The sequence below is a fragment of the Candidatus Pseudomonas phytovorans genome (assembly GCA_029202525.1).
GTDB lineage: Bacteria > Pseudomonadota > Gammaproteobacteria > Pseudomonadales > Pseudomonadaceae > Aquipseudomonas > Aquipseudomonas phytovorans.
In genome coordinates this window covers 1,299,195-1,397,500 of sequence record CP119325.1, presented here as the reverse complement: position 1 = coordinate 1,397,500, position 98,306 = coordinate 1,299,195, and the positions used below count along the sequence as shown (strand labels likewise).

The following is a 98,306-nucleotide window of genomic DNA, read 5'->3' as shown; positions in this document are numbered from 1 at the left end:
ACAACCCGCTGGGCAGCCGTCGCTCGCGCGCCTGGCTCCACCGCGGGTGGTCGACGTTCGGGTTCACGTTCGCATAGAAGCCATACTCATCCGGCGCCAGGCCTTCCCAGGTAGTACCAGGCTGCTCCGCCACCAAACTGATACGCACGATCGACTTGATGCTCTTGAAGCCGTACTTCCACGGCACCACCAACCGCAATGGGGCGCCATTCTGGTTGGGCAACTCTCGACCATACATACCCACGGCCAGAATGGCCAAAGGGTGCATTGCCTCATCCAGGCGCAACCCTTCTCTATAAGGCCAGTCAATGAGCGCGAACCCCGAACGCTGCCCGGGCATATGCTCAGGATCTTTCAACGTCTCGAAGCGCACATAGCGCGCGCTCGAAGTCGGCTCGACCTGCTTGAGCACCTGCGCCAAGGGAATGCCGAGCCACGGAATGACCATCGACCAGGCTTCGACACAGCGCAGTCGGTAGATGCGTTCCTCGAGCTGGTAGGGTTTGACAAAGTCTTCCAGCGCATAGCGCCCGGGCTTGCCAACTTCTCCATCCACCACAATCGACCACGGCTCGGTCTTCAGGCTGCCGCCATTGGCCGCCGGGTCGCCCTTGTCAGGCCCGAACTCATAGAAGTTGTTGTAGTGGGTAGCGTCCTTGAACGGCGTGATCGCCTCACCCTTGACCGTGACTGCCTGCCATTGTGTGGCCGCAAGCTTGTCACTGAACCAGCCAGGTGCCTTGCCCGCTTCGACATCGGCGTATCGGCCGGCGTCGGCCGCATGACCAATGCCGGGCATAGCGCCCAAGGCCAAGCCGGCCAACGAGCCGCCCAACAGGGTACGACGGGAAAGGTAGATGCCTTCGGGAGTGACCTCCGACGCCTTGCACTCGGAAGATCTGGGAAGCTTGATGAGCATGGACGGCTCCACAGCACTGATAACGGATGTACCAGTAAGACTATGGAGCCGGAAGGTTATTCCTGCATTAAATCATTATCACGTCTTGCGACGACGCGACTTCAGCAGGAACTGGATCGGCCCCGATGCCGCATAGGCAAGGAAGATCAGCAGGAGGATGCGCGGCGGGTCGCTGAACACGACGGCAAACACCAGCACTACGGCCAGGATTGCCACAAACGGCACGCGGCCTTTGAGGTCCAGCTCCTTGAAGCTGTTGTACTTGATGTTGCTGACCATCAGCATGCCCGCAGCAGCCACCAGCAGCGCAACCAGGAACGAAAGCTTGGAACCCTGGATGCCGTAGTCGCTGAACGCCCACACAGTACCCGCCACCACACCTGCGGCAGCCGGGCTGGCCAGGCCGATGAAGTAGCGCTTGTCGGCGGTACCGACCTGGGTATTGAAGCGTGCGAGGCGCAAAGCGGCGCCGGCCACATAGATGAAGGCGACCATCCAGCCGACCTTGCCCATGTCACCCAGCGCCCAGCCGAAGGCCAACAAAGCCGGGGCCACGCCAAAGGCGACCATGTCCGACAGCGAGTCGTACTCGGCGCCAAAGGCACTCTGGGTATTGGTCATGCGCGCAACGCGGCCGTCCAGGCCGTCGAGCACCATGGCCACGAAGATGGCGATGGCGGCAAAGGCGAAGTACTTGCTCGCCTCGCGCGGGTCACCGGCACTCAGGGCACTCTGTGCGCTCATCGAGTTGATGATGGAATAGAAGCCGGCGAACAGGTTGGCCGTGGTGAACAGGTTGGGCAGCAGGTAGATGCCGCGATGGCGCACCTTGCGGCCTTCGGCGTCATGCCCTTCTTCAACGTGCTCATCGACAGGTAGCAGGCTTTCGGCGTCGGAGGGCTTGTTCGGCTCTTCGGGACGTTCGCTCATAAAGGGTACCTTGCAACAGGATGGAAAATGTTCGACACGGGCCCGCGAAACAGGTTCTGACAGCGGGCCACTGGTCTGCTTTATACCAGAAGCTGACTGCCAGAACGAAAAAACGCGGCCGAAGCCGCGTTTTTCATGTTGCGATGTTACTTAGTTCTTGGCTTTGTCGACGATCTTGTTCGCCGAGATCCAAGGCATCATCGAGCGCAGTTGCTCGCCGATGATTTCGATGCCGTGCGAAGCGTTGTTGCGACGCTTGGCGGTCATCGATGGGTAGTTGGTAGCACCTTCGGAGATGAACATCTTCGCGTACTCGCCGTCCTGGATGCGCTTCAGAGCGTTGCGCATGGCCTTGCGGGATTCTTCGTTGATGACTTCCGGGCCGGTGACGTACTCACCGTATTCGGCGTTGTTGGAGATCGAGTAGTTCATGTTGGCGATGCCGCCTTCGTACATGAGGTCAACGATCAGCTTCAGCTCGTGCAAGCACTCGAAGTAGGCCATTTCCGGCGCGTAGCCAGCTTCAACCAGGGTTTCGAAACCGGCTTTGACCAGCTCGACGGTACCACCACACAGAACGGCTTGCTCACCGAACAGGTCGGTTTCGGTCTCGTCCTTGAAGGTGGTTTCGATGATGCCGGTACGGCCGCCACCAACGCCAGCGGCGTAGGACAGGGCGACGTTCTTGGCGTTGCCCGAAGCGTCCTGGTAGATAGCGATCAGGTCAGGGATACCGCCGCCTTTGACGAACTCGGAGCGAACGGTGTGGCCCGGGGCCTTCGGCGCGATCATGATCACGTCGAGGTCGGCACGCGGAACAACCTGGTTGTAGTGGATAGCGAAGCCGTGGGAGAAGGCCAGGGTAGCGCCCTTCTTGATGTTCGGCTCGATTTCGTTCTTGTACAGAGCGCCCTGGAATTCGTCCGGGGTCAGGATCATCACCAGGTCAGCCGCAGCGACAGCGGTAGCAACGTCGGCAACTTTCAGGCCGTGGGCTTCGGCCTTGGCAACAGTAGCCGAACCTTTACGCAGACCGACGGTAACGTCTACACCGGAGTCTTTCAGGTTGCACGCCTGGGCGTGGCCCTGGGAACCGTAACCGATGATGGCGACTTTCTTGCCCTGGATGATGGAAAGGTCGCAGTCTTTATCGTAGAAAACTTTCATGAAAATACCCCTGGTTATATCTCGGCCCCTGCGGAGCCATCGCTAATTTTTGAATTTAGATGCTGAGCACTTTGTCGCCACGGGCAATGCCGGTAACGCCGCTGCGCACGGTTTCGAGAATCGATGCAGTGCCGATCGCCTGGATGAAGCTGTCCAGTTTGTCGCTGGTACCGCTCAGTTGTACGGTGTACACGCTGGCGGTGACATCGACGATCTGGCCACGGAAGATATCCGTGGTGCGCTTGATCTCGGCGCGCTGGGCACCGGTGGCCTTGACCTTGACCAGCATCAGTTCACGCTCGATGTGAGCGCTTTCCGACAGGTCGACAAGCTTGACCACTTCGACCAGCTTGTTCAGGTTCTTGGTGATCTGTTCGATCACTTCGTCATGGCCAACGGTGGTCAGCGTCAGACGCGACAGGGTCGGGTCTTCGGTCGGCGCCACGGTCAGGCTTTCAATGTTGTAGTTGCGCTGGGAGAACAGGCCGACCACACGGGACAACGCACCTGGTTCGTTTTCCAGCAGCAGGGAAATGATGTGCCGCATATCAGGTACGCTCCGTCTTGCTCAGCCACATGTCACGCATCGAGCCATCCTTGATCTGCATCGGATAGACGTGCTCGCTGCGGTCGATCGCGATGTCGATGAACACCAGGCGGTCTTTCATCGCAAACGCTTCTTCCAGCTTGGGCTTGAGATCTTTCAGGCTGGTGATGCGGATACCCACATGGCCATAGGCCTCGGCCAGCTTGATGAAGTCAGGCAGCGACTCGACGTACGAGTGCGAGTGACGGCCGTTGTAGGCCATGTCCTGCCACTGGCGAACCATGCCCAGAACGCCGTTGTTCATGTTGACGATTTTCACCGGCAGGCCGTACTGCATGCAGGTAGACAGCTCCTGGATATTCATCTGGATACTGCCTTCGCCGGTCACGCAGGCAACGTCCTGGTCCGGGAAGTTGAGCTTCACGCCCATCGCCGCCGGGAAGCCGAAGCCCATGGTGCCCAGGCCACCGGAGTTGATCCAGCGGTTCGGCTTGTTGAAGCGGTAGTACTGCGCCGCGAACATCTGGTGCTGGCCCACGTCGGAGGTAACGAAGGCATCGCCACGAGTCACTTCGCACAGGGTTTCGATGACTTTCTGCGGTTTGATGACGTTGCCATCGCCCTTGTCGTAAGGGAACAGCTCACCATCGCCACGCCATTCGTCGATCTGCTTCCACCAGGCATCCAGCACAGCCTTGTCAGGCTGCTCGCCGATTTCCTTGAGAATGCCGAGCATTTCGCTGAGCACGCTGTCGACCGGGCCAACGATTGGCACGTCGGCCTTGATCATCTTGGAGATCGACGCCGGGTCGATATCGACATGAATGATCTTGGCGTTCGGGCAGAACTTGGCCGGGCCGTTGACCACACGGTCGTCGAAACGCGCACCAACGGCGAAGATCACGTCGGCATTGTGCATGGCCATGTTGGCGGTGTAACTGCCGTGCATGCCGAGCATACCGAGGAACTGGCGGTCAGCACCCGGGAAGCCACCCAACCCCATCAGGGTATTGGTGACTGGCAGATTAAGCGACTTGGCAATTTCGGTCAGTGCTTCTGAGCCGCCGCCGAGAATCACGCCACCACCGGCGTAGACAATCGGGCGTTTGGCAGCCAACAGCATTTCGGCAGCCTTGCGGATCTGGCCGGAGTGGCCGCGTACCGCTGGGCTGTAGGAACGCAGCTTGACCTTCTTCGGATAGACGTACTCGAACTTCTCGGCCGGGTTGGTCATATCTTTTGGAATGTCGACCACGACCGGACCTGGGCGACCGGATTGCGCCAGGTAGAATGCTTTTTTCAGTACTTCAGGGATCTCGGTAGCGTTTTTGATCATGAAGCTGTGCTTCACGATCGGCCGCGAGATACCGATCATGTCGGTTTCCTGGAAGGCATCAGTACCCACCATGGTGCTAGGCACCTGGCCGGACAGGATGACCATCGGGATCGAGTCCATATAGGCCGTGGCAATGCCGGTAATGGCATTGGTCGCACCCGGGCCGGAGGTTACCAGCACCACACCGGCCTTGCCGGTGGCGCGGGCGTAGCCGTCCGCCATATGGGTTGCCGCCTGCTCGTGACGAACCAGGATGTGTTCCACTTCCGGTTCTTTGAACAGTGCGTCGTAAACATGAAGGAGAGCACCACCAGGGTACCCGTAGATGTGCTTGACGCCTTCGTCACGCAAGAAGCGGACGATCATCTCACCGCCGGATAAAAGCTCCACGTTGTTCACCTCAAAAACGCCAGAATACCGCCCTCACTGGACGGGTCTTAATAGGTTTACTGCCAAGCAGAGCACGAGCGAACGTCAGCACTGACTGAGCAAGTATTGGGAGCACCCCAGAGTGTTGCGGGGTTTTCCCACCCAGCGCGAGGTAACGCGTTGCGGGGTGTTACAGGTCGGCGCGGGTGTGCGCCTCATGATCTGCTTAGCGGGTCTGCTTCTGGCAGTCCCTCTACAGCGGAAGTTGGATTCTTGTGATTTGGCGCGTACAAGTCAAGAAAAATTATTGCCAATTTTTCCTCAAGATGAATCCCAGCCACCACTAAAAATCGCTTCAGCAGCAGGAATAATAAGATTTCCATAAAAAAGGGCCACAATCTGCGGCCCTTAAAGGAAAAAGAGAAGAAATCAGGCGGAAGCAGCGATCAATTGATCGAACTCTGCCAGCAGGCGCCGCAGCTCGCGACTCTGCTCAGGGCGGTCGCTGAACTCCGTTTCAGCCATGACCAGAATGCCCGAGGCATTGGGCAGCGCCTGGCCGAGCTCGATGATGATCTTCATGCGCGGCAGAAAAATCCACTGCAGCCATTGCTGGAGGTTCATGGTGTCTACCGCAAACGGCACCGTGCTGGCCAAGGCTTCGTCGCTGGGCGGCTCATCTTCCCACCAGCCCTGAACCTTCAACTCACGCTCGATCAGCAACAGGTGGTCGACGATATCCAGAATGCGTTGTTCGATCATCAGGAAGTTACCCGTGCCTTCTGTCGAGCCAGTGCTGCACCCGCGCTGTCACCCTGCTTCTCGCGGGCCTGGGCGATGGTGTTCCAAAGTTCAGCCTGCAGGCTCGGGCGACCATTGGCGTAAGTCAGCGCGCGACGCGCCAGCTGCTCGGCCTGTGCTGCATCACCTTGCGACAGGCGCACTTGGGCCAGGCGGTACAGCACCTGCGGCTCGCGCGGGGCAATGCGCTGGGCACGCTCCAGGCTCGAAGCGGCTCCGTTCAGATCACCACCGCCCTGCTGGGTACGCGCGGTGGTCAGCAGCGCCAGCACCGGGCCATCCAGTTGCTCATCGGCCGACAAGCCACCTGCAGCACCGCTGCTACGTGGAATACCGGTTGGCGCACTGGTGCTCTGCGGGGCACTCATCGCTGCGATGTCGAACGGCTCGTCGGCGATCGGGTTGGGGTTGGTGGTCATCGGTGCGGAGCTGACCGGACCCGTGCTGATCGGGCCTGGGGTAATCGGGCCCGGCGTGATTGGCGAGGTGCTGATCGGCGCCGCGCCATTGGCAGCCGGGAACGTCTGGATGCCCGAAGCGCCAGCGCCCTGCGGGATCATCACGGTGACGCCGGAGTCCTCTGGCAGCGTCTGCGCTTGCGCGGTGCCCGTGTTATAGCCACCCGCCGAGCGGTTGGCCGTTACGCGTTCGCTGTTGGACACGCGGGTGCTCGAATCGACCACCGGTATATTGCCGCGCGGGACGCTGGAGCACCCCTGGAGCACAGCCAACGCCGTCACGGCAGGAAACAGCCACTTGTTCACGTCACACCTCATCAATGCAGCCTGTGCTTAATTCATCCAGCCTTTGACCCAGTCCATGACCGATTCTGCTGGATTCTGCTCGCCGCCACAGGTCGCGCCGGCGGGCGGTTCACTCCCGCGAATATACGGCATCTGCACCGCTCCCGGACAGCTGCCATCAGACCCATGGCCACTGTACGGGTCGATCCAGGCCTGCACCACGTTGTCCGGCTGCGGCATGTCCAGCGGCAGCGGGTCGGCCTTCTTCATGAAGCTGGTCCACACCTGCAGTGCACCCGTGGCACCGGTGAAAGGCGTTTTGCCGTTATCGTCACGGCCCATCCACACCACGGCCAGCAGGTCCTGGCTGAAGCCGGAGAACCAACTGTCACGCGAGTCATTGCTGGTACCGGTCTTGCCCGCCAGGGTCAGCGAGCGCGGCAAGGTGTTGTACACCGAGCGTCCGGTACCTTCGCGCATTACCCGCTGCATCGCATTCTGTACCAGGTAGATGGCCCCCGGGTCGAAGGTTTGCTGGATCTGGAACGGGTAGCGCTTGAGCGGCTCGCCCTCGGCGGTCAACACACTGCGGATACCGCGCATCGGGGTGTTGAAGCCGCCGTTGGCGATGGTCTGGTACATGGTCGCCACCTGCATCGGCGACATACCACCCGCACCCAGCAGCATGGACGGGAACGCTGGCCAGTCGACATTTACTCCCAGCCGGCCAATGGTCTTGATCACATTGGGCACGCCCACTTCCAGGCCAAGCTTGGCGGTGGACAGGTTGTACGAGTTGGCCAGGCCCTGGTACAGGTAGATGGTGCCATGTGGGCGGCGGTCGTAGTTTTGCGGGCGCCAGACCTGACCGTCGGCACCCTTGACCGAGAACGGCTCGTCCTGCACCCAGCTGGTGAGGGTGTACTTGCTCGGCTGCTCCAGCGCAGTCAGGTACACCGACGGTTTGACCAGAGAACCGATCGGCCGCACAGCATCGATGGCCCGGTTGAAACCGGCGAAGCCTGCCTGGCGGCTGCCAATCAGCGCCTGGACCTCACCGGTTTCCGGGTTGGTCACGACCATTGCCGACTCCACCTCGTCAGCACCCTTGCGCCCTGACAGGCGCTTGAAGGTCTCGCTCATCGAGGTTTCGGCCTTCATCTGCAGGATCGGGTCGAAGCTGGTGAATATACGCAGACCTTCTTCGGTCAAGTCTTCGTCGCGGTAGTCCTGGCGCAGCTGACGCTTGACCAGGTCGAGGAACGCCGGGAACGAGCTGTCGGCCAGGCTGCCGCGCTTGGTCACGCTCAGCGGCATTTTCTTCGCCGCATCGACTTCTGCCTGGCTGGCCACGCCCTGCTCGGCCACCAGGTCGAGCACCAGGTTGCGGCGGGCCAGTGCACGGTCAGGGTAACGCCGCGGGTTGTAATAGGACGGCCCCTTGACCATGCCCACCAGCAAGGCGATCTGATGCAGCTTCAGCTCCGACAGCGGCTGGCTGAAGAAGAACTGGCTGGCCAGGCCGAAGCCGTGAACCGCGCGCTGGCCATCCTGACCAACGAACACTTCGTTGAGGTAGGCCTCAAGGATCTCGCGCTTGTCGTAGTGCAGCTCAAGCAGCATGGCCATCATCGCCTCGGTCAGCTTGCGACTGAGGCTGCGCTCGCTGCTGAGGTAGAAGTTCTTCACCAGCTGCTGGGTCAGGGTACTCCCCCCCTGGCGCATCGAGCCGGACGAAGTGTTGACCCACATGGCCCGGGCGATGGACTTGGGCGACACACCGTAGTGGCCGTAGAAGTCCCGGTCTTCGGTCGCCACCAGGGTTTCGAGCAGGTACTTGGGTACCTGATCAATCTTGATCAGGATGCGGTCTTCGAGGTTCTTGGGGTAGATACCGCCGATCATCAGCGGCTCCAGCCGCACCACGTCGAGCGCCTTGCCGCTGGCAGCAGAAAGGCCTGCCACGTAATCGCCGGAGAAGCGCACGCGTACGAACTGCGCAGGCTCCATGCCCTCGTAGAACTGGAAGCCACGGGTATTGAGGTCGACGGTATTGCCGTTGACGGCCGCCGCACCCGGGCCGTTGGCCGCGCTTTCACGCCGGTAGCCGAGCGCGTCGAGTTCGGTAAGGAAGTCGTTCTTGCTCAGTTTCTGACCAGTGAACAGCTCCAGCGGCCGGGCATACACCTTGGCCGGGATGGTCCAGCGCTTGCCAGAGAACTTCTCCTGGACAACGGCATCGAGGTAAACCGCGAAGCCGGCAACGATCACCAGGCCTACCAGGCTGAGCTTCAAAGCCCAGCCCAGCCAGGCGCGAGAGCGGCCGGTCGGGCGTTTCTGAGGGGTACGGGGATTTCGGGTTCGGGTCATGGCGGCGGATTATACGCACTTTATAAAGGCTGGGCAGGCGGCCCAGCGGTAGGCAGGGACGGCACCATTGACCATAATGGCGCATTCGAATTCCCTGCCGTCGGAAGGATTTCCCGTGAGCCAAGCCCTTATCACTGCGTTGCAGAACCCAGCCCTGTACCCCCACCCCGTGGATGGGTTCCAGCTCATCGAGACGCATATCTCCTGGGTGCTGCTTACCGGCGAGTACGCCTACAAGATCAAGAAACCGATGAACTTCGGCTTCCTCGACTTCACCGAACTGGGCCAGCGCCAGCATTTCTGTAACGAAGAGTTGCGCCTGAACCAGCGCCTGACCGACGGCCTTTATCTGGAAGTATTGCCGGTCACCGGTAGCGCCGAAGCGCCGCAGATCGGTGGCGAAGGCGAGGCGATCGAATACGCGCTGAAGATGCGCCAGTTCCCCCAGGGGCAGATGCTCAGCACCCTGCAGGCCAATGGCGAATTGAACGCCGCGCACATCGACCAGATGGCCCGGCAAATCGCCGAGTTCCACCTGCAAACCCCAAAGGTATCTGCCGAGCAGCCCTATGGCTCGCCTGAAAGCGTCATGGCCCCGGTGGAGCAGAATTTCGAACAGATCCGCCCATTCCTCAGCGACAAGGCCGACCTGCTGCAACTGGATAACCTGCAGGCTTGGGCGCGGAGCAGTTTCGACCGGCTGCAAGGCCTGTTCGCCTCGCGTAAAGCCAATGGCTTCACCCGCGAGTGCCACGGCGACATCCACCTGGGCAACGCCACCCTGATCAACGGCCAGGTAGTGATCTTCGACTGCATCGAGTTCAACGAACCGTTCCGCATGACCGATGTCTGGGCCGACACCGGGTTCCTCGCCATGGACCTGGAAGACCGCGGCCTCAAGTGCCTGGCACGACGCTTCATCAGCCAGTACCTGGAGTTGACCGGCGATTATGAAGGCCTGGAAGTGCTCAACTTCTACAAAGCCTATCGCGCCCTGGTACGGGCCAAAGTCGCGCTGTTCAGCATGCCGGCCAATGCCGATGGCGTGCAACGGGCCACAACCCTGCGCACCTACCGCAACTACGCCAACCTGGCGGAAAGCTATAGCGCCATCCCTTCGCGGCTGCTGGCCATCACCCATGGTGTTTCGGCAGTGGGCAAGAGCCACGTGGCAATGCGCCTGGTCGAGGCCTTGGGCGCCATCCGCGTGCGCTCTGATGTCGAGCGCAAACGCCTGTTCGGTGAGCAGCCGCAAGACAACGTAGGCCAACTGACTACCGGTATTTATGACCACGATGCCAGTGCCGCCACGTACCAACGCCTGCACGAAGTCGCAGCAACCGTTCTGCGCGCCGGCTTCCCGGTGGTGCTGGATGCCACCTACCTCAAGCATGAACAGCGCCAGGCTGCAGCAGAGATCGCCAGCCAGACCGGCGCACCGTTCCTGATCCTCGACTGCCACGCCCCAGAGGCCGTCATCGCCAGCTGGCTGGAGCAGCGTCAGGTCGAAAACACCGACCCGTCTGATGCCACCCTGGCTGTGATCAAGGCCCAGCAAGCGAGTCGAGAGCCGCTGAATGCGCAGGAGCTGGCACAAAGCACCGGCGTTGATACCCAGGACGCTGGCAGCATGGACCAGGTGATCGAGCAGATTCGCCAACGGTTGCCTGGCCTGTAAGCCCGCCGTTTTCCTGCACCGGCCTCTTCGCGGGTAAACCCGCTCCCACAAAGTGCCATGCAAGCCTTGAGGCTGGTGCAGTACACGTGGGAGCGGGTTCACCCGCGAAGAGGCCGGTACAGGCCCAGAAACGGCCCGATGGCAAAAGGCCGCGCATTTCTTAACCCCCGCTACACTCCTCTCTGACCTGCTCGCGATTTATCCCCCAAGACCCGTTCAGCCATCGCAAGGAGGCTAGATGAACGATGAATTGCAGCACCTGAAGAACCTTGGCAAGACCTCTGCGCAGTGGCTGCATGCGGCTGGCATCCACAGTGCATCGGATCTGCGCCGCCTGGGTGCGGTGGGTGCTTACCAGGCCGTGAAGACTCGCGGGTTCCGCGCCTCCAAGGTGTTGCTGTACGCGATTGAAGGCGCCCTGCTGGACATGCACTGGAACGATTTGCCGCTCGAGCGCAAAGAAGCACTCAATCAACAACTGGACGCGAAGACCCCTACGCAAAAAAATTCAAAATAATCGCGGGAGGGGGATTGACTACGAAATGAGAATCGTTATGATTATCACAACTGGTCGCGAGACTGGTTGGATAAGCTAAGAGCCCCTGGTTCGGACTCTCAGATTATCTCCTCATCAGGCTAATCACGGTTATTGACCCGGCTTTTTGCCGGGTCTTTTTTTGCCTGTAGTTTTTTGTGCCGCCTGCCCGGCCGTGCCACCGCTCACATTACTGGCGAAACTGCGCGCAATAATCCTGCTCCGGCATCGCCGCCGTGTACCACACGTAATCAGCCTCGGCGGGTTCAACCTGCTCACCCACCTCGGCAAACAGCAATACCTTGCTCTCCCCGGAAGCACCCAGATCAGCCAGATGCAACGGCACACCCAGGTCCTTGCGCACGTGATAAGCCCCGGCAAACAGCAGTGCGGGTTGCGGCGCCGCCAGCATGCGTTCGGCCATGCGCCGGTCGCGCTGCTGCTGCACGGCCAGCATCGCCGGCAACTGGGTTTCCGGCAGCATCCCACAATGCCCGGCGCGCACCTGTTCCAGCAATGCGGCCTTTACCGCTGGCCTGTTGGACCTTTCGCCCGTTAACGCAGCCGGCTGCCGATAGGCCTGGCGCATCTCGCCAGGTGACAGGTTGGCCGCCAACAGTGGCACTCGCTGCTGCAAGGCCTCACGCACTATCGGGCCATATAGCTGCCAATCCCAACCCTCCTGCCAGGCCAGTGCCTTGGGCAAGTCTGCCGATATGGGCTGCCCCTGAACCTTGTCGACCAGCGCTTGCTGCTCGGGCTGCAGCATTTCCAGCAACAGGCTGCCTTGCGCGCGCTGCCCCTGCAAAGCCTGCAGCAGCCAGAGTTGCAGCGCATGATGGTCCGGGTTGTCATGTTTTTCGCCCACCAGCACACGGGGAATGCCGGCCAGGCGGTGCACCAGTTGCTCAGGGCTGATCGCCTGGCCGCTGGCAAGGTCGATGATGTGCCCCAACTCGGCATGCGTGCGCCCCTCACTGCTCTGCCAAGGGGGCAAGGGCGGCAGGCTGGCCTGGCAGCCACCCAGAGACAACATCAGGCAAAACGAGAAACCGAACAGCAGCAGGTGTCGCATGGGCAATGCCTCCTAACGGGCGATGATCAGCGGATGCCCACGCTCCGGGTGCGCCTGCACCAGCACGTCGATTCCGTAGACCGCCCTCAACGCCGCTGGCGTCAGCACCTCTTCGGGCGAAGCAAACGCATGACTGCGCCCCTGCTCCAGCAACAGGATACGGTCACAGTAGCGCGCGGCAAGGTTCAGGTCATGCAGGATCACCAGTACCGCAGCGCCGCGATCGGCGAAACGGCGTACGGATTCGAGTGTGGTGTGCTGGTGCAGTGGGTCGAGCATCGAAGTCGGTTCGTCGAGCAGCAGCGTAGCGCCCTCTTCGCCCGGCCAAAGTTGCGCCAGCACGCGGGCCAGATGCACCCGCTGCCGCTCGCCACCGGATAACGCCAGGTAACTGCGCTCCACCAGGTGCCAGGCATCCGCCGCCTGCAACGCCGCTTCGACAATTTCCGCATCGCGCCGTTGCCCGGTGCCATGCGGCATGCGCCCCATACCCACCACTTCCTCGACCCGGAACGAAAAACCCAGGCTGGACACCTGTGGCAAAACGGCCAGGCGCCTGGCCCGCTCCTGTCCAGGCCAATCGGTCAAGGGGCGCCCCTGCAGCGTCACCTGCCCACGGTCGGGCGCCAACTCGCCACACAGCACACCCAGCAGGCTGCTCTTGCCGGCACCGTTGGGGCCGAGCACACCCACCACCTGCCCCGGGCTCAGCTGCAGGTTGATGTCGTGCAGCACATCATTGCTGCCCCGCCGCAGGTGCAGGCCTTGGACTTGCAACATCAACTGCGCCCTCGTATCAGCAAAAACAGAAAGAACGGCGCACCGATGAAGGCCGTTACGATACCAATCGGCAACTCGGCCGGTGCCAGCAGCAGGCGCGCCGCCAGGTCGGCGAACAGCATCAGCACGCCCCCCGCCAGCAACGAGGCAGGCAGCACCACGCGGTGATCAGGCCCGGCCAGCAAGCGCACCAGGTGCGGCACCACCAGGCCGATGAAACCGATCAGCCCCGCGGCAGCCACTGCCGCGCCCACGCCCAGCGCCGTGCAGAACACCAGCTCGCGCTTGAGCCGCTCCACGTCAACGCCCAGGTGGCGCGCTTCCGACTCACCCAGCAACAGGGCATTCAGTGCCTTTGCCCGGCGCGGCAGCCATACCGCCACCCCCGCCGCCACCAGCAGCAACGGCCACAGCCGGTCGTAGCTGGCACCGTTCAGGCTGCCGAGGTTCCAGAAAGTCAGCGTGCGCAGGGTGGCGTCGTCGGCCAGGTAAGAGAACAGCCCGACGGCCGCGCCACCGAGTGCAGTCATGGCTACACCCGCCAGCAGCATCGTGGCGACGTTGGTCTGGCCATCGCGCCGCCCCAGGCGGTAGACCAGCGCGGTTACTCCTAGCCCCCCGACAAAAGCGCAAAACGACAGCAAGTAGGGCGCGAAAGCCTCCGGCATGCCGCCAAACCACGCACCACCGACAATAGCGACCGCAGCCCCCATGGCTGCCCCTGCAGCGACCCCTACCAGCCCTGGATCGGCCAGCGGGTTGCGGAACAACCCCTGCATGGCCACGCCGGACAGCGCCAGCACCGCGCCCACCGCCAGCCCCAAAAGGGTACGCGGCAGGCGGATCTGGCCCAGGATCATCTCGGCCTGCTGCAAGCCGTCGGCCGCGATCGGCAGCCCCAGCAGGCGCAGGCCCGCGCGCAGGGTGTCGAACAGCGGCAGGCTGACCGGCCCCAGGGCCAGCGACAGCCACACTGCCAACAGGCACAACAGGCTCAGACAAATGAACAACGTACGTGATTGGACCCGCTGCTTCATTTCGCGAAGCTGGCCTGGGCTGCCGGGTAGAAGGTGGCTGCCAGTGACCCCAAGGTTGCAGGCAGGCGCGGCCCAAGCCCGCCGACCAACAACGTCGGGTCAAGCGATACCAGGCGTTTCTCCCGTAAGGCGCGCGAAGCCGCCAGCGCGGGGTTTTCTTTCAGCAGCGCCTGCAATGCCTGCTCGTCGGCTAACGCCCGGTCGGAGAACACGATGACATCCGGGTCCAGCGCCGCCAGTGCTTCATTGGAGAAATTCTTGTAGCCATGATGCTCTGCCAGGTTATGCCCGCCTGCCTGGCCCAGCAGCCAGTCACCCGCTGTGCCCTGCCCGGCGATCAGCGGCTTGGCACCGGCGTGCCCGACCAGCAGTAACACCCCAGGTGCCTTTTGCCCGTTCTGCGCCTGCTTGACCTTGGCCTGCACAGCCTCGATTTGCTGGTGATAACCCGCCGCCAACGTCGAAGCTTGTTGCTCTGCGCCGAGCAATTGCCCCAGATGCTTGAGGTTTTCATCCACGGCTGCCAGTTCGGCCTTGCTGGAGAACAACTCGACCCGCACGCCGGCCTTGCGGATTTGCGCCAATACTGGCGGCGGGCCCATTTCCTCTGTGCCCACCAGTACATCCGGGCGCAGGCTTAGAATGCCTTCAGCCGACAACTGCCGCTGGTAACCCACACTGGGCAATGACTTCAAAGATGCCGGGTGCTGGCTGGTGGTGTCCACACCGACCAGCCGGGCTTCGCCGCCCAGTGCGGTGATCCACTCGCTCAGGGCGCCACCCGCGCTGACCCAGCGTTGCGGCAACTCGGCCGCCAGGGCCTGGGTGGAGAGCACAAGGCTTGCGCACAGGGCGAGCAAGGCGACTGGACGGCGCATCATCGGGTTCCTTCTGAAGGCAAGCCGCACGCCTTGTGGCGGGCGGCAGAACTGCGCACCATAGATAGTCAGGCGCAGCGAATGCGGGCAATTTGATAATTATTCGCATTGAAGCGTCAAGTCATCATCTGTTACATGAGCCGTCCTTGCCATGCATTTCCTTTGTAGCTCACACGCGCTGGCCGAAGGCCAAAGCCGCGCCTTCAGCGTAGACGGCCTAGAACTGCTCGGCGTGCGCCGCCAAGGCCAGGTGTACCTCTATCGCAACCGGTGCCCGCACCGGGGCATTCCTTTGAATTGGGCAGAAGATGGGTTTCTTGATGACAGCGCCAGCCTGATCCACTGCGCCCATCACGGGGCACTGTTCCTGATCGAAAGCGGTGAATGCGTGGCCGGTCCCTGCGAGGGCGAGCAACTGCAAACCCTTGGCTGCCGCGAAGACAGCCAAGGCATCTGGCTCATGGCGTAAGCAGCACTGGCAGGCGGCGATCAATCACAATGCCTTCAGCGTCCAGGCGGGTGCCGTAGGCCAGCACCTCCACCCCGTCCGCCACCGCAGCGCGCAGGGCCTGCGCATAGGCCGCATCGATTTCCTCGGCCGGGCGTACGGCGTCGATCCCGGTCAGGTTCACGCAATACAGCTGCACCGCCCGTACACCCTGCCGGGCCAACTTCGCCAGCTCGCGCAGGTGCTTGGCACCGCGCTGTGTCACAGCATCGGGGAAGGCTGCAACGGCGCTGTCGGGGTAGCCCAAGGTCACGCTCTTGACCTCGACGTACGCTGGGGCGCCGTCGAACTCCAGGCGAAAGTCGATGCGGCTGCTTTCCTCACCGTACGCCACTTCGCGCTTGAGCGCGGTGAAACCGGCCAGTTCGGCGATGACGCCGGCCCGCAGCGCCTCTTCGACCAGCGCATTGGCCCGCCCGGTGTTCACACAGGCCAGCCGCCCCTGCGGGGTTTCGCTGATTTCCCAGGTGCCCGGCAATTTGCGCTTGGGGTCATTGGAGCGACTGAACCACACCTGCCCACCTTCACGCATGCAGTTGAGCATGGAGCCGGTGTTCGGGCAGTGAATGGTCATCTGCTCGCCGCTGGCCAGTTCGATGTCGGCCAGAAAGCGCTTGTAGCGGCGCAGCAGGCGACCTTGTTCAAGTGCAGGAGAAAAACGCATCAGCCTTGCCAGCTCCGCAGGCCACGGGCAATGCGCTGCACCGCCTCCTCCAGGCGCGGCAGGCTCTGGGTGTAGGCAAAGCGCACATGGTGCCCGGCCAGGTGCCGGCCGAAATCCAGGCCCGGCGTAAAGGCCAGGTGCTCGGTTTCCAGAAAGTGCCGGCAGAAGGCAAACGCATCGCCGCCAAAGGCACTGATATCGGCATACAGGTAAAACGCCCCCTGCGGCTCGACGGCAATACGGAAGCCCAACTCACGCAGGGCAGGCAGCAGGTAGTCGCGGCGGCGGGCAAATTCGGCGCGACGCTCTTCGAGAATGGCCAGCGTTTCAGGTTGGAAACACGCCAAGGCAGCGTACTGAGCCATGCTGGGTGCGCTGATGTACAGGTTCTGCGCCAGCTTCTCCAGGTCGGCCACTGCGCCGGGCGGCGCCACCAGCCAGCCAAGACGCCAGCCGGTCATTCCGAAATACTTGGAAAAACTATTCAGGACGAACGCCGAATCGTCGACTTCCAGTACGCTTGGCGCATCCATGCCATAGGTCAGCCCATGGTAGATCTCGTCCACCACCAGGTGGCCATGGCGCTCATGGGTGGCCTTCGCAAGGCTGGCTAACTCTTCGCGCCCCAGCACAGTACCGGTCGGGTTAGCCGGCGAAGCCACCAGGGCACCGACGGTGTCCTTGTCCCAGTAGCGCTCGACCAGGCCGGCGGTCAGCTGATAATTCACGTCGGGGCCCACCGGCACCAGCTGCGCCCCACCCTCGACCAGGCGCAGGAAGTGGCGGTTGCATGGGTATCCCGGGTCAGCCAGCAGCCAGTGCTTGCCTGGGTCAACCAGCAGGCTGCTGGCAAGCAGCAGTGCACCAGAGCCACCCGGGGTAACAAGAATGCGCTCCGGGTCGATGCTCAGGCCATAGCGCTGGCCATAGAAGCCGGCAATCGCTTCGCGCAGTGCCGGCAGGCCGCGTGCGGCGGTGTAGCGGGTGTGCCCGGCAGCCAGCGCCGCCTGCCCGGCGGCGATGATCGGTGCTGCCGTGGTGAAGTCCGGCTCACCGATTTCAAGGTGGATTACGTCATGCCCGGCCGCCTGCAGCTCGTTGGCCCGGGCCAGTAGCGCCATGACATGAAAGGGTTCGATGGCGCGACTGCGCGCACTGTAGGGGTGGGCCATGACCTTCTCTCAATTGGGTCTAAACTGGAGATTCTACCTCTGCACGCCACCGAACGTGCGGCTCACGCCGGTGTCAACAAGCAGGATCGGGCGGGGTAGCGCACCCCCGATCTATCTGGTAAGTTCGGCGGCTCGCAGTCGCAGGGCCGGCGGTCGCCGGAGATGGAGCATCCTGCGCATTGGATCAGATGAGTGAGAGGCGGTCTATTCATGTCCACCCTAGAAAAGCAAAAAGCCAGTCATAATCTTTATGGGCTCGAACCCTACCAGGTGGCCAAGGGTGAGGAGTACATGGGTGAGCCCATGCGCAAGCACTTCACCCAGATTCTGAACGGTTGGAAGCAAGAGTTGATGATCGGCGTCGACAAGACCGTTGACCATATGAAGGAAGAAGCGGCCAACTTCGCCGACCCGGCAGACCGTGCCACGCAAGAGGAAGAGTTTGCCCTCGAACTGCGCGCACGTGACCGCGAGCGCAAGCTGATCAAGAAGATCGACAAGACCCTGCAGCTGATTCAGGACAAAGAGTATGGCTGGTGCGAAGGCTGCGGCATCGAAATCGGCGTACGCCGCCTTGAAGCCCGTCCTACCGCCGACCTGTGCTTTGACTGCAAGGAAATCGCCGAGAAAAAGGAAAAAACGGTCGGCAAAGGCTGATCTTTCTTCCACCTGAACGGGGCGCTTCATGCGCCCCGTTTCATTTATATGCCCAGCCTGACCATGACCGACTCCAGCTACATCGGGCGCTTCGCCCCCACCCCCAGCGGCTTTCTGCACTTCGGCTCGCTGGTCGCCGCCCTCGCCTCCTGGCTCGATGCCCGCGCAGTCAACGGCCGCTGGCTGCTGCGTATGGAAGACACCGACCCGCCCCGGGAAATGCCCGGCGCGCGCGATGCGATCCTGCAGACCCTTGAGCGTTATGGCCTGGAATGGGATGGCGAAGTGGTGTTCCAGAGCCAGCGCCACGACGCCTATGCAGCGGTGGTCGATCGCCTGTTCAACATGGGCCTGGCCTATGCCTGCACCTGCTCGCGCAAGCAGCTTGAGGGTTACAACGGCATATACCCGGGCCTGTGCCGCAACGCCGGGCATGCCCGTGAAGGCGCGGCGATCCGCTTGCGGGTGCCGGAGCTGATCTATCGCTTCACTGATCGGGTTCAAGGTGAGTACCAGCAACACCTGGGCCGTGAGGTGGGTGATTTCGTCATCCAGCGCCGCGACGGGCTATATGCGTACCAGTTGGCGGTGGTGCTGGACGATGCCTGGCAAAGTGTTACCGACATCGTGCGTGGCGCAGACCTGCTCGACAACACCCCGCGCCAACTGTACCTGCAGGAACTGCTGGGCTTTTCACAGCCGCGCTACCTGCATATTCCGCTGATCGTGCAGCCGGACGGGCACAAGCTGGGCAAGTCGTACCGCTCACCACCCTTGCAGGCGGAGCATGCTACGCCGCTGCTGTTGCGGGCGTTGCGAGCACTTGGGCAAGAAGCAGACCCCGAGTTGCTGCTGGCAACACCGGCTGAAGTGCTCGCGGTGGCCCGCAAGCAGTGGCGACCCGAGGCGATTGCGCAGCGGACCACAGTGCCAGAGGCTGATTTGCGCTGAGGCTTTACCGGCCTCTTCGCGGGCACGCCCGCTCCCACAGGAACTACACCACCTTCGAGATCCGTAGTTTACCTGTGGGAGCGGGCGTGCCCGCGAAGAGGCCGCCACAGGCCAATCACCTTCAAAAACAAAAGCTCAATAAATTCAAAACCTTGGCTAACGCAATGGATTCCCGCTAGCATCCCCCCCGCCATTTGCGCCAATAATAAGTCCAAGCCCGCAGCGCCCAACCATCGAGGCCAGCATGTACATCTATCGTTTGGTCCTGCTTCTGGTCGTGGGGATCTACCTGTTCTCCCCGGCCATCATGGACTGGTGGATCGAACCGACCGGAGCCTGGTACCGCCCCTACCTGCTCTGGCTGATCCTGATCGTCGTCACCTTCATCCTGCAGAGCCAACGAGATGCCGATGAGCTTTAGCCTGACCCAGATGATCCTGATCAGCACCGGGTACCTCATGGTGCTGTTCGGCGTGGCCTGGATCAGCGAGCGTGGGCTGATCCCGCGCGCAATCATTCGCCACCCGCTCACCTACACCCTGTCGCTTGGCGTGTACGCAAGTGCCTGGGCCTTCTATGGCTCGGTGGGCCTGGCCTACCAATACGGCTACGGCTTCCTGGCCTGTTACCTGGGGGTGTCCGGGGCGTTCCTCCTGGCACCGGTGCTGCTGTACCCGATCCTGAAGATCACCCGCACCTACCAGCTTTCATCGCTGGCCGACCTGCTGGCGTTTCGCTTTCGCAGCACCTGGGCCGGGGCATTGACCACCATCATCATGCTGATCGGCGTACTGCCGTTGCTGGCCCTGCAGATACAGGCCGTGGCCGACTCGATCAGCATCCTCACGGGTGAGCCGGTCAAGGCCCGGGTGGCCTTTGCTTTCTGTGTACTGATCATCCTGTTCACCATCTTCTTCGGCTCGCGGCACATCGCCACGCGCGAAAAGCATGAGGGCCTGGTGTTCGCGATCGCCTTCGAGTCGGTGATCAAACTGCTGGCCCTCGGTGGCATCGGCCTGTACGCCTTGTATGGCGTATTCGGCGGTCCGCACGAACTGGAAGTGTGGTTGCTGCAGAACCAGACCGCCCTGGCGGCCCTGCACACCCCGCTGCAGGAAGGCCCATGGCGCACACTGCTGCTGGTGTTCTTCGCCTCGGCCATCGTCATGCCGCACATGTACCACATGGCCTTCACCGAAAACCTCAACCCGCGTTCGCTGGTCAGTGCCAGCTGGGGCCTGCCGCTGTTCCTGCTGCTGATGAGCCTGGCTGTGCCGCTTGTCCTCTGGGCCGGCCTGCGCCTGGGCGCCAGCACCAACCCCGAATACTTCACCCTGGGCCTGGGGATTGCCGCCAACAACAAGGCACTGGCACTGCTGGCCTACGTCGGCGGCCTGGCATCTGCCAGTGGCTTGATCATCGTCACCACCCTGGCGCTATCGGGCATGGCCCTCAACCACCTGGTGCTGCCGCTGTACCAGCCCCCGGCCGAAGGCAACATCTACCGCTGGCTGAAGTGGACCCGCCGCGCGCTGATCGTCGCCATCATCACCGCCGGTTTCATGTTCTACCTGACCCAGAACAACCACCAGAGCCTGGCCAACCTGGGCATTGTCGCCTTCGTCGCCACCCTGCAGTTCCTGCCGGGTGTGCTGTCGGTGCTGTACTGGCCCACCGCCAACCGCCGCGGCTTCATCGCCGGGCTGCTGGCCGGCACCCTGGTGTGGATGGTGACCATGCTGCTGCCGCTGCTGGGCAACCTGCAGGGCTTCTACATCCCGCTGCTGGACATGATCTATGTGCTGGACGATACCAGCTGGCACATGGCGGCCATTGCTTCGCTGGCAGCCAACGTGCTGCTGTTCACCCTGATCTCGCTGTTCACCAACGCCAGCACTGAAGAGGTCAGCGCGGCCGAAGCCTGCGCGGTGGATAACGTGCGCCGCCCGCAGCGCCGCGAGCTGCATGCCGCCTCCCCGCAGGAGTTCGCTACGCAACTGGCCAAGCCACTGGGCGCCAAGGCCGCACAAAAGGAAGTGGAGCAGGCACTGCGTGACCTCTACCTGCCGTTCGACGAGCGCCGCCCTTACGCCTTGCGCCGCCTGCGCGACCGCATCGAGGCCAACCTGTCCGGCCTGATGGGGCCGAGCGTGGCCCAGGACATGGTCGAGACCTTCTTGCCGTACAAGTCCGGTAACGAAAACTACGTGACCGAAGACATCCATTTCATCGAAAGCCGCCTGGAAGACTACCACTCGCGCCTGACCGGTCTGGCCGCCGAACTCGACGCCCTGCGCCGCTACCACCGCCAGACCCTGCAAGAACTGCCCATGGGCGTCTGTTCGCTGGCCAAGGACCAGGAAATCCTGATGTGGAACAAGGCCATGGAAGAGCTCACCGGCATCGCCGCCAAGCACGTGGTCGGCTCGCGGCTGATCACCATCGGCGAACCCTGGCGCGGCCTGCTGGAAGGCTTCATCAACGTACCGGACGAGCACCTGCACAAGCAACGTCTGGCGCTGGACGGCCAGCCGCGCTGGCTGAACCTGCACAAGGCAGCCATCGACGAGCCGCTGGCACCCGGTAACAGCGGCCTGGTACTGCTGGTGGAAGACCTTACCGAAACCCAGGCACTGGAAGACAAGCTGGTGCACTCCGAGCGCCTGGCCAGCATCGGCCGCCTGGCCGCTGGCGTGGCCCACGAAATCGGCAACCCGATTACCGGTATCGCCTGTCTGGCGCAGAACCTGCGCGAAGAACGCGAAGGCGATGGCGAAATCACCGAGCTGTCCAGCCAGATCCTCGAACAGACCAAGCGTGTGTCGCGCATTGTTCAGTCACTGATGAGCTTCGCCCATGCCGGCGGCAGCCACCAGAACAGCGAAGAGCCGGTGTGCCTGGCCGAAGTGGCGCAGGATGCCATTGGTCTACTGGCGTTGAACCGGCGCAATTTCGAAGTACAGTTCTTCAACCTCTGCGACCCGGACCACTGGGCCGAAGGGGATCCGCAGCGCCTGGCCCAGGTGCTGATCAACCTGCTCTCCAACGCCCGCGACGCATCAAAGCCCGGCAGCGCCGTGCGCGTGCGCAGCGAAGCCAACGAGCACACCGTCGACCTGATCGTCGAGGACGAGGGCAGCGGGATACCGAAGAACATCATGGACCGCCTGTTCGAACCCTTCTTCACCACCAAGGACCCGGGCGAAGGAACCGGACTAGGGCTCGCTCTGGTCTATTCCATCGTGGAAGAGCATTATGGGCAAATCACCATCGACAGCCCGGCCGATATCGAACGGCAACGTGGCACCCGGATCCGCGTGACCCTGCCCCGGCATGTCGTAGCGACGTCCCCTGAAATTCGAGACCGTCGAGAGAATTGAATCAATGCCGCACATTCTGATCGTCGAAGACGAAACCATCATCCGCTCGGCCTTGCGTCGCCTGCTTGAGCGGAACCAGTACCAGGTCAGCGAAGCCGGCTCGGTGCAGGAAGCCCAGGAACGCTTCAGCATTGCCACCTTCGACCTGATCGTCAGCGACCTGCGCCTGCCCGGCGCGCCCGGCACCGAGCTGATCAAGCTCGGCCAGGGCACCCCGGTGCTGATCATGACCAGCTACGCCAGCCTGCGCTCGGCGGTGGACTCGATGAAAATGGGCGCGGTGGACTACATCGCCAAGCCTTTCGACCACGACGAGATGCTACAGGCTGTGGCGCGCATCCTGCGCGACCGGCAAAACGCCCCGGCTGCCGCACCGGCGGCCGAGCCGCGTGCCGCCAATGGCAAGGCCGCCCCGCCCGACAAAGGCAGCGCGGCTGCGGCCAATGGCGAAATCGGCATCATCGGCTCGTGCCCGCCGATGCAGGACATGTACAGCAAGATCCGCAAGGTTGCGCCCACCGACTCCAACGTGCTGATCCAGGGCGAGTCGGGTACCGGTAAAGAGTTGGTGGCCCGTGCCCTGCACAACCTGTCGCGCCGGGCCAAGGCACCGATGATCTCGGTGAACTGCGCAGCCATCCCCGAGACACTGATCGAGTCCGAACTGTTCGGTCACGAAAAAGGCGCGTTCACTGGCGCAAGCGCCGGGCGTGCGGGCCTGGTAGAAGCCGCAGACGGCGGCACGCTGTTCCTCGACGAAATCGGCGAGCTGCCGCTGGAGGCCCAGGCCCGCCTGCTGCGGGTACTGCAGGAAGGCGAGATTCGCCGAGTGGGTTCTGTGCAGTCGCAAAAGGTCGATGTGCGCCTGATCGCCGCGACCCACCGCGACCTGAAGAACCTGGCCAAGGCCGGCCAGTTCCGCGAAGACCTTTACTATCGCCTGCACGTAATCGCCTTGAAACTGCCTGCCCTGCGCGAGCGCGGCAGCGACGTCAACGAGATCGCCAGCGCCTTCCTCGCCCGCCAGAGCGCACGCATCGGTCGCGACGACCTGCACTTCTCTGCCGAAGCCGAGCAGGCCATTCGTCATTACAGCTGGCCGGGTAACGTGCGTGAGCTGGAAAACGCCGTGGAGCGTGCGGTGATCCTCAGCGAGAGCGCAGAAATTTCTGCTGAACTGCTGGGCATCGACATCGAGCTGAGCGACCTGGAAGAGGACGAGATCCTCAACAACGCCCTGGTTGCGGCCAGTTCCAGCAATGCCAGCCACGAGCCGACCGAAGACCTGTCGCTGGAAGACTACTTCCAGCACTTCGTGCTCGAGCACCAGGACCACATGACCGAAACCGAACTGGCACGCAAACTTGGCGTCAGCCGCAAGTGCCTGTGGGAACGCCGCCAGCGCCTGGGCATTCCACGGCGCAAGAGCAACGCTACCAGCGAGTAACTGATACACCCGGCGGGAGGTTCCTCCTGCCCCTTCTTTACCAGCCTTTCGGGCCCTTTCGCGGGCACGCCCGCTCCCACAGGAATTGTGCAGGCCTTTAAGGCAGTGAAATACCTGTGGGAGCGGGCGCGCCCGCGAAGAGGCCGGCAAAGCCATCGAACACACCCTGGGTAACACATCAGTTCCCGCAGAAATCTGTTACCCAACCTTTGCGCCGTAACAGTTCCCGAGGCATACGGTAACGAAATCGCCCCGATTTCAGCCCGCGAGATTTTGCCAAAAACCCTCAACCCCTTGATTTTACTGGGTTTGCAAAAGTTGGCACGGCACCTGCTATATGCTTAGTACAAAAACAATAACAAGCACTGCAACCTAAAATAAGAACAAGACGAAACGGCTCACGCACAATAAAAACAAGACGGCGGAGGCGCAGCTAACTGATTCTTTTGGAGAGGATGCGTGTTTGGGGCTTGCCCCACGACCAGGCAGAGAACAACAAAAACTGCACTAAAAAGCAGCGCCTGAACTGGTTGGATCGACAGATCAACGTGACATCAGCGGCCAAAGCAATCCGTTTGCTCTTTACCCCCGGTTTGGGGGTCGTCCACAAGCTTTGAGATTTGTGGGCAGGGCACTCAACAAAAACAAGAAGCCCGGCAAAAAAATAATAAGAGCACGCAACGACATTCTTGGGGAGCTTAGGCTCCCCTTGTCGTTTCTACCCTTCTGGCAGGCATCCTGCTACCCGCCTACACCATTCCCCGAGTAAATGCTAGAATCCCCGCCCATCATGCGGCCATTCTCCTATTCTTGGCCGAACATTCCTTCACACAGTGCATCCCATGCTGAAGAAGCTGTTCCAGTCTTTCCGCCCGCCCGTACCGGGCCCGCACCACAGGCGCACCACGCCTGAGGTGATCAACAAGAGCCAGCACTCGCTGCAGCGCCACCAGTTCAGCCGCCACGCGGTGAACATCGTGGAGCGCCTGCAAAGCGCCGGCTACCAGGCGTACCTGGTCGGTGGCTGTGTCCGCGACCTGATGCTGGGCATCACGCCGAAGGACTTCGACGTCGCCACCAGTGCCACGCCCGAACAGGTCCGTGCCGAGTTCCGTAACGCGCGCATCATTGGTCGCCGCTTCAAGCTGGTTCACGTGCATTTCGGCCGTGAAATCATCGAAGTCGCCACCTTCCGCGCCCACCACTCGGAAGACGACGAGGGCGACAGCCACCGTTCGTCGCATAACGCCAGTGGTCGTATCCTGCGTGACAATGTATACGGCACCCTGGAAGAAGACGCGCAACGCCGCGACTTCACCATCAATGCCCTGTATTACGACCCGGTCAGCGAGCGCATTCTTGATTACGCCAATGGTGTGCACGACGTGCGCAACCGCTTGCTGCGGCTGATCGGCGACCCGACCCACCGTTACCAGGAAGACCCGGTGCGCATGCTGCGCGCGGTGCGCTTCGCCGCCAAGCTGGACTTCGGCATCGAGAAGCACACCTTCAAGCCGATCCGCGAACTGGCCCCGCTGCTGCGCGAGATCCCGCCAGCGCGCCTGTTCGAGGAATGCCTGAAGCTGTTCCTTTCCGGCCAAGGCGCCATCGCCTTCGAAATGCTGGTCGACCTGGAACTGTTCGAGCCGTTGTTCCCGGCCAGTGCGCACGCCCTGGAAGAGCGCCCTACCTACACCCACACGCTGATCAGCCAGGCGCTGAGCAACACCGACCTGCGCGTCAAGCAGGGCAAGCCGGTGACGCCAGCCTTCCTGTTCGCTGCACTGCTGTGGCCTGCCCTGCCGTCCCGTGTGCTGCACCTGCAGAACCAGGGTGTACCGCCGATTCCGGCCATGAACGGCGCGGCCCACGACCTGATCGCAGAGCAATGCGCACGCATCGCCATTCCCAAGCGTTTCACCCTGCCGATCCGCGAGATCTGGGACATGCAGGAACGCCTGCCACGGCGCAGCGGCAAGCGCGCCGACCTGCTGCTGGACAACCCACGCTTCCGTGCCGGTTACGACTTCCTGCTGCTGCGTGAGAGCGCCGGCGAGGAAACCGACGACCTCGGCCAGTGGTGGACCGACTATCAGGATGCCAACGACAGCGAGCGCCGCGAGATGATCCGTGAGCTGGGCAGCCGTGATGAAGGCACCGGTGCCGGCCCACGCAAACGCAAGCGCAGCGGTAGCAAACGCAAGCGCAGTGGCGACGAGGCGTTCGAGTGACAACGCGCGCCTACGTTGGCCTGGGCAGCAACCTGGACGCACCTGCCGAGCAGCTGCGCAGCGCCTTGCAGGCGCTCGACCAGGTGCAGGCCACGCGTTTGGTAGCAGCCTCGGCGCTGTACACCAGCGATTCGCTACTGCCTGGCCAGCCGCGCTACACCAACGCCGTCGCCGCGCTGGACACCCGCCTGGCGCCGCTGGCCCTGCTCGATGCGCTGCAGGCCATCGAGAATGACCAGGGCCGGGTGCGCAAGGAACGCTGGGGCCCGCGCACGCTGGACCTGGACATCCTGCTGTTCGGTGACCAGGTACTCGAGGAGCCACGCCTGACAGTGCCGCATTACCACATGCATGCCCGACCTTTCGTGCTGTACCCACTGGCCGAGCTGGTGCCGGACGGTTTCCTTCTTGCCGATGGCCGCGCCCTCGCGCAATTGCTCGACGACTGCCCGTTCGTCGGCCTTGAACGCCTGTAAACCGGGCGTTCCAGCCTCGTCCACAGATACGGTAACGCCAGTAACACCCTGATCGTAACAATGCGGTAACAGGGTGATTGACTTCCCCCACCTCGCTCACGACTATAGGCGTCCCGTGTGGCACCAAAGTGCCGCATACCCGTATTTAGGCCCGGACGGACCTGTGCCCGAACATCACGCGCGATGATGTGCCGCTCCGGAAGATGACTACACACGTTGAATGCAGTCGTTTTTTACAGCGCCTGAACGAGGATTTTCCGACATGCCTGAAGTAACCCTCACCACCCTCAATGGCCTGAAGGCCAAGGGTGAAAAGATCACCATGCTGACCTGCTACGACGCGACCTTCGCCAAGGCCGCCAGCCAGGCCGGCATTGAAGTGTTGCTGGTGGGCGACTCGCTGGGGATGGTCCTGCAGGGCCACGACAGCACCCTGCCGGTAACCACGGCGGACATGGCCTACCACACCGCGAGTGTCAAACGCGGCAACGACGGCGCGTTGATCCTCGCCGACCTGCCGTTCATGGCCCACGCCACCCCCGAGCAGGCCTTTACCAACAGTGCCACCCTGATGCGGGCCGGCGCCCACATGGTCAAGATCGAAGGCGCCGCCTGGCTGGCCGAAACCATCCGTCTGCTGGCTGAGCGCGGCGTGCCGGTGTGCGCACACATGGGCCTGACCCCGCAGACCGTCAACGTGCTGGGCGGCTACAAGGTACAAGGCCGCCAGGAAGCCCAGGCCCGGCAGATGCGCGCCGACGCCATCGCCCTTGAACAGGCCGGTGCAGCCATGCTGCTGCTCGAATGCGTGCCCAGCGAACTTGCCGCAGAAATCACCAATGCCGTGGGTATTCCGGTGATCGGCATTGGCGCCGGCAGCGCCACCGATGGCCAGGTGTTGGTGCTGCATGACATGCTCGGCCTGTCGCTGAGCGGCCGGGTACCCAAGTTCGTGAAAAACTTCATGCAAGGCCAGCCGGATATCCACAGTGCCCTCGTCGCTTACGTCGAGGCGGTCAAGCAAGTCAGCTTCCCAGGTAGCGAACACGGGTTCAGTGCATGAATACAGTCAAGACCGTCCGCGAATTGCGCGCCGCCGTCGCGCGCGCTCGCGGTGAAGGCAAGCGCATCGGCTTCGTGCCGACCATGGGCAACCTGCACAGCGGCCACGCTGCCCTGGTAACCAAGGCAGCGCAGCGCGCCGACTTCGTGGTGGCCAGCATTTTCGTCAACCCGCTGCAGTTCGGCGCCAACGAAGACCTCGACAAGTACCCGCGCACCCTGGCCGCAGATCAGGAGTGCCTGCTGCAGGCCGGCTGCAACCTGCTGTTCGCGCCAAGCGCCGAAGAGATGTACCCCGACGGCATGAGCGTACAAACCCGCGTCAGCGTGCCCCACCTTTCCGAAGGCCTGTGCGGTGCCAGCCGGCCCGGGCATTTTGAAGGCGTGGCCACCGTGGTCAGCAAGCTGTTCAACATGGTCCAGCCTGACCTTGCCGTGTTCGGTGAAAAGGACTTCCAGCAACTGGCAGTGATCCGCGCCATGGTGCGCGACCTGAACATGCCGGTTCAGATCATTGGCGAGCCGACCGTGCGGGCCGAAGATGGGCTGGCTCTGTCATCGCGCAATGGCTACCTGACGCCGGAGCAACGTGCTGCTGCGCCAGCGCTGTACCGCACCTTGCAGCAGATTGCAGCGGGGATTGGCCGGGGCCAGCGTGATTTTGCTGCGCTGGTTGCTGAGGGGCAGGCTCAACTGGCTGCCGCTGGTTTACGCACGGACTACCTGGAAGTGCGCCATGCCGTGAGCCTGCGCCCGGCAGTTCTCGATGATCGAGACCTAGTGGTCATTGCAGCGGCTTACCTGGGTAACACACGGTTGATCGACAACCTGTACCTGCACGTGGAAGAAAAAACCGCATAACGGCCTGGGGCTGCCATGCAGCCCATTCGCGGGACAAGCCCGCTCCCACAGGATCTGCACTTTCCCCAGGAAACACACATCCCATGTGGGAGCGGGCTTGTCCCGCGAATGGGGCGCAAAGCGCCCCTAAAATCACCCTGCCATACCCATTCCCAGCGCGCGGGCTTTGCCTATAATGAGCCATCCTGAACCCGGCAATGACTGCCGTGTCCAAGGCATCACCACGCACCAAGGGAACCCCGCGCAATGGCGTATTACCGTACACCCCACGATGTGACGGCGCTGCCCGCCTGGCAGGCGCTTCAGCAACACCGCGACGCCATGCAGAGTTTCAGCATGCGCGAAGCCTTCGCCGCCGATGCCCAACGCTTCGACCAGTTTTCCCTTAGCGCCTGCGGCCTGTTCCTCGACTACTCGAAAAACCTGATCACCGAACAAAGCCGCGACCTGCTGGTCAACCTGGCCAACGAAGTGAACCTGCAAGACGCCATCAAGTCGATGTTCGCCGGCGAAATCATCAACGCCTCCGAAGGCCGCCCGGTGCTCCACACCGCCCTGCGCCGGCCCGTGGGCGACAAGCTCAGCGTCAACGGCGTGAACGTCATGCCGGAAGTCCACAAAGTACTCAATCAGATCACCGAATTAGTCGGGCGCATCCACGACGGCCTGTGGCGCGGCTACAGCGAAAAGCCGATCACCGATGTGGTCAACATCGGCATCGGCGGCTCGTTCCTCGGCCCCGAGCTGGTTTCTGAGGCCCTGCTGCCTTATGCCCAGCGTGGCGTTCGCTGCCATTACCTGGCGAACATCGACGGCAGTGAGTTCCACGAGCTTTCAGCCAACCTGCGCGCCGAAACCACCCTGTTTATCGTCTCGTCGAAGTCGTTCAACACCCTCGAAACCCTGAAAAACGCCATGGCCGCGCGCACCTGGTACCTGGCCCAGGGCGGCTCGGAAGCCGAGCTGTACCGCCATTTCATCGCGGTTTCCAGCAACAAGGCCGCTGCAGTGGCCTTCGGCATCCGCGAAGAGAACATCTTCCCGATGTGGGACTGGGTGGGCGGGCGCTATTCGCTGTGGTCGGCCATCGGCCTGCCAATCGCCCTGGCCATCGGCACAGCCAACTTCAAGGAGCTGCTGTCAGGTGCCCACACCATGGACCAGCACTTCCAGACCGCACCGTTCGACAAGAACATGCCGGTGCTACTGGCCCTGCTGGGTGTGTGGTATGGCAACTTCTGGGGCGCGAACAGCCACGCGATCCTGCCGTACGACCACTACCTGCGCAACATTACCAAGCACCTGCAGCAGCTGGACATGGAGTCCAACGGCAAGAGCGTGCTGCAGGACGGCACCCCGGTGAAGACCGAAACCGGCCCGGTGATCTGGGGTGGGGTCGGCTGTAACGGCCAGCATGCCTACCACCAGTTGTTGCACCAGGGCACCCATCTGATTCCGGCAGACTTCATCGTGCCGGTGGTGAGCTTCAACCCGGTGGCCGACCATCACCAGTGGCTGTACGCCAACTGCCTGTCGCAGAGCCAGGCGCTGATGCAGGGTAAAACCCGTGAAGAAGCCGAGGCTGAACTGCGCAGTAAAGGGCTGAACGAAGCGGACATCGAGAAGCTGGCCCCGCACAAGGTGATCCCCGGTAACCGCCCGAGCAACACTCTGGTGGTGGAGCGCATCAGCCCCCGCCGCCTGGGCGCACTGGTGGCGATGTACGAGCACAAAGTGTTTGTGCAAAGCGTGATCTGGGGTATCAACGCCTTCGACCAGTGGGGCGTGGAGCTGGGCAAGGAGCTGGGCAAGGGTGTTTACCAGCGCCTGGTCGGCACACTGGAAGAAAACGCCGAAGATGGCTCTACCCAGGGCCTGATCAACTACTTCCGCGGCCGTCACCGAGGGTGACCTGATACCTGCACCGGCCCCTTCGCGGGCACGCCCGCTCCCACAGGGATCGCACAGTTCTTGAAGTTTGTGCATTACCTGTGGGAGCGGGCGTGCCCGCGAAGGGGCCGGCACAGTTTGAACACCTCTCCCAGCTACACTGTCCTATCGAATAGCCGTTGCAGTCCATCGCCCCTCACAAGAGCAGGACCACCCGCCATGTTCGATATCAAGCAGTATCCCCAGGCCCTGGCCGTCAGCCAGTCCGCCGCCCTCACCCCCAACGAATACCACCGTCTCTACCAACAGTCGGTAGACGACCCTGACACCTTCTGGGCCGAACAGGCCAAGCGCCTTGACTGGATCAAACCCTGGTCGAGCGTGCAACAATGCGACCTGAAAACCGGCCAGGCACGCTGGTTCGACGGCGCCCAGCTCAACGTCAGCTACAACTGCATCGACCGTCACCTGGCCCAGCGCGGCGAGCAGACTGCCCTGCTGTGGGAAGGCGACGACCCTGACGACTCCAAGGCCATCACCTACCGCGAGCTGCACCGCCAGGTCTGCCGCTTGGCCAACGCACTGAAGGCACGCGGGGTTAAAAAAGGCGATCGGGTATGCATCTACATGCCGATGATCCCCGAGGCCGCCTTCGCCATGCTCGCCTGCACCCGCATCGGCGCCATCCACTCGGTGGTGTTCGGCGGTTTCTCCCCCGACGCCCTGCGTGACCGCATACTCGATGCAGACTGCCGCACCGTGATCACCGCCGATGAAGGCGTGCGCGGTGGCAAGCGCATCCCGCTGAAGCAGAACGTCGACAAGGCCCTGGCCAGTTGCCCAGCGGTCAGCAGCGTATTAGTGGTGCGCCGCACCGGCGGCGATGTCGGCTGGGCCGAAGACCGCGACCTCTGGTACCACGAGGCAACCGACCGGGCCGGCGACGACTGCCCCCCCGAGCCGATGGAGGCAGAAGACCCGCTGTTCATCCTTTACACCTCCGGCAGCACCGGTAAACCCAAAGGCGTGCTGCACACCACCGGCGGCTACCTGCTGCAGGCGACGATGACCTTCGAGGTGGTGTTCGATTACCGCGACGGCGAAGTGTTCTGGTGCACCGCCGACGTCGGCTGGGTCACCGGCCACAGCTACATCGTCTATGGCCCGCTGGCCAATGGCGCGATTTCGCTGATGTTCGAAGGCGTGCCCAACTACCCGGACACCTCGCGCTTCTGGCAGGTAGTGGACAAGCACAAGGTAAACATTTTCTACACCGCCCCCACCGCCCTGCGTGCACTGATGCGCGAGGGATCCGCCCCGCTGCAAGGCACTTCGCGCCAAAGCCTGCGCCTGCTGGGCAGCGTCGGCGAGCCGATCAACCCCGAAGCCTGGGAGTGGTACTTCGAGGAAGTCGGGCAAAAGCGCTGCCCCATCGTCGATACCTGGTGGCAGACCGAAACGGGCGGCATCATGCTCACCCCGCTTCCCGGCTCGCTGTCACTCAAGCCAGGCTGCGCCACCCAGCCAATGTTCGGCGTGCAACCGGTGCTGCTGGACGAGCAAGGCAAACTGATCGAAGGCCCCGGCGCCGGCCTGTTGGCGATCAAGGCCAGCTGGCCCGGGCAGATCCGCAGCGTATACGGTGACCAGCAACGCATGGTCGACACCTATTTCAAACCCTTCCCCGGCTACTACTTCACCGGCGACGGCGCCCGCCGCGATGCCGATGGCGACTACTGGATCACCGGGCGTATCGACGATGTGCTGAACGTTTCCGGCCACCGCATCGGTACCGCCGAAGTGGAAAGCGCACTGGTGCTGCACCCAAGCGTCGCCGAGGCGGCCGTGGTCGGCTACCCGCACGACCTCAAGGGCCAGGGTGTGTATGCCTTCGTCACGACCATGAATGGCATCGACCCGGACGACACGCTCAAGGCCGAACTGCTGGCCCTGGTCAGCAAGGAGATCGGCAGTTTCGCCAAACCCGAGCTGATTCAGTGGGCCCCGGCATTGCCCAAGACCCGCTCAGGCAAGATCATGCGGCGTATACTGCGCAAAATCGCCTGTAACGAGCTGGACAACCTGGGCGACACCTCGACCCTGGCCGACCCCAGCGTGGTACAGGGCCTGATTGACAAACGCCTCAACCAGTAACCGGCGGCCACCGTCCATGGCCGCCCTGAACCTCAGGTCGCCATGGAAGCCCTCCGCCGTCGCATCGAAACCCAGGTCATGAGCCTCACCGGGCTGGCCCTCGGCCAGCTCGACCTGGAATCGCCCAAGGGCGACCCCGGCCTGTTCGGCCCACACAGCATCAGCTGGCAAGTACATGGCGATTTCCCGAGCATGCTGGTCGGCGGCATCAGCGCACTCATGTTGCAGCTGTTGCACCCGCTGGCCTTGGCCGGTGTGTGGGACCACTCCAATTTTCGTGAAGACCTGCTTGGCCGCCTGCGCCGCACCAGCCAGTTCATTTCCGGCACCACCTTCGGTGCCACCGGCGATGCCGAGTGGCTGATCGACAAGGTGCGCACCATACACCTGCAGGTCACCGGCACCGCACCGGACGGCCGTCCCTACGCGGCCAGCGATCCAGACCTGCTGACCTGGGTGCATGTGGCGGAGGTCAGCAGTTTCCTCGCCGCCCACCTGCGGTACCGCAACCCGCACCTGCCGCAGGCCGAGCAGGATGCCTACTACAACGAAATCGCCCTGATCGCCGAGCGCCTTGGCGCCCGTAACGTCCCGCGTTCGTGTCAGCAGGTCGAAGACTACCTGCAGCGCATGCGCCCACAGCTGCACTGCGATACGCGCAGCCATGAAGTCATGCAGATCCTGCTCGACGCCCCTGCCCCCAGCCGCCTGGCGCAACCAGTAGGCAAGCTGATGCTGCACGCCGGCATCGACCTGCTGCCGGGCTGGGCCCAGGCCATGCTCGGCCTGCAGCACGGGCCCTTGCAACAGCGCCTGATCCGCCTGGGCCTGCAACGCACCGCCCCTGTACTGCGCTGGGCAATGCGCGACGGCTCGGCGCACCGGGCCAAACGGCGCATGGGGATCGAATGAGGCCTAATGGTCGACCCTGCGGAACTGATTTAACGTGCCATACTCCAAGCACTCCTGCTTAGACAGACGATGCGACACATGTACAAAGGATTGACTCGCGCCGCCGGCGCAATCGTGGCCCTCGTAGCCCTCTACAGCCTGCTCGGCTTTCTCATTCTTCCCGGTGTCGCGCTGCGCATCGCCAACCAGCAGTTGGCCCAGTACGCGACCGTGCCGGCCCACCTCGAACGGATCGAACTCAACCCCTTCAGCCTGGAGCTGACGGTGTGGGGCCTGCAGATCGGCGAGCCGGGCAAGGAGCAAGTCGGTTTCGAGCGGTTGTACGCCAACCTCTCGCTCGACAGCCTGTGGACCAAAGCCCTGCATCTGGAAGCGGTGGAACTCGACAAGGCACGCAGCGAAGTACTGTTCGCCAAGGACGGTACCCTCAACCTGGCCGGGTTGTTCAAGCTGCCCGCCAGTGAGGCCAAACCCGACGAGCCGCCCAGCGACCCGTTCCCGCTACGCATCGGCAGCATCAAGCTCGTCGATGGCTACCTGCACTTCGAGGACCAGCGCCCCAGCGAGCCGATCGAGTTCCTTTACGACAACATGAACCTGGAGCTGAAAAACCTCAGCACCCTGCCCAACGACAATGCCGACATGACGCTGGTCGCCAACGGCCCCAACGGTGGCCGGATCGACTGGAAAGGCACCCTGAGCCTGTCGCCGATCGCCTCCGAAGGCACATTGAAGGTCACCGACGCCAAAATGAAGCTGTTCTGGCCCTATGTGCGCGATGCCGTGCCACTGGTGCTGGAAGACGGCGTGGTCAGCCTCGATACGCATTACAAGCTCAACCTTGCCAAGCAGACCGAGTTGCTGCTGGATAACGCCTCCCTGCGCATTGCGCCATTCGCCATCAAGGCACCAGATGGCCGCCCGTTGGCGCGCCTGGCTAGCCTGGAGGTGAGCGAAACCTCCGTCGACCTGGTCAAGCAACTGGTCAGCGTGGGCAAGATCCGCAGCGAAAAACTGGAAACCTGGGCCGCGCTGGAAAAAGACGGCCAGCTCGACTGGCAGAAGCTGTTCGCCAGCCAACCGGCCAAAGCCACGCCGAAGGAAAAGGCCGAGCCTGCCGCCGCCGAGCCTGCCCCTGATGAAAAAGCCGCCAAAGAGCCCGGCAAACCTTGGCAAGTGCTGCTCAAGGACGTGCAACTGCGCAACTACCTGGTGCACCTGGCAGACCGCAGCCAAAAAGAGCCGGTAGCCTTGGACATTGGCCCGCTCAACGCAGACCTGCAAGGTTTCGACAGCCTCAACCAGTCGCCCTTCACGCTCAAGCTCGATACCGGTGTAGGCAAGCAAGGCAAGCTGCAGGCAGCTGGCCAGGTCAACCTGGCGCCGGTATGGGCCAAGCTGGATGTGAGCACCCGCGACATCGACCTGCGCGTGGCCCAGGCCTACATCAGCCCGTTCATCCTGCTGGAGCTGCGCAGCGGCATGCTCTCCAGCGATCTCAAGGTCGACCTGAAGAACACCGCGCCGCTGGGCTTCAATCTGACCGGCAAGGCGCAGGTCAACCAACTGCATACCCTCGACACCATCAAGAGCCGCGACTTCGTCAAATGGCAGCAGGTGAATGTCGACGGTTTGTCCTACGTCCACGGCGATGCGCTGTCGATCGACAAGGTGACCCTGCTGCAACCCTATGCGCGTTTCATCATCAACGAAGACCGTACTACCAACGTCAATGACCTGCTGATCCCGCAACCGGCCGGCGCCCCGGCGAGCAGCCAGACCAAGACGGCCTCGGCCAGCAAAGACAAGCCGCTGGGCATCCACATAGGTCAGATCGACATCAAGGACGGCTCGGCCAACTTTGCCGACCTGTCGCTCACCCCGAACTTCGCCACGGCCGCACAGCAGCTCAATGGCCAGATTGGCACCATCGACAACCGCAAGCCGCTGCCGGCCAAGGTCGATATCAAGGGCAAGGTCGACCGTTACGCACCGGTGACCATCAAGGGCGCCCTCAACCCGTTCAACCCGCTGGCCAGCCTGGATATCGCCACCAGCTTCAAGCGCGTCGAGCTGACCACGTTGACGCCCTACTCTGGCAAGTTTGCCGGCTTTCGTATCCGCAAGGGCCGGCTCAACCTTGACCTGCACTACCTGATTACCAACGGCCAGCTGAAGGCCGAGAACAAGGTAGTGGTGGAGCAACTGCAACTGGGCGAGAAAGTCGACAGCCCGGATGCGGTCGACTTGCCGATCCGCCTGGCGGTGGCATTGCTGAAGGACACCGAGGGCAAGATCTCGATCGAGCTGCCGGTGACGGGCGACCTCAACAACCCACAGTTCAGCGTGATGCCGATTGTCTGGCAAACCCTGCGTAACCTGGTGCTGCGCGCGGCACAGGCGCCGTTCAATTTCATTGGCGGGCTGATTACCGGCGGTGGCTCGGAAGACCTGGGTAATGTCGCGTTTGCCCCGGGCTCCAGCGAACTCGCTGGCGATGCCCAGTCGTCGCTGGACAAGCTGGCGGCGGCGCTGAAAGAACGCCCCGAACTTCGCCTGGAAATCGAAGGCACCAGCGCCCAGGCCAGCGACGGTCCACTGATCGCCCAGCAGCGCCTGGAGCGTGAGTACCAGGCCACCTGGTACAAGATCCTGCAGCGCCGCGGTGACAAGGTGCCGGCCAATGCCTCGATGCTGATCGTCGACGACAGCGACAAGCCGGCAATGCTGGAAGGCATCTACCGCACCCGCCTGAAACAGCAGCCGCCTGCCGAATGGGAGCAACTGGGCCGCGACGAACGTACCACCAAGCTGCGCGAGGCCGTGATCAAGTCATGGGCTGAAAGCACCGCCCTGCTGCGTACATTGGGCCAGGAGCGGGCCAGCAGTATCAAGGATTACCTGGTGGACAAGGGCAAGCTGGAAGATGACCGGGTGTATTTCATCGATACCAGCCTGGGGCAGGCTGAGAGCGATGGCCGGGTGGTGACGCCGATGCATCTGGATGCTGAGTGATCTCTAATAGCAGGCCCGGCCTCTTCGCGGGCACGCCCGCTCCCACAGGGATAGCGCACTGCTTGAGGCCTGCGCAGTATCTGTGGGAGCGGGCATGCCCGCGAAGAGGCCGGCACAGGCGTCAGATCAACCGCTGCCCCGACACCGCCGGGTGGTACAGCGGCTGCACCTTGTTCCCCGCCGGGTCCACCAGGTGGAAGCTGCGTGCCCCGTCACCATGATTGAAGGGCCTGTCCAGCAAGGTCACGCCATGGGCCTTGAAGTACTGATACCACGCTTCCAGTTCCTCCACGCTATCGACGATGAACCCATAGTGATCCAGGGTCTGCAGCCCGTTGGCCGCCCCAGCCCCACGCCCCAGTGAAAGGTTGTCGTTGCCGCAGGTGAGGTACACCAGGTCATCGTTGGCGCGGTTCAGCACCTCCATGCCCAGCACATCGACATAGAAGCGCTCGCACTCCTCAAGGTTAGGTACCAGCAGGGCAATGTGGCGCAGGCCATTCAGGCGACCGGGTCGTGCAGGCAATTCAGACATTAGTGAGGCTCCATTTTTGTATACAATTCTTTGTTGAATTTAAAACAAAAAGAGCGCCTTGTGTAAAAATGAAGAAGGGGCCGCAATGCGGCCCCTTCCAGGGTTGGTGGCCAGATCCTTTGGCCGACGGGACGTTCCTTATTCGGACTTCAGGCCATCAGCCGATACGGCCTGCACGCCTTTGATCTTCTTGGCGATGGCAACTGCCATCTCTTTCTGGGAATCAGTCACAGCTACGTCGGACGACAGCGACACAACACCTTTGTTGGTTTCCACTTTGATGTCGCTGCCAGGCACACCCTTCTCGGTCATCAGATCAGCTTTGACCTTGGTGGTAATCCAAGTGTCAGAGGTAGCTTCCTTGGCTTTGGTCACCTCACCGGCGGCCAGCGTCATCGGGGCCTGGGTGGTTTGCTGGGCGAATGCCGCGTTAGCCATGGTCAGGGTCAGAGCGGTGGCAGTAGCGGCAGCAATGGCGAACTTCTTCATGTGGGTCACTCCTGTTTTTCGAAAGGTCTGCGCCGTATGTCCTGGCGGCAGGTATGAAGGTAGTTGCATGTGCTGTGCCAGCTTTCTGATCTGAATTTAATCTATATAAATCAACAACTTATCAATTATAGATCATTCTCATGATCGTGCATTTTGCAATCAGCGCGGTAAACCTGCATGCAAGATGCAAGTCCGCAAAAGGTTCCCGCCACCCATGAAAAAAGGGCCCCGAAGGGCCCTTTCTGTGTTGCGGTGCAGTCGCTTACACGCCCGAGGCCTTCGCCGCGGCAACGTCCTTGATCGACAGCTTGATACGGCCGCGGTTGTCCACGTCCAGTACCAGTACTTCGACTTCCTGGCCTTCTTTCAGGATGTCGGTGACTTTCTCGACGCGAGCATCGCTCAGCATGGAGATGTGCACCAGGCCGTCCTTGCCAGGCAGGATGTTGACGAATGCGCCGAAGTCGACGATACGCTCAACCTTGCCAACGTAGATCTTGCCGATTTCGGCCTCAGCGGTGATGCCCAGGATGCGCTGCTTGGCAGCCTCTGCCGCTTCCTTGGTTTCGCCGAAGATCTTGATCGAGCCGTCGTCTTCGATGTCGATCGAAGCCTTGGTCTCTTCACAGATGGCACGAATGGTGGCGCCGCCTTTACCGATGACGTCACGGATCTTGTCGGTGTCGATCTTCATCGCGATCATGGTCGGGGCGTTGGCCGACAGCTCGGTACGCGACTGACCAATGATCTGGTTCATCTGGCCGAGGATGTTCAGGCGCGCTTCCAGGGCCTGGCCCAGGGCGATTTCCATGATCTCTTCGGTGATGCCGTTGATCTTGATGTCCATCTGCAGCGCGGTAACACCTTTGGCGGTACCGGCTACCTTGAAGTCCATGTCGCCCAGGTGGTCTTCATCACCCAGGATGTCGGTCAGAATGGCAAACTTCTCGCCTTCCTTGACCAGACCCATGGCGATACCGGCAACTGGCGCCTTCATCGGCACACCGGCGTCCATCAGGGCCAGCGAAGCACCACAGACCGAAGCCATGGAGCTGGAACCGTTGGATTCGGTGATTTCCGAAACCACGCGGATGGTGTACGGGAACACGTCAGCAGCCGGCAGCATGGCCTGGACCGAACGACGGGCCAACCGGCCGTGGCCGATTTCGCGACGGCCAGCACCGCCCATGCGACCACACTCGCCAACCGAGAACGGCGGGAAGTTGTAGTGCAGCATGAAGGGGTCTTTTTTCTCGCCTTCGAGGGTATCCAGCAGCTGGGCGTCACGGGCAGTACCCAGGGTCGCAACGACCAGTGCCTGGGTTTCGCCACGGGTGAACAGCGCCGAACCGTGGGTCTTCGGCAGAACACCAACTTCGATGTTCAGCGGGCGAACGGTCTTGGTGTCGCGGCCGTCGATACGTGGCTTGCCGTTGACGATGTTTTCGCGAACGGTGCGGTATTCGATTTCGCCGAAGATTTCTTTCACTTCGGAAGCCGAAGGCTGGCCTTCTTCACCGGAGAACTTGGCGATCGCCTGATCACGCAGCTCGCCCAGGCGCGCATAGCGGTCAGCCTTGACGGTGATGGTGTAGCCCTGCGAAACGCCTTCACCGAATTCGGCGCGAATGGCGTTGAACAATTCAGTGTTGGCAACGGCTGCTTTCCAGTCCCAGGTAGGCTTGGCGGCTTCGGCAGCCAGCTCTTTGACAGCCTGGATAACGACCTGGAATTCGTCGTGGGCGAACAGTACGGCACCCAGCATCTGGTCTTCGGTCAGCTCTTCAGCTTCCGATTCAACCATCAGCACGGCGTCGGAGGTACCGGCAACGACCATGTCCAGGCTCGAAGCAGCCAGTTGCTCGTAAGTCGGGTTCAGCAGGTAGCCGGTGCTTTCGTGGAAAGCAACACGGGCGGCGCCGATCGGGCCTTCGAACGGAATACCGGAAATGGCCAGGGCAGCCGAGGTACCGATCATCGCAGCGATGTCCGGGTCGGTCTTCTTGCTGGTGGACACCACGGTGCAGACGACCTGCACTTCGTTCATGAAGCCTTCAGGGAACAGCGGGCGGATCGGGCGGTCGATCAGGCGCGAGGTCAGGGTCTCTTTCTCGGAAGGACGGCCTTCACGCTTGAAGAAACCACCAGGGATCTTGCCGGCAGCGTAGGTCTTTTCCTGATAATGAACAGAAAGAGGGAAGAAGCCTTTGCTTGGGTCTGCGTGCTTGGCGCCGACCACGGTCACCAGCACGGTGACATCGTTATCGACGGTCACCAGCACGGCGCCGGTTGCCTGACGGGCGATGCGGCCCGTTTCGAGAGTAACGGTCGATTGACCGAACTGGAAAGTCTTGATTACCGGGTTCACGGTTTCCTACCTTTTTCAGTGGCTCTGGGGGAACTGGTTTCTTGCGAATTTTTGGGCAGAACAGGGAATCGGCCCCGTTGACCGTCCAGATACAACACGAGGCCGGGAGCCTGGCTGCCGAGCGGTAAAACCGTTCGACATCACCAGGCTGCCAGCCTCGCAGATACGCGTGGCGTGCTCAAAGACAACGCTGCCAGGCAACGTTGCCACTGCATGAGACACGCCATGCACACCACTGACCAGGCCGCTATTAGCGACGCAGGCCCAGGCGACCGATCAGGGCGCTGTAACGAGTGGTGTCTTTGCCCTTCAGGTAGTCCAGCAGCTTACGACGCTGGTTAACCATACGGATCAGGCCACGACGCGAGTGGTGGTCTTTACCGTTGGCCTTGAAGTGGCCTTGCAGCTTGTTGATGTTCGCGGTCAGCAGAGCAACCTGAACTTCCGGGCTACCAGTGTCGCCAGCAGCTTGCTGGTAGTCGGTAACGATTTGAGCTTTTTCTTCAACGCTGAGGGCCATTTGGCATCTCCTGATAACGGATCCCGCAAGCGGGGTCCAATAGGCCAGGGACAAATCCCTGTATTAATAAGAAAGGTGTGACCGTGCCTACTGACAGCCACCCTTGATTCCGTAGGGCTCGGCCGAAGCCTTACCCTGCGGTTTCGGTCATTCCGACCGAATCAGCCGACGCGGCGCAATACGCCCGTCTTCGCTCACTTCACCGATACCGATGAAGCGTGCATTGTGATCCTGTACCCGGACCATGCCAAACTGTGGCGCGTCCGGCGCGCGTACTGCCTGCCCATGCAGCCAGTAGAACGCACTGTGTTCCGACAGGCTGACCATGGGCCAGTCCTGCAACCCGCTGTCCGATGGCATCAGGAAGCGATCAAGCGCTTCATTGCCACCTTCGGCGTGAGCTTGCTCAAGTTCCTCGAGGGTAACCGTCTGTGCCAGCGCGAAGGGCCCAGCCTGGGTCCTGCGCAGCTCGGCGACATAGGCGCCGCAGCCAAGAACCTCACCAATATCCTCCACCAGCGTGCGGATATAGGTGCCTTTACTGCAGCCTACGGTCAACCGTGCACGGGTACCTTCGCACTCCAGCAACTCCAGGCGGTTAATAGTAACAGAACGCGCCTCGCGCTCCACTACCTCTCCTGCACGTGCCAGCTTGTACAGCGGTTGGCCGTCACGCTTGAGCGCCGAGTACATCGGCGGTATCTGGCTGATCGGGCCGCGAAAACCAGGCAGCGCCGCCTCGATGTCGGCGCGACCAACGGTCACCTCGCGGGTCTGCAGCACTTCACCTTCGGCATCGCCGGTGTTGGTAGTCTGCCCCATCTGCATGACGGTTTCGTAGCCCTTGTCGGAATCGAGCAAGTACTGCGAAAACTTGGTCGCCTCGCCGAAGCACAGCGGCAACACGCCGGTTGCCAACGGGTCGAGGCTACCGGTGTGGCCGGCCTTTTCCGCGTTGAGCAGCCAGCGCACTTTTTGCAGGGCGGCGTTGGAGGTGAAGCCAAGCGGCTTGTCGAGCAGGATGATGCCGCTGACATTGCGGCGAATACGTTTGACCTGGGCCACCGCTTACTCCTTGGTGTCCAGCTCGTCGGTATCCTTGTGCAGGCGGTCTTCGGCCACTGCACGCTCGATCAGCGCCGACAGGTGCACACCGCGGCTGACGCTTTCATCGAAGTGGAAGTGCAGCTGCGGCACGCTGCGCAGTTGCATCGAGCGGCCCAGGTGCAGGCGCAGGAAGCTGGCAGCACTGTTCAGTGCCTTCAACGACTGCTTCACGGCGTCTGGCGTTTCCTCGCCCATGACGGTGATGAACACCTTGGCATGGCCCAGGTCACGGCTGACGTCCACGGCGGTGATGGTAACCAGACCGACACGCGGGTCTTTGACTTCGCGACGGATCAGCTCGGCCAGCTCGCGCTGCATCTGATCGCCGATACGTTGGGTACGGCTGTATTCTTTGGCCATTCTTGCTACCTGTAACTTAAAGCGGCAAACGCCCGGTCAGACGAATGCCTGACCGGGCGCTACCTGAAGAGGTGCCGCAAACCGCCCTGTAGCGGGGGTTTGCGGCTTGCTCGCCCTTAAAGGGTACGAGCCACCTGGACTTTCTCGAAGACTTCGATCTTGTCGCCGACCTTGACGTCGTTGTAGCTCTTGACGCCAATACCGCACTCCATGCCGTTACGCACTTCGGCAGCGTCGTCCTTGAAGCGACGCAGCGATTCCAGCTCGCCTTCGAAGATAACCACGTCTTCGCGCAGTACGCGGATCGGGCGGTTACGGTACACGGTACCCTCGATGACCATACAGCCAGCGATGGCGCCGAACTTCGGCGAACGGAACACGTCACGGACTTCGGCGACACCCAGGATGTTCTCGCGAACATCGCTGCCGAGCATACCGGTCAGGGCTTTCTTGACGTCTTCGATGATGTCGTAGATCACGTTGTAATAACGCATATCCAGACCTTCCTGCTCGACGATCTTGCGCGCGCCGGCATCAGCACGCACGTTGAAGCCGAACAGCACCGCGTTGGACGCAAGGGCCAGGTTGGCATCGCTCTCGGTGATACCACCGACGCCACCACCAATCACACGGACCTGCACTTCGTCGTTGCCCAGGCCGCCGAGCGAACCGTTGAGCGCCTCGAGCGAACCGCGAACATCGGTCTTGAGAACGATGTTGAGGGTTTTCTTCTCGGCCTGACCCATGTTCTCGAAGATGTTTTCCAGCTTGCCGGCGTGAGCACGGGCCAGCTTGACCTCGCGGTACTTGCCTTGACGGAACAGGGCAACTTCGCGGGCTTTCTTCTCGTCAGCCACTACCGACAGCTCATCACCGGCTTCCGGCGTGCCATCCAGGCCGAGGATCTCGACCGGGATCGACGGGCCAGCTTCCTTCACAGGCTTGCCGTTCTCGTCGAGCATGGCGCGAACGCGGCCATAGTTGGAGCCGCACAGGACCATGTCGCCCTGACGCAGCGTACCGTCCTGGACCAGGATGGTGGCAACCGGACCACGGCCCTTGTCGAGGCGCGATTCAACCACGACACCACGGCCTGGGGCGGTTGGCGTAGCGGTCAGTTCGAGAACCTCGGCCTGCAGCAGGACGGCTTCGAGCAGTTCGTCAACACCGGTACCCATCTTCGCCGAAACCTTGACGAACGGCGTGTCACCACCCCATTCCTCAGAGGTGACGCCTTCGACGGACAGTTCGTTGCGGATGCGATCGAGGTCAGCACCTGGCTTGTCGATCTTGTTCACCGCGACCACCAGCGGAACGCCAGCTGCCTTGGCATGCTGAACGGCCTCGCGGGTTTGCGGCATCACGCCGTCGTCCGCCGCCACCACCAGGATGACGATGTCGGTCGCCTTGGCACCACGTGCACGCATCTGGGTGAAAGCTGCGTGGCCCGGGGTGTCGAGGAAGGTGACCATGCCGCGGTCGGTTTCCACGTGGTAGGCACCGATGTGCTGGGTGATACCACCGGCTTCGCCAGCGGCAACCTTGGCACGACGGATATAGTCGAGCAGCGAGGTCTTACCATGGTCAACGTGACCCATGACAGTAACCACCGGCGCACGCGACTCGGCCTGGCCTTCGAATTTCAGCGATTCGGCCAAGGAATCTTCCAGGGCGGTATCGCTGACCAGGGTGACCTTGTGGCCCAGCTCTTCTGCGATCAGCTGAGCGGTTTCCTGGTCGAGCACCTGGTTGATGGTAACCGGGGTGCCCATCTTGAACATGAACTTGACGACTTCAGCGCCCTTGACGGACATCTGGTTGGCCAGTTCGGAAACCGTGATGGTCTCGCCGATGGTCACGTCACGGATGACGGGGCCGGTCGGGCTCTGGAAGCCATGCTGGTTACGCTTCTTCAGCTTGCCCTTGCCACCACGGCCACGACGAGCGCCATCGCTCTCTTCGTCGGTGGTACGCGGAGCAGCACGCGGAGTCGGCGCCTTTTCCTTTTCCTTGACCTTGACCTTGATCGACACACGAGGCGCTTCGCCACGACGACGGTCGTCATCACGGGTGCGGCTTTCGTTGCGACGGGTCTCGTCTTTCTTACGCTCGGCAGCACGGGCTGCAGCGTCTTCGGAGGCCGGGGCGTCGGCGACTACCGGAGCCTGGGCAGCGGCAGGTGCCGGCTCTGGCTTGGCGGCAGGCGCAGGGGCAGCTACAGCGGAGTCAGCTGCCTGACGGCGAGCCTGATCTTCGTTGCGCTGACGAACGTCGGCATCAACCTTGTCGCGAGCGGCGTTTTCAACCGCGCGGCGCTCTTCCGCTTCACGCTTCTGCTCAGCCTGGATTTCTTCCGGGCTGCGCTGCACGAATACTTTCTTCTTGCGTACTTCTACGCTAATGCTCTTGCTACCGGCGACACGCAGGGTGCTGGTGGTTTTGCGCTGCAAGGTAATCTTGCGCGGCTCTTCCGCCTTGCTCTTGTGGCTGCTTTTCAAATGAGTCAGCAGGGTCTGCTTCTCATTGTCGGTCACTACCTGACCGGCGTCGGTGTGCGGCAGACCTGCCTCACGCATCTGCTGCAGCAGGCGCTCTACCGGTGCCTCGACCTCTTGGGCCAGTTCTTTCACCGTGACTTGCGTCATGCACTTCTCTCCTCAGGCCGCGCCTAATTACTCGAACCAATGGGCTCGGGCGGCCATGATCAACTTGCCGGCACGCTCTTCGTCGATGCCGTCGATGTCGAGCAGATCGTCGATCGACTGCTCGGCCAGGTCTTCGCGGTTAACCACGCCGCGCACCGCCAGTTCAGCCGCCAGGTCCTTGTCCATACCCTCAAGCGAGAGCAGGTCTTCGGCCGGGTGGGCGTCTGCCAGTTTTTCTTCGGTAGCGATGGCCTTGGTCAACAAACGGTCCTTGGCTCGAGCGCGGAGCTCATTGACGATATCTTCGTCAAAGCCATCGATGTTGAGCATTTCTTCCAACGGTACGTAGGCAATTTCTTCGAGGCTGGTGAAGCCTTCGTCGACCAGCACTTGGGCCAGCTCCTCGTCGACTTCCAGTTCATCGATGAAATTGCGCAGGATGTCACCTGTTTCGGCCTGCTGCTTGGCCTGAATGTCCTTCTCGGTCATCACGTTCAGGGTCCAGCCGGTCAGCTGACTGGCAAGACGAACGTTCTGACCGCCACGGCCAATGGCCTGGGCCAGGTTATCCTCGGCGACGGCGATGTCCATGGCATGGGCATCTTCATCAACGATGATCGCCGCGACTTCAGCCGGCGACATGGCGTTGATGACGAACTGCGCCGGGTTATCGTCCCACAGGACGATATCCACACGCTCACCACCCAACTCCCCGGATACAGCTTGGACGCGCGAACCACGCATGCCGATACAGGCGCCTTGCGGGTCGATGCGCTTGTCCTTGGAGCGGACGGCGATCTTGGCTCGCGAACCCGGATCACGGGAGGCAGCCATGACTTCAATGAGGCCCTCGGCAATTTCCGGCACTTCAATGCGGAAAAGCTCGATCAGCATCTGTGGCGCGGTGCGCGACAGGATCAGCTGAGGGCCACGGTTTTCTGTGCGAATTTCCTTGAGCAGTGCACGCAGGCGCACACCGACACGGAAGGTTTCGCGCGAAATGATATCTTCGCGGGCCAGCAAGGCCTCGGCGTTGTTGCCCAGGTCAACGATGACGTTGTCGCGGGTAACCTTTTTGACGGTACCGGAAATGATCTCGCCTACGTGTTCACGGTAGGCATCGACCACCTGGGCACGCTCGGCCTCGCGGACCTTCTGCACAATGACCTGCTTGGCGGTCTGGGCGGCGATACGACCGAACTCGATGGACTCGATCTTCTCCTCGATCACGTCACCAATCTTGGCTTCCGGATGAGTGTCCTTGATCTTGTCCAGCCAGGTTTCGATCGCCGGATCATCAAGATCGGCTTCATCGACCACGGTCCAGCGACGGAAGGTCTCGTAGCTACCGGTGTGGCGGTTGATTTCCACACGCAGATCGACTTCGTCTTCAAAACGTTTTTTGGTTGCAGTAGCCAGGGCCACTTCCAGCGCTTCGAAAATGACGCCGGGCGGTACACCTTTTTCGTTGGATACCGATTCAACAACCAGCAGTACTTCTTTGCTCATCGTACGCCTCGCCTTGCGCAAGCCATTGGGCCCGGATAGTCCGCCGGTCCCGGCACGTCTCAGTCAAAACTGGGAATAATATTGGCCTTGTCGATCGAGTCGATCGGCAACAGGAACTCCTGATCGTCCACCTGGACCACCACATCCTGCTCCTCCACACCGCGGAGAAGGCCCTGGAAGTTACGACGACCCTCGAAGGGTGAGCGCAGCTTGATCTTCACTTGTTCGCCGGCATGCGAGGCAAACTGTTCCAGAGTGAACAGTGGGCGTTCCATGCCAGGAGAAGAAACCTCTAGGGTATATTCAGAGCTGATCGGATCTTCCACATCCAGGACGCTGCTGACCTGGCGACTGACTTCTGCGCAGTCGTCAACCAGAATCCCGCCTTCCTTGTCGATGTAGACACGTAGTACCGAATGTTTGCCCTGGGAGACGAATTCAATCCCCCAGCATTCGAAGCCCAGCCCCGTGACCACCGGGGCCAACAAGGCCTGCAACTGTTCTAGCTTGCTCGACACCTGAACCCCCTCGTGCATGCTGTGCAAATGAAAAATGGGCGAAGCGCCCATCCCTGAAAGCGCCGTTGGACAACGACGCCGAAACTGTTCGATTAGCAAAAAGCCCCTGAAAAGGGGCTCCGCTGAAGCTGGTTGCGGGGGCTGGATTTGAACCAACGACCTTCGGGTTATGAGCCCGACGAGCTACCAAGCTGCTCCACCCCGCGACAAAGCCGGGGCGAAAGTATAAGACCGAACCCTGTTGAGGGTCAAACCCAAACCTTCACCTACAAGAAAGCCCGCTAAAGCGGGCTCTCATGCTTCAATTGGTACCGAGAAGGGGACTCGAACCCCTACACCCTATGGGCACAACCACCTCAAGGTTGCGTGTCTACCAATTCCACCACCTCGGCAATACTACTACTTGAAACCCGTTACTTCTGCTCTTGGGCTGGAGGAGGTACATCACCAACATTATTGGTGGTTTCGCTCTTCTGCTGCTGGAGCACCGGTACATCATCATTAACTGCCGGTTTTTGCGGCTCTTTCACTTCTAGCACTGCTGGATCTGGAAGACCTGCTTGGCTAAGCTGGTGAGCTTGTTGCTTCGCGAAGTATCCTAACCCAAGTGCTGTCAAAAAGAAAGTGGCAGCGAGTATAGCAGTGAATTTACTTAGGAACGTTGCAGAACCCTGGCTCCCGAACACGGTATTAGAAGCACCCGCGCCGAAAGATGCACCAGCTTCGGCACCCTTACCCTGTTGCAACAGAACCAGCACTACAAGCGACAGCGCTGCCAACAGATGAAAAACAACGATGACTGTTTCCAGCATTTGTTCAGTTTCCTGCGGCGCGACAAATTGCACCGAATTCGTCTGCGTTCAGGGAAGCCCCACCAATGAGACCCCCATCGATATCCGGCATGCCGAACAGTTCGGCCGCATTGGCCGCCTTCACGCTGCCGCCGTAGAGCAGCTGCACCTTCGCAGCCACTTCAGCATCTTCTGCCGCCAGCTGGCCGCGGATGGCGGCGTGCACATCCTGGGCCTGCTGTGGCGTGGCCGTAAGGCCGGTGCCAATGGCCCATACAGGCTCATAGGCAATTACTGCATTGGCAAAAGCCTTAACACCGAAAGCTTCGATGATACTGCTTAGTTGACGCCCGACAACTTCAAGCGTCTTGCCGGCCTCGCGCTCTGCAAGGGTTTCCCCGATGCAAAGCACTGGCTTCAAACCTTTGGCCTGGGCCGCTGCAAACTTGCGATTGAGCACTTCGTCTGTTTCGCCAATGATCTGGCGACGCTCGGAGTGGCCAACCAACACCAACTTGCAACCTGCTTCAACCAGCTGCTCCGGAGCAACTTCCCCGGTCAGCGCACCCTGTTCGGGTTGTACAGCAGAATTCTGTGCGCCGACAGTAATTTCTTTACCTGCCAGGCCATCGATCACTTGATTGATGAACAGGGCCGGAGGAAATACCGCGACTTCCACTCCGCTCGGCAAGGCGAGATTGCTCAAGCCTTCGGTCAGCTCAGCGACGCTAGCGCGGGTACCGTGCATCTTCCAGTTACCAGCTACCATAGGGCGACGCATGCTTTACCTCGTCGGTCAAAGTGGGCGCAGATCTTACCCAACCAGATCTGCGCTGGCAAGCGCCTTCAGGCACAAACTTCGCCGACCAGTTTGGCCAAAGCTTCTGCGTGGGAGCGCACCTGGTTTTCGTCTTCGCCCTCAACCATGACCCGCACCAACGGCTCGGTACCCGACTTGCGCAACAGGACACGGCCGCGACCCGCCAAGGCCTCGGTCACTTTGGCACTGGCTTCCTTGACTGCAGGGTGCTCCAGCGGGTCTGCCTTGCCAGCGCCGAAGCGCACGTTGATCAGCACCTGCGGGCACTTGCGCAGGGCCTGACGGGCCTGGGCAAGGGTTTCACCACGGCGTTTGAGCGCCATCAGCACCTGCAGCGCGGCAATAATCGCGTCCCCGGTGGTGGTGTGGTTGCAGCACACGACGTGACCGGAGTTTTCACCACCGACCAGCCACTCACGTTCAAGCAGCTCGGCCATGACATAGCGGTCGCCAACCTTGGCCCGCACGAACGGGATATCCAGATCCTTCAGCGCAAGCTCCAGGCCCAGGTTGCTCATCAGCGTACCCACTACGCCGCCCTGCAGCTTGCCACGGTCGTGCAGGTCGCGGGCGATGATGAACAGCAACTCGTCACCATCGACGATGGCGCCGGTGTGATCGACCATCAACACGCGATCGCCGTCACCGTCGAAGGCAATGCCGAGGTCGGCATGGCCAACCAGTACGGCAGCCTGCAGCGATTCGATGTGGGTCGAGCCACAGCCTTCGTTGATGTTCAGGCCATCCGGCTGCGCATGCAGCACGGTCACGTCGGCACCCAACTCACGGAACACGCTTGGCGCCACCTTGTAGGTTGCACCGTGGGCGCAATCGACCACCAGCTTGAGGCCGTCGAAGCTGGTGCTGGTCGGCACGCTGCTCTTGCAAAACTCGATGTAGCGGCCGGCAGCATCGTTGATGCGCGAAACCTTGCCCAACTTGCCCGAGTCGACAACGGTCATCGGCTGGTCGAGCAACTCTTCGATCATCAGCTCGACTTCATCCGGCAGCTTGGTGCCCTCGCCCGAGAAGAACTTGATGCCATTGTCTTCGTGCGGGTTGTGCGAGGCACTGATGACAATGCCGGCCTGAGCGTGGAAGGTGCGGGTCAGGTAGGCGATGGCCGGCGTAGGCATTGGCCCCAGCAGCATGACGTCAGCACCCGCCGCGGCCAGCCCGGCTTCGAGTGCAGACTCGAACATGTAGCCGGAGATACGCGTGTCCTTGCCCACCAGCACCTTGCAGTGGCCATGCTTGCGAAACGCCATGCCGGCCGCCCAACCAAGCTTCAGCATGAAGTCAGGCGTGATCGGGAATTCGCCGACGCGGCCACGAATGCCGTCGGTACCAAAATATTTTCTGCTCATAGGGACTCCAATGTTCTTATTCGGCGTTTTGTACCGCAGCAATCATGCGCACCACATCGGCAGTTTCGGCCACGTCATGGACACGAAGTATGCTCGCCCCCTTGGTCATGGCCAACGCCGCCAGCGCTAGGCTGCCGTACAAGCGCTCGCCGACCGGACGTTCCAGCGTCAGGCCGATCATGCTCTTTCGTGAGACGCCCACCAGCAGCGGGCGCCCAAGGCGATAGAGCGCTTCCATGTGCTTGAACAGGCTCAGATTGTGCGCCAGTGTCTTGGCGAAACCAAAGCCCGGGTCAAGGATGATTCTGTTCGCGTCGATGCCCGCCGCAGCGCAGGCGGCCATCCGCTGTTCAAGATAACGCGTAACGTCGGCGGTCACATCATCGTAATGCGGGTCGTCCTGCATGTTACCCGGCTCGCCGCGCATGTGCATGAGGCACACCGGCAGCCCGGTATCCGCAGCGGCGTCCAGGGCGCCATCGCGCTCAAGAGCCCGTACGTCGTTGATCAGCCCGGCACCGAGGCGAGCCGATTCACGCATGACGGCAGGCGTTGAGGTATCGACCGAAATGACCACATCGAGGCGACTGTTGATTGCCTCGACCATGGGCGCCACACGCTCCAGCTCCTCGGTCACCGATACCGCCCGCGCACCTGGGCGCGTGGACTCACCGCCGATATCGATCAGCGTGGCGCCGGCGGCTACCATCGCTTCGGCGTGGCGCAGGGCTTCGTCGCGCTGACTGAAGCGCCCGCCATCGGAGAAGGAGTCGGGGGTGATATTGAGAATACCCATGACATGGGTACGCGACAAATCAAGAACCCGGTTGCCGCAAGGCAACCGGGTCGGGTACTGCACTGAGCTCATAGACGCCCTTAGTGTTGAGCTGCCGGGCCGCCAATTGGCGATTCAGGGCGATCATCCTGGGCAGCAGGGGTGCCCGAATCTTTGTCGTTGTCCCAATCGCGTGGTTCACGTGGCGTACGGCCAGCCATGATGTCATCGATCTGATCGGCATCAATGGTCTCATACTTCATCAGCGCTTCGGTCATCGATTCAAGCTTGTCGCGATTTTCGATCAGCAGCTGCTTGGCCGTGGCGTAGCACTGGTCGATGATGCTGCGTACTTCAGAATCGATCAGCTTGGCAGTCTCGCCGGACACACTGGCGTGCTGGCTGCCCGCGCTACGGCCGAGGAATACCTCACCCTCTTCTTCTGCATACATCAGCGGGCCGAGTTTTTCCGACAAGCCCCACTTGGTCACCATGTTGCGAGCGATCTGGCTGGCCCGCATGATGTCGTTGGAAGCGCCCGTGGTGACACCATCGAAGCCCAGGGTCATTTCTTCGGCGATACGGCCACCGTACAGCGAGCAGATCTGGCTGATCAGCGCACGCTTGGACAGGCTGTAGCGGTCTTCTTCCGGCAGGAACATGGTCACGCCCAAGGCGCGACCGCGCGGAATGATCGAAACCTTGTAGACCGGGTCGTGCTCAGGCACCAGGCGACCAACGATGGCATGACCTGCCTCGTGGTAGGCAGTGTTGCGCTTTTCTTTCTCGGACATGACCATGCTCTTGCGCTCGGCGCCCATCATGATCTTGTCTTTGGCCAGTTCGAACTCTTTCATTTCGACCAGGCGCTTGTTGGAACGCGCGGCAAACAGCGAGGCCTCGTTGACCAGGTTGGCCAGGTCGGCACCGGAGAACCCTGGGGTACCACGGGCAATGACAGCCGGGTTGACGTTTTCGCCAACCGGCACCTTGCGCATGTGCACCTTGAGGATCTGTTCGCGGCCGCGGATGTCCGGCAGGCCTACCACCACCTGGCGGTCGAAACGGCCAGGTCGCAGCAGCGCCGGGTCGAGTACGTCCGGGCGGTTGGTGGCTGCGATGACGATGATGCCATCGTTCATCTCGAAGCCGTCCATCTCTACCAGCAACTGGTTGAGGGTTTGCTCACGCTCGTCGTGACCGCCACCCATGCCGGCGCCACGGTGGCGACCAACGGCGTCGATTTCGTCGATGAAGATGATGCACGGAGCGTGCTTCTTGGCCTGTTCGAACATGTCGCGTACACGGCTGGCACCGACACCGACAAACATTTCCACGAAGTCCGAACCGGAAATGGTGAAGAACGGTACTTTCGCTTCGCCCGCAATGGCCTTGGCCAGCAGGGTCTTACCGGTACCGGGCGGACCAACCATCAGCACGCCGCGAGGGATACGGCCGCCCAGGCGCTGGAACTTGCCCGGATCACGCAGGAACTCGACCAGCTCGCCCACTTCTTCCTTGGCTTCGTCGCAACCTGCAACGTCGGCCAGTGTGGTCTTGACCTGGTCTTCGGACAGCAGGCGCGCCTTGCTCTTGCCGAAGCTCATCGGCCCGCCCTTGCCACCTGCGCCGCCTTGCATCTGGCGCATGAAGAACATGAACACCGCGATGATTACCAGGATCGGGAAGCTGGCTACCAGCAACTGGGTCCAGATGCTCTGCTGCTCTGGCTGCTTGCCTTCGACAACGACGTGGTTGTCGACCAGGTCACCGATCAGGCCATTGTCGGTAATGGCCGGGCGCACGGTCTTGAAGTTGTCGCCGTCGGCGCGCTTGCCGGTAATGATGTAGCCGTCGACGGTCACACGCTCGACCTTGCCATCCTTGACCTGCTGGATGAAGTCGGAATAGTTGAGGGTCTGCGGCTCGTTAGGGCTGGAGAAGTTGTTCATCACTGTCACCAGGACAGCTGCGATGATCAACCACAGGATCAGATTCTTTGCCATGTCGTTCAATTCGCTACCCTCTGAGGCCGGCGCACGACGCAGCCGTGCCTCGCATGATATTCATCGCCCTAACTTACTACATTACCTACGCAGCCGCAGGCACCGTCTGTAACCCTTTGTGAAAGCTAGACTACACGAAGTTCGGACGATCCTGACGGGGCAGCCGATTGGAATTAACTATCGCCCACCCCGTAACACACCTTTCAACCGCCTTTGAAACCCTTGCCCAACAGGTACTGCTCCCGGGAGCGATCCCGCGAGGAGGTCGGCTTGCGCATCTGCACCTTGTCGAACTTGCTGCGCACATCCTTCAGGTACTGGTCGAAACCTTCACCCTGGAAGATCTTGATCAGGAAATTGCCACCCGGCTTGAGCACACGGGTCGCCAGATCCAGCGCCAACTCACAGAGGAACATGGCACGCGGCATGTCCACTTCAGGCGTACCACTCATATTGGGGGCCATATCGGAAATCACAAGGTCTACGTGTGAATCACCGACCGCCTGCAGAATCTGCTGCAGCACTTCATCCTGAGTGAAATCGCCCTGGATGAAGTTCACGTCCGGGATCGAGTCCATTTCCAGGATATCCGAGGCGATCAGGCGCCCCTGACCACCAATCAGACGACTGGTCACCTGCGACCAGCCACCTGGCGCTGCGCCGAGGTCGATCACGCTCATGCCCGGGCGGATCAACCGGTCCTTCTCCTGGATCTCCAGCAGCTTGTAGCTGGCGCGCGAACGGTAGCCATCCTTCTGCGCCTGCTTCACGAAAGGGTCGTTAAAATGCTCTCTCAGCCAGTTCTGGCTGCTTTTGGAAGGTTTTGCCACAGGGCACCTCGATGATATGCGTCGTGATTGACTGGGCGGAGCCATGGGCCCTCGGGTAAAATGCCCGTCAATTTTACAGAATCAGACGAAAAGGGTCAGATTATGCCGCTCAATAACGAGCAGAAGAAGCAGTACAAGTCCATTGGTCATGACCTGAAGCCGGTCCTGATCGTTGCTGGCAACGGTTTGAATGAAGGCGTCATCGCCGAACTGGAGCGCGCACTGGTCGACCATGAGCTGATCAAGGTCGAAATTCGCTCGGAAGACCGCGAAGAACGTGCCGAAACCATCGCAGCACTGTGCAAGGCCGGCCGTGCCGAACTGGTGCAGACCATCGGCAAGAAAGCGCTGATCTACCGCAAGAACCCACAGCCGAACAAGCAGCTGTCCAATATCCACCGCTACAAGTAACGGTGGCTCCGATCAGTGGCGCGGCTTACGCGCCCTGACCGGTACCGGCTGGGCCACCAGCACGATGCCGGAGAAGCCCAGTACCAGGAAGCAGAACATCTGCCAGCGCTCGCCGACAGAGATACCGTAGCGCAAGGTGTAATAACCCACACAGGCACCAAAGCCGAGCAGTAGCATCTGGCCGCGGAACTGCCGCCACCACGCCGTCAAGCCGTCCACCCTCGCCAACACAGCCAGCTGGGTCAACAAACCAAGCAGCGCCACGCCAATCAACCAGCGGTCGATCTGCCCGGCAATGTCCTGCACCAGCAAGGGCGCCAGGCCACTGACCTTGAGCGCAGGCACCAGCCCGACATGGAACACCCACAGGCCCCCGACCCAGAACACCTGGGCCAGTTGCCAGAGGATCCCCTCAAGGGATGGCGCCCGCAGGCGCCGGTCAGATGTGCTGGACTTCGACAATCTCGTACTCGACCGTGCCGCTTGGCGTCTTGATGACGACGATGTCGCCTTCTTCCTTGCCGATAATGGCACGGGCAATCGGCGCACCTGCCGAAAGCTTGCCGAGCTTGATGTTGGCTTCATCCTCACCCACGATCTGGTACTTCACCCGCTCGTCGGTTTCGGTATTGGCCAGCTCTACGGTGGTGCCGAAGATGACCTTGCCGGTATGGGCAATGGTGGTCACATCGATCACGACCGAGTTCTGCAGACGGCCTTCGATATCGCGGATACGCGCCTCGACCATGCCCTGTTCTTCACGGGCAGCGTGGTATTCGGCGTTTTCCTTGAGGTCGCCCAGTTCGCGCGCTTCACCGATCGCCTGGCTCAGGCGCGGGCGCTCGGTCTTGCTCAGGAACAGGTGCTCCTCTTCCAGGGCGCGAGCGCCCTGGACGGTCATCGGGTACTTGGTAATGCTCATGCTTTCAGTCCTGCATGCAGATCTTGCAGGCGACGAACGGTCTTTTCCGGACCAAATTTCAGCGCCTCGCAGATGGCTTCACCGGCCGCAATGGTGGTGGTGCAGTAAATCTTGTGCTGCAGCGCATTGCGACGAATCGAGTAGGAATCGGCAATCGACTGGCGGCCTTCGGTGGTGTTGATGATCAGCGACACTTCGTCGTTCTTGATCATGTCGACCACGTGCGGGCGACCTTCGGTCACCTTGTTCACACGGCGCACTTTCAGGCCAGCCGCTTCAATAACCTTGGCGGTGCCAGCAGTTGCAACCACTTCGAAGCCCAGGGCGATCAGGTCGCGGGCAACGCCAGCCACTTGTGGCTTGTCGTCGTCACGCACGCTGATGAACGCGGTACCACCGGTCGGCAGCACTTCGCTTGCACCCATCTGGGCTTTGGCGAACGCTTCACCGAAGGTGTCACCGACACCCATGACTTCACCGGTCGATTTCATCTCAGGACCGAGGATCGGGTCAACCCCAGGGAACTTGGCGAACGGGAAGACGGCTTCCTTGACGCTGTAGAAGTTCGGGATGATTTCCTGGGTGAAGCCCAGTTCTTTCAGGGTTTTGCCGGCCATTACACGGGCAGCGATCATGGCCAGGGACGTGCCGATGCACTTGGACACGAACGGCACGGTACGCGAGGCACGCGGGTTGACTTCGATCACGTAGATCTTGTCACCCTGCAGGGCCAGCTGCACGTTCATCAGGCCGACAACGCCCAGTTCCAGGGCCATTTTGGCAACCTGTACGCGGACCTCGTCCTGCACTTCCTTGCTCAGCGAGTAAGGTGGCAGCGAGCACGCCGAGTCACCGGAGTGAACGCCGGCCTGCTCGATGTGCTGCATGATGGCGCCGATCACCACGTCGGTGCCGTCGCACACCGCATCCACGTCCATTTCGATGGCGCAGTTGAGGAAGTGGTCGAGCAGTACCGGGCTGTCGTTGGACACCTGCACGGCTTCACGCAGGTAGCGCTTCAGCTCGTCCAGCTCGTAGACGATTTCCATGGCACGGCCGCCCAGCACATACGACGGGCGCACCACCAGCGGGTAACCGATGCTGCCAGCAGCGCGAATGGCTTCTTCTTCGCTGCGCACGGTAGCGTTTGGCGGCTGCAGCAGGTTCAGGCGCTGAACCATCTGCTGGAAGCGCTCACGGTCTTCGGCGCGGTCGATGGCGTCCGGGCTGGTACCGATGATCGGTACGCCGGCTTCTTCCAGGGCACGGGCCAGTTTCAGCGGGGTCTGGCCGCCGTAATGAACGATCACGCCTTTCGGCTTCTCGACGCGGCACACTTCCAGCACGTCTTCCAGCGTCAGCGGCTCGAAGTACAGGCGGTCGGAGGTGTCATAGTCGGTAGAGACGGTTTCAGGGTTGCAGTTGACCATGATGGTCTCGTACCCGTCTTCACGCAGCGCGAGGGCTGCGTGTACGCAGCAGTAGTCGAACTCGATACCTTGGCCGATACGGTTCGGGCCGCCACCCAGGATCATGATCTTGTCGCGGGTCGACGGGTTGGCCTCGCACTCTTCCTCGTAGGTGGAGTACAGGTAGGCGGTGTCGGTGGCAAATTCGGCGGCGCAGGTGTCGACGCGCTTGTACACCGGCAACACTTCCAGCTTGTGACGGTGACGGCGCAGGTTCTTGTCGGTGATACCCAACAGAACAGCCAGTCGCTGGTCCGAGAAACCTTTGCGCTTGAGGCGCAGCATCATCGCCTTGTCGATGGCCGACAGGGCCAGGGTCTTGACCTTCTCTTCTTCCTTGATCAGATCTTCCATCTGCACCAGGAACCACATGTCGATGCCGGTCAGGGCGAAGATTTCTTCGCAGGTCATGCCCGAACGCATGGCGTCAGCGACGTACCAGATACGCTCGGCACCCGGCACGGTCAGTTCACGCTTGAGGATGCTGGCGGCTTCCGGGCTGGCCAGGTCGACTTTCGGGTCGAGGCCACACACACCGACCTCCAGGCCACGCAGGGCTTTCTGCAGGGATTCCTGGAAGGTACGGCCGATGGCCATGACTTCACCCACGGATTTCATCTGGGTGGTCAGGCGGGCGTCGGCTTTCGGGAATTTCTCGAAGGCAAAGCGCGGCAGCTTGGTGACGACGTAGTCGATCGACGGCTCGAAGGAAGCCGGGGTGCGGCCGCCGGTGATGTCGTTCTGCAGTTCGTCGAGGGTATAACCGATGGCCAGCTTGGCGGCAATCTTGGCGATCGGGAAGCCGGTGGCCTTGGACGCCAGGGCGGACGAACGCGATACGCGCGGGTTCATCTCGATCACGACCATGCGGCCGGTGTCCGGGCAGATACCGAACTGCACGTTGGAACCGCCGGTTTCAACACCGATTTCACGCAGCACCGCCAGCGAGGCGTTGCGCATGATCTGGTATTCCTTGTCGGTCAGGGTCTGCGCTGGAGCAACAGTGATCGAGTCACCGGTGTGCACGCCCATCGGGTCGAAGTTTTCGATCGAGCAGACGATGATGCAGTTGTCCTTTTTGTCGCGGACCACTTCCATCTCGTACTCTTTCCAGCCGATCAGCGATTCGTCGATCAGCAGCTCTTTGGTCGGCGACAGGTCCAGACCACGGGTGCAGATTTCTTCGAACTCTTCACGGTTGTAAGCAATGCCACCGCCGGTGCCACCCATGGTGAACGAAGGGCGAATGATGCACGGGAAACCGAGTTTTTCGAGGACCGCATTGGCCTCTTCCATGCTGTGGGCGATACCGGAGCGCGGGCAATCCAGGCCAATGGACTTCATGGCCTTGTCGAAACGCGAACGGTCTTCAGCCTTGTCGATGGTATCGGCGTTGGCACCGATCATCTCTACGCCGAACTTTTCCAGAACGCCGTGGCGCTCCAGGTCCAGGGCGCAGTTCAGTGCAGTCTGGCCACCCATGGTTGGCAGCACGGCATCCGGGCGCTCTTTTTCGATGATCTTGGCAACAGTCTGCCATTTGATCGGCTCGATGTAGGTGGCGTCGGCCATGGCCGGGTCGGTCATGATGGTGGCTGGGTTGGAGTTCACCAGGATGACGCGGAAACCTTCCTCGCGCAGGGCTTTACAGGCCTGGGCGCCGGAGTAGTCGAATTCGCAGGCCTGGCCGATCACGATCGGGCCAGCGCCGAGAATCAGGATGCTTTTTATGTCTGTACGTTTTGGCATGGTGGTCACTCAAATCCGGGGTCAGTCGGCAAGCCGCTTTGAACAATCTGGGTCAGGCGCTGCCGGGCGCGGCATGAGCCGGCCCGGGGCCTTGAAGCAGGATGCTCAGCGGCGCTTGGCCATGGCATCGGTGAAACGATCGAACAGTGGCGCAACGTCAGTCGGGCCTGGGCTCGCTTCAGGGTGGCCCTGGAAGCTGAACGCGCTCTTGTCGGTACGCTCGAGACCCTGCAGGGTGCCGTCGAACAGCGACTTGTGAATGGCGCGAACGTTGCCCGGCAGGGTAGCTTCGTCGACAGCAAAACCGTGGTTCTGGCTGGTGATCATGACCACACCGGTGTCCAGGTCCTGGACCGGGTGGTTGGCACCGTGGTGGCCGTGGCCCATTTTCACGGTCTTGGCGCCGGAAGCCAGGGCCAGCAACTGGTGGCCGAGGCAGATGCCGAATACCGGAATCTCGGTTTCGAGGATTTCCTTGATCGCCTGGATTGCGTAGTCGCACGGCTCCGGGTCACCAGGGCCGTTGGACAGGAACACGCCGTCCGGGTTGAGTGCCAGCACTTCGCTGGCCGGGGTCTGGGCCGGCACCACGGTTACGCGGCAGCCACGGGCAACCAGCATGCGCAGGATGTTCAGCTTGACGCCGTAGTCGAAGGCGACCACGTGGTAAGGCAGGTCGGCGGCTTCGATGGTCGGGTGGCTGTCGGTTTTCAGCTCCCACACGCTGGAGCGCCACTCGTAGCGTTCCTTGGTGGAAACCACCTTGGCCAGGTCCATGCCCTTCAGGCCCGGGAAACCACGGGCAGCTGCGATGGCGGCCTCTTCGCTGATGTTGTCACCGGCGAGGATGCAACCGTTCTGAGCGCCCTTTTCACGCAGGATACGAGTCAGGCGACGAGTGTCGATGCCAGCAATTGCAACAACGTTGTTGGCCTTCAGGTACTCAGGCAGCGACTGGGTGTTACGCCAGTTGCTCGCCAGCAGCGGCAGGTCACGGATGACCAGGCCAGCGGACCAGACACGGTTCGACTCGGCATCTTCCGGCGTAGTACCGGTGTTGCCGATGTGCGGGTAGGTCAGGGTAACGATTTGCTGCGCGTAGGAAGGGTCTGTAAGGATTTCCTGGTAGCCGGTCATAGCGGTGTTGAATACCACCTCACCAACGGTCTGACCGTCGGCACCGATGGCTTCACCGCGAAAAATACTGCCGTCGGCAAGGGCGAGTATGGCTGGCTTTGTCAAGAAGACCTCCCGTAAATCAAGCATGAAAGGGCGATCGCAGGTTGCAAAAAAGCGGAGTGACGTATGGACACGTCACCCCGCTTTCATGTGCTGAATTCAATTCGCTGCGCGCTTTTAGTGGACACACTAAAGCTGTAGCTTACAGAAAAGTGCGTTTTCGGTCTACCGTGAATGTGTCTCTAAAACACAAGATTGCGACAGACCGGCATCGGCGTTGGCTTCTTCGCGGGCTCGCCCGCTCCCACAGGACCACCACAGGGCCCAAGACCGGTGCAATACCTGTGGGAGCGGGCAAGCCCGCGAAAAAGCCAACACCGCGCTAACGGCTTAACGCAGTTCGAGCACATCCTGCATGTCATACAGCCCAGGCTCACGCCCATCCAGCCACAGCGCCGCACGCACTGCGCCCTTGGCGAAGGTCATGCGGCTGGAGGCCTTGTGGGTGATTTCCAGGCGCTCGCCTTCTGCGGCAAACAGCACGGTGTGGTCGCCGACCACATCGCCGGCACGCACGGTAGCGAAACCGATGGTTTTGCGGTCACGCGCACCGGTCTGGCCTTCACGGCCATACACCGCCACTTCCTGCAGGTCACGGCCCAGCGCATTGGCAACCACTTCACCCATGCGCAGCGCAGTACCCGACGGCGCGTCGACCTTGTGCCGGTGGTGCGCCTCGATGATCTCGATATCGACATCATCGCCCAGCACCCGTGCTGCCATATCCAGCAACTTGAGGCTGAGGTTGACGCCCACGCTGAAGTTGGCGGCGAACACGATGGGGATGTCCTTGCCCGCCTCGGCCAGCAGCCGCTTTTCTTCGACGCTGAAACCGGTCGTACCGATGATCATCGCCTTGCCGTGCTTGCGGCAGAACGCCAGGTTCTTCAGGGTCACCGAAGGGTGAGTGAAGTCGATCAGCACGTCGAACTCGTCAGCCACCTTGGCCAGGTCATCGGACAGCAGTACGCCGATGCGGCCCAGGGCCGCCAGCTCACCGGCATCCGCACCGACCAGCGAGCTGTCCGGGCGATCGATCGCCGCCGTCAGGCCGGCACCCGGGGTTTGCTGCACGGCCTCGATCAGGGTCTTGCCCATCCGCCCTGCCGCGCCCATCACTGCAATACGTCGCATAGCCTATTCCTTGTCAGAGATCGCCGAAGAAGCGCTTCACGCCATCGAACCAGCCACTGGCCTTTGGCGAGTGGGAGCTGTCACCTTCCAGCGAATCACGCAGCTCTTCGAGCAGCTCGCGCTGGCGACGGCTGAGGTTGACCGGGGTTTCCACGGCCACGCGGCATAGCAGGTCACCGGCACCACCACCACGCACCGGCGCCACACCCTTGCCACGCAGGCGGAACTGCTTGCCGGTCTGGGTACCTTCCGGAATTTTCAGCTTCACGCGACCGTCGAGGGTCGGTACTTCCAGCTCGCCACCCAGGGCAGCGTCGGTGTAGCTGATTGGCACTTCGCAATACAGGTGCTTGCCATCGCGCTGGAAGATCTCGTGCTCACGCACACTGATCACCACGTACAGGTCGCCAGTCGGGCCACCATGAGTACCCGCCTCGCCTTCACCCGACAGGCGAATACGGTCGCCGGTGTCGACACCCGCCGGCACCTTGACCGACAGCGTCTTGTATTCCTCGACACGGCCTTCGCCATGGCATGAGCCGCACGGGTCGGTAATGATCTTGCCTTGGCCATGGCAGCGCGGACAGGTCTGCTGCACCGAGAAGAAGCCCTGCTGCATGCGCACCTGGCCGATGCCACCGCACGTCGGGCAGGTCGACGGGGTCGAGCCCTTCTTGGCGCCGGAGCCATCGCAAGGCTGGCAGTTGACCAAGGTCGGCACGCGGATGCTGACCGTGGTGCCACGCACCGCTTCTTCCAGGTTCAGCTCCAGGGTGTAGCGCAGGTCGCTGCCGCGCTGGGCACCGCCACGTCCACCACCACGGCCGCCACCGAAGAAATCGCTGAACACATCGCCAAAGATGTCGGAGAAGTTGGCGCCACCGAAGCCAGCACCACCGCCACCCATGCTCGGGTCGACGCCGGCGTGGCCGTACTGGTCGAATGCCGCCCGCTTGCTCGCGTCAGACAGCACTTCGTAGGCCTCGTTGGCCTCCTTGAACGAGTCTTCCGACGCCTTGTCACCCGGGTTACGGTCCGGGTGGTACTTCATCGCCAGGCGGCGGTAAGCCTTCTTGAGGTCAGCTTCGCTGGCGCCGCGCTCGACACCCAGAACCTCATAATAATCACGCTTGGACATAGGTCATTTGCACCTTGTTGGGCGTCTGGCATCTGCGCCGCGCCATCAGCACCTGCCTTTTGCCCACGAAGGGCCACTGACAGATGCTGTAAAAATTCTCGAATTCCAGATACGCCAACGCGGGAGCAAGCCCCCGCGCGGCGACATCCTACCAGCTCACCACCAAACGGCGATGAACTGGCCGACAACATGCAACGATTACTTCTTGTCGTCGCCTTTCACTTCTTCGAACTCGGCGTCAACCACGTCATCGTGCTTGGCTTCCGGCTCGGCCTGCTGCGCGCCACCCTGAGGCTGTTCAGCCGACTGCTCGGCGTACATCTTCTGGGCAACCGGGGCAGAGACCTTGGACAGCTCTTCGACCTTGGCATCGATTGCGGCCTTGTCGTCGCCTTTGACAGCGGCTTCCAGGGCAACAACAGCGGCCTCGATGGCGGTTTTCTCGTCAGCGGTAACCTTGTCACCTGCATCAGCGACCATCTTGCGAGTCGAGTGCACCAGCGCGTCACCCTGGTTACGGGCAGCGGCCAGCTCTTCGAACTTGCGGTCTTCCTCGGCGTTGGCCTCGGCGTCACGCACCATTTTCTCGATTTCTTCGTCGGACAGGCCGGAGTTGGCCTTGATCACGATCGATTGGGTCTTGCCGGTAGCCTTGTCTTTCGCGCCGACGTGCAGGATGCCGTTGGCATCGATGTCGAAGGTGACTTCGATCTGCGGAACACCACGCGGTGCAGGCGGGATGTCAGCCAGGTCGAACTTGCCCAGCGATTTGTTGCTGGCAGCCTGCTTACGCTCACCCTGCAGTACGTGAATGGTCACGGCACCCTGGTTGTCGTCGGCTGTCGAGAACACCTGCGACTTCTTGGTCGGGATGGTGGTGTTCTTCTCGATCAGCGGAGTCATCACGCCGCCCATGGTTTCGATACCCAGGGTCAGTGGGCTGACGTCCAGCAGCAGTACGTCTTTCACGTCACCGGCCAGTACCGCACCCTGGATGGCAGCACCCATGGCAACAGCTTCGTCCGGGTTGACGTCTTTACGGGCTTCTTTGCCGAAGAACGCCTTGACCTTCTCCTGAACCAGCGGCATGCGGGTCTGGCCACCGACCAGAATCACGTCGTCGATCTTGCTGGCATCGATACCGGCGTCTTTCAGGGCGATGCGGCAAGGCTCGATGGTGCGCTCGACCAGATCACCTACCAGCGACTCCAGCTTGGCGCGGGAGATTTTCACGTTCAGGTGCTTAGGACCGGTTGCATCTGCAGTGATGTACGGCAGGTTGACGTCGGTCTGCAGGCTCGAAGACAGCTCGATCTTGGCTTTTTCTGCGGCTTCTTTCAGGCGCTGCATGGCCAGAGGGTCACCCTTCAGGTTCATGCCGGACTCTTTCTTGAACTCCTCGACCAGGTAGTCGATCAGCAGCATGTCGAAGTCTTCGCCACCCAGGAAGGTGTCGCCGTTGGTAGCCAGTACTTCAAACTGGTGCTCACCGTCGACTTCGGCGATTTCGATGACCGAAACGTCGAAGGTACCGCCACCCAGGTCATAAACGATGACAGTGTGGTCGCCCTTGGCCTTGTCCATACCGTAAGCCAGTGCAGCGGCGGTTGGTTCGTTGATGATGCGTTTTACGTCCAGGCCCGCGATGCGGCCGGCGTCTTTGGTCGCCTGACGCTGGCTGTCGTTGAAGTAGGCCGGTACGGTGATGACCGCTTCGGTCACTGGCTCGCCGAGGTAGTCTTCGGCGGTTTTCTTCATCTTTTTCAGCACTTCGGCGCTGATTTGCGGCGGTGCCATTTTCTGGCCGTTGACTTCAACCCAGGCGTCACCGTTGTCGGCCTTGGCGATTTTGTACGGAACCAGCTCGATGTCTTTCTGCACGACGTTCTCTTCGAAGCGGCGGCCAATCAGGCGCTTCACTGCGAACAGGGTGTTGTGCGGGTTGGTCACAGCCTGGCGCTTGGCCGACTGGCCGACCAGGATTTCGCCATCGTTGGCGTAGGCCACGATCGAAGGGGTAGTACGCGCACCTTCGGCGTTTTCGATGACCTTGACGTTACCGTTTTCCAGAATGGAGACACACGAGTTGGTGGTCCCCAGGTCGATACCGATGATTTTGCCCATGTTAATTCTCCCGAAACTTGAATTTGATGGCAGCGGCCACTTTGGCCAACTGCGCTAATACTTGAAGGCTTGACACCTAGATGGGGTTACCCCGAAGGATTTCAAGCCTTTTCATTGATCGAGGGTTGCGCTGCGCTCGGCGCCTTGCTGACCACCACCATGGCGGGGCGCAGCAGGCGGCCGTTCAGCAGGTAACCCTTCTGGAACACATTCAGCACGCTGTTCGGCTCAACTTCGCCATTTTCCTGCATGGCCATGGCCTGGTGATGCTCAGGATTGAACGGCTGGCCGTGCGGGTCGACGACTTCAAGGTTGTAGCGCTTGAGGGTGTCCTGGAACATCTTCAGGGTCAGCTCGACGCCTTCGCGGATCTGCTTGACGTTTTCATCGTCGGCACTGGAGTGGGCCAGGGCCAGTTCCAGGCTGTCGAGCACCGGCAGCAGGTCGCCAGAGAACTTCTCCAGGGCGAACTTGTGGGCTTTTTCCACATCCTGCTCTGCGCGGCGGCGGGCATTCTGCACGTCGGCAACGGCACGCAGTGCCTGGTCCTTGGCGACGGCGAGCTGCTCCTCGAGTTCCAGAACACGGGCGTCAGCAGCGTTGCCTGCACCGGTTTCATCAACGTTAAGGTCTTTTTCGTTCAGCTGTTCGTCAGCCATGGGGTCTCTCCTGCGCAATTTTGTGGACTGCGAGCCAGGCTCGCCTTGGATGACGGCTATATGGGGCCGGAAAAACCAGCTTCAAGGGGCAAGGTGGTTTTCCCCGCCGCAACAGAATCTGCCGAGGGGCATTGGCAGGCCTGAAAAAAGTACTGTATAAATAACCAGACCTGACTTCCGGGAGCCGCCCCATGCTGGTGCACCTGTCCATTCACAACTACGCCATCGTCGAGCACCTCGACCTCGAAATCGCCCGCGGCATGTCCGTGATCACCGGCGAGACCGGTGCCGGCAAATCGATCATGCTCGACGCCCTCGGCCTGGCCCTGGGCGACCGGGCCGACAGTGGCGTGGTGCGCCCCGGTACCGACAAGGCAGACATCCTTGCCACCTTCGACCTGGTGGACATCCCCGAGGCCCACACCTGGCTGGCCGAACGCGACCTGGACAACGACGGCCCGTGCATCCTGCGCCGGGTGATCACCGCCGAAGGCCGCAGCCGTGGCTACATCAATGGCACACCCTGCCCGCTTGGCGACCTTAAAGCGCTGGGTGAGCTGCTGATCGACATCCACAGCCAGCACGAACACCAGTCGCTGCTCAAGACCGACACCCACCGCCGCCTGCTCGACGAGTACGCCGGCGCTGTCGAACTGGCCCGCCAGGTGCACCTGGCCGCCAAGCGCTGGAACCAGACCCGCCTGGAGCGAGAGCGGCTGTCCAATTCCGGTGACGAGCAGCGCGCCCGCCATCAGTTGCTCAGCTACCAGCTGGAAGAGCTGGACAACCTCGGCCTGGGCGAGCACGAACTGGAGCAACTGGAGCAGGAACACAAGAACCTGACCAGCGCCGAAGCCCTGTTCGGCATCTGCCGCCAGGTGATCGACCAGTGCAGCGAGAGCGATTCGGGCAACGTGCTCAGCGCCCTCACCTCCAGCCTCAACCGCCTGGGCGCTGCCACCCACTCGCCCAAGGCCCTGGGCGAAGCGGCCAACCTGATCGCCAGTGCGCAGATCCAGGTAGAAGAAGCCGTGGGCGAGCTCAACCGCTTCCTCGACAACTTCGATGCCGACCCCATGCGCCTGCAGGCTCTGGAAGAACGCCTCGACACCATTTATACGCTGGCGCGTAAACACCGCGTGCACCCCACCGAACTGCCACACTTGCAGCAACAGTTGATGGAAGAGATCGAAGGCCTGAATGCCAGCGACGAGTCGATCGAGCGGCTTGGCGAAGAACTGGCCGCCTTCGCACATCACTATAAAGAGCGGGCCCACGAGCTCAGCGCCCTGCGCCAGCAAGCCGCCCAGCAACTGGCAGGCGCCGTCGAGCAGGAAATCCAGCGCCTGGGCATGCCTGGGGGGCGCTTCTGCATCGAGCTGACGCCCACCGAAGGGGCAGACCTGTCACCGCATGGCCTGGAGCAGATCGAACTGCTGGTCAGCGCCAACCCCGGCCAACCGCTGAAGGGCCTGGCGAAGGTAGCGTCGGGTGGCGAGCTTTCGCGTATCAGCCTGGCGATCCAGGTGATTACCGCGCAGACATCGCGCATTCCTACACTGGTGTTCGACGAAGTCGACGTAGGCATCGGCGGCCCAACCGCCGAAATTGTCGGCCAGCTGTTACGCCGCCTGGGCGAGCGCGGCCAGGTGCTGACCGTTACTCACCTGCCACAGGTAGCGGCACAAGGGCATCAGCACCTGTTCGTGCACAAGGTGCGCAACAGCGATACCACCCACACCGCCGTGGCCAGCCTGGGCAAGCGTGAGCGGGTCGAAGAAGTGGCGCGGATGCTCGGCGGCATCGACCTGACCAAAGAATCGCTGGCGCATGCGCGCAAGATGGTCGTAAGCGGCAAGGCCTGACCCCCAGTTTTTCAGGCCCATTCGCGGGCACGCCCGCTCCCACAGGTATTGCACAGGCTTCAGGTTCGGTGATTATCCTGTGGGAGCGGGCGTGCCCGCGAAGAGGCCAGCCCAGACAACACACCTCTCAGCCCCCAGAAAGCACAAAGGCGACCCGAAGGTCGCCTTTGCGGTTCATAACGAAAAAATCGTTACTTCTTCTTACGCACGTACAGGACCAGATTATGGTCAACCAGGTCGAAACCGTGCTCCTCCACAATTTCGCGCTGACGCTTCTCGATTACGGCATCAGTGAACTCGATGACTTCGCTGGTATCCACGTTCACCATATGATCGTGGTGACCACCATCGGCCAGCTCGAACACTGCGTGGCCGCCGTCGAAGTTGTGCCGAACCACCAGGCCCGCCGCTTCGAACTGGGTCAGTACGCGATAGACGGTGGCCAGGCCTACGTCCTCGCCTGCTTCCATCAGCGCCTTGTAAACATCTTCGGCGCTCATGTGACGCTGCTCGGTAGAATCGAGCATCTGAAGGATCTTGACTCGAGGCAGGGTTACCTTGAGACCGGCTTTGCGCAATTCGCTATTTTCAACCATGGTCAGCTTTCTCGCCGATGCTGCTTCGCAGCTTCTCTTAATACGGGTATGATCGGGGTTTACGTTGTCCAGCCAAGATAGTGGAAGTCGCCCACCGATGCAAAACACCAAGCTCTTGCTAAACAGCCTCGCCCTCGCGGGACTGCTCGCACTCGCCGGTTGCTCGTTTCCCGGGGTTTACAAAATCGACATCCAGCAGGGCAATGTCGTCACGCAGGACATGATAGACCAATTACGCCCGGGAATGACCCGACGGCAAGTAAGGTTTATCATGGGCAACCCGCTCATTCAGGATACTTTCAACACCAATCGTTGGGATTACCTGTACAGCCTGCAGCCTGGTGGCGGTAAACGCCAGCAAGAGCGCATGAGCATTTTCTTCAATGAAAGCGACCAGCTGGTGAACCTGTCTGGCGACTTCATGCCGGGCGTCAGCAAGGATCAGGAGATCCTCGGTGGCAGCGGCGACACGTCGGTCAGCCCGGCCACCCAGCCCGGCCAAACCGAGCAGCCAGCTGCGCAACCTGAAGAAAAACCGGCCAAGCCTGGTTCGACCGAAGAGTCCATCCAGCGCGAAATCGACACCATCGAGACCACACCGGTCCCGACCCCGGCACCGCTGGAAACCCGCTAAGCGGGAACAGCAGCCACAAAAAAGCCCGGACCTGGTCCGGGCTTTTTGTTGCCACCTGCCCAATCAGCCATTCAGTTGCTTGGCGCGCTGGCAGAACGCATCGACCAGGGTATTAGCCGCCTGATTGAACAGCGGGCCCAAGGTGGCACGCACAATCGACCCCGCATAGTCGAAGGACAGGTCCAGGCTGATCTTGCAGGCCTTCTCACCCAATGGCTTGAATACCCACAGCCCATGCAGCTGGGTGAATGGCCCTTCTTCCAGGTTCATTTCGATGGACTGCCCCGGCACCAGCACGTTACGCGTGACGAAGTACTGGCTCATGCCACCCTTGGCCACCTCAAGCTTGGCATGCATATGCGTGTCGCTGGCATCGATCACCGTCGAGGCCGAGCACCACGGCAGAAACTCTGGGTAGCGGGCCACATCGTTGACCAGATCGTAGAGCGCCTGGGCGGGGTATGGCAGCAGGGCGGAGCGTTGAATATGGGTAGTCATCCAGGCGTCACTTCCAAGGCTGGGTGGCGGCGCTTCGCAGCGTGCCGAAAACAGGTTCTGTCACCAAGACAGGCCCGTATTGTCCGGTATTCATTGCAGTGGCTCAAGCACACCGAAATCCCATAGCGGACGACGCACGGACTTGCCTATAATGCCGCCCCTATGGCTAAGCAAAAAAAACATCCGACCGGGACCATCGCGCAGAACAAGAAAGCGCGACACGATTACTTCATCGAACACAAGTTCGAAGCCGGGCTGGTCCTGTCCGGCTGGGAAGTAAAAAGCCTGCGCGCCGGCAAGGCACACCTCGTTGACAGCTACGTGCTGCTCAAGGACGGTGAAGCCTGGCTGTTCGGCAGCCACATCACCCCGCTGACCACCGCCAGCACCCACGTCATCGCCGACCCTATCCGCACGCGCAAGCTGCTGCTGAACAAGCGCGAGCTTGAGCGACTGGAAGCGGCCGTGGCGCAAAAGGGCTACACCTGCGTTGCCCTGGCGCTGTACTGGAGCAAGCACCTGATCAAGTGCGAAATCGCACTGGGCAAGGGCAAGAAGGAATTCGACAAGCGCGACACCGTGCGCGAACGCGATTCCAACCGCGAGCTGCAGCGGGTTGTGCGGAACAAGGGCAAAGAAGACTAAAACTCTTCAGCCTGTTCCGGCCTCTTCGCGGGCACGCCCGCTCCCACAGGGACCGCACCGACTTCGAAAGCGATGCATAACCTGTGGGAGCGGGCGCGCCCGCGAAGAAGCCAACACAGCTCTCAGCGCCCGCTGCGCCGCTCAGCACGCGCCACCCGCTGCGCTTCCTCATGCGCCTCTTCCAGCACCTCCTGCACATACAGAATGTGCCGGCTGGACACTTCCCGCGCATCCTCAGCCCTACCCTCGACAATCGCCAGGTAAAGCTCCCGGTGCTGGCCAATCAGCATGTCCCGGGTTTCAGTGCGCTGCTGGTACATGCCACCGATATTGGTCACCACGTTACGCTTCAAAAGGTCGAACAGCCCCCGGATCGTATGCAGCAACACCGCATTGTGGCTGGCCTCGGCGATCGCCAGATGGAAGCGCGCATCGGCGGCGCCCTCTTCTGCCCGCGTTACTTCATCGACCCGGGTGTAGCAATCCTGCAACGTATCGAACGCTGCCTTCAGGCGAATACGGTCGGGCTCGGTGGCTCGCTGGGCAGCGTAATAGGCACACGAAGCCTCCAGGGTATGGCGGAACTCAAGCAGGTCGCGCTGCGCCTCGGCACTGTGCTCAAGCAACTGCAGCAGCGGGTCGCTGAAGGTGGAGCCCAGTGATTCGGCAACAAAATTGCCCCCGCCCTGGCGGCTGACCAGCAGCCCTTTGGCCACCAGTTTCTGGATCGCCTCACGCAGTGACGGGCGAGACACGCCGAACTGCTCGGCGAGGGCGCGTTCGGCCGGCAGCCGCTGCCCCGAGGTCAGCGTACCTTCCAGAATCATCCCTTCCAACCGATCGACGATGTCGTCGGACAGGCGCCGTTGGCGGACCTGATCAAAAACCATCACATGCTCTCCACAAACCCCCGGCGAATTTCAGGGGCGCCTATTCTCGCCGATCCAGGCCTTGCAAACACCCATCAAGCCACGAATTTCCCAGCGCACCAGGCGCCCGCTCATCGGCACACGACCAAAGTTTTGCACAGGACAAATTGACACACCCACAACAGCGCTTTTAACCTAGCGACCAGCCATTGTAAATTGGTCTTACCAATTATCCAATGCCAGTGCTGACCAACAACAATTAGGGGCCACCCCATATGCAAACCTGGCAACAACTCTATAGCCCGCTTGGTAGTCTTGGCCTGTCCGCACTGGCGGCGGTCATTCCTATCGTGTTCTTCTTCCTTGCCCTCGCCGTGTTCCGCCTGAAAGGCCACGTGGCGGGCAGCATCACCCTCGCGCTGTCGATCCTGGTGGCGATCTTCGCCTTCCAGATGCCTGTCGACATGGCCTTCGCCGCCGCGGGTTATGGTTTCCTCTATGGCCTCTGGCCAATTGCCTGGATCATCGTTGCCGCGGTGTTCCTGTACAAACTCACGGTCAAGAGTGGCCAGTTCGAGGTGATCCGCAGCTCGGTGCTGTCGATTACCGACGACCAGCGCCTGCAAGTGCTGCTGATCGGCTTCTGCTTCGGTGCCTTCCTGGAAGGCGCAGCGGGCTTCGGCGCCCCCGTGGCAATCACTGCCGCGCTGCTGGTGGGCCTGGGCTTCAACCCGCTGTACGCGGCAGGCCTGTGCCTGATCGCCAACACCGCACCTGTGGCCTTCGGCGCCCTGGGCATCCCGATCATTGTGGCCGGCCAGGTCACCGGTATCGACGCCTTCCACATCGGCGCCATGACCGGTCGCCAGCTGCCGCTGCTGTCGCTGTTCGTGCCGTTCTGGCTGGTGTTCATGATGGACGGCCTGCGCGGCGTGAAAGAAACCTGGCCTGCCGCCCTGGTGGCCGGCCTGAGCTTCGCCGTTACCCAGTACTTCACTTCGAACTTCATCGGCCCGGAACTGCCCGACATCACCTCGGCGCTGGCAAGCCTGATCTGCCTGACCCTGTTCCTGAAAGTCTGGCAGCCCAAGCGCACCTTCACCGAGGCCAAAGGCAGCGTCGGCGCAGCCGTTGTGCAGCCTAGCGGCAGCCAGCCAACCCCTTACAGCTTTGGCGAAATCTTCAAGGCCTGGTCGCCGTTCCTGATCCTCACCGTACTGGTCACCATCTGGACCCTGAAGCCGTTCAAGGCAGCGTTCGCCCCGGGCGGCGCGATGTACAACTTCGTGTTCAACTTCGCCATCCCGCACCTTGACCAGCTGGTGATCAAGACCGCACCGATCGTTGCCGCGCCAACCGCCATGCCAGCGGTGTTCAAGCTCGACCCGATCTCCGCCACCGGCACCGCGATCTTCCTCTCGGCGCTGATCTCCATGGCGGTGCTGAAGATCAACTTCAAAACTGGTCTGACCACTTTCAAAGAGACCTTCTGGGAGCTGCGCTGGCCGATCCTGTCGATCGGCATGGTGCTGGCCTTCGCCTTCGTCACCAACTACTCGGGCATGTCCTCGACCATGGCCCTGGTACTGGCCGGCACTGGCGCTGCGTTCCCGTTCTTCTCGCCGTTCCTTGGCTGGCTGGGCGTGTTCCTGACCGGTTCCGACACCTCGTCGAACGCCCTGTTCAGCTCGCTGCAGGCCACCACCGCGCACCAGATCGGGGTCAGCGATACCCTGCTGGTAGCGGCCAACACCAGTGGCGGCGTGACCGGCAAGATGATATCGCCGCAGTCGATCGCCGTGGCCTGCGCCGCCACCGGCCTGGTGGGCAAGGAATCCGACCTGTTCCGCTTCACCGTCAAGCACAGCCTGTTCTTCGCCACCATCGTCGGCCTGATCACCCTGATCCAGGCTTACTGGCTGACCGGCATGCTGGTTCATCACTAAAGTGAAAGGGGCCGGGCGCCATCACGCGCCCGGCAATCCCCACAAGCAACGCTGCGAGAATCCATGATCATTTCTGCCTCTACCGACTATCGCGCCGCGGCCCAACGCAAGCTGCCCCCGTTCCTGTTCCACTACGCCGATGGCGGCGCCTACGCCGAGCACACCCTGCGCCACAACGTGTCGGACCTGGCCGGCATTGCCCTGCGCCAGCGGGTGTTGAACAACATGTCCGAGCTCAGCCTTGAGACCAAACTGTTCGACGAAACCCTGAGCATGCCGGTGGCCCTGGCCCCGGTCGGCCTCACCGGCATGTACGCCCGCCGTGGCGAAGTGCAGGCGGCCCGTGCAGCAGCGGCCCACGGCATCCCGTTCACCATGTCTACCGTGTCGGTGTGCCCGATCGAAGAAGTGGCCCCGGCGATCAACCGGCCAATGTGGTTCCAGCTGTACGTGCTCAAGGACCGCGGTTTCATGCGCAACGCCCTTGAGCGGGCCAGGGCCGCCGGGGTCAAAACCCTGGTGTTCACCGTCGACATGCCCGTACCCGGCGCCCGCTACCGCGATGCCCACTCGGGCATGAGCGGCGCGAACGGCCCGCTGCGCCGCGTGCTGCAAGCCATGACCCACCCTCAATGGGCTTGGGATGTGGGTGTGATGGGCCGCCCGCACGACCTGGGCAACATTTCCAGGTACCGCGGCAACCCCACGGGCCTGGCCGACTACATCGGCTGGCTGGGGAACAACTTCGACCCGTCCATCTCGTGGAAAGACTTGGAGTGGATCCGCGAATTCTGGGACGGCCCGATGATCATCAAGGGCATTCTCGACGCCGATGACGCACGCGATGCGGTCAAGTTCGGTGCCGACGGTATCGTGGTGTCCAACCACGGCGGTCGCCAGCTCGATGGCGTGCTGTCCAGCGCCCGCGCCCTGCCGGCGATTGCCGATGCGGTCAAAGGTGATATCAAGATTCTCGCCGACTCCGGCATCCGCAGCGGCCTCGACGTGGTGCGCATGATCGCCATGGGCGCCGACACCGTGCTGATCGGCCGCGCCTTCCTGTGGGCCCTGGCCGTGCACGGCGAGGCCGGGGTTAAAAACCTGCTCGAACTGTTCGAGAAGGAAATGCGCGTGGCCATGGTGCTGACTGGTGCCAAGTCGATCAGCGAGATCACCCGCGACTCGCTGGTACGCGAACTGGGCGCCTGACCGCCTGCCAGAAACACCGCCTGATTGACCCGGGGCATGTGGCGCACAGACGCCACAGCTCCGCGAGGAGACTGCATGAGCCTGCCCGCCGCGTTCCTGCGTGATGCCGAGCGCCTGATACCCGCCGAACGCCGCTTCGACGACCCCACGTCCACCCTGGCATTCGGTACCGACGCCAGCTTCTACCGACTGATCCCCAAGCTGGTGGTGCGCGTCGAGTCCGAGGACGAAGTGGTCGGCCTGATCAAACTGGCCCAGCGCGAGCGGGTGCCGGTTACCTTCCGCGCTGCGGGTACCAGCCTGTCCGGCCAGGCCATCAGCGACTCGGTACTGATTGTACTGGGTGATAACTGGAATGGTCGCGAAATCCGTGGCCAAGGCGAGCAGATCCGCCTGCAGCCCGGCGTCATCGGCGCCCAGGCCAATGCCTGGCTGGCGCCTTTCGGGCGCAAGATCGGCCCAGATCCGGCCTCGATCAACGCCTGTAAAATCGGCGGCATCGTCGCCAACAACGCCAGCGGCATGTGCTGCGGCACCGCGCAGAACACCTACCACACCCTGGCGGGCCTGCGCCTGGTGCTGGCCGACGGCACCCGCCTGGACAGCGAAGACCCGGCCAGCGTCGCCGCCTTTGAAAACAGCCACGCCGAGCTACTGGATTCGCTGGCCCGCCTGGCCCGCGAGACCCGCGCCAACACCGCGCTGGCCGAGCGCATCCGGCACAAGTACCGGCTGAAGAACACCACCGGCCTGTCGCTGAACGCACTGGTGGACTACGACCAGCCGCTGGACATCCTGCAGCACCTGCTGGTCGGCTCCGAAGGCACCCTGGGCTTCATCAGCGCTGTCACCTACAACACCGTGCCCGATCACCCGCACAAGGCCAGCGCCCTGCTGGTGTTCCCCAGCGTCGAAAGCTGCTGCCGCGCAGTGCCCGTGCTCAAGCAACAGCCGGTTTCGGCCGTGGAACTGCTCGATCGCCGCAGCCTGCGTTCAGTACAAAACATGCCTGGCATGCCGCTGTGGGTAAAAGGCCTGTCGGACAACGCCTGCGCCCTGCTGATCGAGTCCCGCGCCGCCAGCCAGAGCCTGCTGCACGAGCAACTGCACCAGGTAATGGCCTCGATCGCCGACTTCCCGCTGGAACAGCAAGTGGACTTCAGCGAAGACCCGGCCGTGTACAACCAGCTGTGGAAAATCCGCAAGGACACCTTCCCCGCCGTCGGCGCCGTGCGCCAGACCGGCACCACGGTGATCATCGAAGACGTGACCTTCCCCGTCGAGCAACTGGCCGAAGGCGTCAACCGCCTGATCCTGCTGTTCGACAAGCACCGTTACGACGAAGCGATCATTTTCGGCCACGCGCTGGAAGGCAACCTGCACTTCGTCTTCACCCAAGGCTTCAACAGCGCCGAGGAAGTCGCCCGTTACCAGGCCTTCATGGACGACGTGGCACAACTGGTGGCGGTGGAGTTTGGTGGCTCGCTGAAGGCCGAGCACGGCACCGGGCGCAACATGGCGCCGTTCGTGGAGCTGGAATGGGGCCATGATGCCTACCAGCTGATGTGGAAGCTCAAGCGCCTGCTCGACCCCAACGGCATCCTCAACCCCGACGTGGTGCTGAGCGAAGACCCTGACATCCACCTGAAAAACCTCAAGCCGCTGCCGGCCGCCGACGAAATCGTCGACAAGTGCATCGAATGCGGCTTCTGCGAACCGGTGTGCCCGTCCAAGGGACTTACCCTCAGCCCGCGCCAGCGCATCGTCATGTGGCGTGACATCCAGGCCAAGCAACGCGCCGGCATCGACACCCGCGAATTACGCCGCACCTACCAGTACCAAGGCCTCGACACCTGCGCCGCCACCGGCCTGTGCGCCCAGCGCTGCCCAGTCGGCATCAACACTGGCGAACTGGTGAAAAAGCTGCGCAGCCAGGCCGCCGACCACTACAAGAGCGCCGACTGGCTGGCCGAGCACTTCCCCACCGTATTGGGGGGCGCACGCCTTACCCTCACTGCCGCCAACACGGCACGCAAGCTGCTCGGCGCCCCGCGCCTGGGCCGCTTGAGCGCCTCGCTGAGCAAAGCCAGCAAAGGCCGCCTGCCGCAGTGGACACCGGCCATGCCACAGCCCCTGCGCCCGATCAGCTTCGGCCCGACCAGCAACGACGCCCGGCCCCGGGTGGTGTACCTGGCTGCCTGCGTCTCCCGCGTGATGGGCCCGGCTTACTCCGACCGCGAACAAAGCTCGCTGCTGGACAAAACCCGCGGCCTGCTGGAAAAGGCCGGCTACCAGGTGGTGTTCCCCGACAACGCCGACAGCCTGTGCTGCGGCCAGCCCTTCGCCTCCAAGGGTTACCCCGAACAGGCCGAGCACAAGCGCCAGGAGCTGATCAACGCCCTGCTGCACGCCAGCCGCGGCGGCCTTGACCCGATCTACTGCGACACCAGCCCCTGCACCCTGCGCCTGGTGCAAGACCTGGGCGACACCCGGCTGGACCTGTACGACCCGGTGCGTTTTATCCGCACCCACCTGCTCGACCGCCTGGAGTTCACCCCCCAGGACGAGCCAGTAGCCGTGCACGTGACCTGCAGCACCCAGCACCTTGGCGAAAGCCAGGCGCTGATCGACCTGGCGCGGCGTTGCAGTAAAAATGTGGTAATCCCTGAAGGCATTCATTGCTGCGGGTTTGCCGGTGACAAAGGCTTCACCACCCCTGAGCTGAATGCTCACTCGCTGCGCAGCCTGAAGGATGCGGTGCAGTATTGCAGCGAAGGTATTTCTACTAGCCGCACCTGTGAGATTGGCTTGTCGAGCCACAGCGGCATCGATTACCACGGGCTGGTCTACCTGGTGGACCGCGTTACCCGGCCGCGGAGTATTTAGGCCGGAGGGGTTCGCCGCTAGGTTTGCGGCGCCTATGAGATCGAGCGCCGCGCGGGCGGCGCTCGATCTCACAAGCGAAGAAAGTGGCATGGCGAACACCCGCGAACACCGGCAAAGCAGGTGCCACCTTCACCCCACCACCATCCCGATTGAACCCCCGCCATTCCCCCACAGTCCACCTTACAGGCCCACCTTCCAGAGGCCTCAGAGGAGACACCCATGAAAGGTACCGCGCTTTCGGCCCTGTTCGCGGCCGCAACCCTGCTGGCGTCACCGGTGTTTGCCGCCGACGACCTCTGCGCAATGAACCTGCAAAAAATCGACGACAGCATGGCCACCGCCGGCGCCACCTCCGAGGGCCTGGACAAAGCCGTCACCGAGCACGTCGACAAAGCCAAGGCCGCCCAGGCCTCAGGCGACACCAAGGAATGCATCGCCATCACCAGCAAAGTGCTGGAGCGCCTGGAAAAAACCGAGAAAGGCAGCGGTACCGGCAGCGGCGGCGCGTGAGCCTGACAGCGGGCGACAAGACCGGCTGTCGACGTCGCCCGCGCAATGGCGTATACTCCACCCCACGTGCCGTAAGGTGCGTTAGCGTAACGCTAGTGTGGGGCCGATTAGGATTCGACGCCGGTAGCGAAACTCTAGGTGCATGCCGAGTTGGTAACAGAACTCGTAAATCCACTGTTGCAACTTTTATAGTTGCCAATGACGAAAACTACGGCGCGGAGTTCAAGCTGGCTGCGTAAGCGGCCCTCTTGACCCGTTGCTTCTGGTAGCTTCGGCTCCAGCAATCATTAGGGGATGCCTGTAAACCCGAACTGATTGTCATACAGAACAGGATCGTCGCGTAGCACGTTGTGGGCGAAGTGACTAAAACTTACACAAATCATCCAAAGCACCCTGCCCGTCGGGCGGCTGCGGATTAAATCAATAGACACGGCTACGCATGTAGTACCGACAGCGGAGTACTGGCGGACGGGGGTTCAAATCCCCCCGGCTCCACCAAATCCTAGAAAGAAGACGCCCTCGGGCGTCTTTTTTTGTGCCTGGATTTTGCGATCTGCGGGTCAAAAAGTCGGATTTAACCCCTTCCTTGTAGGGCGTTTCCCAAAGATACTCCCAGCGCCTGTTTTCCGTTGCGGTCATTTTTTCAGGGTTTTAGTCTCGGTGGGTCGTTGCACATCAACGACCGGCTTTGACAGGCCGCAACGATACACAGCGCGCTCAACCGTTCATGGCGGTTGTGCATGGGGCACGCTCGCGTGCGCCGGTTTCTGTGTTCGCCGGTCTGTCAACCCATGCACAGCTGCCACCTTTCCGTTTGACAGCGGGTTGGCGGTGGCCCCTATCGAGAACACAGCACAATGCTAAAGATTGTTCCTGACCCGCCTCACCTCCATTCCCTGGAAGACACGATCATGCTGGCCTCGGACTACGCACTCTGCGCAGAAGCCGTAGCCCAGCAGGCGATGCTGATGCAGCCAAGGTCGCCCGCTTCGTTGTTGATCATGGCGTCAATGCACGAGCTTGAAACCCTGCGGCGATTACTCGAATCAGCGCTTGCGCAAATACAGGCCCCAGCGGGCCCGCAACCGATGCACTGATTCGTATATCGAGCAGAAACCTTGTGGGAGCTCAGCTTGCCGGCGATAGGGCCAGCCCAGGCAACCACAAGACCAGGGAGATTGAACAATGACCACCGAAGACACGAACTGCACAGTCGGTAAAACCATCTTCTTTCAGGGCGAAGACCAGACGCACCCACTGTTACGCATCGAAGCTGGCATCCCTTGCCAGAGCGCCCGCGAGCAGGCTTCTGAGCTGATGGGCTATGCGCGTGACCTGACCATTGACGGCCTGATGGAAGACAAACCCAAGCTGATCTGGGCAGCGCATTACCTGTGCGCCTTGGGCAAGGCACTGCTTGATGATGCCGAACTAGGGATGATGCGCTGAAGGCTCAATTTGGCTGGCACCTGTGGGAGCGGGCGTGCCCGCGAAGCAGGCAGCACGGTAGATGGCACCGGCTACGCCGGTGTTCGCGGGCACGCCCGCTCCCACAGGGACCCTGCTAAATCAGTAAGTTATGCGCAGTTCCATGAGAGCGGCTTTAGCCGCGAACACGGGCGAAGCCCGTGCCATCCGCCACCGCCTTACCAGCTATAACTCACCTTGGCCGTAACCTCACGCCCCGGGTTGTAATAGTTCGCCGTCCCCGATCCCACCACATGTTGCTCGTCAAACAGGTTGCTGACATTCAGCGCAAGGTCAGTCCCCTTGGCAATCTTGTAATTCAAAGCCGCGTCAAAAATCGTGGTGCCGTCGCTTTTCTTGGTATTGGCCGCATCCATGTAGTACCCACCCACATAGCGTGCACCCAGGCCAACGCTCACGTCAGTGTCGGGAATGTCGTAGTAGCTCCACAGCGAGGCAGTATGCTTCGGCGCGACGGTGAATTCCTTGCCCTTGAGCGAAGAACCGTCATACAGCGTGCCCCGCAGCACCTCGGTCTCCATGTAGGAATACGCACCGATCAGGCTAAGGTTTTGCGTGATTTGCGCTTTGCCTTCCAGGTCCAGGCCGCGTGCGCGTGACTCGCCAACGGTTTGCTGCTCGATGATGCCGCTGGGCAGCACCACTGCGATGGTGACGTTTTCCTGGGTCAGGTCATAAACGGCAGCGGAGAACAGTGCGTCCATGCCCACAGGCGAGTACTTCACGCCCACTTCGTATTGGCGGCCGGTCTGCGGGGTGACGCCAACCTGGGGCGGCGAAACCGATTCGACCATGCTCACGTAGGTGGAAACTTCATCGTTGACGATGTAGGTCAGTGCGCCGCGGTAGGACGTTTCGGAGAAGTTGTCGCTTTGCTTGCTTACCCCACCCACATATTCCGTGCTGGACAGGTCCATGGAGTCATTGCGTACCCCCGCCGTGGCGATCAGGCGGTCGTAGAACGACAGATTCTGCTGCAGGAACACCGCCTTGGTCGTCGCATCGTTTTTCTCGCGGGTATAAGGCGTAACGCCACCCGCCACGCCGGTAAACACCGGATTGGCGATGTCGATGGATGAGGCCAGGCTGTATACCGAACTTTGCTTGGTCGTCGAATCAAGGTACTCCACACCTACCAAGGTGCTGCTGTCGATGTGCTCGAACTGGGCATCGTACTGCAGCATCAGGTTGCCATTGAGTTGGTCGGCATCGCTGTCGGTGCCAAACACATAGCGGGGGATGGTGGTGCCAACACGTGAGGCGCTGTCGCTCAGGTAAACATAGCCAAAATCATCGCTCAGCTCGCTGTAGCGCAGGTTGCTGCGCAGCACAAAGCCGTTGTCGAAGTCGTGGGTGATGTTGCCGCTGAGGCTGGTGCGCTCCACATCGTGGAAGTTGTAGCTGGGCTCACCAAAGAAATCGCTGCGGTCGTATTCCTTGTCCAGCGGGTAACCACCGCTGTTCGGCGAGCTGTTGGTCTTCAGGTAGTCCAGGATCACAGTGGCCGAGGTGAAGTCGGTAGGTGCCCAGGTCAGGCCGCCCATCACGAACCGGTTGTCGTCCTGAGAATGGTCGTACTCGCGGTCGCTGTTCTGCATCTTGGCAGTGAAGCGGCCGGCCAGGGTCTGTTCGTCGTTCAGGGCATCGCCGACGTCAATGCCGGTCTCGGCATGGTCATACGAGCCATAGGTCACGTAGCCTTGGCCGAACTTCTCGAAGCGCGGCTGCTTGGACACGAAGTTCACCGAGCCGCCAGGGTCTGCCGGGCCGAACAGGGTGGAGTTGGCGCCGCGCAGAATCTCGATGCGCTCGTAGGCATACGGGTCTTCACGCACGCCGCGCATCGAGCTCAAGGTCAAACCGTCACGATAGGTGGTGGCCTGGAAGCCGCGGATCTGAAAGTAATCGTTACGGTCGTCCGAGCCATAGAAGTCACTGACCACGCCCGGGGTGTACTGCAAGGCTTCTTCCGTGGTGCTGACACTGCGCTGTTCCATTTCCTTGCGGGTCACCACCGACACGGATGCAGGGGTGTTGCGGATGCTGGTCGCCACCTTGCCGCCGACCCAAAGTTCCTGGGCGACTACCGAGTTAAGGTCATCATCGGCACTGGCCTTGACCTTGGCATTGATGATCAGCGGCGCCAGGCGGTAGTCCTCGGTGGCGCCAATTTCCAGCGGGCCGGCCGGCTTTGGTTGGGGTTTCACCAGGTAAGCACCCGGGCCTTGCTGCTCCGCCTGAAGTTCGGTGCCCTGCAACAACGACGCGAGTGCAGCCGAGGTGCCCAGCGTACCCTGCACGCCCGCCGTATTGCGGTTGGCTACGCTCTGGGCGTCGAAGGACAGGCTGATACCCGCCTGGCGCGCAAACTGGTCCAGCGCCGGGGCCAGTGGGCCCCCAGGAATGTTCCATTGCTGGACCTGGTTGTTGTGCTCAGCCGTTGCAGCCTGCGCAAACGCAGGCAGCGCGCAGCTGCTGACAACCAGGCCCAGGAAAGCAGCGTGCACGGCACGGCTCAATGGATGGCGCTGTGAAACCGGGGTCAAACTCATTTTCTCGCTCCGTAGAGGGGGTCGGCGGGCTGGCCTGTACTCCGGCCTTCTCTACAAGCCGAACGAGAATGAAAAAACACCTCATTTATTTTCAGGGATTTTTTACGGGGCCAGGCTCATTGTGCGTTGGCACTGGCGCCATTCAATTGCAGGATGTGCTGCCTGATTGCATCACTTGCGGTTTCGAAGAACTCGCAGCAAAAGGCGTCGCCCTGCTCCTGCAAGGGTGAGTCTTGCAAAGCATCGGCTGCGGCCTCCGCCGCTACGCCACTGGCCGTCTCTGCGAGTTCGGAAATATTAAGCGCACGCTGGGCGGGGTCAGCCAACGGCTGCAGCTGATAGAAGGCGATGAAACAGGGGATGGCGTTTCTGTCGAAATTTTTCGTCAACCGGCTTTCCACTGCGGCCAAGCTCTCGTCAATCAGGCTGCGCTCGATACTGCACTTTTGCATATAAGCTTCAAGCGCGGTTAATGCAGTCCCCAGTAAATCTGCGAGGGTATAACCTGCCATCGGAGGCAACACGTTCGGGGTAAGTTCGAACGGCGTTCTTACGTAATCCGAGTATTCCTCACGCAGCAGTGCCGCCTGTTTCCCCATCAGCTCTTCGGGATTAACCAGCCTTTCATCATTCAGCCTGACGATATGATCATGTATGCCCCACGCCGCCTTGTCGGTGAACGCATCAACCAGATCATCGCCCGCGTTCATCAGCGGCGAGCCCTGCAAGGATTCGTACGCTGACTGCCCGGCAAAGCTGCCCAAATGCAGCGCCATGCTGCTGATATTGCGTGCGCGGGTATCGGCGTGCTCATACGGGGTCTGGTACCAGGTCGAAATCTGGTATTCGACGCCCATCCGTTGCAGATCAGCCCACAAGTGGGTGACCAGCGCGATGCTGGTTTCACGAATAAACCCAGGGTCGATTTTCAGCGACGTCAGGAAAGCTTCAACGGGCTCGTTGACAACTGCGAGCAGATCTTCGTGCGTATATCCGGGCATCGGCGGGAAGACGCCGTTTGGTAGCTCGATAGCTTGCGGGGATGCGCCATTGGGTGTGGTCTGATCGTGCACTAGAAACTCCATTTTCCGGGAATAGCATTAACTGCCACTAAAATGACATTACTGGTGAATGTCGTTTGAGTGTTCGCCGAAATACTATCCATCCTTGTAATCAACTGCAAAGAATGCCTCTACCATCAACACTTGCTTAGCCGCACTCGTAATTGCATTAAGCCATCTTTCGATGACTCATTCACGCTACTGCGCCGGGCGTTGGATAACGGTCTCCACCTGGATTGACGGGCGAGACAGCAATACGCCGACAACAATGGCGAACAGCAGCGCTGCAAAACCAGCGGTTTGCAAGACGGCGTCGAAACCACCGATGAACGCCTGGCGGGCCAATGGGGCTACCGCTTCACGCAGGCCAGGTTCGACCATGGCCAGTGCGGCATGCAGGTCACCGGCAGCAACCCGCGTGGCCATCGCGGCAACCTGCCCCGATTGCGCGGGCGCCACGTTGGCTAAGGCCTCATTCAGCAGTTGCCCACTGCGGGCGGCCAGCACGCCACCGAGCACACCGAAGGCCAGCACGATCGCGCCGAAGCGCGTGGTGGTGCTTAGGCCCGACGCCATGCCCGTGCGCTCACGGGGTACACAGGCCATGATGTTTTTCTGCGTGTCGCCATTAAGCAGCCCGGCGCCAGCGCCCAACACCAGGCTGGCCAGGGCGAATGAACCATAGCCGCCGAGACGCGTAGCCCAGGCACACAGCAAGTTGCCCGCCCCCACCAGCACCAGTCCCAGCGCAAACACCTGCGCCGGGCTCAAGCGGGTGGCCAGGCGCATGCCCAGGCGCGGCATCAGCAGCATGGCGATGGCGAACGGCAACATCCCTGCACCAGCGGCCAGGGCAGACAGTTGCAGGCCGTTCTGCAAGTACAGCGGCAGCAGGGTCATCATCACTTGGGCGCAGGCAGCGTAGGCGAACATGCCCAGCAAGGCGCCGACGAAACGCCCGCTGCGCATCAGCCGCAGGTCGATCATCGGCCGCACCTGGTTGCGCTCGACCATGACGAACAGGCCGAACAGGAAGACGCTGATCACCAGCCGCCCAAGGGTTTGCGCGCTGCCCCAGCCCACCTGGTTGGCATCGATCATTGCCCAGATCAGGTAGCCCAGGCTGCCGGCAAAGGTCAGGCTGCCCCATGGGTCTAGCCGGGCTGCGGCAGTGTCGCGGGATTCCTCGACACTGCGCATCACCATCACCGCAAGCAGCGCCACTAAAGGCAAATTGATGTAGAAAATCCAGCGCCAGCCCAAGGTGCTGGCGATCACCCCGCCCAGTAACGGCGCAAAGGTGATGGTCGCGCCCATGCAGGCACCCCAGAAAGCCCAGGCTCGCATACGTTCATGCGGCTCGTGGAAGCGGTTGCCGATTGCGGCCAGCGCCGAGGTCAGCAACAACGCAGCCCCCACACCTTTGGCTGCCCTGGCCAGGTCAAGGAATAGCAGGTTGGGCGCGGCACCACACGCCAACGAGGCCATGCCGAACAGCACCAGGCCAAGCAAAAGCACGCGCCGCCGGCCAAACCGGTCAGCCAGGCTTCCGGCCGGCAACAGGCAAGCTGCGAAGGCTAGCAGGTAGGCGCTGACCACCCACTCGATATCGGCGAACGAGCCCGACAGATCGCGGGCGATGCTGGGCAGGCTGACCGCGACGATGTTGGTGTCGAGGATGATCAGCGCGCAGACCAGGGAGGCAGTGAGCAAGGTGAAACGTGCAGAGGGGGCAGACATGGCAGGCTCCATAAGCAGGCTGGTCGCAGCCGCGCCAGCCTTGTAGTGTTGCCTCAACATAACGCCGCCAGCATCCAGGGTTGTTAGCCCAGGCGGCCCGCATCATTACCCTGTAGGTAACACCCATGGAAATCCGCCATTTCCGCTATTTCCTCTGCGTCGCCCGGCACGGCCATTTCACCCGTGCCGCCGAGCAACTGGGCATCGCCCCGCCTACCCTCAGCCGGCAGATCCAGGACATGGAGCGCGAACTGGGCGTGCGCCTGTTCGAACGCAGCCAGCGTGAGGTCAACCTGACCGCCGCCGGCCAGGCGCTGCTGATCGAGGCCGAGCACGCCGTGCGCCAGTTCGACGCTGCGCAACTGGGCGCACAAAGGGCCGCCCGTGGCGAAAGCGGGCGTATCGAACTGGGCTACGTGGCTTCGGCCGCCTACTCGGGCATGCTCCAGCAGCAAGTGGCCCGCTACAGCGAAACCTGCCCCGGCGTGCGCCTGAATATCCGCGAACTGCCCATGGCCGAACTGCCCGGTATGGTCCGCGACGGCTTGCTCGACCTGGCCTACGTGCGTTCCCCCATGGAGCTGCCTGACGAACTACAAGCCATCGCACTGCACCAGGAAGGTTTTGTCCTCGCCCTGCCCACCAGCTCGCGGATCAATGAAGTGCCGCAGATCCCGGCCTCGCGCCTGGCCAACGAAACCTTCATCCTGCCCGAGCAGATTTCCGGCACGCTGGAAGTGGCGGCGCAAGGTGGCTTCGTCCCCAGGCTTGGCCCACAACCCGGCAGCCTGGTGGCCGTGATTACCCTGGTATCCCTCGGACAAGGCATCGCCGTAGTCCCGGAATCGGTGGTGCAGCGCATCAACCTGCCACAGGTGAATTACCGTCGGGTCGTCGATTGCCAGGCCAGCTCGTGGCTGAGCCTGATCCACCGGCGCTTCGAGAAAGCGCCGGCGGTGATGAGGTACTTCGAGATGATGAAGGCCTGACCGGTCACATTTGTCGCACCGGTGGTGCGACTTTTCAGGCGGCCTGAAAAGCAAAGGGCACCCATCCACTGGTGCCCTTTGCCCTACCGCCAGGTGAACTCAATCACCCCATCGTACGCGCCCCCACAGGTTGCGCATGGCCTCGCGATGTCACGATCCCCAGGAAGGAAATCACGATCGCCAGGCCCAATGTCGAACTCACCTCCACCCGGTGCTCGGGCGTGTACATCATCACTGCCAGCGCCCCGGCAATGAAGATGATCACCGCCCAGGTCAGGTACGGGAACAGCCACATGCGGAACTTCAGCTCGGTGTTCTCCCGCTCCAGGCGGCGGCGCATGCGCAGCTGCGAGATGGCGATGACCATGTACACCAGCAGGGCGATGGCCCCAGAGCTGGCCAGCAGAAATTCAAACACCCCCTTCGGCGCAAAGTAGTTGAGCACAGCGATGGCTGCGCCGATCAGGGTGCTGCCAAACACTGCCGCGCGCGGTACACCCACCTTGGAGGTCTTGTTGAGGAAGGCCGGGGCGTCACCGCGCTTGGCCAGCGAATACATCATCCGCGACGCAATGTAGATCGACGAGTTCATGCAGCTGGTCACTGCCACCAGCACCACCAGGTCGACCATGAACGCCGCGTTGGGGATGCTCATGATTTCCAGCGCACGCTGGTACGAGCCCACCACTGCCAACTGCGGGTCGTTCCACGGCACCACCGAGATGATCACGAAGATCGACAGGATGTAAAAGGTGCTGATACGCCAGATCACCGAGCGGGTGGCTTTGGCAATGTTGCGCGAAGGGTCGCTGGATTCGGAGGCGGCAATGGTCACCGCCTCGGTGCCGATAAAGCTGAACATCACGGTGATGAACGCACCGACCACCGCCGACCAGCCCTTCGGCGCAAAGCCGCCGTACTCGGCAATCAACCCGTTCAGGCCACTGACCTCACGGTTGGGCAACCAGCCCATCAGCGCGGCGAAGCCCAGGCCGATGAAACCTAGAATCGCCGTCACCTTGAGGATGGCGAACCAGAACTCGAACTCACCGTACTTGGCCACGCTGAACAGGTTGGTACACGCCAGCAACAGCACCGAGGCCAGGGCGAAGATCCAGCTGTCCACCTGGGGGAACCAGGCGTTCAGCACATGCCCTGCAGCCAGGGCTTCGATAGGGATGACCAGCACCCAGAACCACCAGTACAACCAGCCGATGGTGTAGCCGGCCCAGCGGCCAATGGCCTGGTCGGCGTAGGTGGAAAACGATCCGGTATCAGGGTGTGCCACGGCCATTTCGCCGAGCATGCGCATGACCAGCACCACCAGGGTGCCGGCCACGAAATAAGAAACTATGGTTGCTGGCCCGGCCGCCGCGATGGCGTGCCCGGAGCCTACGAAAAGTCCGGCGCCGATGATGCCGGCAATGGACAGCATCGTTACATGACGAGGCTTGAAACCTTGTGCAAGGTTGCCATCAGATCCCACGGTGCTCATTGATGTTGTTCTCTTTTTGCTGACACAAGGATGGACGGGCAGGCGTAGGCGAAAATATCTCCTTTCAAATCAGTAAGTCGACAAGTTGCTCGCACGCAGTTGTTGATCTTTGGCGCGCATCACAGAGCAACATGTCCGTGCGGTTCGGGCTTCATTTAAGCCTTGCAGGGCTGCGGGAAATTACACGAGAACGCCCCGGAGCTGTTCGATCACGACAGGGCATTTCCATTCGCGGCGGATGTCGCGAATGGCATGCCCGTTCGCGCCATAGGGCCGTTTGAAGCTTTTGTTTTTCATTTGGATGTGTGTTGCCTGCGCAGGCACCACACGTATCAGCCGCCCACAAAAAAGCCCCGGTCTCCCGGGGCCTCTGTTGCCGGCGTCTGCCTACGCCTGCCCGGTGCGCTCAAAGCGCCGGGCCAGCAACAGGTAAGCGAGGATCCCCAGCACGCCATGGGCGGCCACGAACCAGAGTGCGTTGTGGAATGAACCAGTGCTGGCTACCACGTAGCCGATTACCAGCGGGGTGATGATGCCGGCAATGTTGCCGATGCCGTTAAACACGCCACCGCACAGTCCGACCATTTTCTTCGGCGCCACATCCGACAGCACCGCCCAGCCGACCGCTGCCAGGCCTTTGCCGAAGAAGGCCAGGGTCATCATGGCAATCACTGCGGCATTGCTGTCGACGTAGTTGGCGAGTACCAGGCTGGTGGACAGTGCCATACCAATAATGAACGGCGTCTTGCGCGCCCTGGATGGGTGTACCCCACGACGGATCAGCCAGTCGGATACGAAGCCACCGAGAATGCCACCGGTGAAGCCGCAAATCGCCGGCAACGCGGCCACCCAGCCCGCCTCCATGATGGTCATGCCACGGCCCTTGATCAGGTAGATCGGGAACCAGGTGATAAAGAAATAGGTGAGCGCGGTGATGCAATACTGGCCCAGATATACCGCCCACAGGTTGCGACTGGTGAACAGCTGGGCAATCTCCGCACGGGTGGGTTTGCTCTTGGCGGCCTTGCGTTCTTTTTCCAGGTCGACCAGGGCGCCACCTTCGCGCATGTAGTCCAGTTCTTCGCGGCTCAGCCCGGGTGCGCTGTGTGGTTCGTGGTAAAGGCGAAACCACACCACGCTCAGCAGCAAGCCCAGCACCCCCATCCAGATAAACACCTGCTCCCAGCTCAGCGCATGGGTCATCCACGCCATCAGCGGGGCAAACACCACCACGGCCATGTACTGCGCCGAGTTGAACAGTGCCGAGGCGGTGCCACGTTCGCGGGTGGGGAACCAGCAACTGACAATGCGCGAGTTGGCCGGGAAGGCCGGCGACTCCACCAGGCCCAGCATGAAGCGCATGGAAAACAGCGCCACCGCCGCCGAAGCACCGGCCAGGCCCATCCAGCCCACGGTCCCTTGCAACAGCGTGAACAGCGACCAGAGGATCAGGCTGATGCCGTACACCCGGCGGGCACCGAAGCGGTCGAGCAACCAGCCACCGGGCACCTGGCCCAGGGCGTAGGCCCAGGCAAAGGCAGAGAAGATCATGCCCAGCATGACCGGGTCGAGGCCGAGGTCTTCGAGCACCTTGGTGCCGGTGATCGACAGGGTGGCACGGTCGGCATAGTTGATGACGGTGATGACGAAGATCAGTGCCAGGACCAGGAAGCGATGGCGACCGATCCCAGCCACAGCCTGCGTTGCAGCGACGGCGGATTTGCTGTTCATGTGGACCCTCTTGCTTCTCGGTGGAAGCGATTGTTCTTGTACGCAGAAGGGGTGGCTCTAGGAGCCTTGTGTTGTCTATACCGGCCTCTTCGCGGGCGTGCCCGCGAAAGGGCCCTAAAGATCGATCACCCGATTCGGCGGCACTTCACCGCGAAAACAGGCTTGAAGGTTTTCCAGCACCATGCGCCCCATCTCCAACCGGGTCTGCAGCGTGGCGCTGCCCCGGTGCGGCTGCAGGCTGACCTGGTTCAGGTCAAGCAACGCTGGCGGCACATGCGGCTCATCGACAAAAACATCCAGCCCGGCACCGGCGATGCGCCCTTCGCGCAACGCTTCGACCAGCGCGTGTTCATCGACCAACTTGCCGCGCGCCACATTGACCAGATAACCCTGCGGCCCCAGCGCCTCCAGCACCTCGGCCGTCACCAGCACCTGCCCGCCATCGGCAGCAGCGGCCACCACCAGCACATCCACCGAGCGTGCCAATGCGACCAGATCGGACTCATAGCGGTACTGCGTACCTGGCTGTTCACGCCGGCCGTTGTAGGCGATGCGCATGTCGAATGCCGCGGCGCGGCGAGCGATGGCCTTACCCACCTGACCAAGCCCGACAATGCCCAATTCAATGCCACTGACACGGCGCGCCAGCGGCAGCTCGACCTTGCCCCACAAGCCATCGCGCACCAGCCGCTCACCCTCGCCCAGCCGGCGCAGGCTGCTGATGATCAGCCCCATCGCCAGGTCGGCGACATCCGCTGTGAGCACGCCCGGTGTGGTGCTGACATGGATGCCGCGGTTGGCGGCGTGGCACAGGTCCACGGCGTCGGTGCCGATGCCGCTGATGGCGATTATTTCCAGGGCCGGCAGTTTGTCCATCAAGGTGTTGGACAGCCCCTTGGCGCCCCCGGTGACCACGCCACGAATGCGCGGGCCAACGGCGTCAAGCAGCGCTTGCGGGTTGGGCTGCTGATACAGGCGGTGTACCTGATAAGCGCTGACCAGTTGGGCATCGATGGCCTCAGGTACAGGCTGCGTCAACAGCACTTCAATAGGGTTGTTGTTCATCGTAGGCATCCAGCAGTTGCGAGACATGACGTGATGCTAGGCCTGCAATTGATACAGGTCTAATATAGATACTGGATCGAATAATTCAGGAATTGAATCGTGGAATTGCACCAGTTGCGCTGCTTCGTGGCCGTTGCCGAAGAGCTGCATTTCGGCCGCGCCGCCACCCGCCTGCACATGACCCAACCCCCTTTGAGCCGGCAGATCCAGCTGCTGGAACATGCGTTGGGTGTACTGCTGCTCGAACGCAACAACCGCCAGGCGCGCCTCACCCTGGCGGGCGCGAGCTTTCTCGAAGACGCCCGGCGCATCCTGCAAATCGCCGAGTCCGCCAGCCAGTCGGCGCGGCGCATCGCCCATGGCGAAGCCGGGAAGTTGACCTTGGGCTTCACCGCAGTGGGCGCCTACAGCATGATTCCGCGCTTGCTGGTGCACGCCGGGCAGACACTGCCGGATATCGAGCTGGTGCTTAGCGAGCGCGTCTCCAGCACCCAGGTCCATGACCTGGAAGCAGGGCTGATCGATGTTGGCCTGGTGCGCCAGGTATTGCCCAGCGCACGGGTGGAGTACCTGCCCATTCACCGCGAACCCTTCGTTGCAGCCCTGCCTGCCGCGCACGCGCTGGCAGCGCGCGAACGGCTCAGGCCGAGCGATTTCCATGGGCAACCGTTCGTGATGTACAGCGCCAATGAAGGGCGTTATTTCCATGACCGGATCGCCAACCTGTTCGCCCGGCACGAAGTGCAGCCGCACTACCTGCACCAGCTGGGGCAGACGCACTCGATTCTGGGCCTGGTCAATGTGGGGCTGGGGTGCGCGGTGGTGCCGGCCTCGGCGCAGGCGTTGCGCCTGGAGCAGGTGGTGTTCAGGCCGCTGGTGGGGGTGGAGCAGCAGGCGGAGATATTCCTGGCGTTCTGCCGGGACAACCCCAACCCGGTGCTGGGGGCATTCGTAGAAATGGCGCGGGCCTTTTTTGAAAAGGGATAACCTGTGCCGCCCTCTTCGCGGGTAAACCCGCTCCCACAGGTACTGTACATACCCTGTGGGAGCGGGTTTACCCGCGAAAGGGCCAGCAGCCTTAACGCACCAGGCAAGGCCGCTTGTTATCGAAGCTCCAACCCGGAATCAGGAACTGCATCGCCACACTGTCATCCCGCGCCCCCAAGCCCATGTTGCGGTAGCACTCATGGGCCTTCGCCAGTTGATCTTCATCCAGCTCCACCCCCAGCCCCGGCCGCGCCGGCACCCGCACGTGCCCGTCGACAATGCGCAGCGGCTCACGGGTCAGGCGCTGGCCGTCCTGCCAGATCCAGTGGGTGTCGATCGCCGTAATCTCGCCCGGCGCCGCAGCGGCCACCTGGGTGAACATCGCCAGCGAAATGTCGAAGTGGTTGTTGGAGTGCGAACCCCAGGTCAGCCCCCAGTCATTGCACATCTGCGCCACCCGCACCGAGCCCTGCAAGGTCCAGAAGTGCGGGTCGGCCAGCGGAATATCCACTGCCTGCGACTGAATCGCATGGCCCATCTGCCGCCAGTCGGTGGCAATCATGTTGGTGGCAGTGGGCAGGCCGGTGGCACGGCGGAACTCGGCCATCACCTCACGGCCCGAGTAGCCGTTTTCGGCGCCGCACGGGTCTTCGGCGTAAGCCAGCACTTGATGCTTGTCGCGGCACAGGGCAATGGCCTCTTTCAGTGACCAGGCGCCGTTAGGGTCCAGCGTTATGCGCGCTTCAGGGAAGCGCTCGGCCAGCGCCGTCACCGCCTCCATCTCCTCATCGCCACGCAACACACCACCCTTGAGCTTGAAGTCACTGAAGCCATAACGCGCCTTGGCAGCTTCGGCCAGGCGTACTACCGCTTCCGGGGTAAGGGCCTTTTCATGGCGCACGCGGAACCAGTCATCATCGCTATCCGCTTCGTTGCGGTAGGCCAGGTCGGTTTGCTGGCGGTCGCCGATGTAGAACAGGTAACCCAGCATCTTCACCGCGTCGCGCTGCTGGCCCTCCCCCAGCAGTGCCGCCATGGGCACGTTCAGGTGCTGGCCGAGCAAGTCGAGCAGTGCAGACTCGATGGCGGTTACCGCATGCACGGTAATCCGCAGGTCGAAGGTTTGCAGGCCGCGACCCGCCGAATCACGGTTGGCGAAAGTCTGGCGCATGGCATTGAGCACGCGCTGGTAATGGCCGATCGGCTGGCCGACCACCAGGCTGCGGGCGTCTTCCAGGGTCTGGCGAATCGCCTCGCCACCGGGCACTTCGCCCAGGCCGGTATTGCCGGCGCTGTCACGCAGCACCACCACGTTACGGGTAAAGTACGGGCCATGGGCGCCACTGAGGTTCAGCAGCATGCTGTCATGGCCGGCCACGGGGATAACGCGCAGGTCGGTGACCACCGGGGTGCTGGTATGAACGGCGGGATTGGTCTGCATATTCATGGTTGTTGTCTCGCAGTCATCAGTGGGTCTGGCCCAGGGCCGAAGGGGCCTTGAGGTCGTCAGAAGGGGCGCCCTTTGGGCGAGTGCGTACGAAGAAGATGGCAATGGCCGCCAGCACCGAGGTCACGGCCAGGCCATACAGCCCGCCCTGGATCGACCCGGTCTGCTGCTCCAGCAGGCCGAAGGTGGTGGGGGCAACGAAGCCGCCGAGGTTGCCGACCGAGTTGATCAGGGCGATCACAGCCGCCGCGATGCGGGCATCCAGGTAACCCTGCGGGATCGGCCAGAACAGTGCCGATGCCGACTTGAACCCGATGGCCGCGAAGCACACGGCGACAAAGGCGAACACCGGCCCACCGGTGGTGGACATGAACATGCCGATGGCGGCGACCACCAGGGCACCGGCTACCCAGGCCTGCTGGAACTTCCAGCGCGCAGAGCCGGCGGCAAAGGCGTACATGGCGATGATCGAGATCAGCCACGGGATCGAGTTGAAGAAGCCGACCTGAAGGTCGCTGAGGTCGCCCATGCGCTTGATGATGCTCGGCAACCAGAAGGTGGCAGCGTAGATGGTCAGCTGAATGCAGAAGTAGATCACGCAGAACAACACGATCTGGCGGTCCTTGAGCAGGCTCCAGGCCGATGCCTTGACCGCGCCATCAGCTTCGCGCTCACGCTGCTCGCGGTCGATGGTAGCTACCAGCGCGTCCTGTTCGGCCTGGCTCAACCACTTGGCATCCTGCGGTTTTGAGTCCAGCCAGAAAAATACGAAGAAGCACAGTGTCACGGAGGCCATGCCTTCGATGAACAGCATCCACTGCCAGCCATGCATGCCCAGGCCCTGGATCTGCATCAACGCCCCGGCCAGCGGCCCGGAAATCAGCGAAGCCAGCGCCGAGCCGCTGAGGAAGATGGCAATCGCCTTGCCGCGCTCGGCACCTGGCAGCCAGCGGGTGAAGTAGTAGATCACGCCAGGGAAGAAGCCCGCTTCGGCAACCCCCAGCAGAAAACGCAGCACGTAGAACTGAGTTTCGTTCTGCACAAAGGCCATGGCCGTGGCCACCAGCCCCCAGGTGAACATGATACGGGTCAGCCACAGCCGCGCCCCCACCTTCTGCAGCAGCATGTTCGACGGCACTTCGAACAACGCGTAGCCGATGAAGAACAGGCCGGCGCCAAAGCCATAGGCCGCCGCGCTGATGCCAAGGTCGCTTTCCAGGTGCGGGCGGATGAAACCGATATTGACGCGGTCGAGGTAGTTGACGATGAACATGATGACGAACAGCGGCAGGACATGACGTTTGACCTTGGCCACGGCACTGGCCAAGGCGTCGCCGTCATTCCGGGCAGGCGGAGCGAGGGTGTCGTTCACTTGCGAATCTCCCACTAATTGTTTTTGTGCGGGTCTTGTTGTCTGACAGGGCAGTGGGATGAGCATATGCGTAGCGAGGTTGTACGACAAGATCGACAATGTCGGCAAAAAACCAAAATACAAGCTGTCACAATGCCAATATGCTTCGATCTTGCAAAAATAGATTCATTAAACGCTGCATTGCCTATCGGAAAATTCGCCAAAAAATATTTCTATCGATTAACTTGTCGTACAAGTACAACAAGAAATGGATCACACCATGGAACCTGAACACACCCATAAGCGCGGCCACAGCCGCGCCCATGACTTGGTTTCCAGCCTGACTCAGCAGATTTTGCTGGGCACCTTCAAACCGGGTGACAAGCTGCCTTCCGAGAACACGCTGGTGCGCGAGCATGGGGTCAGTCGCACGGTGGTGCGGGAAGCCTTGTCCAAGTTGCAGGCCTCGGGGCTGGTGGAGCCGCGCCACGGTATTGGTACTTTCGTGATGGAGCGCCAGGCTCAGGCCGGGCTGCGCATCGCGGCAGAAAGCGCGGCAAGTGTGCGCGACCTGCTGGAGTTGCGCATTGGCCTGGAGGGCCAGGCCGCCGCCCTGGCTGCGCTGCGCCGTGACGAGGGGCACCTGGCACGCATGCGTCAGGCGCTGGATGATTACCAGGACTTGGCGGCGGCCGGGGACAGTTGCATCGAGGCCGACCGGCGCTTTCACTTGCTCATCGCCGAAGCCACCGGCAATTTGTATTTCACCGAGATGCTGCTGCAGTTGGGCAACGGCCTGATCCCGCGCAACCGCATGGCCCAGGCCGAACGCGGCGGGGCGAAGCTGGCGCGGCAAGCATACCTGGCCAACCTTGAGCATGAGGCGATCCTCAATGCCATCCGCCGGCAAGACCCGGATGCGGCGCGGGCGGCAATCTGCCTGCACCTGTCCAACAGCCGCGACCGGTTGTTGCCCGATTGACAGGGAGCACACCGCCATCAAGCCTGATGCAATCATTGTGGGAGCGGGCTTGTCCCGCGAATGGGGCTACGCGGTCTATGGCACCGGCTCCGCCGGTGTTCGCGGGACAAGCCCGCTCCCACAAGGGACCGTGTACCAGCAAAAAATCAGGCCAACGCCCGGTCCACCAGCACCTGCAAGCGCCCCTGTGAACAGCGCTCGACCCGCGCTTGCACGCCATACACGTCGGCCAGCAACCCCGGCTGCAGCACGTCCCCAGGCGCCCCGTAGGCCACCACCCTGCCCTCACGCAACACCACCAGCCAATCGGCATGGCTGGCCGCGAGGTTGATATCGTGCAGCACCGCCACCGCCAGCAACCGATGCGCCTGCACTCGCTCGCGCACCGCCCCCATCACCCGCAACTGGTAATGCAGGTCCAGCGCACTGGTCGGCTCGTCCAGCAACAGCACCTGCGGGTTGCGCGCCAACAGCTGGGCCAGCGCCACCAACTGCCGCTGCCCGCCAGACAGGCTGTCCAGCGAGCGCTCGGCCAGCCCCTCGATGCCCAACTGCTGCAACGCCTGGTAAGCGTTGCCCAGCAGGTCGTCGCTGCCACTAACGCGCAAAGCCGCGACAATGCTTTCCAGCACGCCCAGGGCAATGCCGGGCGGCAATTGCTGAGGCATGTAGGCCAAGCGCCGCGAGCGCTCGGCAAAGCCCAGCCGCGTCACATCTTGCCCATCCAGGCTCAACCCACCGCGCATCTGTTCCAGCCCCGCCAATGCCCGCAGCAGCGTCGACTTGCCGGCACCATTGGGCCCGACCAGCGCCACCAGGCTACCGGCCGGCAACGCCGGCAAGCTCACCCCATGCAGGATCTGCCGGGCGCCGTACGCCACCGAAACACCCTCGATCAACAGGCTCACAACCTTCTCCCCCGGCGGAACACCAACACCACGAACACCGGCACACCCACCAACGCAGTAACGATACCGACCGGCACGATCACCCCAGGCAAGATCATCTTGCTGGCAATCGACGACAGCGACAGCATCAACGCCCCCACCAGCGCACTGGCCGGCAGCAGGAAGCGCTGATCCTCGCCCACCAGCAGGCGGGCGATGTGCGGCCCGACCAGGCCGACGAAACCGATGGTGCCAACGAACGCCACCGCCGTTGCCGACAACAGGCTGATGCGCAGCAGCGAGGCAAGCCGCAGGCGCCGGGTGTCGACGCCAAAGCTGCGCGCGCGGTCCTCACCCATGCGCAGCAAGGTCATGGCTGGTGCCGCCCTGAGCGAGAACGGCAGCACCAGCGCCAGCACCAGCGCCAGAATGCCGAGCTTCTGCCAGTCGGCCCGGGCCAGGCTGCCCAAGGTCCAGAACACCAGTTGCTGCAGCACGTCCTCGGTGGCCAGCAGTTGCAGCAACGAAACCAGCGCGTTGCAACTGAACACCAGGGCAATGCCGAACAGCACCAGGCTCTCCACCCCGGCGCCGCGCAAGCGCGACATGGCCTGTAGCAGCACTACCGACAAGCAGGCGAAAACAAACGCCATCACGGTCACCTGCACACTCGGCGCCAGCCAGGCGATGCCCAGCGGGTAGGCAATTGCCAGCGATGCGCCCAACGCGGCAGACGACGACACGCCCAGGGTAAACGGGCTGGCCAGCGGGTTGTCGAGTATCGCCTGCATCTCGGCACCCGCCAGCGACAACGCCGCCCCCACCAGCACGGCCATAAGCGTGTACGGCAGGCGCACGTTCCAGATGATCACCCGCTCAGTGGCACTGAGCGTTGCCGGGTCGCCAAGCCCTTGCAGCAGGCGCCCCAGGCTCATGCCAGAGGCGCCGCTGGCCAGGTCGCCCAGTACCGACACCAGCAACAACAAGGCCAGGGCCACCACCAGCCAGGTACGGCGCCACAGCAACCGGCGGTAGTGCCAGGCGGCCTGCGCGGCACCGGCATGAGCTTGCGCGGTCACTGGGCGCTGATCCAGTAGTGGCCGTCCAGGCCTACCTTGAGCATCTGGTTGATTTCGCCCATGGTCGCCTGCGGGTCTACGTCCTTGAAGCGCTCCGGGTGCACCCAGCGGGCCATGGCTTCGACCGCCAGGATGTTGAACGGCGAGTTGTAGAAGTCATGCCACAGGCCATGGGCCTGGCCGGCCTGAATCGGCCGCAGCGGGGCGAACTCGGGGCGTGCAGTGATCTTCGCCAGGCTCTGCCGTGCCGTATCAGCGCTGACACCGGCACCCAGCAGTACCCCCGGCGTGCGGTTGCCGGTGGCGATGTACACGTCCGGGTCGGCTTGCAGCACGTACTCGACACTGACATCACCCAACGCCCCAGGCACCACATCGGCACCGATGTTATGCCCGCCTACGGCCTCGACCACGCTGCCCAGGCCGCTCTTGCCGGTGGTATGCCCCGGCGCCTGCCACACGCCGGCCAACAGTTCGAGAAACACCTTGGGCCGCTCGCTGTCCTTGATCCCGGCCACCCCGTCGGTGACCCGCTTCAGGTGGCGGTCGTACAGGCTCAGGTACTGCGCCGCCTGCTGCTCGCGCCCCAGCAACGTGCCCAGCGCCTCCATGCTCACCCGGGTGTTGCGGATCGGGTGCACACGAAAGTCGATGAACAGCACCGGCACCCCGGCCTTTTCCAGCAGGTCAGCCACCGGGCTGTGCTGGGTCGGCCCCTCACCGGCGATGCTGAAAATGGCCAAGTCGGGCTTCAGCGCCAGAATCTGCTCGGCGCTGACACTCTGTTCAGAGGCCTGGCCGATCAGCGGCAGCTGGGCAACCTGTGGATACTTTTGCGCATACACCTCGTAGGTGTGCGGGTCGAGCAGGCGCATGTCGTTCTGCCAGCCGACTACCCGCTGGAACGGGTTGTCACGGTCGAGTAGCGCCAGAGCAAAGAAGAGCCGCCCTTCGCCGAGCACAATGCGTTGCGGCGTATGATCGACCTCGACCTTGCGCCCCAGCACATCAGTCACCTCCACGGCACTGGCACCTTGAGCGAAGCCGCAGTACGCCCCCAGTGCCAGCAACAAAGGCAGCAGGCGCCGCCCGAAACGTTGTGCGTTCATGCGTGCAGTCATCATAGAAAAACCCATGGTCAGGTATCGCCCCAGCGACGGAGCAGGTTGTGGTAAACCCCGGTCAATTCAAGCAGCGAGGCCGCGTCGGCCCCTTGGGCGGTGAGGCGCTGGATGGCCACGTCCATGTCCAACAGCAGGCTGCGCTGGCTGTCTTCACGCACCAGGCTCTCGATCCAGAAGAAGGCAGCCAGGCGCTCGCCACGGGTCACCGGCTCCACCCGATGCAGGCTGCTCCCCGGGTAAAGCACCAGGTGCCCAGCTGGCAGCTTCACCTGGCGTTCGCCAAAGGTGTCGCGAATCACCAGCTCGCCGCCGTCGTAGCTATTCGGGTCAGCCAGAAACAGGGTGGCCGACAGGTCGGTGCGTACCCGCTCGCGCACACCCTTGATGCCGCGGATGGCGTTGTCGATGTGAAAGCCGAACCCCTCACCCTGGCCGTAGCGGTTGAACAGCGGCGGGTAGATGCGCTTTGGCAAGGCCGCAGACATGAACACCGGGTTGTCCGACAGCCGTTGCAGGATCAGCCCGCCCAGCTGGCGGGCAACCGGGTCGTCCTCATCCAGCTGGCGGTTGCGTTTGGCCTGGGCCGACTGCACGCCGGCAGTGGCCTTGCCATCGACCCAGGGTTGCGCCAGCACTTGCTGGCGCAGGGTGTGCAGTTCTTCGGCACTGAACAGCCCGTCGACTTCGACCAACATCAGAAGCTGTAGTCCACGCTGGCGGTCAGGGTGCGCCCGGCCCCCGGGATGCCGTACAGCTGGAAGCCATCCAGCGATGCGCCAACACGGCTGTAATAGAACTTGTTGAACAGGTTCGACACGTTCAGGTTGACCGTGGTCTGGCTGTCGACCTTGTAGCGCGCGGCCAGGCTGTGCAGCCAGTACGACGGTGCCTTCTCATGATCGCGGGTGGAAATGGTGTACACCCCGGACGGCCCGTTGGCGTAGCTGCTGTTGTTGTTCAGGCCACCGACATACTTGTTGTCGCTGTAGCGGCGACGGCCCACGTAGTCGGCGCCATAGCTGACGCTGAGTTGGTCGGTCAGGTCATAGGTCGTCCACAGGTTGGCGGTCAGGTCAGGAACGTTCTTGGCCTCTTCACCCTTGTTGGCGCCCTTGGTCTGGCGGCTTTTCATCGCCGCAAAGCCGGCATAGGCAGACCAGCGCTGGGTCAGTTGCCCTTGCAGGCCCAGCTCGATGCCGTCCACCCGCTTGGCGGGCAGCGCACGCACCGGCGAGGTTTCGCCTTCGCTGTATTCCCAGCTGTCTTCAAGCTCGGTGCGGAACAGCGCGGCTGTCAGGTTCAGGCGCTCGTCGAGCAGTTCCCACTTGGTGCCCAGTTCGTAAGTCTTCGACACCGCTGGCTTGTAGTCTTCGCTGCCAGCAGCGCCGTAGATCTGGTTGTTGGTGCTGGCACCCACCGCCGAAGGCTGTGCGGCCTGGCTGTAGGAGGTATAGATGCTGCCATTGGGCAATGGTTTGTAGACCAGCCCCACGCGGCCGCCCAACGCATCGTCGCTACGGCTGCTGCTGCCGGTGGAGCGCTCGGTATCGACTTGCCAGTGGTCGTAGCGCAGGGCGGTAAGCAGTTGCCATTGCGGGCTCAAGGTCATGGTGTCGGAGACATACAACGCGCCATCCTTGACCACACTGCGTGGGTCGCCATAGCCCTTGTCGGTAGAGACCGAGGCAAAATGGTGCGACGGATTGGCCAGGTCGATGAACATCGCGCCGTCCGGCACATCCAGGGTCTTGTGCAGGCCACCGTAGGTTTCGCGGTACAGCTCGATACCGGTCACCGCTTCGTGGTGAATGCCGCCGGTGTCGAGGTTGAAGCGCAGGTCGGTCTGGTTATCGACAATTTCGTAGCGCTTGGACTGGCCGAAATCGCTGCCACGCAGGTACGCATAACCGCTGCTGCTGTTGACGTAGTCGGTGTAAGCGTTGATACCGTTGACCGAGCTCAGCCCGCCGACACCTGCGTAGCCCAGGCTGGCGCAACGGGTGCCGGTGCAGGTCTTGTTGCCCTCGGCGTCGGCGGCAATGAAACGCGCCGGCGACAGCACTGCCCAGTTGTCGGTCTGCTGCCAGCGCAACTGGTTGCGCAAGGTCAGGTCGTCGTTGAAGTCATGCTCGAACAAGCCCGTCAGCGAGCGGGTTTCGCTGCGCTGGGTATACAGGCTGGAATCGCCATACCAGGCATCGCGGGACACACCCGGCATGCGTTTGCCGTTGCTGCCGCGCTGGATCGGCACACCACCGTCCGGGGTGTTCTTGTCCTTCTGGTAGAAGGCGTCGATCCACAGGCGGGTGTCGGTGCCCAGGCCAAAGCCGAACGAGGTGGCGATGCCCCAACGGTCGTAGTCCACCTCGTCACGCTCGGCCACGGCGTTGTAGTGCTTCATCAGATTGACGCGCACGGCGGTGGTGTCGTTGAGCTGACGGTTGACGTCGGCGGTCAGGCGCTTGTAGTTGTCGGTACCGATACCGGCCGACAGCTTGCCGGCGTCACCCAGGTGCGCACGCTTGCTCACCAGGTTGACGCTGCCACCCACAGCGGAAACGCCCGACTCCACCGAGCCAGTGCCCTTGTACACCTCGGCCTGCTCCAGGTTGAAGGTGTCGTTGCGGCTGGACATGCCGG

Annotated in this window: 82 protein-coding genes, 2 tRNA genes and 1 other RNA gene (2 of these 85 cut by a window edge); 30 read left to right on the top strand and 55 right to left on the bottom strand. The window is 61.8% G+C overall.

Annotated features, from left to right (window positions below; all coding sequences use genetic code 11):
* The 8 genes from msrP to mrcB all read right to left on the bottom strand — a co-directional run.
* A protein-coding gene (gene msrP / locus P0Y58_06120) for a protein-methionine-sulfoxide reductase catalytic subunit MsrP (GenBank protein ID WEK31772.1) crosses the window boundary here: on the bottom strand, positions 1 to 919 show its 5' portion. The gene continues 95 nt to the left of window position 1, outside the view; 919 of the gene's 1,014 nt are visible here — the first part of the coding sequence; the start codon lies at positions 917 to 919; its stop codon lies off the left edge, out of view.
* Positions 920 to 997: 78 nt separating this feature from the next.
* Positions 998 to 1,849 (bottom strand): CDP-diacylglycerol--serine O-phosphatidyltransferase, encoded by an 852-nt coding sequence (pssA, locus tag P0Y58_06115; GenBank protein ID WEK31771.1) that lies wholly within the window; start codon positions 1,847 to 1,849, stop codon positions 998 to 1,000.
* Between the two features lie 150 nt (positions 1,850 to 1,999).
* Positions 2,000 to 3,016 (bottom strand): ketol-acid reductoisomerase, encoded by a 1,017-nt coding sequence (ilvC, locus tag P0Y58_06110; protein WEK31770.1) that lies wholly within the window; start codon positions 3,014 to 3,016, stop codon positions 2,000 to 2,002.
* 55 nt (positions 3,017 to 3,071) lie between these two features.
* The gene (gene ilvN, locus P0Y58_06105) at positions 3,072 to 3,563 is read right to left on the bottom strand and encodes an acetolactate synthase small subunit (GenBank protein ID WEK31769.1); all 492 of its coding nucleotides are present in this window, start codon (positions 3,561 to 3,563) and stop codon (positions 3,072 to 3,074) included.
* A 1-nt stretch (position 3,564) separates the two neighbouring features.
* Entirely contained in the window at positions 3,565 to 5,289 is a 1,725-nt protein-coding gene (locus tag P0Y58_06100; GenBank protein WEK31768.1) for an acetolactate synthase 3 large subunit, read from the bottom strand.
* Between the two features lie 408 nt (positions 5,290 to 5,697).
* Positions 5,698 to 6,030 carry a YqcC family protein gene (locus tag P0Y58_06095; protein ID WEK31767.1) on the bottom strand — a complete coding sequence of 111 codons (333 nt, stop codon included), beginning with the start codon at positions 6,028 to 6,030 and terminating at the stop codon, positions 5,698 to 5,700.
* Positions 6,030 to 6,845: a hypothetical protein gene (locus P0Y58_06090; GenBank protein WEK31766.1), complete on the bottom strand. Its 816-nt coding sequence runs from the start codon at positions 6,843 to 6,845 to the stop codon at positions 6,030 to 6,032. The genes P0Y58_06095 and P0Y58_06090 overlap by 1 nt, the downstream gene beginning before the upstream one ends.
* A gap of 15 nt (positions 6,846 to 6,860) precedes the next feature.
* Positions 6,861 to 9,182, bottom strand: coding sequence for a penicillin-binding protein 1B (gene mrcB / locus P0Y58_06085; protein ID WEK31765.1), 2,322 nt, complete (start codon positions 9,180 to 9,182; stop codon positions 6,861 to 6,863).
* A gap of 115 nt (positions 9,183 to 9,297) precedes the next feature.
* Here mrcB and P0Y58_06080 point away from each other — a divergent pair, with 115 nt between their 5' ends.
* Both P0Y58_06080 and P0Y58_06075 read left to right on the top strand, forming a co-directional pair.
* Complete coding sequence (locus P0Y58_06080) at positions 9,298 to 10,860, top strand: AAA family ATPase (GenBank protein WEK31764.1); 1,563 nt, start codon at positions 9,298 to 9,300, stop codon at positions 10,858 to 10,860.
* A 238-nt stretch (positions 10,861 to 11,098) separates the two neighbouring features.
* A complete protein-coding gene (locus P0Y58_06075) occupies positions 11,099 to 11,377 on the top strand; it encodes a TfoX/Sxy family protein (protein ID WEK31763.1) in 279 nt (92 codons plus the stop codon).
* Between the two features lie 208 nt (positions 11,378 to 11,585).
* Here the strand turns inward: P0Y58_06075 and P0Y58_06070 are convergent, their stop codons facing one another.
* Genes P0Y58_06070 through P0Y58_06055 form a run of 4 tightly spaced genes read right to left on the bottom strand, consistent with a single transcriptional unit; the run spans position 11,586 to position 15,168 of the window.
* Positions 11,586 to 12,470, bottom strand: coding sequence for a ChaN family lipoprotein (locus P0Y58_06070; GenBank protein WEK31762.1), 885 nt, complete (start codon positions 12,468 to 12,470; stop codon positions 11,586 to 11,588).
* 12 nt (positions 12,471 to 12,482) lie between these two features.
* Positions 12,483 to 13,250 (bottom strand): heme ABC transporter ATP-binding protein, encoded by a 768-nt coding sequence (locus tag P0Y58_06065; GenBank protein WEK31761.1) that lies wholly within the window; start codon positions 13,248 to 13,250, stop codon positions 12,483 to 12,485.
* A complete protein-coding gene (locus P0Y58_06060; GenBank protein ID WEK33281.1) occupies positions 13,250 to 14,233 on the bottom strand; it encodes an iron ABC transporter permease in 984 nt (327 codons plus the stop codon). Before P0Y58_06060 ends, P0Y58_06065 begins: the two co-directional genes overlap by 1 nt.
* A 50-nt stretch (positions 14,234 to 14,283) precedes the next feature.
* A complete protein-coding gene (locus tag P0Y58_06055) occupies positions 14,284 to 15,168 on the bottom strand; it encodes an ABC transporter substrate-binding protein (GenBank protein ID WEK31760.1) in 885 nt (294 codons plus the stop codon).
* Between the two features lie 148 nt (positions 15,169 to 15,316).
* On the opposite strand from P0Y58_06055, the gene P0Y58_06050 reads away from it, so the two are divergent.
* Positions 15,317 to 15,634, top strand: a complete 318-nt coding sequence (locus tag P0Y58_06050; GenBank protein WEK31759.1) for a Rieske (2Fe-2S) protein — start codon at positions 15,317 to 15,319, stop codon at positions 15,632 to 15,634.
* On the opposite strand, the gene sfsA is transcribed toward P0Y58_06050, so the two are convergent.
* Both sfsA and P0Y58_06040 read right to left on the bottom strand, forming a co-directional pair.
* The gene (gene sfsA, locus P0Y58_06045) at positions 15,624 to 16,337 is read right to left on the bottom strand and encodes a DNA/RNA nuclease SfsA (protein ID WEK31758.1); all 714 of its coding nucleotides are present in this window, start codon (positions 16,335 to 16,337) and stop codon (positions 15,624 to 15,626) included. The genes P0Y58_06050 and sfsA overlap by 11 nt on opposite strands.
* On the bottom strand, positions 16,337 to 17,509 hold the full coding sequence (locus P0Y58_06040) for a pyridoxal phosphate-dependent aminotransferase (GenBank protein ID WEK31757.1): 1,173 nt from the start codon (positions 17,507 to 17,509) through the stop codon (positions 16,337 to 16,339). Before P0Y58_06040 ends, sfsA begins: the two co-directional genes overlap by 1 nt.
* A 210-nt stretch (positions 17,510 to 17,719) precedes the next feature.
* On the opposite strand from P0Y58_06040, the gene dksA reads away from it, so the two are divergent.
* From dksA to P0Y58_05975, 13 genes are all read left to right on the top strand, one after another.
* Positions 17,720 to 18,166, top strand: a complete 447-nt coding sequence (dksA, locus tag P0Y58_06035) for an RNA polymerase-binding protein DksA (GenBank protein WEK31756.1) — start codon at positions 17,720 to 17,722, stop codon at positions 18,164 to 18,166.
* Positions 18,167 to 18,229: 63 nt separating this feature from the next.
* Positions 18,230 to 19,117: a tRNA glutamyl-Q(34) synthetase GluQRS gene (gene gluQRS, locus P0Y58_06030; GenBank protein WEK33280.1), complete on the top strand. Its 888-nt coding sequence runs from the start codon at positions 18,230 to 18,232 to the stop codon at positions 19,115 to 19,117.
* A 244-nt stretch (positions 19,118 to 19,361) separates the two neighbouring features.
* Positions 19,362 to 19,538 carry a hypothetical protein gene (locus tag P0Y58_06025; protein ID WEK31755.1) on the top strand — a complete coding sequence of 59 codons (177 nt, stop codon included), beginning with the start codon at positions 19,362 to 19,364 and terminating at the stop codon, positions 19,536 to 19,538.
* Positions 19,522 to 22,497, top strand: coding sequence for an ATP-binding protein (locus P0Y58_06020; protein WEK31754.1), 2,976 nt, complete (start codon positions 19,522 to 19,524; stop codon positions 22,495 to 22,497). Before P0Y58_06025 ends, P0Y58_06020 begins: the two co-directional genes overlap by 17 nt.
* A 4-nt stretch (positions 22,498 to 22,501) precedes the next feature.
* Entirely contained in the window at positions 22,502 to 23,944 is a 1,443-nt protein-coding gene (locus tag P0Y58_06015; GenBank protein WEK31753.1) for a sigma-54 dependent transcriptional regulator, read from the top strand.
* 842 nt (positions 23,945 to 24,786) lie between these two features.
* The gene (locus tag P0Y58_06010; GenBank protein WEK31752.1) at positions 24,787 to 26,175 is read left to right on the top strand and encodes a polynucleotide adenylyltransferase PcnB; all 1,389 of its coding nucleotides are present in this window, start codon (positions 24,787 to 24,789) and stop codon (positions 26,173 to 26,175) included.
* Positions 26,172 to 26,651: a 2-amino-4-hydroxy-6-hydroxymethyldihydropteridine diphosphokinase gene (gene folK / locus P0Y58_06005; protein WEK31751.1), complete on the top strand. Its 480-nt coding sequence runs from the start codon at positions 26,172 to 26,174 to the stop codon at positions 26,649 to 26,651. The genes P0Y58_06010 and folK overlap by 4 nt, the downstream gene beginning before the upstream one ends.
* A 262-nt stretch (positions 26,652 to 26,913) precedes the next feature.
* Positions 26,914 to 27,714, top strand: a complete 801-nt coding sequence (gene panB / locus P0Y58_06000) for a 3-methyl-2-oxobutanoate hydroxymethyltransferase (GenBank protein ID WEK31750.1) — start codon at positions 26,914 to 26,916, stop codon at positions 27,712 to 27,714.
* Positions 27,711 to 28,574, top strand: a complete 864-nt coding sequence (gene panC, locus P0Y58_05995) for a pantoate--beta-alanine ligase (protein WEK31749.1) — start codon at positions 27,711 to 27,713, stop codon at positions 28,572 to 28,574. Before panB ends, panC begins: the two co-directional genes overlap by 4 nt.
* A gap of 246 nt (positions 28,575 to 28,820) precedes the next feature.
* Entirely contained in the window at positions 28,821 to 30,485 is a 1,665-nt protein-coding gene (pgi, locus tag P0Y58_05990) for a glucose-6-phosphate isomerase (GenBank protein WEK31748.1), read from the top strand.
* A 198-nt stretch (positions 30,486 to 30,683) separates the two neighbouring features.
* A complete protein-coding gene (gene acs, locus P0Y58_05985) occupies positions 30,684 to 32,618 on the top strand; it encodes an acetate--CoA ligase (protein ID WEK31747.1) in 1,935 nt (644 codons plus the stop codon).
* A gap of 42 nt (positions 32,619 to 32,660) precedes the next feature.
* On the top strand, positions 32,661 to 33,530 hold the full coding sequence (locus P0Y58_05980) for an oxygenase MpaB family protein (GenBank protein WEK31746.1): 870 nt from the start codon (positions 32,661 to 32,663) through the stop codon (positions 33,528 to 33,530).
* Between the two features lie 78 nt (positions 33,531 to 33,608).
* A complete protein-coding gene (locus P0Y58_05975) occupies positions 33,609 to 36,545 on the top strand; it encodes a DUF748 domain-containing protein (protein ID WEK31745.1) in 2,937 nt (978 codons plus the stop codon).
* A gap of 121 nt (positions 36,546 to 36,666) precedes the next feature.
* On the opposite strand, the gene P0Y58_05970 is transcribed toward P0Y58_05975, so the two are convergent.
* The 17 genes from P0Y58_05970 to rlmE form a co-directional block, all read right to left on the bottom strand.
* The gene (locus P0Y58_05970; protein WEK31744.1) at positions 36,667 to 37,080 is read right to left on the bottom strand and encodes a VOC family protein; all 414 of its coding nucleotides are present in this window, start codon (positions 37,078 to 37,080) and stop codon (positions 36,667 to 36,669) included.
* A 138-nt stretch (positions 37,081 to 37,218) separates the two neighbouring features.
* On the bottom strand, positions 37,219 to 37,569 hold the full coding sequence (locus tag P0Y58_05965) for a BON domain-containing protein (protein WEK31743.1): 351 nt from the start codon (positions 37,567 to 37,569) through the stop codon (positions 37,219 to 37,221).
* Positions 37,570 to 37,831: 262 nt separating this feature from the next.
* Positions 37,832 to 39,937: a polyribonucleotide nucleotidyltransferase gene (gene pnp, locus P0Y58_05960; GenBank protein ID WEK31742.1), complete on the bottom strand. Its 2,106-nt coding sequence runs from the start codon at positions 39,935 to 39,937 to the stop codon at positions 37,832 to 37,834.
* Between the two features lie 250 nt (positions 39,938 to 40,187).
* A complete protein-coding gene (gene rpsO / locus P0Y58_05955) occupies positions 40,188 to 40,457 on the bottom strand; it encodes a 30S ribosomal protein S15 (protein ID WEK31741.1) in 270 nt (89 codons plus the stop codon).
* 147 nt (positions 40,458 to 40,604) lie between these two features.
* Entirely contained in the window at positions 40,605 to 41,522 is a 918-nt protein-coding gene (gene truB, locus P0Y58_05950) for a tRNA pseudouridine(55) synthase TruB (GenBank protein WEK31740.1), read from the bottom strand.
* A 3-nt stretch (positions 41,523 to 41,525) separates the two neighbouring features.
* Positions 41,526 to 41,924 (bottom strand): 30S ribosome-binding factor RbfA, encoded by a 399-nt coding sequence (gene rbfA / locus P0Y58_05945; protein WEK31739.1) that lies wholly within the window; start codon positions 41,922 to 41,924, stop codon positions 41,526 to 41,528.
* A gap of 116 nt (positions 41,925 to 42,040) precedes the next feature.
* Positions 42,041 to 44,569: a translation initiation factor IF-2 gene (infB, locus tag P0Y58_05940; GenBank protein ID WEK31738.1), complete on the bottom strand. Its 2,529-nt coding sequence runs from the start codon at positions 44,567 to 44,569 to the stop codon at positions 42,041 to 42,043.
* Positions 44,570 to 44,596: 27 nt separating this feature from the next.
* On the bottom strand, positions 44,597 to 46,078 hold the full coding sequence (nusA, locus tag P0Y58_05935) for a transcription termination factor NusA (protein ID WEK31737.1): 1,482 nt from the start codon (positions 46,076 to 46,078) through the stop codon (positions 44,597 to 44,599).
* A 59-nt stretch (positions 46,079 to 46,137) separates the two neighbouring features.
* Positions 46,138 to 46,596 (bottom strand): ribosome maturation factor RimP, encoded by a 459-nt coding sequence (gene rimP, locus P0Y58_05930; GenBank protein ID WEK33279.1) that lies wholly within the window; start codon positions 46,594 to 46,596, stop codon positions 46,138 to 46,140.
* Positions 46,597 to 46,725: 129 nt separating this feature from the next.
* A tRNA-Met gene (locus tag P0Y58_05925) sits at positions 46,726 to 46,802 on the bottom strand.
* Between the two features lie 100 nt (positions 46,803 to 46,902).
* Positions 46,903 to 46,988: transfer RNA gene (locus P0Y58_05920), tRNA-Leu, on the bottom strand.
* Between the two features lie 21 nt (positions 46,989 to 47,009).
* Positions 47,010 to 47,408 (bottom strand): preprotein translocase subunit SecG, encoded by a 399-nt coding sequence (gene secG, locus P0Y58_05915; protein ID WEK31736.1) that lies wholly within the window; start codon positions 47,406 to 47,408, stop codon positions 47,010 to 47,012.
* 4 nt (positions 47,409 to 47,412) lie between these two features.
* A complete protein-coding gene (tpiA, locus tag P0Y58_05910) occupies positions 47,413 to 48,168 on the bottom strand; it encodes a triose-phosphate isomerase (GenBank protein WEK31735.1) in 756 nt (251 codons plus the stop codon).
* Between the two features lie 65 nt (positions 48,169 to 48,233).
* Entirely contained in the window at positions 48,234 to 49,574 is a 1,341-nt protein-coding gene (gene glmM, locus P0Y58_05905) for a phosphoglucosamine mutase (protein ID WEK31734.1), read from the bottom strand.
* A gap of 16 nt (positions 49,575 to 49,590) precedes the next feature.
* Positions 49,591 to 50,442 (bottom strand): dihydropteroate synthase, encoded by an 852-nt coding sequence (gene folP / locus P0Y58_05900; GenBank protein WEK31733.1) that lies wholly within the window; start codon positions 50,440 to 50,442, stop codon positions 49,591 to 49,593.
* An 8-nt stretch (positions 50,443 to 50,450) separates the two neighbouring features.
* Positions 50,451 to 52,355: an ATP-dependent zinc metalloprotease FtsH gene (gene ftsH / locus P0Y58_05895; protein ID WEK31732.1), complete on the bottom strand. Its 1,905-nt coding sequence runs from the start codon at positions 52,353 to 52,355 to the stop codon at positions 50,451 to 50,453.
* A 203-nt stretch (positions 52,356 to 52,558) separates the two neighbouring features.
* The gene (gene rlmE / locus P0Y58_05890) at positions 52,559 to 53,230 is read right to left on the bottom strand and encodes a 23S rRNA (uridine(2552)-2'-O)-methyltransferase RlmE (GenBank protein WEK31731.1); all 672 of its coding nucleotides are present in this window, start codon (positions 53,228 to 53,230) and stop codon (positions 52,559 to 52,561) included.
* Between the two features lie 57 nt (positions 53,231 to 53,287).
* On the opposite strand from rlmE, the gene yhbY reads away from it, so the two are divergent.
* The gene (gene yhbY / locus P0Y58_05885) at positions 53,288 to 53,596 is read left to right on the top strand and encodes a ribosome assembly RNA-binding protein YhbY (protein ID WEK31730.1); all 309 of its coding nucleotides are present in this window, start codon (positions 53,288 to 53,290) and stop codon (positions 53,594 to 53,596) included.
* Positions 53,597 to 53,608: 12 nt separating this feature from the next.
* On the opposite strand, the gene P0Y58_05880 is transcribed toward yhbY, so the two are convergent.
* The 8 genes from P0Y58_05880 to grpE form a co-directional block, all read right to left on the bottom strand.
* A complete protein-coding gene (locus tag P0Y58_05880; GenBank protein ID WEK31729.1) occupies positions 53,609 to 54,058 on the bottom strand; it encodes an MFS transporter in 450 nt (149 codons plus the stop codon).
* Positions 54,036 to 54,518: a transcription elongation factor GreA gene (gene greA / locus P0Y58_05875; GenBank protein WEK31728.1), complete on the bottom strand. Its 483-nt coding sequence runs from the start codon at positions 54,516 to 54,518 to the stop codon at positions 54,036 to 54,038. Before greA ends, P0Y58_05880 begins: the two co-directional genes overlap by 23 nt.
* Positions 54,515 to 57,736 carry a carbamoyl-phosphate synthase large subunit gene (carB, locus tag P0Y58_05870; protein ID WEK31727.1) on the bottom strand — a complete coding sequence of 1,074 codons (3,222 nt, stop codon included), beginning with the start codon at positions 57,734 to 57,736 and terminating at the stop codon, positions 54,515 to 54,517. Before carB ends, greA begins: the two co-directional genes overlap by 4 nt.
* A gap of 105 nt (positions 57,737 to 57,841) precedes the next feature.
* The gene (carA, locus tag P0Y58_05865; protein ID WEK31726.1) at positions 57,842 to 58,978 is read right to left on the bottom strand and encodes a glutamine-hydrolyzing carbamoyl-phosphate synthase small subunit; all 1,137 of its coding nucleotides are present in this window, start codon (positions 58,976 to 58,978) and stop codon (positions 57,842 to 57,844) included.
* Between the two features lie 327 nt (positions 58,979 to 59,305).
* Entirely contained in the window at positions 59,306 to 60,109 is an 804-nt protein-coding gene (dapB, locus tag P0Y58_05860; protein WEK31725.1) for a 4-hydroxy-tetrahydrodipicolinate reductase, read from the bottom strand.
* Between the two features lie 13 nt (positions 60,110 to 60,122).
* On the bottom strand, positions 60,123 to 61,247 hold the full coding sequence (dnaJ, locus tag P0Y58_05855; GenBank protein ID WEK31724.1) for a molecular chaperone DnaJ: 1,125 nt from the start codon (positions 61,245 to 61,247) through the stop codon (positions 60,123 to 60,125).
* Positions 61,248 to 61,445: 198 nt separating this feature from the next.
* A complete protein-coding gene (gene dnaK, locus P0Y58_05850) occupies positions 61,446 to 63,371 on the bottom strand; it encodes a molecular chaperone DnaK (protein WEK31723.1) in 1,926 nt (641 codons plus the stop codon).
* 101 nt (positions 63,372 to 63,472) lie between these two features.
* Positions 63,473 to 64,030 carry a nucleotide exchange factor GrpE gene (gene grpE / locus P0Y58_05845; GenBank protein ID WEK31722.1) on the bottom strand — a complete coding sequence of 186 codons (558 nt, stop codon included), beginning with the start codon at positions 64,028 to 64,030 and terminating at the stop codon, positions 63,473 to 63,475.
* A gap of 191 nt (positions 64,031 to 64,221) precedes the next feature.
* Between grpE and recN the strand changes: the two genes are divergently transcribed.
* Complete coding sequence (recN, locus tag P0Y58_05840; GenBank protein ID WEK31721.1) at positions 64,222 to 65,895, top strand: DNA repair protein RecN; 1,674 nt, start codon at positions 64,222 to 64,224, stop codon at positions 65,893 to 65,895.
* A 191-nt stretch (positions 65,896 to 66,086) separates the two neighbouring features.
* Here recN and fur read toward each other — a convergent pair whose 3' ends face one another.
* Positions 66,087 to 66,491, bottom strand: coding sequence for a ferric iron uptake transcriptional regulator (fur, locus tag P0Y58_05835; protein WEK31720.1), 405 nt, complete (start codon positions 66,489 to 66,491; stop codon positions 66,087 to 66,089).
* A gap of 97 nt (positions 66,492 to 66,588) precedes the next feature.
* On the opposite strand from fur, the gene P0Y58_05830 reads away from it, so the two are divergent.
* The gene (locus tag P0Y58_05830) at positions 66,589 to 67,125 is read left to right on the top strand and encodes an outer membrane protein assembly factor BamE (protein WEK31719.1); all 537 of its coding nucleotides are present in this window, start codon (positions 66,589 to 66,591) and stop codon (positions 67,123 to 67,125) included.
* A gap of 63 nt (positions 67,126 to 67,188) precedes the next feature.
* Here P0Y58_05830 and P0Y58_05825 read toward each other — a convergent pair whose 3' ends face one another.
* Positions 67,189 to 67,623 carry a type II toxin-antitoxin system RatA family toxin gene (locus P0Y58_05825; protein ID WEK31718.1) on the bottom strand — a complete coding sequence of 145 codons (435 nt, stop codon included), beginning with the start codon at positions 67,621 to 67,623 and terminating at the stop codon, positions 67,189 to 67,191.
* A 162-nt stretch (positions 67,624 to 67,785) separates the two neighbouring features.
* Here P0Y58_05825 and smpB point away from each other — a divergent pair, with 162 nt between their 5' ends.
* Entirely contained in the window at positions 67,786 to 68,268 is a 483-nt protein-coding gene (smpB, locus tag P0Y58_05820) for an SsrA-binding protein SmpB (GenBank protein WEK31717.1), read from the top strand.
* A 122-nt stretch (positions 68,269 to 68,390) separates the two neighbouring features.
* Here the strand turns inward: smpB and P0Y58_05815 are convergent, their stop codons facing one another.
* Positions 68,391 to 69,158, bottom strand: coding sequence for an FCD domain-containing protein (locus P0Y58_05815; protein ID WEK31716.1), 768 nt, complete (start codon positions 69,156 to 69,158; stop codon positions 68,391 to 68,393).
* 254 nt (positions 69,159 to 69,412) lie between these two features.
* Here P0Y58_05815 and P0Y58_05810 point away from each other — a divergent pair, with 254 nt between their 5' ends.
* The 7 genes from P0Y58_05810 (at position 69,413) to P0Y58_05780 (ending at position 77,137) form a co-directional block, all read left to right on the top strand.
* Positions 69,413 to 71,083 (top strand): lactate permease LctP family transporter, encoded by a 1,671-nt coding sequence (locus tag P0Y58_05810; protein ID WEK31715.1) that lies wholly within the window; start codon positions 69,413 to 69,415, stop codon positions 71,081 to 71,083.
* A 63-nt stretch (positions 71,084 to 71,146) separates the two neighbouring features.
* A complete protein-coding gene (lldD, locus tag P0Y58_05805; protein WEK31714.1) occupies positions 71,147 to 72,292 on the top strand; it encodes an FMN-dependent L-lactate dehydrogenase LldD in 1,146 nt (381 codons plus the stop codon).
* A 75-nt stretch (positions 72,293 to 72,367) separates the two neighbouring features.
* Positions 72,368 to 75,178 carry an FAD-binding and (Fe-S)-binding domain-containing protein gene (locus P0Y58_05800; protein ID WEK31713.1) on the top strand — a complete coding sequence of 937 codons (2,811 nt, stop codon included), beginning with the start codon at positions 72,368 to 72,370 and terminating at the stop codon, positions 75,176 to 75,178.
* A 219-nt stretch (positions 75,179 to 75,397) separates the two neighbouring features.
* On the top strand, positions 75,398 to 75,688 hold the full coding sequence (locus P0Y58_05795) for a hypothetical protein (GenBank protein WEK31712.1): 291 nt from the start codon (positions 75,398 to 75,400) through the stop codon (positions 75,686 to 75,688).
* Positions 75,689 to 75,787: 99 nt separating this feature from the next.
* Positions 75,788 to 76,186: a transfer-messenger RNA gene (ssrA, locus tag P0Y58_05790) on the top strand.
* 359 nt (positions 76,187 to 76,545) lie between these two features.
* Positions 76,546 to 76,785: a hypothetical protein gene (locus P0Y58_05785; GenBank protein WEK31711.1), complete on the top strand. Its 240-nt coding sequence runs from the start codon at positions 76,546 to 76,548 to the stop codon at positions 76,783 to 76,785.
* 88 nt (positions 76,786 to 76,873) lie between these two features.
* Positions 76,874 to 77,137 (top strand): DUF3077 domain-containing protein, encoded by a 264-nt coding sequence (locus P0Y58_05780; GenBank protein WEK31710.1) that lies wholly within the window; start codon positions 76,874 to 76,876, stop codon positions 77,135 to 77,137.
* A 197-nt stretch (positions 77,138 to 77,334) separates the two neighbouring features.
* Here the strand turns inward: P0Y58_05780 and P0Y58_05775 are convergent, their stop codons facing one another.
* The 3 genes from P0Y58_05775 to P0Y58_05765 all read right to left on the bottom strand — a co-directional run bounded on the left by P0Y58_05775 (position 77,335) and on the right by P0Y58_05765 (position 82,529).
* Complete coding sequence (locus P0Y58_05775; GenBank protein WEK31709.1) at positions 77,335 to 79,728, bottom strand: TonB-dependent siderophore receptor; 2,394 nt, start codon at positions 79,726 to 79,728, stop codon at positions 77,335 to 77,337.
* 116 nt (positions 79,729 to 79,844) lie between these two features.
* Entirely contained in the window at positions 79,845 to 80,801 is a 957-nt protein-coding gene (locus P0Y58_05770) for a hypothetical protein (GenBank protein ID WEK31708.1), read from the bottom strand.
* Positions 80,802 to 80,987: 186 nt separating this feature from the next.
* Positions 80,988 to 82,529, bottom strand: a complete 1,542-nt coding sequence (locus P0Y58_05765) for an MFS transporter (protein WEK31707.1) — start codon at positions 82,527 to 82,529, stop codon at positions 80,988 to 80,990.
* Positions 82,530 to 82,654: 125 nt separating this feature from the next.
* Here P0Y58_05765 and P0Y58_05760 point away from each other — a divergent pair, with 125 nt between their 5' ends.
* On the top strand, positions 82,655 to 83,518 hold the full coding sequence (locus tag P0Y58_05760) for a LysR family transcriptional regulator (protein ID WEK31706.1): 864 nt from the start codon (positions 82,655 to 82,657) through the stop codon (positions 83,516 to 83,518).
* A gap of 103 nt (positions 83,519 to 83,621) precedes the next feature.
* On the opposite strand, the gene P0Y58_05755 is transcribed toward P0Y58_05760, so the two are convergent.
* From P0Y58_05755 to P0Y58_05745, 3 genes are all read right to left on the bottom strand, one after another.
* The gene (locus P0Y58_05755) at positions 83,622 to 85,013 is read right to left on the bottom strand and encodes an amino acid permease (protein WEK31705.1); all 1,392 of its coding nucleotides are present in this window, start codon (positions 85,011 to 85,013) and stop codon (positions 83,622 to 83,624) included.
* Positions 85,014 to 85,400: 387 nt separating this feature from the next.
* Positions 85,401 to 86,744: an MFS transporter gene (locus P0Y58_05750; GenBank protein ID WEK31704.1), complete on the bottom strand. Its 1,344-nt coding sequence runs from the start codon at positions 86,742 to 86,744 to the stop codon at positions 85,401 to 85,403.
* A 114-nt stretch (positions 86,745 to 86,858) separates the two neighbouring features.
* Positions 86,859 to 87,809, bottom strand: a complete 951-nt coding sequence (locus P0Y58_05745) for a 2-hydroxyacid dehydrogenase (GenBank protein WEK31703.1) — start codon at positions 87,807 to 87,809, stop codon at positions 86,859 to 86,861.
* A 99-nt stretch (positions 87,810 to 87,908) separates the two neighbouring features.
* Between P0Y58_05745 and P0Y58_05740 the strand changes: the two genes are divergently transcribed.
* Positions 87,909 to 88,796, top strand: a complete 888-nt coding sequence (locus P0Y58_05740; protein WEK31702.1) for a LysR family transcriptional regulator — start codon at positions 87,909 to 87,911, stop codon at positions 88,794 to 88,796.
* A gap of 91 nt (positions 88,797 to 88,887) precedes the next feature.
* Here the strand turns inward: P0Y58_05740 and gudD are convergent, their stop codons facing one another.
* Positions 88,888 to 90,243 carry a glucarate dehydratase gene (gene gudD / locus P0Y58_05735; GenBank protein ID WEK31701.1) on the bottom strand — a complete coding sequence of 452 codons (1,356 nt, stop codon included), beginning with the start codon at positions 90,241 to 90,243 and terminating at the stop codon, positions 88,888 to 88,890.
* Positions 90,244 to 90,262: 19 nt separating this feature from the next.
* Positions 90,263 to 91,615, bottom strand: coding sequence for an MFS transporter (locus tag P0Y58_05730; protein ID WEK31700.1), 1,353 nt, complete (start codon positions 91,613 to 91,615; stop codon positions 90,263 to 90,265).
* Positions 91,616 to 91,874: 259 nt separating this feature from the next.
* Between P0Y58_05730 and P0Y58_05725 the strand changes: the two genes are divergently transcribed.
* Entirely contained in the window at positions 91,875 to 92,576 is a 702-nt protein-coding gene (locus tag P0Y58_05725) for a FadR/GntR family transcriptional regulator (GenBank protein WEK31699.1), read from the top strand.
* 146 nt (positions 92,577 to 92,722) lie between these two features.
* On the opposite strand, the gene P0Y58_05720 is transcribed toward P0Y58_05725, so the two are convergent.
* The 5 genes in view from P0Y58_05720 to P0Y58_05700 are tightly spaced (at most 29 nt apart) and all read right to left on the bottom strand, a layout consistent with a single transcriptional unit that may run on beyond the window.
* Positions 92,723 to 93,484 (bottom strand): ABC transporter ATP-binding protein, encoded by a 762-nt coding sequence (locus tag P0Y58_05720; GenBank protein ID WEK31698.1) that lies wholly within the window; start codon positions 93,482 to 93,484, stop codon positions 92,723 to 92,725.
* The gene (locus tag P0Y58_05715; GenBank protein ID WEK31697.1) at positions 93,481 to 94,542 is read right to left on the bottom strand and encodes an iron ABC transporter permease; all 1,062 of its coding nucleotides are present in this window, start codon (positions 94,540 to 94,542) and stop codon (positions 93,481 to 93,483) included. Before P0Y58_05715 ends, P0Y58_05720 begins: the two co-directional genes overlap by 4 nt.
* Positions 94,539 to 95,651 (bottom strand): ABC transporter substrate-binding protein, encoded by a 1,113-nt coding sequence (locus P0Y58_05710; protein WEK31696.1) that lies wholly within the window; start codon positions 95,649 to 95,651, stop codon positions 94,539 to 94,541. Before P0Y58_05710 ends, P0Y58_05715 begins: the two co-directional genes overlap by 4 nt.
* 29 nt (positions 95,652 to 95,680) lie before the next feature.
* The gene (locus P0Y58_05705; protein WEK31695.1) at positions 95,681 to 96,361 is read right to left on the bottom strand and encodes a Fe2+-dependent dioxygenase; all 681 of its coding nucleotides are present in this window, start codon (positions 96,359 to 96,361) and stop codon (positions 95,681 to 95,683) included.
* On the bottom strand, positions 96,361 to 98,306 hold the 3' portion of the coding sequence (locus P0Y58_05700) for a TonB-dependent siderophore receptor (protein ID WEK31694.1). The gene runs 376 nt beyond the window's last position; the window shows 1,946 of its 2,322 coding nt (coding positions 377–2,322); its start codon lies beyond the right edge, outside the window — the gene reads right to left on this strand; it ends in the stop codon at positions 96,361 to 96,363. The genes P0Y58_05705 and P0Y58_05700 overlap by 1 nt, the downstream gene beginning before the upstream one ends.

What these genes read in the sequence shown, in the direction of transcription:
- dnaJ (WEK31724.1), bottom strand. Translation starts at nt 61,247, where the DNA reads ATGTCCAAGCGTGATTATTATGAGGTTCTGGGTGTCGAGCGCGGCGCC.
- P0Y58_05765 (WEK31707.1), bottom strand. Translation starts at nt 82,529, where the DNA reads ATGTCTGCCCCCTCTGCACGTTTCACCTTGCTCACTGCCTCCCTGGTC.
- folP (WEK31733.1), bottom strand. Translation starts at nt 50,442, where the DNA reads ATGAGCTCAGTGCAGTACCCGACCCGGTTGCCTTGCGGCAACCGGGTT.
- P0Y58_05710 (WEK31696.1), bottom strand. Translation starts at nt 95,651, where the DNA reads ATGAACGCACAACGTTTCGGGCGGCGCCTGCTGCCTTTGTTGCTGGCA.
- dksA (WEK31756.1), top strand. Translation starts at nt 17,720, where the DNA reads ATGTCCACCCTAGAAAAGCAAAAAGCCAGTCATAATCTTTATGGGCTC.
- panC (WEK31749.1), top strand. Translation starts at nt 27,711, where the DNA reads ATGAATACAGTCAAGACCGTCCGCGAATTGCGCGCCGCCGTCGCGCGC.
- P0Y58_05830 (WEK31719.1), top strand. Translation starts at nt 66,589, where the DNA reads ATGCAAAACACCAAGCTCTTGCTAAACAGCCTCGCCCTCGCGGGACTG.
- tpiA (WEK31735.1), bottom strand. Translation starts at nt 48,168, where the DNA reads ATGCGTCGCCCTATGGTAGCTGGTAACTGGAAGATGCACGGTACCCGC.
- gluQRS (WEK33280.1), top strand. Translation starts at nt 18,230, where the DNA reads ATGACCGACTCCAGCTACATCGGGCGCTTCGCCCCCACCCCCAGCGGC.
- ilvN (WEK31769.1), bottom strand. Translation starts at nt 3,563, where the DNA reads ATGCGGCACATCATTTCCCTGCTGCTGGAAAACGAACCAGGTGCGTTG.
- P0Y58_05760 (WEK31706.1), top strand. Translation starts at nt 82,655, where the DNA reads ATGGAAATCCGCCATTTCCGCTATTTCCTCTGCGTCGCCCGGCACGGC.
- rpsO (WEK31741.1), bottom strand. Translation starts at nt 40,457, where the DNA reads ATGGCCCTCAGCGTTGAAGAAAAAGCTCAAATCGTTACCGACTACCAG.
- rlmE (WEK31731.1), bottom strand. Translation starts at nt 53,230, where the DNA reads ATGGCTCCGCCCAGTCAATCACGACGCATATCATCGAGGTGCCCTGTG.
- sfsA (WEK31758.1), bottom strand. Translation starts at nt 16,337, where the DNA reads ATGCGTTTTTCTCCTGCACTTGAACAAGGTCGCCTGCTGCGCCGCTAC.
- P0Y58_05785 (WEK31711.1), top strand. Translation starts at nt 76,546, where the DNA reads ATGCTAAAGATTGTTCCTGACCCGCCTCACCTCCATTCCCTGGAAGAC.
- P0Y58_06050 (WEK31759.1), top strand. Translation starts at nt 15,317, where the DNA reads ATGCATTTCCTTTGTAGCTCACACGCGCTGGCCGAAGGCCAAAGCCGC.
- P0Y58_05800 (WEK31713.1), top strand. Translation starts at nt 72,368, where the DNA reads ATGAGCCTGCCCGCCGCGTTCCTGCGTGATGCCGAGCGCCTGATACCC.
- P0Y58_05825 (WEK31718.1), bottom strand. Translation starts at nt 67,623, where the DNA reads ATGACTACCCATATTCAACGCTCCGCCCTGCTGCCATACCCCGCCCAG.
- lldD (WEK31714.1), top strand. Translation starts at nt 71,147, where the DNA reads ATGATCATTTCTGCCTCTACCGACTATCGCGCCGCGGCCCAACGCAAG.
- P0Y58_06055 (WEK31760.1), bottom strand. Translation starts at nt 15,168, where the DNA reads ATGATGCGCCGTCCAGTCGCCTTGCTCGCCCTGTGCGCAAGCCTTGTG.
- rbfA (WEK31739.1), bottom strand. Translation starts at nt 41,924, where the DNA reads ATGGCCAAAGAATACAGCCGTACCCAACGTATCGGCGATCAGATGCAG.
- ftsH (WEK31732.1), bottom strand. Translation starts at nt 52,355, where the DNA reads ATGGCAAAGAATCTGATCCTGTGGTTGATCATCGCAGCTGTCCTGGTG.
- dapB (WEK31725.1), bottom strand. Translation starts at nt 60,109, where the DNA reads ATGCGACGTATTGCAGTGATGGGCGCGGCAGGGCGGATGGGCAAGACC.
- P0Y58_05815 (WEK31716.1), bottom strand. Translation starts at nt 69,158, where the DNA reads ATGGTTTTTGATCAGGTCCGCCAACGGCGCCTGTCCGACGACATCGTC.
- recN (WEK31721.1), top strand. Translation starts at nt 64,222, where the DNA reads ATGCTGGTGCACCTGTCCATTCACAACTACGCCATCGTCGAGCACCTC.
- ilvC (WEK31770.1), bottom strand. Translation starts at nt 3,016, where the DNA reads ATGAAAGTTTTCTACGATAAAGACTGCGACCTTTCCATCATCCAGGGC.
- P0Y58_06070 (WEK31762.1), bottom strand. Translation starts at nt 12,470, where the DNA reads ATGCGACACCTGCTGCTGTTCGGTTTCTCGTTTTGCCTGATGTTGTCT.
- pssA (WEK31771.1), bottom strand. Translation starts at nt 1,849, where the DNA reads ATGAGCGAACGTCCCGAAGAGCCGAACAAGCCCTCCGACGCCGAAAGC.
- P0Y58_05795 (WEK31712.1), top strand. Translation starts at nt 75,398, where the DNA reads ATGAAAGGTACCGCGCTTTCGGCCCTGTTCGCGGCCGCAACCCTGCTG.
- infB (WEK31738.1), bottom strand. Translation starts at nt 44,569, where the DNA reads ATGACGCAAGTCACGGTGAAAGAACTGGCCCAAGAGGTCGAGGCACCG.
- gudD (WEK31701.1), bottom strand. Translation starts at nt 90,243, where the DNA reads ATGAATATGCAGACCAATCCCGCCGTTCATACCAGCACCCCGGTGGTC.
- P0Y58_05810 (WEK31715.1), top strand. Translation starts at nt 69,413, where the DNA reads ATGCAAACCTGGCAACAACTCTATAGCCCGCTTGGTAGTCTTGGCCTG.
- P0Y58_05725 (WEK31699.1), top strand. Translation starts at nt 91,875, where the DNA reads ATGGAACCTGAACACACCCATAAGCGCGGCCACAGCCGCGCCCATGAC.
- P0Y58_05705 (WEK31695.1), bottom strand. Translation starts at nt 96,361, where the DNA reads ATGTTGGTCGAAGTCGACGGGCTGTTCAGTGCCGAAGAACTGCACACC.
- P0Y58_06090 (WEK31766.1), bottom strand. Translation starts at nt 6,845, where the DNA reads ATGAGGTGTGACGTGAACAAGTGGCTGTTTCCTGCCGTGACGGCGTTG.
- P0Y58_05775 (WEK31709.1), bottom strand. Translation starts at nt 79,728, where the DNA reads ATGAGTTTGACCCCGGTTTCACAGCGCCATCCATTGAGCCGTGCCGTG.
- P0Y58_06095 (WEK31767.1), bottom strand. Translation starts at nt 6,030, where the DNA reads ATGATCGAACAACGCATTCTGGATATCGTCGACCACCTGTTGCTGATC.
- glmM (WEK31734.1), bottom strand. Translation starts at nt 49,574, where the DNA reads ATGAGCAGAAAATATTTTGGTACCGACGGCATTCGTGGCCGCGTCGGC.
- carB (WEK31727.1), bottom strand. Translation starts at nt 57,736, where the DNA reads ATGCCAAAACGTACAGACATAAAAAGCATCCTGATTCTCGGCGCTGGC.
- panB (WEK31750.1), top strand. Translation starts at nt 26,914, where the DNA reads ATGCCTGAAGTAACCCTCACCACCCTCAATGGCCTGAAGGCCAAGGGT.
- P0Y58_06025 (WEK31755.1), top strand. Translation starts at nt 19,362, where the DNA reads ATGTACATCTATCGTTTGGTCCTGCTTCTGGTCGTGGGGATCTACCTG.
- smpB (WEK31717.1), top strand. Translation starts at nt 67,786, where the DNA reads ATGGCTAAGCAAAAAAAACATCCGACCGGGACCATCGCGCAGAACAAG.
- P0Y58_05780 (WEK31710.1), top strand. Translation starts at nt 76,874, where the DNA reads ATGACCACCGAAGACACGAACTGCACAGTCGGTAAAACCATCTTCTTT.
- acs (WEK31747.1), top strand. Translation starts at nt 30,684, where the DNA reads ATGTTCGATATCAAGCAGTATCCCCAGGCCCTGGCCGTCAGCCAGTCC.
- nusA (WEK31737.1), bottom strand. Translation starts at nt 46,078, where the DNA reads ATGAGCAAAGAAGTACTGCTGGTTGTTGAATCGGTATCCAACGAAAAA.
- P0Y58_06040 (WEK31757.1), bottom strand. Translation starts at nt 17,509, where the DNA reads ATGGCCCACCCCTACAGTGCGCGCAGTCGCGCCATCGAACCCTTTCAT.
- P0Y58_05970 (WEK31744.1), bottom strand. Translation starts at nt 37,080, where the DNA reads ATGTCTGAATTGCCTGCACGACCCGGTCGCCTGAATGGCCTGCGCCAC.
- grpE (WEK31722.1), bottom strand. Translation starts at nt 64,030, where the DNA reads ATGGCTGACGAACAGCTGAACGAAAAAGACCTTAACGTTGATGAAACC.
- P0Y58_06075 (WEK31763.1), top strand. Translation starts at nt 11,099, where the DNA reads ATGAACGATGAATTGCAGCACCTGAAGAACCTTGGCAAGACCTCTGCG.
- dnaK (WEK31723.1), bottom strand. Translation starts at nt 63,371, where the DNA reads ATGGGCAAAATCATCGGTATCGACCTGGGGACCACCAACTCGTGTGTC.
- P0Y58_06015 (WEK31753.1), top strand. Translation starts at nt 22,502, where the DNA reads ATGCCGCACATTCTGATCGTCGAAGACGAAACCATCATCCGCTCGGCC.
- mrcB (WEK31765.1), bottom strand. Translation starts at nt 9,182, where the DNA reads ATGACCCGAACCCGAAATCCCCGTACCCCTCAGAAACGCCCGACCGGC.
- fur (WEK31720.1), bottom strand. Translation starts at nt 66,491, where the DNA reads ATGGTTGAAAATAGCGAATTGCGCAAAGCCGGTCTCAAGGTAACCCTG.
- yhbY (WEK31730.1), top strand. Translation starts at nt 53,288, where the DNA reads ATGCCGCTCAATAACGAGCAGAAGAAGCAGTACAAGTCCATTGGTCAT.
- P0Y58_06020 (WEK31754.1), top strand. Translation starts at nt 19,522, where the DNA reads ATGCCGATGAGCTTTAGCCTGACCCAGATGATCCTGATCAGCACCGGG.
- P0Y58_06065 (WEK31761.1), bottom strand. Translation starts at nt 13,250, where the DNA reads ATGTTGCAAGTCCAAGGCCTGCACCTGCGGCGGGGCAGCAATGATGTG.
- P0Y58_05965 (WEK31743.1), bottom strand. Translation starts at nt 37,569, where the DNA reads ATGAAGAAGTTCGCCATTGCTGCCGCTACTGCCACCGCTCTGACCCTG.
- pgi (WEK31748.1), top strand. Translation starts at nt 28,821, where the DNA reads ATGGCGTATTACCGTACACCCCACGATGTGACGGCGCTGCCCGCCTGG.
- P0Y58_05745 (WEK31703.1), bottom strand. Translation starts at nt 87,809, where the DNA reads ATGAACAACAACCCTATTGAAGTGCTGTTGACGCAGCCTGTACCTGAG.
- greA (WEK31728.1), bottom strand. Translation starts at nt 54,518, where the DNA reads ATGAGCATTACCAAGTACCCGATGACCGTCCAGGGCGCTCGCGCCCTG.
- P0Y58_05750 (WEK31704.1), bottom strand. Translation starts at nt 86,744, where the DNA reads ATGAACAGCAAATCCGCCGTCGCTGCAACGCAGGCTGTGGCTGGGATC.
- P0Y58_06010 (WEK31752.1), top strand. Translation starts at nt 24,787, where the DNA reads ATGCTGAAGAAGCTGTTCCAGTCTTTCCGCCCGCCCGTACCGGGCCCG.
- P0Y58_05755 (WEK31705.1), bottom strand. Translation starts at nt 85,013, where the DNA reads ATGAGCACCGTGGGATCTGATGGCAACCTTGCACAAGGTTTCAAGCCT.
- P0Y58_05975 (WEK31745.1), top strand. Translation starts at nt 33,609, where the DNA reads ATGTACAAAGGATTGACTCGCGCCGCCGGCGCAATCGTGGCCCTCGTA.
- secG (WEK31736.1), bottom strand. Translation starts at nt 47,408, where the DNA reads ATGCTGGAAACAGTCATCGTTGTTTTTCATCTGTTGGCAGCGCTGTCG.
- P0Y58_05980 (WEK31746.1), top strand. Translation starts at nt 32,661, where the DNA reads ATGGAAGCCCTCCGCCGTCGCATCGAAACCCAGGTCATGAGCCTCACC.